The sequence below is a fragment of the Streptococcus sp. Marseille-Q5619 genome (assembly GCF_946901205.1).
GTDB lineage: Bacteria > Bacillota > Bacilli > Lactobacillales > Streptococcaceae > Streptococcus.
On the sequence record NZ_CAMPPO010000004.1, the window covers coordinates 1 to 115,343 of the forward strand.

The window sequence follows — 115,343 nt, forward strand, 5'->3', positions numbered from 1 at the left end:
TTCTGCTTTTGTCTTAGCGTCGTTATAGGCAGTCACTTTGCTTGCTGGCTTGTCAGCTGTTGTTGGTACACTTGTGATTTCGCTTCCTAAGGCATTATTCGCATTCGTCAGAGCTGTCTTGTCTGCTTTATCGACTAACTTCTCTTTCGCTTTGTCTAACTTACCTTGAGCTGCGGTTACTTTTTCTTGCGCTGCTTGAACTTCTGCTGCTGTCGCATCGGCACCTTTAGCTTTTGCGGCTTCTGCTGCTTGCTTAGCTGCTGTAACTTCGGCTTCTGCTTCTTTCTTAGCGGCTTCGTAAGCTTTAATACTTTCTGGTGTCTTACCTTCTGTACTTACGGCTTCATCTAACTTCGCGTTGTCTTCTGCTAATTTAGCTTTCGCTGTTTCTGTAGCTGCTGCGGTTACTGCATCTTCTGCTTTCTTCAACGCGTCTTTGGCTGCGTTTACTTTCGCTAGCTCTGCTTGAACAGCTTCTGGTGTCGCATTATCGTCCGCTATTACAGCTTCCGCTGCTTGCTTAGCTGCTTCTGCTTTTGTCTTAGCGTCGTTATAGGCAGTCACTTTGCTTGCTGGCTTGTCAGCTGTTGTTGGTACACTTGTGATTTCGCTTCCTAAGGCATTATTCGCATTCGTCAGAGCTGTCTTGTCTGCTTTATCGACTAACTTCTCTTTCGCTTTGTCTAACTTACCTTGAGCTGCGGTTACTTTTTCTTGCGCTGCTTGAACTTCTGCTGCTGTCGCATCGGCACCTTTAGCTTTTGCGGCTTCTGCTGCTTGCTTAGCTGCTGTAACTTCGGCTTCTGCTTCTTTCTTAGCGGCTTCGTAAGCTTTAATACTTTCTGGTGTCTTACCTTCTGTACTTACGGCTTCATCTAACTTCGCGTTGTCTTCTGCTAATTTAGCTTTCGCTGTTTCTGTAGCTGCTGCGGTTACTGCATCTTCTGCTTTCTTCAACGCGTCTTTGGCTGCGTTTACTTTCGCTAGCTCTGCTTGAACAGCTTCTGGTGTCGCATTATCGTCCGCTATTACAGCTTCCGCTGCTTGCTTAGCTGCTTCTGCTTTTGTCTTAGCGTCGTTATAGGCAGTCACTTTGCTTGCTGGCTTGTCAGCTGTTGTTGGTACACTTGTGATTTCGCTTCCTAAGGCATTATTCGCATTCGTCAGAGCTGTCTTGTCTGCTTTATCGACTAACTTCTCTTTCGCTTTGTCTAACTTACCTTGAGCTGCGGTTACTTTTTCTTGCGCTGCTTGAACTTCTGCTGCTGTCGCATCGGCACCTTTAGCTTTTGCGGCTTCTGCTGCTTGCTTAGCTGCTGTAACTTCGGCTTCTGCTTCTTTCTTAGCGGCTTCGTAAGCTTTAATACTTTCTGGTGTCTTACCTTCTGTACTTACGGCTTCATCTAACTTCGCGTTGTCTTCTGCTAATTTAGCTTTCGCTGTTTCTGTAGCTGCTGCGGTTACTGCATCTTCTGCTTTCTTCAACGCGTCTTTGGCTGCGTTTACTTTCGCTAGCTCTGCTTGAACAGCTTCTGGTGTCGCATTATCGTCCGCTATTACAGCTTCCGCTGCTTGCTTAGCTGCTTCTGCTTTTGTCTTAGCGTCGTTATAGGCAGTCACTTTGCTTGCTGGCTTGTCAGCTGTTGTTGGTACACTTGTGATTTCGCTTCCTAAGGCATTATTCGCATTCGTCAGAGCTGTCTTGTCTGCTTTATCGACTAACTTCTCTTTCGCTTTGTCTAACTTACCTTGAGCTGCGGTTACTTTTTCTTGCGCTGCTTGAACTTCTGCTGCTGTCGCATCGGCACCTTTAGCTTTTGCGGCTTCTGCTGCTTGCTTAGCTGCTGTAACTTCGGCTTCTGCTTCTTTCTTAGCGGCTTCGTAAGCTTTAATACTTTCTGGTGTCTTACCTTCTGTACTTACGGCTTCATCTAACTTCGCGTTGTCTTCTGCTAATTTAGCTTTCGCTGTTTCTGTAGCTGCTGCGGTTACTGCATCTTCTGCTTTCTTCAACGCGTCTTTGGCTGCGTTTACTTTCGCTAGCTCTGCTTGAACAGCTTCTGGTGTCGCATTATCGTCCGCTATTACAGCTTCCGCTGCTTGCTTAGCTGCTTCTGCTTTTGTCTTAGCGTCGTTATAGGCAGTCACTTTGCTTGCTGGCTTGTCAGCTGTTGTTGGTACACTTGTGATTTCGCTTCCTAAGGCATTATTCGCATTCGTCAGAGCTGTCTTGTCTGCTTTATCGACTAACTTCTCTTTCGCTTTGTCTAACTTACCTTGAGCTGCGGTTACTTTTTCTTGCGCTGCTTGAACTTCTGCTGCTGTCGCATCGGCACCTTTAGCTTTTGCGGCTTCTGCTGCTTGCTTAGCTGCTGTAACTTCGGCTTCTGCTTCTTTCTTAGCGGCTTCGTAAGCTTTAATACTTTCTGGTGTCTTACCTTCTGTACTTACGGCTTCATCTAACTTCGCGTTGTCTTCTGCTAATTTAGCTTTCGCTGTTTCTGTAGCTGCTGCGGTTACTGCATCTTCTGCTTTCTTCAACGCGTCTTTGGCTGCGTTTACTTTCGCTAGCTCTGCTTGAACAGCTTCTGGTGTCGCATTATCGTCCGCTATTACAGCTTCCGCTGCTTGCTTAGCTGCTTCTGCTTTTGTCTTAGCGTCGTTATAGGCAGTCACTTTGCTTGCTGGCTTGTCAGCTGTTGTTGGTACACTTGTGATTTCGCTTCCTAAGGCATTATTCGCATTCGTCAGAGCTGTCTTGTCTGCTGGTTTCACCACATACGGAACTGTTACTTTTTCTGTACTTTGATCTGCATAAGTAATAACAACGTCAAGATTATGACTACCTACTGTAGTTGGATATTGTGTTCCTTCTTTCAGTGCAGCTGATGCTTTGTTATCTACATTTACCGCAGCAAGTAACTCTGCATTCGTAGGATTTTCACCGATTACTTTTGTAATCGTCTTAGTCGTCACTGTATGTGCAGGCGCTGAAATCGACGTTGGTGTTTGCGCACTCTTCGTATCACCACTTCCCGCTGTCGCAACTGCTGTTACTTGACGATTTCCTTGTACTGAGTTCGCTGGGAAGACCCAAGTATTTCCACGTTTTTCAATACCATCTGCTGTCCAGCCATTCGCTTTACTTACAGTTATTGTATTTACATTTGTATCAGTTGTAGGAACAGTAAATACTACTTCGTCTGCATCTTCTGGAATAGTTACAACAGTTTCACCATTTTGTTTATTCTCATAAGTCAACGCTGCTGGTGCTGGATTTGTCACTGTAATCGTTACATCGTATTCGCCGACTTTATTTGTGCCGGTTGCAGAAGTTTCAGTTAATTGAACCTTATACTTTCTTGTTCCAACTGTTTCAACGTCAGGTGTCTCTTTCCATGTAGCTGTAAAGTCACTTGGGAAGTCTTTTTCTACATCTTTTTCAGTATATTTAATACCTTTTCGAGCATCTGTTTTCAAGTCAGTCAGAGTTTGACTTCCCTTAGCTGCTGTAATGGTTTTCCCTGCGAAACTACGCTCTTTGGCTACATAAATCTTGCTTTCATCGCTTTCCGCAGTAAAGACAGTTTGTTTTACTTTAACAGGTTGGTCTGACGATCCAATTTCAGCTGTTTGGTCTGTCTGACGTAAGTAGGTATTATCTGGAAGTTTATAGGTCCAGACACCATTTTTCAGTGCACCTTCACCTGGTTGAAGATTAGCTGGGTCTTTTCCATTATTAGCGTCAATTTCAACAGTTCTACCAGTTTGTAAGGTCAATACAACCTTCGTAGCACTTTCAAGGGCTGTACCAGAAATTGTACGATCCACATCACTTAGTTTGGCATCTTCGCCACTTCCTACAGTTGCATTAAATGTCGGTGCTGTTGGTTTGGCTACTTGCGTATGAGAAATGTCAATAGTAGAACCATCTTCTGGGAAGTTAATCGTAGCTACTTTCGCCTTATCATCCGTAGTTCCCTTAGTATAAGTTACATCTGCAGGTAAGTTATTATTATTTGCATTAACTTCTTGAATTTTAGCTACAAAGCGCTCTTTGGCTGCATCTATAAAGTTACCATTAGCAATATCACTATTACCATAAGTCACTTTTTCAGCATTCGTTGGATAAGTGACTTGATCTCTGTAGAAGTCAGCATAGTTTTTAACCGTAACCGAATCGCTATTAGTAGAAGATACTTCATAATCAGTATCTACTTGTGTACTTCCTTCTGTTTTTTTGTATGTTCCAGAGACAAGGACATTAGCATTTAGTTGCTCTCCTAATGTTAAGTCTTTCTTGTAGTCAGCTGCCGCGAATGTTACTGTTGCCTCCCCTGCTGTAACTTCTTTTTCTGCTACAACATTACCTTGAGCGTCTTTAAGTTGTACTTTTACAATTGCTCCTGACGCTAATTGCGAAGCTTCTGGTAGGTTAGATACCGTAACGGCAGGTCTAGTTCCTGCTTGTCCTTGAAGTGTTGGTGCTTTTGGTTTAACAGCTAGAGCAACTTTGATGTCTTGCTCACTATAAAGATTACTATCGTCACCACGTAGACCTAAAATACTATTTCCATAGTGAACATTGACATTTTCTTCACGTAATCCTATAGTTGTTTGTGCTTTATCTACTGGAGAAGCACCATAACCATGATTCCCCCATCCGATGAAAACTCTTGATGGAGTACTTAAATTAGTACTTGGTTTGACATAAGAATTGACATTTGTATTTTTAAATGCTTTTCCTACTTCTGTTTCAAAATACTCTTTTCCTGTTGGATAATTTGGCTCATAGTTATATGTTTTGAAAGTAACTGTTTTTACTACAGTACCAGTTCCATTTGGATAAGTAACAATTATTTTGTGTGCCATTTCTCCTGCTACTATGCTTAGAGGCACTCCATTCTCAAATTCAACCGTAGTCCCTGCTGGTCTGTCTCCTTCAAATGCTACATAGAAGTCTGCTGTAGGAGGTTGTGTTCTACCTCTAGTTCCCCATAAAGCTGATGTCAATGCTTTACCAACAATCTCATAGTATGTTGCCACTTCTTTGTTATTAACTTTGCGAAGAGTAACAGTTGGATACACCGTTACTGGAATAGTCAATTCTGTTCTTTCACCATCTAGATTAACTTCTACAGTTTTATTTGTACTTCCTACTGTCGCTGTTGTTGGTTTGTCGCCATCTTTCCATGATGCAGAAGTTAACGTAACCCCTTCAGGAATTTCTACAAAGTTAGCTGCATTATCAACATTCTCAATAGTTGCATCTTTAATAGCGAAGATAGGTTTAAGTTTAACAGCAGTAATCGTAATCATCTTCTCTGCTTTATTACCGTTCTTATCTAAGACAGTTACCTTAATTTCATTTTTAGAAACTGAATCTAAAGTTCCTGTGATTGATTTAGTAGCTTTGTCATAGCTTAGACTCGTTGGCAATCCTGTAACTTTAATATTTCCTTCGTCAATACCTACACCTGTTCCATCTGATAGGTCAAGAGGAATATTAACATTTGTTCCTACTCCTACAATTTTCGAAGAAGCTCCGATAACTGGATTTGTTTGATCTCCAGTTGCAACTTGAGCCACAGAGTCATCACTTTCTACTCCTTGAGCTGCGACTTTAGCTGTTACAGCTGCTTGACCTTTTACTACTTCATCTTTCAGTGTGATTTCACCAGTGCTTGGATCTATACTAATACCGTCTTTTTGACCGGTTGTAATAGTCCATTGGTTATTAGTACCCTTAGTAGCTACAATCTCCGCAACTGCTTGAGGCGTTTTCGTTACATCACCATTATCTTGAAGCTGGTTGTTGTCTGCTGGAGTGTAAGTTACTTTTAGTGTATTAACATTTGGTTTATCCACTGGAGTTATTGTAACATCTCCGTTACCCGCAGGAGTTACTGCTGGTTGACTTGGTTTAACGTTTACTGTAACATGCTCTACATCTTCACTTGTTCCATCTGGATACGCTACTGTTATTGTCGCTTGTTTGACTCCTGGTGCTGATGTATTTAAAGTTCCTGCTTTCCATTCAATCCTTGTATTTTCTGGTAAGCTTGAGGCATTTGATATACTGTCTCTAGCTTCTGGTTGACTATCTTTTTCTACTGTTTTCTCTACTGCTGTTGGTGTGTAAATGTCTCTTTGTGACGGCGCAGTTATCGGAATATCAATAGTTTCCGAAGAACCATCTGGATATGTAATCGTTGCTCCAATTTTGTAACTATTATTAGTTGAATCACGCGTGATAGCACCACCATTATTCATAGAGATCATCATGTTTGCAGTATTATACGCTACTTTTACATCACCTTTTGTAGTAGTGAATTTAAGGTTTTGTTTCATGGCTTCAAACTCTTCTTGAGTCACTGTTGCATTATCTAGCGCAATATCTTTTCCAAGATGTTGAACTGTTATCGTTGGCGTATACTTAGTTGCTTGTGTTCTAACCTTGAATAACACACGTGTTGGACTGGCTTTATCATTAAGTTTATTTCCTGGAACTGTGTGTAAATCATTTCCTGCTGCATCGATTGCACTTGCATAACGAGTTATAATTACGTCTTCATTTGCCCATACTCTTCCATTTTTTTGTAATTTATTCAACGTACCCGTTACAATTGCTGTCTTCGGTGCTTCGTATATCGTATCTCCATTTGTTGGATATCTATCATAATCAATACCCACATCACCTAAGTCAGCAAAGTTTCCATTATATTCAACAAATCCTACTTGCGATAATTTATTTGAATTATCATTAAACGTTGCCACTGGTAAATTAGTTTCTTCTGTTGGTGTGATGTATACTACACGATTTCCATCTGCATCTTCTTCCGTATTTTGGAATTCAACTGTAGGGAAGACATGATCTCCATCTTTAGCAACTCCAGTTGCCTCGCTACTTTCAAGATTACCATTTGTAGTCATGAAGGCTTTAACTTTTACTGTTGAGCCATCTTTTACAGAACGGTCTTTAATTTTAACAGTACCTGTTGCTCCATCAATTGTAATTGGAGTCCCTGAGCCAAATGACCATGTATCTCCATTTTTAGATGCAGTATAGGTTACTTCTTGCGGATTAGTTGCCTGTGTAGTGTAAGTCACTCTTAGACGATTTACATTCGTCTCATTACCATGTGTAATAATCACATCACCATTATCTTGTGGCGTTACTACTGGTGCTGTTGGTTTGACTTCAAAATTAATTGTTTTTTCAATGTAACGACGTCCATTAAGCTGATTATCAGCATTCCCTGTTACTACAGTTCCAATCCCTTCAGTTCCTGCATATCCAACTGGGAAGTATGCTCTAGCTTTCACTACGTAACGTCCTGGTGCTTCTGGTAATTTTGTAATAACCTCACCAGCTTCATTTACCATACGGAATGTCATGCCACTAGGGAAATTACCATTATCTTGACGATTTGTCCCATCGTTAACCGTTAAGTAGTTATTCGCATCTTCAAGACTTTGCCCTGCAGTTGCCGGTACTGTAATTGATGGTTGATTCGCTTGTTTAGAACGTGATGATTCAAAATCTAAATCTACTACTTTCAGACGGAATTTGACTTCTGTTTTATTCCCTGAATCAACTCCATTACTTCCATCAGACACCTTAAGCGTTACAGTTCTAAGTCCTAATTGTGCATTCGCTGGAATTCTTCCTGTGATAGTATGCGTTCCGACTGAATCTTGTGTTTTTCCAGTCTCTGTTAATGTATCACTAGTTCCATTAAACTGAATTCCATTTGGTAAACCACTTACATACTTAAGATTTACTCTACCATCTGAGTCATTATCAAAGAATGTTAATGGTAGATTTAAATTAGCTCCACGATAGACAGTCACTACTGGAGAAGTAGATTCATTAGCATTTAATGTTACGACTCTATCAGCATCTGTTCGATTCGTTAATTTAACTGTTGGGGCTACCTTATCTGCAGTTTCAACTGGTATTCGAATGTCCTTAGTTGAACCATCTGGATACGTAATCGTAGCTCCTACGTAATATGAACCACCCTCACTCTTAATAGCACCATTCTCTTTCATAGTGATATTCATATCTGGAGAATTGTATGCTACCTTAACATCTCCTCTATTTGTAGAGAATGTTAAGTTTGATTTCATCTTATTAAATTCTGCTTCAGTTACACTTACACCGCTTACTGTAAGATCTTTTTTAAGTGTTTGAGCGTTGATAGTAGGTTCATACTTAGCAGCTTGCGTCAATACTTTGATTTTCACACGAGTTGGATTTTGGTTATTATCGCTAACATCTTTCAACTCATTATCTGCAGCATCTTTGGCATAAACATAACGAGTTACAACACTGTCATTGTTATTCCATATACGACCTGTATTTGAATTTATTTTTGGCAGTTTCCCTGTAATCTCAATATCATATGGCGCATTAAACTCAACATTGTTCTCACTAGATTTTTTGTTGTAATTTAAGCCAAATTCCATATGAGTATCACGTCCATTACCATGATATAGCACAACTTCTCTTAACTTACCAGAATTATCATTCACAGTTCCTAATGTAATCGAACCACCCGCTAAATCCTCTGTCGGTGTTACATAAACAACACGTTCTCCACTCACAACTTCTGTATATTTATTACTAAAAGTAAATGTAGGCGGAGTCTTCTCGCCAGCTAGTGAAGTTGCAGGTGTACCAATACTTTCTATACCTTGTGCCTCTACCTTAGCTGTAACTTCTGTAGCATCTCTTACTTGACGATCTTTAATTGTCACAGTTCCAGAAGTAGCATTGATTGTCACACCGTCCGCAGGAGCATTATTCAATGCCCATGTATTACCTGTCTTAGTAGCTGTTACTGTTTGTTGTCTATTATCTTTATCTGTATAAGTAAAGCTCAATGTGTTAACATTCGGTTGATTTGAATGTGCTACTACTACATCCCCATTAGCCTCAGCAGTAACAGTCGGCGCTGTTGGTTTAACATGGAATTCAATATCACGAGTCGTATATGTACGATTTCTAATTTCATCAAGTCTATCTCCTGTTGCATTAGCTGGAGTTGTTGATAAACCATTTGTCGGTACATAAGTTGTTGGGTAGAACGCTCCCGCTTTTACAAGATATTTCCCAGGTGCAGTGAATGTTAAATTTGTTTTAAATTCATTATTATTTGCTCCAGTAATATAACGGAATGTCATACCTTGCGGGAATAATCCATCCCTTCTATCTGTTCCTGTTATTGCAGTTAAATATTCATTCGGATCTGAAGTTTGCTCATTCAGTCTTAATTCCTTAACAATTTTCGTAGCTCCAGTAGTTGATGAATATCTTCCTTCAAAATCAATATCTAAAACACGAATATTGAATTTAACCTCTTTTTTATTATCTTGATCTACATTACCATTAGCAGCATCAGATACTTTTAATGTAACTGTCTGCACTCCAAGAGGCGCATCTGTAGCCACTCTACCTCTTACAGTGTAAGTTCCCGGAGTAGATTCTGTCTTACCATTTTGGTTAATAGTAGCATCGCTAGTAGCTGTTTCACTTTCATTGAATTTTACTCCAGTAGGAAGCCCAGATACATAGCTAATATTTACTTTACCAGTATTAGCATTATCATAATACTTAAATGGTAATTCAACAATCGCTCCACGATATACATCAATAGTTGTAACCGATGGATTATTCGTTAATGTAACTTCAGTATTGTTGTTTGCTTTATTTGTTAATTTAACCGTTGGCGCTACTGTATCTTGAACATTGAATGTAATAGCTTTTTCCACACTTGTTGGGGCATAGATCGTATATTCATTGCCATCAATTGTCTTTTTAACAGGAGTCGTACTGTTAGGTATATTCACTGTTGCTTTGTATTTAGTAACAGTGCCTACTGTGTCTAATTTTGTATTATTCGCTTTAGTTGTTGTTCCCTCTTTCCAAGTATAGGTAACCTTATCCGGAAGATACTTAGACGCTTCAGTTCCTGAGCTATTATCAACCACTTTTAAGTAATCTTGTGGTTCCCCTAGTGTTGAATTAACCGCAACATCTTTAGGTGTATTTTTCGCTTGTACATCTACTACTGTATATTGGAATTTATATGTTTTTTCATTTCCACGAGCATCTCTTACTACAACATTTGCTTCATGTGTACCCAGTGGGGCACTCGCCTCTACCACATTATCGTGTGAAATTTGGTACGTTGCCTCAGCAGAACCATTTCGCATAGTCCCCTCTTTAGCTAAATCACTACTTCCTTGTTTGTTAAACCATACACCATTAGGTGTATCATTCACTTTAAGATATGTCGTTGTTCCAGAATTATCATTAACAACAAATGTCGGATTAAATGCTGCTCCTCGATAAATAGCAAAACGATTATCTGTCGCAGTTTCAGTTAATGCTTTTCCATTCATCGTTACAGTTGGTGCTTCTGTATCACGAGTAACAACTTCATATTTGAAGTAATAATCTTTTTCTTTATTAGATTCATCAGCAACCGTTATCTTAGCTGTATATGAACCTACAGCTTGATTTTCCTGAACACTTCCATTGAATACTGCGTCAAAAGTATTTCGTTCAGTCGCATTATTTTGCGGTGTAAAGTTGGCATTAGCTGTAACACCTGAAGGTAAGTTAGAAATTGTAAATTTATTTAACTTCCCAGCATCATCCCATACCTCAATACGCGGACGGAATCGTTCTCCTTGGACTACTGTATATAATACTTGTGCATTTGCTGCCGTACTTGTTGGCAACAATTCAATATTTCCTACTTTTACTTTCGGTGCTACTATTGCTTGCTTTTCTGTTGACTTTTCAGAATCCACAGTTTGGTGTTTGTTCCCACTGTAGTCAACATGTCCACCTGTTGGAACAACAGAACGAACAAAATAAGTTCCTTTTTCTATTGTAGTAGTTTTAAAAGTTACTTCTCCTCTAGTGTTAGCTACTTGTGTATCTATTTCTCTTGCCTTAGCCTCACCTGGCACTTGAAGGTATAAAGTCATAGGGATACCATTAGTCCCATTAGAAGCTGTTAACGCTCTAGACTCACCAACAAATCCTACATCACCTGTAAAATTAGGCGTTTTAGGTTTCGTAATAAATCTGAAACTTCCTTTATCTGATGAACCATCACCCATCCTACGAATGTAGAAATAAGAATGTTTACCAGGAGTCGACGCTACTTCTTTTGATAAGTCGATTCCAGAAATTTCTGTACCATTTTCTCTATAGAAAGTAAAAGTTTGGTCTACTCCATTAAGAATAACATCTTTTTTCCCTTTTTCTGTAGTCTCAGCTCCATCTTTGTATTCAAGATAAGAATAAAAATCAATCTTACGTTGTTGATCTGGATTAGAACTATTTCCTCCATATGAGATAACTCCGTTCGCACGAGGATCAAATGGTTTATTAACTATATCTCCTCCAGAATATAAGTTTCCACCTAAAGAGGCACCATATCCTGAAAAAGCAGTAGAATAAATTCTATCTTGATCAACTAAGAAATCTCCACTTCCTTTAATCGAGAATGGATATTTATCAATCTCTTGTGATTCTGCTGGTGTTTTTGCAGACCATTGGTTAACAAGGTAAATAGTAGTTAATCCGTCTTCTTGTTTCGTCCCCTTAGAACCAACCGCATAAGCTAAATCACCTATCCTGTGATAGTTACCCGTCGTTTCAAAACTCAGGTGATAACTATCTTTTGTATCCGGCATTTCAAAATAATACAGATTACTATCTTTGCCATTAATGATGTTAAATTTATTATCGGCTAGTGTTCGCTCTGCAGAAGTTTCTTTCGACCTATTATATAAAGCCGAACCTTTTACTTGTCTTGCTAATCTATCTAGTGAACCTACTTCCATTAATTCAGTTAACATTCTACCTTTTCTTGTGATACCTGTTTGATTATTGTTACCTTGTGTTTCATTATCAAACCCTAAGTAATCAAGTTTCAACATATCTAAAATTGTATCGCTATTCGGTGATTCTGCTGTACCTGATGTTTTCCCTGGTGAAATGCGCTCTGCCGTAGCTGTATTAGCTTTGTATCTTTGATCCTTAGGTACTGTAAACCAGAACCCAGATCCTGCTAATTGATGGTTACCTTGATTAATATATAAATCCCATCTGAATCCAGTTTTAGTAGGTGTTACATCGGCATAGATATATCCTTTCCCCTCTGAAACAGAACGGTCTACATTATCAACAGCTACACCTCTTTGTACCCTATTGTAATATACATAAGTATATTTTAAGTAAGGCGACGCACCATGTTTTCCATCTTCGAAATAGTTAACCTTACTATTATCATAAGAAGTTGAACCATTATTAGCTACCGAACGCTCTTGACGGTTTAGTATCGCTTCAGGCTTAGGTATTTCTGTTTTACCACCATTTTCCTTATCCTCTAAAAATCCTTCGATAGTAGCACGAGCATAGTCAAGATCTTGCAGCGCTTTATTGAAGTCTTCTTCTGATATCACACCATCTTCGTCAGCAAGTCCAAGTTTTTCGTTTAACTTGTCGGAATTTGCTTTGATTAACGCTACTTTTGTCTCATCGCCACCATTTTTTCTTAAATAAGCAACGATTTTATCCATTTCATCTTTTAATGCATAAGTACCTGAACCATTTGTGTACGTTGACAATTGTTTCGGTGTTTCTTTTGCTTCAGTCGCAGGTTGTTCTACGCTTTCAGTTCTTTTACCACGTCTTTTAGGATTCGTTTGAGAGCTAGCTTCAGGAGCCGTCTCCTTTCCTGCATCAGTTGGACTAACTTGGTTTGCAACTGACTCAGGCTCGATCACTTCCTCTCTTTTACGACGCTTTCCTCTGCTTGCTCGCTCGGTCACAGATCCTTCTGAAGCGACCAGCTTATTATTTGCCGAATCTGCTTCTCCCAAGTCTATCAATTTTGGTTGCGATGGCTCCAAGGCTTGATTAACACGACGAATTAGAGCTTCCATAGCTCTTGCTTGCTCATCAACCTGCGCTTGCGTCGCTTTTGGATCTTCCAAAACTGCCTTAGCTGCTGCTAGGCGCGCTTCCACTTCAGCATGCAGTTCCTGCATTGAGCTAAGCGTTAGTTTTGCCAACAAAGCTTGCAGATTCCCTTGGGTTGATTTGGCTGCTGTCGTATCAGCGACGGTCGGCTGTTCTTGCTCTTTTACTTCTCCTGCTTGAGAAGGTTCTTGGTTAGCTGGATTTGTCTCGGACTGAGCAGAGTTAGATTCAGCTCCTGCTTGCCCTTGATTGGTTTCCTCAGCTGGCGCTTCCTGCGTTTTCACCTCATCAGCTGCTGTGAGTTCAGCTGGCTGGTCAGTTAGAACCTTGTTCGAGTCTCCCTCATCCGAGCTTCCTAAATCACCGTCTGCCTTTCCATCAGAACCCACCGTAGCTACTTCATTTGCCGTAGCTGGAGTGATGGGTTCATGCGCTGCTACTGCCCCGTTAGCAAAGAACATCAATGCCGCAACCGCGACACTGGCAGCACCAAAGTGATATTTTCGAATCGAATATCGGAAAACCTTTTCTTTGTTATATTTTCCAAAGTCCATGAAATTTTTCTCCTTTTTTGTAAGTTGTTTTGAAAACAAAAATAGCCTTATCATCTTCAAACTCACATGATATTAAATAGTATTGATAGAACTATTTAACCCACTGCACCCAGTGTACAGTCTAGTAATAATTATACCATACCCCCCCCCCGAATTTACCATCTAATCATCCAAAAATCTTGATTTTTAGAGAATTTTTTAGCATATGTTTATTATATTGATTATAGATATACGCTTTTTTGATTTATTTCCTATAAACTAATAACTTTTCTATATCTTTATTTATGAAAATTTTAGTATAATAATAGTTATAATTGGCTGATTTTTAGTAGTGTGAATATATTAAATATAATTTAGAAACCAAGTATGGATTCAAATTTTAGTTTGAAAAAACCTCCCTATTTTTTGATTGGAAGAGCTTATCATCAGTTTCTAAAAAATGTCTAAGACTTACGGAACTTGTCCGATACCTATTTGCAACAAGATTAAATGGTTAGCTGGTTAGAAATTGAATTGTTCAGCTTTTATTTCATCTCACTATCCCCTATTCCTAGAGCCACAATCTCCTTATTCCTTCCTTTGACGATTCTCATCTCCAAAATCACTCCTATCCCTAGAGCGCTTTCAGCCCTTACCTCATGATAATCAAGCTTGGAAATATAATAGATTGAAATAAAATATGAACAAATTGATAAGAGGATTTTAAAGTATTTTCTAACAATGCTTTAGAAACTATGATGTGCTATTCTAAATTTAACTCACTATAAAGATCAACTAAAACAAAATAAAACAAGAATCAAACAAATTAGTCTTGGAATTTCAATCAATTTATAACAATATTTTAAAAGCCCCTTGTACTATCCCAGCTTCAGCTTATTATATTTGTTCTAAATCCATTGATTATCATTCTACTCTTATCCTCAATCTAAGATTAGTATTTTGAGCTATCCTACATAAGTCTCCTGGCTTGCTTTTTGATTTTCGTTTATAGGATATTGAATTTGGAATAGTTCACTAGTACTTCTAAAACATTCATAGAAATTACTTTGACTTTCCTGACTGATTTGTTCAGTTCTTATTTCATTCATATATGCTATGCATTAACCGATAGCGGATACCTACGGAGAACTTGCCACTCAGATGTAGGACCTGCCCATCATACAAAAAAACAGACTTCATCCCACAAAGAGATAAAATCTGTTACTATTTTCTACACGATATTTCCTAATTTTTAATCCAGCAGTTGGTCTACTTGGCTGATGGCTCGCTCGGGGCGCTGGGTAAAGGGCTTGTTCCCAAAAAACTCCAACCACGGTTTACGAACCTTGTCTTTGCTGGTTTCTCTGTATTTTTTTCTTATTTATGGTGGTCCTTCAATAGCGCCTCAAACTCAGATACTGATATACCCAACTGCTGACTGGCAAGCTCAGGGGCCAGAAGTCCTTGGCGAACCATATCTAGGAAGGCAAAAAGTTTTCCACGTTCAAGTCCTTGTTCTAAACCTTTTTCGATGCCTTGTTCAATCCCTTCAGCTCGTCCACGTTCAAGACCACGCTCTAAACCTTGTTCAATACCTTCTGCACGACCTCTCTCCAACCCTTTTTCTTCAGCTTGTTCCAAGGCATAGTCATGAGCGAGTAAGGCTTGTTCTTCTCGCATACGTAGTTGGCTAAACATTTTCCTGTCCTCCTCGGACCAGCTCTTGTAGTCCAGTAGTTGATCTGCTTGGCTGATGGCTCGCTCGGGTTCTTGGGTAAAGGGCTTGTTGCCGAAAAACTCCAACCATGGTTTACGAACCTTGTCTTTGCTGGTTTCTCTGTATTTTTTGAGTTCCAAGAACGCCATCTTGACCAGATGGTTTTCTTGTCCATTGTTTGTAATTGTTAAAATCTCACCTGTCGTGTCCTCGCGCATACTAAAGCTATGGAAAGCCAAATCATCTGAGAAGTAGTTGCTATCCACAATTGCGATAGCGTAAACAGGTGCGATGTGTTTGTAACTTTGGTGTGTATCACCTTCTCGTTGGCGAATTTTTTCAAGATTTTGATTGACCTGGCTGCATAGGTAAGCCCATAGGCGATTGATGAAAAAATTCTGATGATGGACTTGAATCTCAATGATAACTTGCGTGCCATTGTCTAGTTCAGCTAAAACATCTATACTGGTATAAAAATCCTGTGCCGAGTAGGGCAGGGAAGGCAAGACATGAATATTGCTCCCCTCCAAAATGGTCACATTTTTAGCTGGCAAGTCCAGCATATCGCGAATAAATTGACAAGTGATTTCTGGATTGCTAAAAATCTTCTTAGCAACCAAGTCATTAGTTGGACTGATGCCCGGATGTCTTAAAATCATCCTTTTCCTCCTTCTATTATAGCACATTTTTTAATCTAGATTTGCTAGATTCTATGCTTCTATCTATTTATTCGTAAAAGAAAGCTAATCGCTAATCGCTTATTTGAAAATTTTTACCCCCTGTTGGATAGTCTCGTCTATCTATGTTATAATGAAAGAAGGATTTAAAATCGGAAAAGGAGTATCTATGCTAAAATTAGGTGTCATCGGCACTGGCGCTATCAGCCATCACTTCATAGAAGCAGCCCATGCTAGTGGAAAATACCAGCTGGTCGCAGTCTATTCTAGGAAACTTGAAACCGCAGCAACCTTTGCTTCTCACTATGAGAATATCCAACTATTCGATCAATTAGAAGACTTCTTCAAGAGCTCCTTTGATGTGGTCTATATTGCCAGTCCAAACTCCTTGCATTTTGCTCAGGCAAAAACTGCCTTGTCTGCTGGTAAACACGTCATTCTTGAAAAGCCAGCTGTCACTCAGCCACAAGACTGGCTGGATTTGGTTCAAACAGCTAAAAAAAATCACTGTTTTATCTTTGAAGCAGCTCGTAATTACCATGAGAAAGCTTTTACTACTATCAAAAACTTTTTAGCAGACAAACAAATTTTGGGAGCAGATTTCAACTATGCCAAGTATTCTTCCAAAATGCCTAACTTGTTATCTGGACAGACACCAAATGTCTTTTCAGCCCGTTTTGCTGGTGGAGCTCTCATGGATTTAGGGATTTATCTCCTCTACGCTGCCGTTCGTCTCTTTGGAAAAGCTAAGGACGCAACCTATCTGGGGCAACAACTGGACAATAGTATTGACCTAAATGGAGATGGTATCCTCTTCTACCCAGACTATCAAGTTCACATCAAGGCTGGAAAAAACATCACTTCCAATCTTCCTTGCGAGATTTATACAACAGATGGTACCTTGACCCTCAACACGATTGAGCATATCCGCTCAGCTATTGTTACCGACCACCAAGGCAATCAAGTCCAGCTCCCTATCCAACAGGCTCCTCATACGATGACTGAGGAAGTCGCTGCATTTGCACACATGATCCAGCAACCAGATCTGAATCTCTACCAAACTTGGCTGGATGATGCAGGCTCTGTTCATGAGCTACTATATACCATGCGCCAGACTGCTGGCATTAGATTTGAGGCAGAAAAATGAAAACCAAACTACCGACTGAATGGCAAGAACTGAGTGACCAACTCGGTTTCCAAGAATTCACCCCCATTCAAACTCAACTATTTGAGCCCATTCTTGCAGGAGAAAACCTCCTAGGAGTGAGCCCAACAGGAACAGGCAAGACCCTAGCTTATCTCCTACCAAGTCTTCTCAGACTACAAAAGAAAAAAGCGCAGCAACTCTTGATTCTAGCACCAAATACAGAACTTGCTGGACAGATTTTCGATGTATGTAAAACGTGGGCTGAAGCTATCGGTTTGACAGCCCAACTCTTCCTTTCAGGTTCGAGCCAGAAACGCCAGATTGAACGCCTAAAAAAAGGACCAGAAATTCTGATTGGAACCCCTGGCCGTATCTTTGAACTCATTAAATTGAAAAAAATCAAGATGATGAATGTGGAAACCATCATCCTGGATGAATTCGACCAATTGCTTGATGATTCTCAGATACACTTTGTAGAGAAAATCACTCACTACGCACCGCGTGACCACCAACTGGTCTACATGAGTGCGACGGCCAAGTTTGACCAAGAAAAGATTGCGCCAAACACACGTACCATTGATCTCTCTGACCAAAAACTGGACAACATCCAACATTTCTATATGCAGGTAGACCAACGTCACCGAGTGGATATGCTACGAAAACTAGCTCATGTGGAGGATTTCCGCGGTCTGGTCTTCTTCAATAGCCTGTCAGACCTTGGAAGTGCAGAAGAAAAATTACAGTATCGTGATATCTTGGCTGTTTCCCTCGCTAGTGATGTTAATGTCAAATTTAGAAAAGTCATCTTAGAAAAGTTTAAAGATAAGCAACTAACCCTACTCCTTGCAACTGACCTTTTGGCTCGTGGAATTGATATCGATAGCCTCGAATGTGTTGTAAACTTTGATGTCCCTAGAGATATCGAAACTTACACTCACCGTGCTGGGCGTACTGGCCGTATGGGCAAGGAAGGGTATGTTATTACTCTCGTAACCCATCCAGAAGAAATCAAAAAACTCAAAAAGTTTACAAGTGTACGAGAAATTGTCTTGAAAAACCAAGAACTCTATATCAAATAATCCCCCATTGCTCTATACACATCTAGTGTATGGAGCTTTTTTATAAGCAATTCAATTTTATACTCTTCGAAAATCTCTTCAAACCGCGTCAGCTTCGCCTTGCCGTATGTATATGATACTGACTTCGTCAGTTCTATCTACAACCTCAATACGGTGTTTTGAGCAGCCTGCAGCTAGCTTCCTAGTTTGCTCTTTGATTTTCATTGAATATTAGTTCAATACCTGAAAAAAAGAACCTTGCAAAGCAAGATTCTTTTAGTGTCTGACTTAAATAATTGTTCTTCTGGGAACTAAATCGAATTAAGCTTCGATTTCTGTAACCATACCTGAACCAACAGTACGTCCACCCTCACGGATAGAGAATGTAGTACCTTGTTCTACGGCGATTGGGTGGATCAACTCAACGTCGATTGTCACGTTATCACCAGGCATTACCATTTCAGTACCTGCTGGAAGTTCGATTGAACCTGTAACGTCAGTAGTACGGAAGTAGAATTGTGGACGGTAGTTGTTGAAGAATGGAGTGTGACGTCCACCTTCTTCTTTAGTAAGGATGTAGACTTCACCTTTGAATTTAGTGTGTGGGTTGATTGAACCTGGTTTAGCGATAACTTGTCCACGTTCGATTTCGTCACGTTGAACACCACGAAGAAGGACACCTACGTTATCTCCGGCAAGACCTTCGTCAAGTTGTTTACGGAACATTTCAACACCAGTAACAACTGCTTTTTGAGTTTCTTCTTTGATACCAACGATTTCGATTTCGTCGTTGACTTTAACGATACCACGGTCGATACGTCCTGAAGCAACTGTACCACGTCCAGTGATTGAGAATACGTCTTCGACTGGAAGAAGCAATGGTTTGTCAGTGTCACGTTCTGGTTCTGGGATGTACTCATCAACTGTGTTCATCAATTCCATAACGATGTCTTCGTATTTAGAGTCACCTTCAAGGGCTTTAAGAGCTGAACCTTGGATAACTGGAAGATCGTCACCTGGGAAGTCGTATTCTGACAATAGGTCACGGATTTCCATTTCAACCAATTCAAGCAATTCTTCGTCGTCAACCAAGTCAACTTTGTTCATGAAGACGATAAGGTGTTTAACACCAACCTGACGTGAAAGAAGGATGTGTTCACGAGTTTGTGGCATTGGTCCGTCAGTTGAAGCTACTACAAGGATAGCTCCGTCCATTTGAGCGGCACCAGTGATCATGTTTTTAACGTAGTCCGCGTGTCCTGGAGCGTCGATGTGAGCGTAGTGACGTTTTTCAGTTTCGTACTCAACGTGCGCAGTGTTGATAGTGATACCGCGTTCGCGTTCTTCTGGAGCAGCATCGATAGACGCATAGTCTTTAGGTTGGTTAACTGATGAAGGCAAGCGACGTGCCAAAACAGTTGTGATAGCTGCAGTTAGGGTAGTTTTACCGTGGTCAACGTGTCCGATAGTACCAATGTTAACGTGTGGTTTACTACGATCGTATTTTTCTTTTGCCATTTGAGTAAAAGCCTCCAATAAAATATATTTTATAGATAGACAGTAGGCAATACAGTCTAACTTTCCTTACTATTTTATCAAATTTCAGCTAAATTGCAAGTGTTTTACAACGTTTTTGTGAATTATTCTTGGTAAAAATTTAGCTAGCTAGTAGAAAGTACTAAATAGACTTATCCTTCAAGGAGTTTTCAGCATTATTCATCCACTCACTTGCTGAGAATGTAAACACTCTCTGGTTTATACTACAAAAGCAAACTAGGTAGCTAGTATAAGTTACTCACAACATCGGTTTAATACTCTTCGAAAATGTCTTCAAACCACGTCAGCATCGCCTTACCGTAGGTATAGTTGAGACTGGTCAAAAAGTCTTTGCAATCAGAAAAGCATATAGTATCAGGTCTTGAGAAACCTTGGTACTATACGTTTTATTGTGGGAAGATTTACTTCATTTTCTCCTAAAATCGAGTTTTTGCCCAACCTCTTCATCTACAACCTCAAAACACTATTTTGAGCTGACTTCGTCAGTTCTATCTACAACCTCAAAGCAGTGCTTTGAGCAACCTGCGGCTAGCTTCCTAGTTTGCTCTTTGATTTTCATTGAGTATAAGATTGCAGATAAAACGATAACAATCATAGGACACAGCAGAGCCAATGTCGGTCGAAGAATAGCCCCCCTAATCGCTTATTTTATTGCAAAATGAAATAAAAACTGAACATTTTGTTGAGGAAGGCAAATCAATTCCTCACAGTGTTTGAGAAAGAAGGGCGGACTATTCCAACCTCAACCCACTATAAAGCAGACTTAACAGATAGGGAACCCATCTCCGATAATATATAGTAGAATGAAAACTGCACAATTTTATTGGGGAATTCAAACCAATTTCTCACAATGTTTTAGAAACAAGGGTCTATTATTTCAACTGCAACCTACTATAATAGCCCATTGAAGCTGGAAGAGCCTACTAAGACTTCTAAACCACTGCTGGAGAGGAGTTTGTTTCGATTTTCTTTCATGTCCCTAAAAAATCAAAAAGAGAGAACCAATCTGGTCCTCTCTTACTTATAGATGGTGCTCACTCAAATGTTAAAGGAGCTATTTCTTAGAGATAAAGGAATTTGAATACAGCTACTGCCGCAATTGCTGCTGCAATAGGTGCTACTACTGGTACCCAAGAATACCACCATTTTGAATCGCCTTTATGCTCACCAAGAACTGATTTTGGAAGGAAAGCATGAAGGAGACGTGGTCCCAAGTCACGAGCTGGGTTCAAGGCAGGTCCTGTAGGTCCTCCAAGTGATGTTACCAAAGCCATAACGAGGAATCCAAGTGCCAAGTGAGCCACAGAAAGTCCTGAAGCAGTGTGTGGAGCCACCTGTGCTTTAATAGCCAAGTCAGAAAAATCAACTGTTTGTCCTGCTTGTGTTGCCATTTGTTTCATGTATTGAAGCACTTCAGCACCAAAGAAGTTTTTAGTCAAACCAAGAGCTGCAAAGAACAAAACAAATGAACCAACAAACTCGTTAATAAAACCATTGACAGTTGCTGCATAGCGACTTTCTTTTGTACCATGGTCAATACTTGAAATAGTTGAGAAAGTTCCCAAGATGTTATTTGAGTTTTCAGTTTTCAAGTAGAATGGACGGTGTGTTGCTACAACTAAGGCTTGACCAAAGATAGCCCCCAAGACTTGCGCGATAATGTAAGGTACCACTTGTGCCCAAGGGAAAAGACCGCTAACTGCAAGACCTAGAGTGAAGGCAGGGTTGATGTGGTTCCCAGATACGTTACCAAACATCAAGGCTGGGATCATAACCCCCATACCATAACCAACAGCGATGACGATCCAGCCACTTTGGTGACCTTTCGTACCTTTAAGTTCAACGTTGGCAACTGCACCATTCCCAAGAATGATCAAAATGGCAGTTCCCAAAAATTCAGTGGCATACTTCAGTGCCCATGTGAAATCCATTTGCTAGATTCTCCTTAAAATTTTTTAGACATTCCTTATTTTATCAATTTTTACCCTATTTAGCAACTAGTTTCTGGAAAGATTTTTTAAAAATAATACTCTTCGAAAATCTCTTCAAACCACGTCAACGTCGCCTTGCCGTAGATATATGTAACTGACTTCGTCAGTCTTATCTACAACCTCAAAACGGCTATCTTGGGCTAGGTAAGACAGAGAAATATCTTTTTTCTTATTGATTTATCCGCTAGTTGGCTCCTCTTCTCCAACTAAAATCTTCAAAAGAGTAGACTTACCTGCACCATTTTTCCCAACAAGGGCAATCCGATCTCGTTCATCAACCTGCAGGTTGATATTATCAAAAAGAACCTCTCCTGCAAAAGAACGTTCAATTTTATTAGCTTGTAAAATAATCATACAAGTAGTATAGCATGTTTCCCTAAGGCATTCAAGACAATCGTCTTAACCCAAATATCCTAGAAAAACCGGCTCTGCTTATTCTTGGTATTAAAAAGTATTTGGATTATAAACTCTACTTATTTTTTGCAAGATAGCTAGCTAAACATTTTCGCTCGTTTACAAGAGTGACTCAAACTCAGCGACAGTCATTCCTAACTGCTGGCTGGCAAATTCAGAAGTTAAAACATGTTGACGAACCATGTCTAAGAAGGCAAAAAGTTTTCCACGTTCTAAACCTTGTTCAACCCCCTCAGCCCTAGCGGTTTCCAAAGCATAGTCCTGTGCTAACAAGGCTTGTTCTTCGCGCATACGTAGTTGACTAAACATTTTTCTGTCCTCCTCGGACCAGCTCTTGTAGTCCAGCAGTTGGTCTGCTTGGCTGATGGCTCGCTCGGGTTGTTGAGTAAAGGGCTTGTTCCCAAAAAACTCCAACCACGGCTTGCGAACGCTATCTTTGCTGGTTTCTCTGTATTTTTATTATTCTTATTTACAATGGTCTTTCAATAGCTCCTCAAACTCAGCAACTGTCATTCCTAACTGCTGGCTGGCAACCTCAGATGTCAGAAGACCTTGGCGAACGAGATTTAGTAGCATAGACAAACTACCTTCAACTTTTCCACGCTCCAGTCCTTGTTCAAGACCACGCTCCAGTCCTTGTTCAACCCCCTCAGCCCTAGCGGTTTCCAAGGCATAGTCCTGCGCTAACAAGGCTTGTTCTTCGCGCATACGTAGTTGACTAAACATTTTTCTGTCCTCCTCGGACCAGCTCTTGTAGTCCAGCAGTTGGTCTGCTTGGCTGATGGCTCGCTCGGGTTCTTGAGTAAAGGGCTTGTTACCGAAAAACTCCAACCATGGCTTACGAACCTCGTCTTTGCTGGTTTCTCTGTATTTCTTTAATTCCAAGAATGCCATCTTGACTAGATGGTTTTCTTGACCGTTATTGGTAATGGTTAAAACCTCACCTGTCGTATCCTCGCGCATGCTGAAACTGTGGAAAGCCAAGTCATCTGAGAAGTAGTTGCTATCCACAATAGCTATTGCGTAAACTGGTGCGATATGCTTGTAACTCTGGTGAGTATTGCCCTCTTGCTGGCGAATTTTTTCTAGGTTTTGATTGACCTGACTGCACAAGTAAGCCCACAGGCGATTGATGAAAAAATTCTGATGATGTACCTGAATCTCAATGATTACTTGTGTTCCATTATCCAACTCCGCCAAAACATCTATACTGGTATAGAAATCCTGTGCCGAGTACGGTAAGGAAGGCAAGACGTGAATGTTGCTTCCCTCCAAAATGGTCACATTTTTTGCTGGCAAGTCCAACATATCGCGAATAAATTGACAAGTGATTTCTGGATTGCTAAAGATTTTCTTAGCAACCAAGTCATTGGTTGGGCTAATGCCCGGATGACGTACAGTCATGTTTCTTCTCCTCTCATTATAGCACATTTTTTAATCTAATTTACTAGATTTGATGCTTCTATCTATTTATTCGGAAAAAGAGTAGAAAAAACAAAAGAAATTCAAACTTTATAGCAAAAGGAAATAAACTCTGAACAAATAGGATAGTAAAGTCGAATCAATTTCTAGCAATGTTTTATAAGTTATAATGTTCTATTCTGAATTTAAGATAGCATATAATTTAAAGAGACTGGACCAAAACTCAACTTCCGGAGAAAATAAAGTAAATCTTCCCACAATAAAACGCATAGTCTCAAGTTTTGAACACCTGATACTATGCGTTTTTCTGATTTGAGAGGCTTTTTCTCAGCCTCTTCTTAATCTTATACTCAATGAAAATCAAAGAGGAAACTAGGAAACTAGCCGCAGGTTGCTCAAAGTACTGCTTTGAGGTTGTAGATAAGACTGACGAAGTCAGTTACATATATCTACGGCAAGGCGACGTTGACGCGGTTTGAAGAGATTTTCGAAGAGTATTAGCTTTTCTCCACCCCACTACAGTTGACAATGAGCCAAAAAAGAAGATGACGAATCATCTTCTTAAAAACTATGAGTTTTTAGTCTTCTTTTTTCTTGAAGAATCCTAGTCCTAGACCAGCTAACAAGGTCATGATACCAGCGCTAGCCAAGGTAGCATTAGCTTCTGTACCTGTGTTTGGCAACTCTGCTTTATCAGATGTTTTCGTAGATGTTACACTATCTACTGTCTTTTCTGATGTAGCTGTAGCCACTGCTTCACCTTTTTGTTCTGAAACTTTAGATGGTGCTGGGCTTGGAGTTTGGTCTTTTGGAGCAGGAGTTTGAGCTTGCTTGGTTCTAAACACATGAACTGTCAAGTTATCTCCCTCACGGTGACTCTCAACAAATTCATAGCCTGGAACTTCACCTGCTTCTTCCTTATCAACTGATGGAACCTTCAAGTCTTTTCCGTTTTCATCGCGCCATACTGTACGAACCGCTGGAGTTTCAGCTTTGTTTGGTTTTTCTGGCGTTGAAGTTGATGGCGAACTTGATGGAGTCATTGGATGACTAGTTGGGCTTTCTGGTAAAATTGGAGTTCCATTCGCTACTTTCTCAAATGTATGCGTCAAAATACCTTCTTCTAAGCGACTAGATAACCACTTGTAGCCTGCAATTTCGCCAGCCTGTACTTTTTTGCCAACTACTTTTTCCTTAATCTCCTTACCTGCTGTATCTACCCATAGCGTTACTGGATGCTCTGGGTTTGCTTCTTCGATTGATAAAGCAGCGTATACAAACGGCGTATAACCACTCGTTTTATGCTTGGCTTGAGCTTGGACTTTTTCTTTATTGACAACTGATTCTCGTGGAATGGTTACAGTACCAGTTTTCTTGTCTAATGTAACATTTTCAGGTTGTTTGTCTAAAGTCCATTCGCCACTAGGTTGCTTGGTAAGAGTGAGAACCTCCTCACCAGAGCCATCACTCTTAGGATAAGTGATTTTGACTGTATCCGCATCTTTCTTAGGTGCTTTTACTTCGATGCTTGCTTTATTTGGTTCTTCCACAATAGCGATAGTCGGCGGAGCTACCTTAAGATTTGGTTGGTCTTCAGGCTCAGATGGCTGTCCTGGTTGAGCTGGTGCTTCCTCAGGAGCGGTTGGTTGTTCAGGTTGTGGAGTCTCTGGTGTTTCCACTACTTTTGGTTTTGTTCCAACTGTTATAATTTCTTCTTTTGGTTGTTCTGTATCCGTTGTTGGAGCATTTTCTGTGACTGTACCATTCGTTGTATCCAACGTATAAGTAGTTGTTTTTGTTTCCTTACCCTTAACACCTTGTTGGGTTGTTTCTCGATAATCCTTGTCTTTGGTTTTATCTTCTACATAGCGTGTTGTAAATGGTAGTTCTTTTTCTTCTACTTTTGGTTTTGTTCCAACTGTTATAATTTCTTCTTTTGGTTGTTCTGTATCCGTTGTTGGAGCATTTTCTGTGACTGTACCATTCGTTGTATCCAACGTATAAGTAGTTGTTTTTGTTTCCTTACCCTTAACACCTTGTTGGGTTGTTTCTCGATAATCCTTGTCTTTAGTATTATCTTCTACATAGCGTCTTGTAAATGGTAGTTCTTTTTCTTCTACTTTTGGTTTTGTTCCAACTAAAACAACTTTATTAACAGGTTTTTCTGTTTCCTCTGTTGTAGATGGATTCGCAGTACGTGCACCTGTCTCTGGATTGACTGTATAGGTAGTTGTCGTTGTAGAAGTACCTTTTTTACCAGGAGTTTTTTCTATTTGATGTCCTGCGACATCTTGATCATTTGGCTCATAAATCGTTTTAAAATCAATCTCATTGGTTGTGACTGTTGGCTTTGTACCAACTTCATAGATGTCATCGTCTTTGTCAGCTGTGTCTCCTTTGTTGACATGGATACGATAATACTTAGATAGTACAACACTACCATCTTCTTTCACAACATTTTCGTCTGCCTCTGGATTGACTGTTATCGGTTTATTGGCATCTACAATAGTATCTTGATCATCAATCATACCATCAGCTCTATCTGGTTTACCATCGTTATTACTATCATATGTCTCAGTAATATTCGTTACCCCTGAATCAACACGATGAGGATATTTAGGGTCAATTTCACTTATTCTAGGTTCCTTAAAACCTGACCCATCTGTAAGATCGTCACCTGCATGCTCATTTATAGTAGCAGCATCCTCTCTTTTATATTTCTCATCAGTTTGACGATCTTCGTTTTCATCATATAATTTTGTGAATAAATTTTCTAGTTCATTTCCTTCTTCTTCAAAATAACCATCTATTTCACTTTTACTCAGATTATCAGCTTCTTCAGCTTTTAAGATAAAACTTCTACCATCATGACCTTTATGTTTCAATACAGGATCAGTACTTTCAATCTTGTCATTTCCTACATATTTTTTCCCTTTAGGAATTCGTACTTCATACCCATCTGCGTTACTACTTAAATCTGTAATATCCTGAGGCTCTCCCCCGATTCATTACCTGAAGCGTAGACTACATTAGGTGCCATTATTGCAACACCACCTAGGGTAAGGACAGTAGCCACCACGCAGGAACCGAAAACTTTTCCGATTTTGCGTAGAGCATATTTTTTATTCTTAGTTGATTGTCTTGACATATTTTCCTCAATTTTACTTTTATTTTAGTTTCTAGGTTGTTGACTCCGAGCCAAAAGCCAGATAACTCATCCAACTTTTGGCAAGAAGCAACGTTTTCTATATTATTCGGATTCATCTTCTTTTTTCTTGAAGAATCCTAGTCCCAAACCTGCTAACAAGGTCAACAATCCTGCCCCAGCTAAGCCAGCATTAGCTTCTGTACCTGTGTTTGGCAACTCCTCTCTCTTACCTGTCTCATAAGTCGGAACTTCTGGGTCTGGACTCACTGGAGTTTCAGGTTCAGGAGTTGGCTCTGGTATTGGAGTCTCTTGATTTGGTAGTTCTGGGCTTGGTGTCGGAGCACTTGGATGCTCTGGATTTGGTTGTGGTCTCGGCTCCTCAGGTCTATCTGGAATTGGTTCGTTAGGAAGAACTGGCGGTATCTTTTCAAATCTATGAATCGTAATACCATCCTCCGTTACAGTTGTAATATATCTGTATCCTGGAATATTTCCAGCTTCATGAGTACCTGGTTGATCTGGTTTAAGTGGATTACCATCTTTATCAAACCAGACTGTAATTTTATATTCTGGCTTATCTACAGATGGAGAACCTGCAAAGAAAATATGTGTGACTTTATTTCCTTCCAAACGACTTTCCAACCAAACATGATTTGCAATTCGACCTTTTTCATGTAAACCGTTTTCAGTTGGTCTTAAGACATTTCCATTTACGTCAATCCATTCTGTTGTTCCTTCAAATTTAGGTACATCAAGAATATTCGGCATAACACTAACAATCTTACTTTGTTTGTATTTATGTTTTGTTTGCGTATCTACCCATGTCTTCGGTTGAACTTGTTCACTTGGAATGTAAACACGACCATTCGTCGGATTGATAGTCACTCCAACTGGAGATTTTTCAATTTTCCACGTACCATCTTTATCTTTCTTCGTAACGATAGTTTCTTTTTCAGTACTGTTTCGTTTTGTAAATGTAATAGATAAAGTATCAGCATCTTTATTTGGCACGTCAACTTCTACAGTATTACCGCTTGGACGTTCGACAATTCTCGGTGTCGGTGGAATAACATAGATTTGACGTAACTTCACGACAAAGACTTGAGACGGATCTTTTCCTTCTTCATCTTTTACGTTGTCAAATGTCGCTCCATCTTTCAGAGGATTGTCTACTAACTCGTAGTCACCATTATTAACTGGGTCACCTGTTAGTTTCTTCAATGTATCATTAAAGTTTTCTGTTGGGATTTTCTCTCCAGTTTTACCTGTCAGCGACATCCTTGAAGCAACAAGCTCCGTTTCTTTTCCATCTTCGCCTATGACAACAAATTTGACAATAGCTCTTTGTCCATCTGGTGTATACTTGATTGGTGTATCCATCTTAGGATCATTTGGCGTTTCTGGAACCGGTGGCACCTTATATCCTTTTTCTGGATGTTCTGGATCTATAGGTACTAATGGAGTTCCGTTTGGTGTCTTAGGTGTATAGCCTGGAACGTATGGAATCACTGGCACTTTCGGTACTGGTTGCCCTGGTTGTGGCGGAGTGGTTGGATAATCTGGAGTTTTAGGCTTAGTTGGATCATCTGGATCATTTGGATACGGAATTGGTGTCGGTTCTTCTTTTCCTGGTACTTTTGGCACCCATGAACCGATTTTTCTGTATTCAACTACTTCTTCTATTGAATCAGATTCTGGCGTTACCTCTTTAGAAGGTACTGACACTTTATTTGCTAAATATCCTTCTAAAACTGGTGTATCTACTTTAGGGAACTCTTGTTTTTCATGATTCCAAGTTCCAATTTCCGTTAAACCTGTTGTTAGATTAGTTGTTGTATCTCTTGAAAACTCAACCTTATCTACTTTCATCGTGATTTTTTCCGTGTTAAGTTCTGTTCTGACTTCTTTTCCATCTTGAACATCAACTTTAACGTATTTAATTGTACGTGTTACAGTTGTAGACTCTTTATCAGCTGAGATTTTTTCTCTTACTACTAATTTATATGTCTGAGTCGGTTCTTGTTTTCCAGCGTCAGACTCTGTATCATATTTTGTAGTTGCAGTTAGTGGATTTACTGTATCTACAATGTATCCACGATTTCTTAGTGAAGTTATCTTAGCATCAACAGAATTTTTATCAGTTTCTTTAACCGTTTCTCCTGATTTGCCGTTAAATTCTAATTTTTCATTGTCTAGTGGCACTTCTACCCCTGTAGTTACATTAACTACTTTAATTAAAATCTTTTGTGGATTTCCTTCATAAGTAATCGGTGTATCCTTACCTGGTGTTTCTGGTACTGGTGGTACTTTGTATCCTTTTTCCGGATAGTTTGGATCAACTGGTTCTAACGGTTTGTCTCCAATTTTTGGTGTGTATCCAGGTACATATGGAATTACCGGTGTACCAGGTGTGATTGGTTGTCCTGGTTCAGGATATACTGGTGTTCCAGGTTTTGTTGGATCTGCTGGATGGTTTGGATATGGTTTTGGATCGAAATTCGTTCCTTCTGGTGGTGTTACACCTGTTGGCGGTGTTAATACCCATGATCCTAACTTAGTGTACACCACATTTACATTTTGATTTTTAGAAGCTTCTGTTAAGTTTTCACTTGCTGCTACACTTGTTCCATCTGTTGATACCAAATTACCTTGTGAGTCTTGATTTGATTTTAAGATGTATCCTTTTACTACTGGTGATGTTACTTCATCGAATGTTGTGTCATTATCTTTAGCTGTCCATTCTCCATAAGTAATCTCACCTGTTACTACGTTAATCTTAGCTTCACGTGTAAAGGTTACTTTATCTGTTTTTGGCTCTTTTGTTTCTTTACCGTTATCCGTATATGTTAGCTTAGTTCCTGATTCGTCAACATAATTAATTGTACGTGTTACTTCTTTTGTAGTTTCCGCGTTCTTAACTTTATTGATTAAATCCTCTGTCCATACTGGTGTGTTTGGATCAACAGGAGTATTAGGATCTACCGGCACATCTGGATCAATTGGTTTTCCAGGTTCAAGTGGTTTTTCTGGTGTTGGCGGTGTTACTGGTACAAGTTTTTCATGTACTTTCAACTTAAATACTTGAGTAGGATCTTGAGAATCTGAATCTTTTTCACTATCAAATTTTTCTCCATTTTTTAGTGGCTCTTCATCAATAATATATCCACGTTTTTTCAATTCTTCAATTTTATCTTTCAATGATTGAGTAGGAATAACTTCATCAGTTTTACCATTCATTGTTAACTTGTCATTCGTTAATTCAGTTTCCACACTATCCTTGACATTATAAACTTTAACTACTGCTTTTTGCGGATCTGCTTCATACGTAATCGGTGTATTCGTTTCTGGTGTTTTAGGTAAATCTGGAACTTTATATCCTTTTCCTGGATGTTCTGGTTCTACTGGTACCAACGGTTTCAGTGGGTTTGTATTTGGATCTACTGGTTTTGTTGGGTCCGTAGGAACCATTGGTGTGTATCCTGGTACGTATGGAATTACTGGCGGTTCCGGTGTATTCGGATCCTTTGGAATTCCTGGCTCAGGGTATACTGGTGTTCCAGGTTTTGTTGGATCTGTTGGGTGATTTGGATATGGTTTAGGTTCAAAATTACTTCCATCTGGTGGCGTTACGCCTGTTGGAGGTGTTAATACCCATGACCCAATTTTTCTGTATTCAACTGTCACCTCATATGATTCTGTAGCAGGTTGAACAGTTTTATTTTCTACAGATGCGACATTTGCAAGGTAGCCATCTAATACAGGTGTATCAACTTTTAATAACTCTTTTGTTTCAGCATCCCAATTGCCAAATTTTGTTATATATGTTGTCAAACTAGTAGATGCATCTCTTGAAAATTCAACTTTATCTACTTTTGTTTTGATTTTTTCTGTATTAAGTTCTGTTTTGACTTCTTTTCCGTCTTTAACATCGATTTGAACGTATTTAATTGTACGTGTTACTGGTATAATTTCTTTATCTTTTGATATAAGTTCATTTACTACAATTTTGTAAATTTGTGTTGGTTCTGTAGAATCGTCCTTTGTATCATATTTAGTTGTTTCTGATATAGGGTTCTTCGTTGATACGATATATCCTCGTTGTTTTAAAGATGCAATTTTATTATCAACTTTTTCCCTATCTTCTGTTGTTACTACTTGATCAGAAACGCCATTGAATTCAAGTTTTTCTTTAGGTAATTCTACTTCTTCTCCAGTTGTGACGTTTACAACTTTGATAAGAATTTTTTGTGGATTTGGTTTGTACTCAATTATAGTATTATTTTGAGGATCCTTTGGTATTTCTGGTACCTTGTATCCTTTTTTAGGATCTTTTGGATCAACTGGTTCTAACGGTGTTTCACCAATTTTTGGTGTGTATCCTGGTTCGTATGGAATTACCGGCAATTCTGGAGTTTTTGGTTTTTCAGGAGTTCCTGGAGTTTCACCACCTGGGGTCTCATTGCCTCCACCGGGAGTGTTATTTCCTCCTGGGTTCTCAGGTTGAGGGTTTGGTGTTTCTCCTGGATTTACTGGTGTTGTTGGATAATCAGGATATTTAGGTTTTGTTGAATCTGTCGGATTGTTTGGATATGGAATCGGTGTTGGAGTTTTTCCTGGTATTTTCGGTACCCATGATCCTAACTTAGTATAAACAACTTTTTTGTTAATGTTTGTTATTTCACCTGTCTCAGTAGGTTTTGGAGCATCTTGCCCTTCTACTTGTTTAATATCCGCTACATAGCCAGTTTTTAATGGTGTATCGACTGCTGGTAATTGACTTGCTGGATGGCTTTCATCCGTAGTTGCCGTCCATTCCCCATAAGTGATTTTTTTAGTAACCACATTATATGTTGCAGTTCGTTTGAATAGAACTTTATCTACCTTATCTTCTACTCCACTTGGCTCTTCTTGTCCATCCGCTGTTTCTTTCTTAACGTAAGTAATTGTTCTTGTTACTTCTTTTTTAAGATCTGACTCTTTTAGTCCTGTTTCTGGCCATTTTGGTCCTTCTCCGTTATTCGGATCTACTGGATCGTTTGGATTTTTCGGCTCTGTTACTGTTTCCACTTTTTCTCTTACAGTAATCGTATAAGACTGCGTTGGCTCTTCTCCGTCTTTATCCTCTTTGTCGTCTCCTTTTCTTGAATCAGGAGTTCCCTTTGTAAAGGTATTATCGACGATTTCATATCCTAAGTTTTGCAACTCTTTTACTTTGTCTTCTACAGATTTTGATGGGAATTCTTCGCCTACTTCTGTTTCAAGATTTAGCTTATGGTCAACTAATTCGACAGGGTCTCCTGCTTCTTGTTGCTTCTTCACATGAACAACCGCTTTTGCCTTGGCTGGCTCCCCTTCTTCGTAGACAAAGGTTACAATCTTATCAGCTGAAGTTACTTCACCTCTGACAGCTGCTGAGTCATTGTATAGCCCATTATTTAGAGATCTTTTTAGACGGTATTTTTTCTCACCTGCGTTAATCCCACGTAATTTCTTACTTGTTACATCGTAGCTTGACCCAATAAGGGCTTCTTTTTCTACAAGGTAGGTACCATTATCAGATTTTTCTCCAACTTTTTTAGCTTCTTCATCAGATAGTGGTATATCTTGTCCCTGTTCATCGACATAACGAACCTTTACATTCCCTGAGATAGCTTTTCTAACTTCCGATGTTTTCTTACTTTCATCGATTTTTCCTTTGAGTTTTTCCCCTTCTTCTGGTGGAATTTTCTTCTCTTTCACCTGTTTATCAATGATCCGTTTGGCTACCTCTTTAGACGGTTCTACCGTATCTTGGATTACTGAGAAGTCGGCTAGGATAGGTAAGTTATATTGAAGTCTTGGACTTTGCTTATTAACACCGACACGCTTTTTATTTTCCGCAAATACTTGTATCTTGTAGGCTACAACATCTTTGTCCAATGGAATATCCCCTGTTGAGAAGTAACCCCCTTTACCTAGTTTATCCCGATCTCCACCAATTGCCTTAGTAATTTCTTTGGATAATTCCTCATCAGAAATTACCTTATTACGTATAACGTTTCCTTTTTCAACAAAGTAGGCAGTGAATGCTTTAAGACCATCATCATCCTTCGAATCATGTTGCGCAGCAAGTTCATTAGTATGATATTTTTTATAGTCAGCGTCCGTCATCTCATTTGTTGGAGGTTTAGTTTTCGCTTCCATGTGTGAGCCAAGGATTTTTGCTTCTTGACTACCGTTTCTTGCTTCCAGGTAAGTGTAGGCGGTTGTGGATCCAATGGCTGCTTTTAAGGCAGAGATTTCTTTGTTTAGTTTAGTTTTATTAGTCTCATCAGCTGTTTCTAATTTTGCTTTTTTATCATTCAACTTCGTCTCAAGCTCTGCACGGTGTTTTTTTACTTTATCTGGATCTGTTTGGAGTTCTAATTGATCTGTATCTGCATGATAGATAATTTTTTTCGCAGTTGGTAATACAAAATCCAATAATTTATAGACACGATCTGGGTCTTTACTTTTTATTGTTCCATCTGCATTTTTTTCCGCAGAAGCATTATTCCATGCTGGAGAGTTTTTTTGCACCTCTGGATCCAAAGTTTGTCTAAAACTATTATTAAGCCTATTGGCTACAGTTGTATAACCATCTGCAAAAGGAATCCCTTCTTTAAAAGCGTTTTTTCCCTGAAGTTGTAACTTATCCTTATCTATAGGTAACTCGTAGGTAACTGCCCCTTTGTCTTTTTCAGCGAGCTCTTTTGTGATAATAGGCATCAGGTATTTATAGTCGTTAAGTTTAGGTCGGCTTACCTCTGGATGTTGCTCCTTATATCTTGCCTCTGCAAGAGACTTAACTTTTTTAATGTGTTCTTCTTCCAATAATTTTTTAATTAGCTTGTTAACCCCACTTAAATCCACACCTTGGCTGTAGCGTTCTTCGTTCTCTACTACTCCGTCAATTCGGTTGATCGTGTGGTCATAGATAATTTCTTCTACATTTGGTGCGTCAGCAGTTGCACCTTTTTTAATGGCTTTAACAACGATACGATAAGTACCTTTTGACCCTTCATAGTCTGAGATATACCCTGTTACAAAGTCGATTTTCAAACGACTTCCATATTTGGTAGAAAAGGCAGTGAAGGTTTTTTCTATTCCATTAAATCCCTCAATATTTGGAGAATGCTGGAGAATATCTTCCTTATCTTTTACAGGTAACTTAGCAAGATTTTCCTTATTTCCTTTTCTATTCGCTGTCTCTATATCAAACGGAGAGTTATCTTGTGCTTTATCATCTTTATTGGCGATAGTACGTCCTTTGGCAAGCATTAACATATATTTGAAGCGACGGTCTAGGGCTTGTTCGTGAACATAGATTTGGTCAAGGGCGTTAGAACCCAACATTCCCCCTTCTTGATGTTTGCCATCTTTGTCAATGTACCAACCAGTAAAGTAACCCTGCGCATTTTTCTTACCGATGGCAAATTTACCCGCATGTCCCTCTTTGTTGATAGCACGCCAACCACCGAAACTGTCTATTTCACGAATTTCACCATCTTGTAATTTCACGCCGTCTGCATCTTCACTGACTTTGCCGTTTTTAAATCTAAGCGCATCCCCAAGAGTATCCATATTTCTTAGATAGGAGCGCTCGTTATTTTGGAAGTCATCCGGCATATTTTGGATAATCTTCCATATTTCTTCAACTGTAGCATCTTCGCCAGGATCATCAAATCTTAAGTTGGCATTCTTATCATCCGAGCCATCTTCTCCATCTTTAGGTACATGTACCCCAGGCTGACCATCTTTTACTACGTCACCCTTACGATTGGCATCCAGTACAGGTGACTTTTCACCTGTTGGCTGGTTCTCTCCTGATTCAGTCCCTGTAGCTCCATTCGATGGATTACTTGCGTCCCCATCAGGTAATGCTCTTTTAGTCCGACGAGGTTTGGCAGTTTCTGGAGCTACTAGCGGATTTTCAGCTACGGGAGCATTATAGGTGTTTGCTGCTGCATCAGTATTGCTGAGGTCAGGCTTGTTTCCTGTCTTTCCATTTCCAGACTGTTCTGGATCTGTCGGGTTTTCTGCCCTCTCAGTTTCCCTCGCTGACTCCACGCCCTCAGCATGAGCAATCCCAGCTCCCATCAAAAGATAGAGCGCCCCAATGACAACACTAGCTGCACCGACACTCACTTTCCGTATACTGTATTTTAATTGTTTTTCTGGATGATTCATTCTTACACTCCATATATATATATATATATTGTGCCCTATTACTTCCATATAATAGAATACAATTCATAAATATATTATACACCAGTCGGCTTGAAACTTCAAATTTTTTGAATGGAAGACTAGGAGATAGACGACTCTTTTTACTGAGACCAAAGCTAGGTTAGGAGTCCCTCATCAGTAAGTCGACACCAAAGATGAAGCCTCATCATCCTTGCCTTGTCGTGTGCATCTTATGGACTTACTTACTTTTATCAGCAAGCTCAACGCTGCGCTTTGAGACCTTTCCAGCTTGCTTTTGGATTTCCATTAACTTTTACACTTATTTCTTTAAAAATGAGATAATTTGACATTTTTTCTACTCTTTTTCTACTTTTTCCGAATAAATAGATAGAAGCAGTGAATCTAGTGAGCCTAGATTAAAAAATGTGCTATAATGAAAGGAGAAGAAATATGACTGTACGTCATCCGGGCATCAGCCCAACTAATGACTTGGTTGCTAAAAAGATTTTTAGTAATCCAGAAATCACTTGTCAATTTATTCGCGATATGCTGGACTTGCCAGCAAAAAATGTGACCATTTTGGAGGGGAGCAATATTCACGTCTTGCCTTCCATGCCGTACTCAGCGCAGGATTTCTACACCAGTATAGATGTTTTAGCTGAACTAGATAATGGCACTCAAGTTATCATCGAAATACAAGTACATCATCAGAATTTTTTCATCAATCGCCTGTGGGCTTACCTTTGCAGTCAGGTCAATCAAAATCTTGAAAAAATTCGTCAGCGAGAAGGTGATACACACCAGAGTTATAAACACATCGCACCTGTTTATGCTATTGCAATTGTGGATAGTAATTATTTTCAAGATGACTTGGCTTTCCATAGTTTTAGTATGCGAGAGGACACGACAGGTGAAGTTTTAACCATCACCAATAACGGACAAGAAAACCATTTGGTTAAGATGGCGTTCTTGGAATTAAAAAAGTACAGAGAAACCAGCAAAGACAAGGTTCGCAAACCCTGGTTGGAGTTTTTCGGGAACAAACCCTTTACCCAGCAACCTGAGCGTGCCATCAGCCAAGCAGATCAACTGCTGGACTATAAAAGCTGGTCCGAGGAGGACAGGAAAATGTTTAGCCAACTACGTATGCGAGAAGAACAAGCCTTGTTAGCACAGGACTATGCTTTGGAACAAGCGGAGGAAAGAGGATTAGAACGTGGAAAACTCTTTGCCTTCCTAGATATGGTCCGCCAAGGTCTTCTGACTTCTGAGATTGCCAGTCAGCAATTAGGTATGACTGTCACTGAATTTGAGGCATTATTGTAAAATCATCACAATAATGAGTTCTTGGAACTAAAAAATACAGATAAACCAGCAAAGACAAGGTTCGCAAACCCTGATTGGAGTTTTTCGGCAATAAGCCCTTTACTCAACAACCCGAGCGAGCCATCAGCCAAGCAGACCAACTGCTGGATTACAAGAGCTGGTCCGAGGAGGACAGGAAAATGTTTAGTCAACTACGTATGCGCGAAGAACAAGCCTTGTTAGCACAGGACTATGCCTTGGAACAAGCGGAGGAAAAGGGCTTAGAACGTGGTCGTGCAGAAGGTATTGAACAAGGACTTGAACGTGGAAAACTCTTTGCCTTCCTGGATATGGTTCGCCAGCATCTTTTAACACCTGAGGTTGCCAGCCAACAATTGGGAATGACTGTGGCTGAGTTTGAGGCATTGTTGGAAAAACATGAGTGAGAAATCTGTCAACCTTATGCAATCTTAAAACAAACTAAAAAAGATAGCTAAATTTCTTGATGTAAAGAGTTTGGCTATCTTTTTTTACTTAATGTATTGTTATTTTCAAGAAAATTTGAACTTTTCCCTTTCTTTTCCGAATAAATAGATAGAGCCATAGAATCTAGTAAACTTAGATTTAAAACTGTGGTATAATAAAAGGAGGAAAAGGATGATTCTCAGACATCCGGGCATTAGCCCAACCAATGATTTGGTTGCTAAGAAGATTTTTAGCAATCCAGAAATCACTTGTCAATTTATTCGCGATATGCTGGACTTGCCAGCCAAAAATGTGACCATTTTGGAGGGAAGTAACATTCATGTCTTGCCCACTACACCTTACTCGGCCCAAGACTTCTATACAAGTATAGATGTTTTGGCTGAGTTGGACAATGGTACGCAAGTTATTATTGAGATTCAAGTTCATCATCAGAATTTTTTCATTAATCGTTTGTGGGCTTATCTATGTAGTCAGGTCAATCAGAACCTAGAAAAAATTCGCCAGCGTGAAGGTGATACTCACCAGAGCTACAAGCATATCGCACCTGTTTACGCTATCGCTATTGTAGATAGCAACTACTTCTCAGATGACTTAGCTTTTCATAGTTTTAGCATGCGCGAGGACACGACAGGTGAGGTTTTAACCATTACCAATAACGGACAAGAAAACCATCTGGTTAAGATGGCATTCTTGGAATTAAAAAAATATAGAGAAACCAGCAAGGATAGGATTCGCAAACCCTGGTTGGAGTTTTTCGGGAATAAACCCTTTACCCAACAACCTGAGCGAGCCATCAGCCAAGCAGACCAACTGCTGGACTACAAGAGCTGGTCCGAGGAGGACAGGAAGATGTTTAGTGAACAACGCAGACGCGAAGAACAAGCCTTGTTAGCACAGGACTATGCCTTGGAACAAGCGGAGGAAAAAGGTTTAGAGCGTGGTCGTGCAGAGGGGATTGAAAAAGGGCGAGAAGAAGGTCTTGAACAGGGACTGGAGCGAGGGAAAGTTGAAGGAAGTTTGTCCATGCTACTAAATTTAGTCCGTCAAGGTCTTCTGACTTCTGAGGTAGCCAGCCAACAATTGGGAATGACTGTCTCTGAGTTTGAAGCCTTGCTGGAAGATTATCACCAATAACGGTCAAGAAAACCATCTAGTCAAGATGGCATTCTTAGAACTAAACGTCTAGTCACAGATTAAAGATGCTGGGTAAAAGTCTTCTCATAATAAAACGTTTGGTATCAATGTTTTATTATGAGAAGACTTACTTTTTTACTGAGATTGAATTTTTCCTAGCCTCAACATCATATAAACCCCAAATTCAATCTGACCTGGTTTGAAGAGATTTTCGAAGCAGATAAGGTTTTACTAAAATTAAAAAAAATGATATAATCAAACTGATTAAATGTTTTAAAAATAAAGGAGAATTTTAATGTCTTACCAAGAAAATTACCAGAAATGGGTTGATTTTGCGGAGCTTCCTGACTACCTTCGTCAAGATTTGGAAAATATGGATGAAAAAACAAAGGAAGATGCCTTCTATACAAATCTTGAATTTGGTACTGCAGGGATGCGGGGCTTGATTGGTGCTGGTACAAACCGCATCAACATCTACGTTGTTCGCCAAGCTACTGAAGGATTGGCTCGTTTGATTGAGTCAAAAGGTGGAAACGAAAAAGAACGCGGTGTCGCAATTGCCTACGATAGCCGTCACTTCTCACCTGAGTTTGCCTTTGAATCTGCGGCAGTTCTTGCTAAACACGGTATCAAATCTTATGTATTTGAAAGCCTTCGTCCAACTCCAGAACTATCATTTGCAGTTCGTCACCTCAACTGTTTCGCGGGTATCATGGTCACAGCCAGCCACAACCCTGCTCCATTTAACGGTTACAAGGTTTACGGTGAAGACGGTGGACAAATGCCTCCACATGACGCGGACGCTTTGACTACTTATATCCGTGCAATCGAAAATCCATTTGCAGTTGAAGTTGCTGATGTGGAAGCTGAAAAAGCTTCTGGCTTGATTGAAGTTATCGGCGAAGCTGTTGACGTAGAATACCTCAAAGAAGTTAAGGACGTTAACATCAACCCAGCCTTGATTGAAGAATTCGGTAAAGACATGAAGATTGTCTACACACCACTTCATGGTACTGGTGAAATGTTGGCTCGTCGTGCTCTTGCCCAAGCAGGATTTGACTCAGTTCAAGTTGTTGAAGCGCAAGCAACTGCTGATCCTGACTTCTCAACTGTAAAATCTCCAAACCCAGAAAGCCAAGCAGCCTTTGCCCTTGCTGAAGAACTTGGTCGTCAAGTTGGTGCAGATGTTCTTGTTGCAACTGACCCTGATGCTGACCGTGTTGGTGTTGAAGTTCTTCAAAAAGATGGTAGCTACCTCAACCTTTCAGGTAACCAAATCGGTGCTATCATGGCTAAATACATCTTGGAAGCCCACAAAAATGCTGGAACTCTTCCTGAAAATGCCGCTCTCTGCAAATCTATCGTATCAACTGACTTGGTAACGAAGATTGCTGAAAGCTACGGCGCAAGCATGTTCAACGTTTTGACAGGTTTCAAATTTATCGCTGAAAAAATCCAAGAATTCGAAGAAAAACACAATCACACTTACATGATGGGATTTGAAGAAAGCTTCGGTTACTTGATTAAACCATTCGTACGTGATAAAGATGCTATCCAAGCCGTTCTTGTCGTTGCTGAACTTGCTGCCTACTACCGTTCACGCGGTTTGACACTTGCTGATGGTATCGAAGAAATCTACAAAGAGTACGGCTACTATGCAGAAAAGACTATCTCTGTTACTCTTTCTGGTGTTGATGGTGCTGAACAAATCAAATCAATCATGGCTAAATTCCGCAACAATGCTCCAAAAGAATGGAATGCAACAGCTATCACTGTCGTAGAAGACTTCAAGGCACAAACTGCTACTGCTGCTGACGGTACTGTTACAAACTTGACAACTCCTCCAAGTGACGTGTTGAAATACACACTTGCTGACGGTTCATGGATTGCTGTTCGCCCTTCAGGTACAGAACCAAAAATCAAGTTCTACATTGCAGTTGTAGGGGAAACAAACGAAGAATCACAAGCTAAGATTGCTAATATCGAAGCAGAAATCAATGCTTTTGTAAAATAAGACCCTATAAAAGATGAGACCAACCAATCTCATCTTTTTTTCGTATCAAATCTAAGCAATTTTAGAAACTTTATGGCATACTAGACTTATCAACGAAAGCGAGGTAATCTCATGGAACAATTTTTAGATAATATCAAAGACCTTGAAGTCACTACAGTTGCGCGTGCGCAAGAATCTCTTGATAAAAAAGAAACTGCAACCTTCTTTATCGGTCGCAAAACTTGCCCTTACTGCCGTAAATTTGCAGGTACATTGTCAGGTGTCGTCGCTGAAACCAAAGCTCACATCTACTTCATCAATAGTGAAGAAGCAAGCCAACTCAATGAGTTGCAAGCATTCCGCTCACGCTATGGAATCCCAACTGTACCAGGCTTTGTTCACGTTGCAGATGGACAAATCAATGTCCGTTGCGACTCCTCAATGTCAGCACAAGAAATCAAAGATTTCGCAGGATTGTAAAAAATCAGCTAACAAGTTTTAAAATCACAAAACGCATAATATAAGGTTCAAAAACCTTGATATTATGCGTTTTATTGTTCCTAAAACAGTTGCATCAGCATTTCATTACAGAACATTTTAATTTTATAAGTCAAATCAATTTTTAACAATGGTTTAGAAATCACAGTGGGCTATTCCATATTCAATTATCCAGATTCAATCGCTATTATCGTTTTCCTAGATTACAAAAAAACTACGTTTTGCTAATCAAAACGCAGTCTCAGCCACTATTTTATATTACTGTCCTTCTTTTACTTCTTTGGTTGCTACATCTTCTCCAAACCATTTTTGGCTGATTTCTTGGAATTTACCGTCCTTGTAAAGACTAGAAAAAGCTTCATTTATCTTCTTAACCAGAGTTGTATCTTCCTTACGGGCTCCAACCGCAAAAGCTTCTGTTTCTAGTCCAACTGTAAAGACATTATAATCGTTTAAAACACCTTCTGCTTCTAAATAATAGTTTGCATAGACACGGTCAATCAATAGACCGTCAATTCGATCATTTTTCAAATCAATCAAGGCTTCATTAAAGGTTTGGTATTGATTCGCTTCCTTATTAGCGACAATATCCTTTAAAATCGCTGGATTTGCTTCAAAGTCCGCATAACCAGATGAACCAGCTTGAGTTCCTAATGTCTTTCCAGCCATATCCTTTGCAGTCGTGATACCAGATGATTTCTTGGTAACCAATACCTGCTCATTCTTCATATATGAGTTACTGAATGCTACCTTTTCACGACGTTCATCTGTAGCGGAATAACCATTCCAAATCAGATCAATCGTTCCTTTTGTCAATTCAGCTTCTTTCAAATCCCAATCAATCGGTTGCCAATTTACCGTAATTCCGTATTTTTCAAAAACAGCTGTAGCTAAATCAATATCAAATCCTGCATAAGAACCATCTTTCTGAGCAAATCCCATTGGAACAAAAGTACTATCAAATCCAATAGTAATAGACTTGTTAGACTGGTACTTTGACCAATTATCTCCACTAGTTTCGCTAGTATTTTTCCCACAAGCTACTAAGAACAAAGCAGTCATCAGACTGACTAATACAAGCATCCATTTTTTCATCCATTTTTCCTCCTATTTAGGTTCTACTTTCAATAATACATCTGCGATATTTTCAGCAAACTGCAAATCGTGGGTTACCACAATCTGGGTCATCCCAAGTTCCCTATTTTGCAAGATTAGTTTTTCCACTTCCAAGCGTAATTCTGGATCCAGGGCAGAAGTTGGTTCATCGTATCCTATGATTTCTGGGTCAATCATCATAGCACGCGCCAAAGCCACCCGCTGCTTTTGCCCACCAGATAATGAAAATGGATAGGCATCTGCGTGTCCTCCTAGTCCTAATTGTTCCAAGAGACCACGCGCCTTCTTCTCAGCCTCCTCCTGCTTCATTCCCATGGTCTTCACAGGCGATAAGGTCAAATTGTTCAGAACTGATAAATGAGGGAACAGTTGAAAATCTTGGAAGACAAATCCCAGTAGATTCCGCTTCTGCAATTCATCCAGCTCTAAAGGTTGTCCATTATAAAAGATTTGCCCAGAATCAATGGTTTCAAGACCCGCAAGCATACGTAAGAGAGTTGTCTTACCTCCGCCGGAAGGCCCAACGATAGCCAGGATTTGCTTTTCAGGAATACTTAGACTGAAATTAGACAAGATTTGTTTGTCTCCAAATTTCTTATTGATATTTCGTAATTCTAACATGGCAGCCTCCTATCTATAGTAACTGTACTTCTTCTCAACTTTTTTGGCAAGAATAGTCACAATACCAATCAAAATCAAGTAAATAGCACCTGCCAAGAACATAGGAACCAGACTAGCATCACGGTTGGCAGCTGTTCGACTCGCCAAGATAAGGTCTGAAATGCCTAGAGCATAGACCAGAGAGGTATCCTTGACCAAACTCATAACTTCGTTAAAGACACTAGGAAGCACGATCTTGGTCACTTGGGGTAAGATAATATAGCGCACTGTGTCAAAAGGGCTAAACTTCAAGACCTTGGCAGCCTCATACTGTCCTCTTGGAATAGTGTCAATTCCCCCACGGAAAATTTCTGCAAAGTAAGCTGCATAGTTGAGAACAAAGGCAATAATGGCAGCAGGAAGGCGATCTAAACGAATCCCAATACTTGGGAGCACATAATAAATAAAAATCAATTGCAAGAGCAAGGGGGTACCACGCATAACCCAAATGTAAATGTTAATCAGATAATGGAGGGGCTTCCAATGGACTTGCAAGGCAAAGGCAATCAAAACGCCCAAAGGAATCGAAAATAGCAAGACCAGTGCAAAGACCTGTACAGTCGTGCTCGCACCATTCAGTAAACTTGGTAATATCTCAAATAAATAAGACATACTGCACCTCCTAAAAGTAATTGTTCCTATTATAGCATGAATAAACAAAATAACCAACCATTTTTGCAAAAAAATTCTATCATATACAAATAAAAACCGTAGCTATCAAAAAAGATAAACTACAGTTCTATATGTTTAAACATTCTTACAATCTCTCAAACAGTTCTTGCATTTGCACATCATCTGGAACCAGTTTTAAGTAAGCGTGAGCATGGACTTTTGCTTCCTCAAAGTAGCCCAATTCACGTAAGAGATAGATATAGTGTTCCAGAAACTCTGGATTGTCCTTTAAATCTCCTGCCAACTCTTGGTAAAGCTCATAGGCAGTATCCAAATCGTCCATTTCTTGATAGGAACGAGCAATCATCCACTTGGTCAAGAGATTTTCTGGCTCATCACTTTGTAAGTCTAGAATATCCTCATAACGCTCCTGCTCCAGATAAATAGTTGCTAGACGGAGTAAGATTTCTTCCGTATCCTCAGCATCTTCTTTAGCAGTAAGGAGGTAATTTTCTGCACCACTAGCATCATGTAATTCATAAGAAAATTGTGAAGCAGCCAGCAAGAGGCGAGTTTCAAATGGATTTTTCTCCAACCCTTGCTTAGCGATACGCAAGGCTTCTTGAACTTGATGCTCCTTGTGTAAGGCCTGGCTATAACCATACTCATAGCCTTCAAAGTCAGGAGAAATGGTATCAAGCTGCTTAAAGTAGAGGACAGCTTTTTGGTATTCTTCTCGATCAAAGTAAAGACTGGCCAACTCAAAAGCTGTTAGGTCATCGTATTCTAACTCCAGGGCTTTTTCTAAAAACTCTGTAGCCGTTTCAAATTTCCCTAACTGGGCATAGGCAAAGCCAATTCGTTGATAGGTAGAAATGCCTGTTTGCTCATAAATAATGCGATTATCTAACTGGGCATAGCCTTGAATAGCCTCTTGGTAATTTTCCAACTCACTATCCAACTCTGCTAAGCCCAATATCAAGAGAGGATCTTCTGAGTAAGTCAAGGCCTCCAATAATTTCTCACGCGCTACATCTGTCAAACCTTCCATCTGGTAAAGGTCTGCTTTCAGAGCCAAAGCCGAAACATACCAGTCACTGTCAGCTTGGATTTCCTCAAGATAAGCAAAGGCTTCTTCGATTTGACCATCCTCGCTAGCAATGGCTGCTAGATTAAGATGAACCTCTGGAAAATCCTCTACAATTTTCAGATAAATTTCCTTGGCCTGAGGATAAAAACCAATTCCTTCAAGATAAGTTGCCAACTCATACAGAAGGTCACTTGAATCATTTTCTAAAGCTTCGGCGAAATAATGCTCTGCCTTGGTTAAATCTTGCTCTTCCAAAGCCTGTAACATCTGTTGACTATTGTTCACTTTTGACTTCCTCGCCCTCTAATTCATATAGGCCACTGACTACCTTATACCATTCGAAAATGGCTGAAATGACAACTTTAGCAGAGGCATAAACCGGAATACCGAGCAAGACTCCCCAGATGCCAAACATGGATCCTGAAGTTAACAAAACAAAGAGAACATTAATAGGATGGATGTTTAATTGACTTCCCAAAATCAATGGAGAGACAAAACGGCCTTCAATAGTTTGTTCTACGATAAAGACAATCACTACTTTCAAAAGCATAACTGGCCCAGCAATCAAGCCCAATACTAGGGCAGGAAGCATGGCTAGGAAACTACCAAGATAAGGAACCAGATTTAAAATACCAGCAGTAACACCCAGCGTAACCGCATAGCGTAGACCAATAATCTTGAAGAAGATCATAAACATTACCGCTACAATAATAGCCACTGTCACTTGCCCTCGAACATAGTTGGACAACTGTTGATTCACATCTGATAAAACTTGTCCTACAGGTTCTTTCAATTTTCTTGGCATAAATTGGGTCAAATAGTTACGCAGGCCTTTCCCATCACGCAAGAGATAAAAGAGCATGAAAGGAACGATAATCAAGGCAACAATCACTTGAGAAGCCCCGCTAATAAAGGCACTCACCCAGTTGACTGCCTGAGATGAAACCTTACTTGCCCAAACTGTAGCCTGACTAGAGAAGTTTGTCAAAACCTGCTCTAACTGAGGTCTGAAATCATCTGGCAGGTGCTGGGCTACCAATCCATTAACAATCCTATCTATATCTTCTAAGTAAACAGGAACGTTTCTTGCAAAGGTCAAAACCTGGCGTTGCAGATTTGGAATGGCGACTGCCAAGCCCCAAATAATAAAGAGAGCGATGATGACAAAGACAATAGTGATAGCTATAACACGATTAACCTTATGATTCTCCATCCAATCAACAATAGGATTCAGTAAATAGTATAGTAAACCAGACAGAATGACTGGCAACATCACAACTGCTAAAAAGTCTAAAACAGGTGAAAATAGAAAACTAATCTTACTTAAAATAAAAAGATTCAGTCCCAATAATAAGGTTACTAAAAATACCGTAATGGCCTTGTTATCTAAAAACCACTTAAAAAACCAAGATAAGCTAAAATGTTTCTCTTTTTGCTCCATAAATACTTCCTTTCTATCGTTCTCTCATTATACCATTTTTGAAGTAAAATAACTCTTTTTTTAAGTGCTTATACTCTTCGAAAATCAAATTCAAACCACGTCAGCTTCGCCTTGCCGTACTCAAGTACAGCCTGCGGCTAGCTTCCTAGTTTGCTCTTTGATTTTCATTGAGTATTACATGGAGACAGCGATATAAAAAATCCCCTCAAAAGAGGAGATTCGATTAGTCTTGAATATGACGATCTAAGTTCTTCTGATAATCAGCATTTGATTTGGCTTTTTCATCAGCAAATTTCTTGCGGAAGTCATCCATTTCTTTAGACGTTACAATCTTGTCTTGTAATTTTTGGTACTTGTAGCTGTGTTCACTTGTCTTATCACCTACCCAACCATCTGCACCGCTACCTGGAACTTTCTTCGTTATTAGCATTTGGGCACCATCTGAGTATACAGGAATAACCAAGGCACTATCTGTTAACCAAGCTTGAGCTTTAGCATATTTAGAATAACGTTTTTGCAGATCTGTTTTCTCACCACTAGCATCCGTAATTAACTCTTTAAACTTATCTAAACCAACAGCTTTGATTGCCGGATTATCTGTACCTGGTGCTACACCAAGTGCTCCTAGAAGAGTTGGACCAGATGTTGGATCAAATACATCTAAATAGGTTGATGGATCTGCATAATCAGGACTCCAACCACTATTTACATTGATATCCCAATCAATATTGTCAGTTGATGTTGCAAATACTGTCATATTTCCCAATTCATCATCAGAAACTTGTTGAATGTCAATCACTATATTTTCAGAGCCTAAGGCTTCCTCAATGGATTGTTTATAAGATTGGGCTTGACGAATAAAATCTGTCTGAGTAGAGGAAACTGGAAGGTCTAAATGAACGGGGAACTGTACTCCATCGGCTTGAAGTGTTTTCTTAGCAACTTCAAATTTAGCTTTAGCCTTGTCTACATTATGAAGTGAATCTTGTGCATCATCAAAACTCACGTCTTTCCAAGCGTTATCTAACTTATCCAGTTCTGCCTTAGCTACTTGCCCAAACGACTGTTCTCCAACTTGGACAAATGTTGGAGGGGTAAAACTTGTACGTAATTTACGAGGTGCCACTTCGTCCCCAAATACTTGAGATACTGCAGCCGTACGATCTGCTGCGAAAGCCAAGGATTGACGGAAATCTTTATTAAACAAAGCCTTTTTAGTGGATGATTTTTCCGCATCACTTGTTTTAGCAGTATGGTTATAAGCTACACGATCAATATTAGTAGACATATAGAATACGCCACCTCTTTGTTGACCATATACAATATTATCCTTGTACTTTTCTTTTAGACGTTCATAGTTGGCAGAGTTTTTAAAGAGTGGAGCAGCTGGATAATGTCCCTCATCAAAACCTCGTCCAAGAGAATCGGCATCCTGACCATCAAAGAAAGACAATTTAATATCATCAATAAAGACATTTTGCTTATCCCAATAGTTTTGATTTTTGGTCATCTCAATGGAAGATTTAGATGTCAATCCCTTGAGGAGGTAAGCACCATTATAAAGAATGCTTGTTACATCAGTCGCCTTCCCAAAGTCATCTCCTTTAGAAGCCAAAAAGTCCTCGCTAATTGGGGCAAGAACGCCCATTGTTGTCTTGGAATTCCAGAAAGATTCTGGATGATTCAAAGTGTAAACAACCGTATAATCATCTGTCGCTTTTACACCAACAGTAGAGAAATCTGTTGTTTTCCCATTGACATAATCGTCCAAACCTTGAACTGAGTCTTGAACCAGATAAAGAGCCTGTGATTTCTTATCAGCTGCGTGCTTCAGACCAGTTACAAAGTCCTGAGCTTTGACTTCACCATACTCTTCGCCTTCATTGGTATACCATTTGACACCCTGACGGATTTTATAGGTATAGGTCAAACCATCTTTTGAAACAGTCCAATCTTCTGCAACTGATGGAATCAGATTCCCATATTGGTCATTTTCAAGTAGACCGTCAATAACGTTCCCTGTGACCTGTTTTGTACTCTTGTTACCAGAAACTGTATAATCCAGAGTCGTAGGGTCTGTAGAGAAGACATAGGTATAGGTAACAGGTTTAGTAGCATCTTTACCACCTGTTGAACACGCTGCTAGCATAGCCGCCGAGAGTATAGCTACACCAGCTGCTAGAAAAACTCGTTTTTTCATAGTAAGGACTCCTTTAAACATTTTATGAATTCATTATAGCACTTTTAAGAAGAAAAGTAAGGAAAACAATCTCAATATTATTATATTTTTCAAAAAACCAATCAATTATTTTTTAAAGTGCTTACATCTAATTGGATGTCTTTAATTGGCTTGTTTTTGTGATATAATAGTCTTATCTTTATATAGAGGTAACGTTATGAAAGAAACTGTTTATTTTGGAACTTATACACGTCGCACTTCCCAAGGGATTTACAAGGCTGGCTTTGATACAGAAACTGGTCAGCTTTCAAACCTAGAACTTTTTGCAGCTGAGCCAAGTCCAACCTACCTTGCCTTTGACCAGCACCAACATTTATACACCGTTGGTAGTCAAGACGATAAAGGGGGCATTGCAGCCTATCAAACTGACGGGACTTTATTAAATCACGTCGTTGAAAAAGGAGCCCCTCACTGTTATGTTGCCGTTGATGAAAAGCGTGATTTGGTCTATGCAGCCAACTACCATAAAGGACAGGTACTGGTTTATAAACGTCAGAAGGATGGGAGTCTTTTACTTAGTGATGTAGATCAACACAGTGGCCAAGGTCCACATGAGAATCAAGCATCTCCTCATGTTCACTTTACAGATTTAACACCTGACAACTATCTAGTGACCTGTGACTTAGGAACTGACCAAGTCATCACTTATGACCTTGATCAAGAAGGGAAATTATCTAAGCTCTATACCTACAATAGTATTCCTGGAGCTGGTTCTCGTCATATTGTTTTCCATAACCACTATAAAATCGCTTATCTCATTTGTGAACTCAATAGCACTATCGAGGTTTTAATCTACGATGGCGTTGGCGAATTTGAACGTATGCAGGTCATTTCAACTTTACCAGAAGCTTACGAAGGCTTTAATGGAACCGCTGCTATTCGTCTCTCTAAAGACGGTAAATACCTCTACGCTTCTAACCGTGGCCATGATTCTATCGCAGTATATACCATCCTTGCGGACGGTAGCTTAGAGTTATTAGAAATCGTTCCAACACATGGTAAGACTCCGCGAGATTTTGATTTGACACCCGACCAAAAATTTCTCATTGCTGTCCACCAAGACTCTGACAATGCAACCGTCTTTAAACGCAATTGTGACAATGGTCGTCTAGCAGAACTCTCCAACGACTTCCATGTTCCCGAAGCAGTCTGCATCCGTTTTGCTCCTTAATAAAACATATAAAAAATGAACTTGGAATTTTCAAGTTCATTTTTTCTTATAGTCAATGAAAATCAAAGAGCAAACTAGGAAACTAGCCGCAGGCTGTACTTGAGTACGGCAAGGCGACGTTGACGTGGTTTGAATTTGATTTTCGAAGAGTATTATAGTCTATTTCCGACATTAATACGGTTAATGGCACGTTGCAGTGCAATCTTCGCACGACGTTCTTGGTCAATCAAGTGTTTGTCTTGTGCTTCTTCAATTGCACGTTCTGCACGAAGTTTGGCACGTTCTGCACGACTGATATCGATATCACGAGCACGCTCTGCAGAGTCAGCGACGATGGTAATCATATCATTGGCAATTTCAATAACGCCACCATTTACTGCAATCCAGTTCACATGATCTTCGTCATCAATACGTTTTACCTTTACTTCATCAACTGCTAAAACCGCAATCATATTTTCATGTCGTGGCAAGATCCCCATCTCACCATCCAGAGTTCGAACCGATACATAGCTGGCATGGTGATCATAGACGAGGCCATCTGGTGTCACGATCTGGACAGTTAACTGAGCCATAGATCACCTCTTAAAATCCCATTTTTTCAGCTTTTGCAATCACATCTTCGATAGAACCTACACCACGGAAGGCATCTTCTGGCAAGTGATCGTATTTACCATCAAGGATTTCCTTAAAGCCACGTACAGTTTCAGCAACTGGAACATAAGAACCTGGCTGACCAGTAAATTGTTCCGCAACGTTGAAGTTTTGTGACAAGAAGAACTGGATACGACGGGCGCGAGCAACCAAGGTCTTTTCTTCATCAGAAAGCTCATCCATACCAAGGATAGCAATGATATCTTGCAATTCATGGTAACGTTGAAGAACGCGTTTTACTTCAGCAGCAACTGCATAGTGCTCTTCTCCAACAATTTCAGGTGCCAAGGCACGTGAGCTTGAAGCAAGTGGGTCAACAGCTGGGTAGATACCCAATTGTACCAACTTACGTTCCAAGTTGGTTGTTGAATCTAAGTGAGCAAAGGCTGTTGCTGGCGCAGGGTCAGTATAGTCATCCGCTGGCACATAGATAGCTTGGATAGAAGTTACAGATCCCTTCTTAGTTGATGTAATACGCTCTTGCAATTGACCCATTTCCGTAGCAAGGGTTGGTTGGTAACCAACGGCTGATGGCATACGACCCAAAAGGGCAGATACTTCTGAACCAGCCTGAGTGAAACGGAAGATATTATCGATAAAGAGAAGTACATCTTGGCCTTCCACATCACGGAAGTATTCAGCGATTGTCAAACCAGTAAGGGCAACACGCATACGTGCTCCTGGTGGCTCATTCATCTGACCAAATACCATGGCTGTTTTCTCGATAACGCCTGATTCTTTCATTTCCCAGTAAAGGTCATTCCCCTCACGAGTACGTTCCCCAACACCGGTAAATACTGAAATACCACCATGTTCTTGGGCGATATTGTGAATCAATTCTTGGATTAAGACGGTTTTACCAACTCCGGCACCACCGAAGAGTCCAACTTTACCACCTTTAAGGTAAGGGGCAAGAAGGTCGATAACCTTGATCCCTGTTTCAAGGATTTCAGAAGAGGTAGACAACTCATCAAAAGTTGGAGCTTTTTTATGAATTGGCTGACGCTCTGCGTCTTCTGTAAAAGGAGCTTCCAAGTCAATGGTATCTCCCAAAACATTGAAGACACGTCCCAAAGTTTCTTTACCTACTGGTACAGAGATTGGACGACCTGTGTCCAATACTTCCATTCCACGAGTCAACCCATCTGTTGATTCCATGGCGATAGTACGGATCATACCATCTCCCAACTCTAAGGCTACTTCAAGGACGATTTTTGTTTTTCTTTCGTCATTTTTGTAGACGACAAGTGCATTGTTAATCTCAGGAAGTTTTTCCCCTGCTGCAAACAAGACGTCTACAACGGGTCCGATAACCTGAGCAATTTTACCTGAACTCATCTCCTTCTCCTATTCTATATAAGATACTGTCGGTTCCTAGTTCAACTAGGTCCTAAGTTCATTTTCATACGAGCTGGACTAGAGCCTATTCTAAGGCACTAGCTCCTGCTACGATTTCTGTAATTTCTTGTGTAATCGCCGCCTGTCTGGCACGGTTATACTGAATTGTCAAATCATTGATGACTTTCTTAGCATTATCAGTCGCTGTTTGCATAGCTGTCATACCTGCAGCATTTTCAGCTGTCTTAGCATCGATAATAGCACCGTAAATCATACTTTCTGCAAACTGAGGCAACAACTGCTCCAAAATTTCTTCTCGGCTGGTTTCTAATTCAAAAGTCAAGCTGTACTCTTCATCCGCTTCATTTGGATCCAAGTCAACAATCGGAAGCATTTGTTCCACACGCATTTGACTGGTTAGCGTGTTGACATGGTGGTTATAGCAGACATAGAGTTCATCAAAAAGTTCATTTTGGTACATTTCAACAGTTTTTGAAATGATCTTACGAACTTCATCAAAGCTAGGTTGGTCTGCCAAACCACGTAGTTCATAAAGTGGTTGAATACCACGAGCCTTAAAGAAATCAGCTCCCATTCCACCAATACAGATCATTTCAAAACCTTTACCGTCTGGATGGTATTCTTCTTTCAGCTCCATAACGGCTTTCAGAATAGAGGAATTATACCCTCCAACCAAACCGCGGTCTGAAGTAATGACGATATAGCCTGTCTTCTTAACTGGACGGCTAATCAACATCGGATTGGTTGAACCACCAGCTCCATTACCATGAAGAATATCCGTCAAGAGCTTGCGAACTTTCTGAGCATAAACTTGGAAGTTGCGAGCAGCTTCTTCAGAGCGACCTAGCTTAGCAGCTGATACCATTTGCATGGCATTAGTGATTTGACTCGTATTTTTTGTTGAGGCGATTTTTGTTTTAATATCATTTAGAGATACTGCCATCTGACACCTCTATTCTTATTGGAAGCTAGATTGATTGAGAAACTCTGTAATCGCAGCATCCAAGACTGCTTCTTCTGGCAAGTCTTTTGTATCACGAATGGTTTCCAAAATCTCTGGATGTTGAGCATCAAAGAAGGCATGGAACTCTTCCTCGAAACGAACAATATCATCTACTGGAACAGTGTCCAAGAAACCATGTGTCAAAGCATAGAGAATGGTTACTTGTTTCTCAACAGGCAATGGTTTGTGAACAGGTTGTTTCAAGACCTCAACTGTGCGACGTCCACGGTTCAACTTAGCCTGTGTTGCCGCATCCAAGTCAGAACCAAACTTAGTGAAGGCTTCCAACTCACGGTATGAAGCAAGGTCGATACGAAGTGTACCAGCAACCTTCTTCATAGCTTTGATTTGTGCAGAACCACCTACACGTGATACAGATGAACCCGCATCGATGGCTGGACGAATACCTGCATTGAAGAGACCATCACCAAGGAAGATTTGTCCGTCAGTGATAGAAATCACGTTGGTTGCGATATAGGCAGAGATATCTCCTGCTTGTGTCTCGATAAACGGTAGGGCTGTAATTGATCCACCACCAAGTTCATCAGAAACTTTAGCTGAGCGCTCAAGCAAACGGCTGTGAAGGTAGAAAACATCCCCTGGGAAGGCTTCACGACCTGGAGGACGACGAAGCAAGAGTGACAGTTCACGATAAGCTACCGCTTGTTTTGAAAGATCATCATAAACGATCAAAACATGCTTACCTTGATACATAAATTCTTCCGCCATGGCAACCCCAGCATAAGGAGCTAGGAAAAGCAATGGAGATGGTTGTGAAGCAGAGGCTGTCACAACGATTGTGTAATCCAAGGCACCGTACTGACGTAGTGTTTCTACTTGCGTACGAACTGTTGATTCTTTTTGTCCAATCGCTACGTAGATACAGATCATATCTTGACCTTTTTGGTTCAAGATTGTATCAATCGCAATGGTTGTTTTCCCTGTCTGACGGTCACCGATAATCAACTCACGTTGACCACGACCAATCGGTACAAGGGCGTCAATAGCTTTCAAACCAGTTTGCAATGGTTCTGATACAGACTTACGTTGCATAACACCAGGAGCTGGCGCTTCTACTGGACGAGTTTTATCAGTGTGGATTTCTCCAAGACCGTCAACCGGACGACCAAGCGGATCCACAACACGACCAATCAGACTTTCACCTACTGGGACTTCCATGATTTTACCTGTACGGCGGATTGTATCGCCTTCACGGATATCTGTAAAGTCACCTAGGATGATAATACCAACGTCTGTTGACTCCAAGTTTTGAGCCATACCATAAGAGCCGTTTTCAAAAATCAACAACTCTCCACTCATGGCATTTTCAAGGCCATGAGCACGCGCGATACCATCCCCGATATAGGTTACAACACCTGTTTCAGTCACATCAAAATTGGGTTTGAAATTTTCAATTTGTTGCTTAATTAAAGCGCTGATTTCTTGTGCGTTAATTGCCAAAAGAACACCACTTTCTATTTCAAATTTTCTTTAACAACTTTAAGTTGTTGTTTAATACTCACATCAATTGTCTTGTGATTGGCAAAAATGACAAAACCACCAATGAGACTTTCATCGATTTCTTCTTTTACACTCCTTACTTTCAGAGACATTTTTTTCTCAATCAAAGGGAGCAAGCGACTCTTTTGTTCATCTGTTAAAGGATGAGCTGAAGTAATCGTCACTTCAAATCGATTTGTTTCTTTTTCAAGTCGGTTCAAGCAATCTACAAGCACATCATAAAAAAGATTTACTCTGTGATTGTAGGCCAGAACCTGGATAAAGTTTTGTAATAAAGGTGACACAGAGTCTTGGAAAAAAGCAATCGTTTTTTTCTTGTCAGACTCATCTACTGTCACTTTTTTTAAAAAAGAAGGTAAACCTGTTTCTTCAGCAACTTGCTTGATTTGAGTCAAGTCTGAAAAGATACGGGCTTCTTCTCCTTTTTCAAGTACCAATTGGACAAAAGGCATGCTGTATTTTTCAATTACCTTTACTGTTTTCTTGTCCATTAAGCTTCTCCTAGCTGATCGATATACTGATCAATGAGTTCTTTATGGGCATGACCGTCAAGGTTTTGTGAGATGATTTTACCAGCTAGGCTGATGGTCAAATCTGCTACCTCACCCTTAACGCTTTGTAAAGCTTCAGCTTTGTTTTGAGCAATTTCTTGGTTTGCTTTTTCTTTTAAGCGTCCTGCTTCTAGTTTAGCATCTACTAAAATACTAGCCTTACTTTTCTCAGCTGTTGCTTTCGCATTCTCAATGATTGCCTTGGCTTCTTTACGGCTACCAGCCAATTCATCTTCGCGTTTTTGAGCCAATACTTCTGCTTTTTGACGGGCTTCTTCAGCACTGTCAATATCAGTAGCAATTTTTTCAGCTCTTTCTTCGAAAATGCCTGTAATATTAGACCATGCAAATTTTTTAATCAAGACTAGCAAAAGAATAAAAGAGCCAGTGATTAAAATAAAATTACCAATCAATTCACCTACTGTTACGTGCATCAGTTACTCCTTTCTATTCCTCTTCAATATTAATCTTATTCCCTAAATACACAGATGTCAAAAGAGTAAAGACATAAGCTTGGATGCAGGAAATAAAGACAGAAAATGCAGTCCAAGCCAAATTAGCTCCAAAGGCTACTGGATACCAATAAATAGCTTGGTGGGAAAGAAGAAGTAACAAACTCGTCATGACCTCTCCTGCAAAGATATTCCCAAAAATCCGCAAAGCCAAAGATAAGAAGTTTGTAAATTCTTCCAAGATATTCATCGGTATGACAAAAACAGGACTCATAAAAGATTTTATACTTTTTTTAAATCCACGACGACGAACGCTTTCTATATGTGTCAACAAAATGACAAGAAAAGATAAGGTTAAGTCATACTGTAAATTAGCGGTTGGCGAACTCCACCAGTTAGTCCCATCGATCGTTTGAAGCTTTGTCATTAAGCCAAGGTTATTGGCAATCACCATGAAAAGAAATAAACAAAGGAAAAAGAGTGAGTAATCTTTCATGTAGCGCGAACCAATGTTAGGTTCTGTAAATCCAATAACAAAGTCATAGACATACTCAAGTACATTTTGCTTTCCTTTGGGTTTCAAGGTCATATTGCGGCTTGCCCAATAAATAAAGACAAAAATAACTCCCACAATCAACAAGGTCATGGCTAACATAGTCAGATTGAAGATAACAGGACCAATAGAGATGATTGGATTAATACTTTCTTCCATCTAAAATCCTCCCTTTTCTTCTCGTTCCATGTATTTATTTGATAATAAATGAGAAGACAAGAGTTACAAAGAAAGTTCCTTCAATAAAGGCAACACCTAAAAACATCAAACTACGAAACTCAGAAAGCATATCTGGTTGGCGTGCTACTGATTTAAACAGTCCATTCATCAATAAACCTTCACCGACAGATACGCCCATACAGGCAATACATAAGCCTAAAAATGTTAAATTCATAACGAATTCTCCTTTAAAATAAAATTTACTTACTTAGTGTAGTCCTAAAATTTAAATTTGTCAACTTTTTTTGCACATTGGAAGCGTTTAATGAAAATTACTTCCATTTTCTTTCGTATTTCACTCTATTCTGAAAAGCTTGTGTATATTTACTGAAGCTAGCAAGTCTTACCTGTAAATTTAATGAAAGCAACACAAAATCCGAGAGGGGAATCTCGGATTAAGGTCAATTTAAAAAAATAGAGAGTGTTAAGTTTAAATATAGGATTTCAAAATATCGACGGCATCGCTTCTTTTCTTAACCTGATAGGACTTGATTACCAATTTCTCAGCTGTCATTGCATTGTACCCAATATTGCCCAGAAAGACACAATTTGTAGGATTTAACTGGTATTTATCAAGAATCTCCTTCATACTTATGTCAAGCCCCCTCTTTACTTTATGATTTCATATTCTCCTTACAAATCCTTTTGGTAATAATATCTTTGCCCAATGTAGGGATAGTCTTGTAAGGTAAAGACTTCCTTGTAGCCATGCCTTTTATAAAAATCTGGAGCTTGAAACTGGTAAGTATTGACAAAAGCAAAACGACAGTCTCGATTCTTAGCTTCAGTTTCTGCTTGCTGCAATAGTTTTGAACCGATTCCTTGTCCTCTCAATTCCTCTTTTACAAATAAATACTCGATTTCTAGCCAATTTCCAAAAGTCTCTGCTATCAAACCTGCCAGGAGATTGCCCTTTTCATCTTCGACATAAAGATTAAGTGGCTCACTTTCGGCATCTTCTCGTTTTGAACGGTTATAAACACGAATCAAATTCCCAATTTCTTGTGCTTTCTGAGACTCCTTGTTTTCCAATCTAAAGTACATCTAAACCTCCTCAAACACTATTACAACTTGATTATAGTCTTATTTCAATAGACTGTCAAACTAGCAAAAACCCACCAACCTGAGTTGGTGAGTCTTTAATCTATTTTCTAAATTTCCACTGGCTATAAATACCGAAACCGATAATCCAGATAGCTGAGCCGATTGCTCCTACAAATGTAGACTCTTGTAAAAAGAGGGTTACAAAGACAAAGGCAAAGAAGAGCATGGTTAAAGGATTTAGGAAACGATAATGGGGCATGAGATAGCCATCCGCCATAAAGTCTGGTGACTTGCGGTATTTAAGGTGAGCCACCATGATTAAGATATAAATGGCAATATAGACACCAGACGACGATGCCGTAATCAAGGCAAAGGCATCAGAAACACCTGGCAATACGTTGATAAAGGCTGCTAGGGCAATCAAAATTGCTGAGGCGATGATGGCATTTTGTGGTACGTTGTGACGGGAAAGAGTATCTGCCTTAATAGCCTTTAAGAATGGATTTGGTGAATCATGGGCAATCTGATACAAATGACGTCCTGTTGAATAAAGGGTTGAGTTAAGAGCAGATGCTGCTGACGTCAAAACGACGAAGTTAATCAAGGCTGCCGCCCACTTGATACCTGCTAACTCAAATACTGTAACAAAGGGAGAATCAGCCGATGCAAGTTCACGCCACGGAATGATAGCCATGATGGCTAAGAGGGCACCACCGTAGAAAAAGGCGATACGCAAAGGAATTTCCTTAACGGCTTTTGGCAAGACCTGACGTGGATTTTTTGTTTCTGAAGTCGTTACCCCGATAAACTCAATCATAAGGTAGGCAAAGAACACCATCTGGAAGGCCATGACAAAGTTAACTCCACCATTTGGGAAGAGGGAGAAATTGTCGGCGATATTAGCTAAACTTGCTACTCCATGAGGTGTCTTAAAGCCTGTCAAGACCATAAAGACTCCTGTGGCAATCATGGCTAAAATAGCCACAATCTTGACCATCGCAAACCAAAACTCAACTTCTCCAAAGAGCTTCACCGCAATCAGATTGACCAAGGCTAGAATAGTCAAAAATCCAATCTCAATCATCCAACTTGGCCAAGTTGGGAACCAAAATTGCACATAATGTGCGATAGCAGTGATTTCCGCCATACCGATAAAGACAACAGATAGCCAGTAAGACCAAACCGAGAAATAGCCCCAGCCCTTACCCAAATGACGCGTGATAAAGTTGATAAAGGTATGTTGCTCAGGATCTTGGTAGAGCATTTCCCCAACCGCACGCATCATGAGGAACATGAAGGCCCCAGTAATCATATAAATCAGTACAATGGAAGGACCTGTTAGGCTGATAGAGCGACCTGCTCCCAGAAAGAGTCCTGTTCCGATTGTTCCTGCAATGGCCATAACCTGCACGTGACGATTGGTCAGACCACGCTCCATCTTGTTTTTTTTCTTTGAACTCATATAGTCTCCAATTTCAATTTAATTTATACTCAATGAAAATCAAAGAGCAAACTAGGAAGCTAGCCGCAGGCTGTACTTGAGTACGGCAAGGCGACGCTGACGTGGTTTGAATTTGATTTTCGAAGAGTAGCAAAATGGAAAAAGGAGTGAGTGAAGCGCACAGCCTCCCCACTCCTTTCTTCTGTTTTAGGCTGTTTTTTCAACCTTCAAAATTTTTACATCATAGCTACCAACAGGCGTTTCAATGGTTGCTGTGTCACCTGTTTTCTTGCCAATCAAGGCTTGTCCAATTGGGCTTTCATTTGAAACCTTACCTGCAAAGGCATCCGCACCAGCTGAGCCTACGATAATATAAACTTCTTCTTCGTCCTCACCAATTTCTTGGATGGTGACTGTTTTACCAATCGCTACTTCATCATCTGCAACTGAGTCACTATTGACGATTTCAGCGTAACGGATTTTTGTTTCCAAGCTAGAGATTTGTCCTTCGACAAAGGCTTGTTCATCCTTAGCTGCTTCGTATTCACTGTTTTCAGAAAGGTCACCGTATGAACGGGCAATCTTAATGCGTTCTACCACTTCTGGTCGGCGAACCAATTTCAATTCTTCTAATTCTTTTTCAAGTTTTTCCTTTTCCTCAAGGGTCATAGGATATGTTTTTTCTGCCATTTTTCTCAACTTTCTTCTGATGATATTTTCGAAAGAAAATTATGTGAAGTATCACATAATTTTAGTTTGTTTGGTTTAATTTGCTGTTGACATGTTCAGCAACATTGCGATCGTGGTCTTCTTGATTGTTAGCATAGTAGACCTTGCCATCTGTGACATCTGCTACAAAGTAGAGGTTATCGCTCTTAGTTTGATTGATGCTTGACTCAATCGCATCCAGACTTGGACTATCGACTGGACCAGGCATGAGACCTACATTTTTATAAACATTATAAGGTGAATCAATGTTGGTATCAATCGCAACATCCTCAGCTAGGCTGATATTTTGCCCCAGTTTTCCTTGGGCATACAAGATTGCAATATTACTTTGAAGTGGCATATCACGATTCAAACGATTGTAGAATACACCTGCAATGAGCTTACGATCTTCTGTCTTGGCACCTTCTTTTTCGACCAAGGAAGCAATGGTCAACAACTCATTGACAGTCAAGTTTTTAGATTTGATAGTACTATAGTAAGGAGATAGGTTCTTATCCGTAGCCGCCAACATCTCATCAATCAAGCTTTCAACAGTTGTGCTTTCCTTGATAGAGTATGTAGCTGGGAAAAGGTATCCTTCCAAACGATAACGAGCCCCACTTTCCTTTGTAGGCAAGCTTTCAAGTAGACTCGGATATTTGGCAACTTCTTGACTGATAAAGTTCTCATCTTGAACTTTAGCCAAGAAAGCCTCCGCTGTCAAAGGCTCTTTGAAGTCACCTTGCAATTGACCTACCGCTTGTGCAATTTGATCAATCGTATAACCTTCTGGAATTGTCAAAGTCGCAAGGACAGGTTCTTGCGGTTCATCTGTTCCACCTTTTTGCAACTCTTTGAGTAAGTCTTCTGTACTCATACTCTTTTGTAAATTGTAGTAACCTGCTTTCAAATCGGTATAATTTTTATACTTGGCATAAAAGCTAAAAATCAGACCATGCTTTACCAAACCAGCTTTTTCAAGCGTCGTACCGATTTCTTGAACGTTTGAACCGTCAGGAATTTGAACCGTCACATATTTCTTAGAATTAGCATCAATAGGTAACAAAGAATCTAGCACGTACTGATAACCAAAGTAACCACCTGCTGAGAGCAAGGCAAGGAATACAAGGAATGAAATCACAAAAGCTTTCACATGTGACTTCTTCTCTTTCTTAGGCTTAACGGATTTTGCTCCTTCTCTACGGCTACGACGTGGTGTATCGCTGATGATATCCACTGTTTCTGTAGCAGGCGTAGGTGTTTCTGAACCTGCTTGTTCTGCTTTTTTCTCTGCCGTCTTATAGGAAACAGCTACCCTTGTTGGGGTTTCATTGTATTCTCTTTCAAATTTCTTAGGTCTAACAGGACCTGGACCTGGTCTTGATCCACTTTCTTCCGCTGGAGAAGAAGGTACATCTTGACTTGGATGACTTGGAACACCAGGAGTTTCTCTTTGAATCTCATCTGCTGGAGAAGCTGGTACATCTTGACTTGGGTGAGTAGGCACGGTAGGAGCTTTTCTCATAATCTCCTCTACCGTTGACAAGGAATCAGCCATGAGTTCTTCAGCTGAAGGTTCATTTGCAGGAGTGCGAACTACTGCCTTATCTTCTCTCAGAACTTCATCATAGCCTTTTACTTTTTCTAAATCTCTCAGAATCTGCTCTTTAAAGCTTAATTTCTCTTCTTCTCTTGACTTTTCACTCAAAAGTTTTTCCTCCTTGTTGACAATCCATAATATTATATCTTAAAAGTCCAAGAAAAGCAACCTATGATACTTTTCCTAGCTTATTTTTTATACTCAATGAAAATCAAAGAGCAAACTAGGAAGCTAGCCGCAAGCTGTACTTGAGTACGGTAAGGCGACGCTGACGTGGTTTGAATTTGATTTTCGAAGAGTATTAGCTTCCCAGACCATATCATACCAAGTTTCCCCTGCAAAGGTTGACTGGGACAGGCCTTCATTAACAAATCCATGCTTTTCATAGTAGGCGATGAGATAGTCATGACAGGTTAGGTTAATGCCTTCTCTCTCATCTTCAAGAGCAACTTCTTTCAAGGCTGTTAGTAATTTTTGTCCAAGTCCAAGTCCCTGTGCTTCTTTGGCAATAGAAAGACAGGTCACAGAGATATAGCCACCAGGCTCATGACTATAATCTTCTATCTCTTCTGTAAAGGACTGGTCCTGCAGGTGGCGATGCGATCCAACTGGTCCTTCTATGTACCCCATGATTCTGCCTTCTTTTTCCGCAACCAGAAAAGAGGTCTGTATTTCTCGCAAATACGCCTCAAAAACAGATCGAGGAATGGCTTCTTCAACCGAGAAATTCTCTAGTTCAATCTCGACGATACGATCCAAATCTTCTAATCTTGCTTGTCTGATTTTCATTGTGCCTCCAGATAAAAGGGATTAAACCAAATCATACTAAAACTCTGGCTAGTTTCATAAAGAGAAGTTTCTTCATCAATAAAACCGTTCATTTCAAAGTATGAAAGCAACTCATCAGGACTCTTCAAACGAATCCCTTTGTAATCCAGCTCAACTGCCACCTCTTTCAAGGCTGCAAGAAGAAGTGTTCCCAATCCTTGTCTCTGATGGTCAGACTCAATGACTAAAGAATGTACTTTTAGACATTGCGGATTGTCTAACTGGGGACTTGATAAAATATAGCCTAAAAGTTTATTTTCATCCCTAGCTAGAAGAAAGGTATCCGCACACTTACGGATACTTTCTTCTAAAATATGGGAAGGTTGCTGCTTTTCAGCTGGATAAGACGAGGTTTGAATCGCCTCTATCTCAGCCAAATCAGACTTGCTTGCCTGAATGATCTTAATTGGAATTTCCATGGGAGCATCCTATTGAACATTGCTTGTCAAGTTTGACAAGAGACGCTCAAATGAGTATTCATAGGTTTGAATGTCTCCTGCACCCATAAAGACATAAACAGCATTGTCATGGTCAAGGAGTGGAGAAACATTTTCAACAGTGATCACTTGGTGTTTTTTGTTGATTTTTTGGGCTAGGTCTTCTACCTTAACGTCACCATGGTCTACTTCACGAGCTGACCCATAAATTTGCGCTAGGTAAACAGCATCCGCTTGGTTCAAAGCGTGAGCAAATTCGTCCAACAAGGCAATGGTTCTTGTAAAGGTATGCGGTTGGAAGACTGCTACAATTTCCTTGCTTGGGTATTTCTGACGAGCCGCATCCAAGGTCGCAATAATTTCTGTTGGATGGTGGGCAAAGTCATCGATAATAACTGTATCATTGACAATTTTCTCAGTGAAACGACGCTTAACACCGGCAAATGTTTTCAAGTGCTCACGCACCAAGTTCAAATCAAATCCTGCTGTGTAAAGAAGACCAATAACGGCTGTCGCATTCATGATATTGTGACGACCAAAGGTTGGAATGTGGAATTGCCCCAAGTCTTGTCCACGGAAATGAACCGTGAAGGTTGAACCAGTTGTAGAACGAAGAAGATCGCTAGCTACAAAGTCATTACCTTCTGCTTCAAAGCCATAATAATAAATCGGAGCATTGGCTGTAATCTTACGCAATTCTGCATCTTCACCATAGACAAAAAGACCCTTGGTAATTTGTTTAGCATAGTCGTTAAAGGCATTGAAAACATCCTCGAGACTTGTGAAATAGTCTGGATGGTCAAAGTCAATGTTGGTGATAATAGAGTATTCTGGATGGTAAGGCATGAAATGGCGTTCATATTCGTCAGATTCAAAGACAAAATATTTGGCATTGGCCGAACCACGACCTGTCCCATCCCCAATCAAGAAGCTAGTGTCTGTGATGTGAGACAAGACATGAGATAACATACCTGTCGTTGAAGTTTTTCCATGCGCTCCAGCTACTCCCATGCTAACAAAGTCACGCATAAAGCTACCTAGAAATTCATGGTAACGTTTGTAGCTGATACCATTTTGGTCTGCATAGGCAATTTCGACGTTGTTATCTGGACGAAAGGCATTTCCAGCGATAATTTCCATATCACCGTCTAGATTCTTTTCATCAAAAGGAAGAATAGTAATTCCTGCCTGCTCAAGACCACGTTGAGTAAAGTAGTACTTTTCAACATCTGATCCCTGTACCTTATGCCCCATTTGGTGCAACATCAAGGCCAAGGCACTCATCCCTGATCCCTTAATTCCGATAAAATGATATGTCTTTGGCATGTTTTCTCCCCTATTCTGTAATTCTTGTCAGATTCAACTCTTGGGCAACCCGACGTTCTTGTTCTGTTTGTTTACTTTTTTTATTGTAGATTTGGCTTTTCTTTAGAAAATCATAGTTGTTTTTCTTTGGAGCAGGTGCTGACACTTCTTCATTCTTGGTAGGGATAGAATGAACTTCTTCCGCCAAGATATAATGAGACTGGGTCAATTTTTGGCTATATTTCACCAATTCACCAGGATTTTCCTTTTGGAAAGGCGCTGTCGGTTGATTGCCCTGTCTAAGAAGGCCTGATTTAGAATGACGTCTCGCACGGCTGAAATCCTGAGTTAGATAGTTAGCAGAGCGTTTCTTTTTCAAGTCTGCACGCGCTTCTTCACGCGCCACCTCCGCATAGCTCTTTCCTTCTTTTTTTACCCCTAAAGGAGCTTTTTTAGGTTTCTCGACTTGCTTTTCAATCGGTTTTACTGGCGCCTCTTCAGTAATAGGAGCCCATCCTAAATAATTTTTATCTCGATACTCACCCTTGATATTACTGATCAGATCAGACTCATCGTACAAGTTCATGACTGGCATTTCAGTCAGCATGACCTCGTCATCTGACACCAATGGAAATCGTTCTTGTTTCATTTTCTATTTCCTTTCAACACTTCATTATAGCGTATTGTCTTGATTTTTCAAGTGCTGGCTTCAGAAATTCCCAAAATTTCTCTAATTTCTGCTAGGGTCAGACTGCCACGTGACTCTGTGCCATCCAATACTTGTGACACCAGATGTTTCTTTTGCTCTTGGAGTTCCTGAATTTTTTCTTCAATGGTTCCCTTGGTCACCAAGCGATAGACCTCAACCGTTTCTTCCTGACCCATCCGATGGGCACGGCCAATAGCTTGCGCTTCCACCGCAGGATTCCACCAAAGGTCAACCAAGATAACCGTATCAGCACCTGTCAGGTTCAGACCGACACCACCAGCCTTAAGGGAAATCAGAAAGGCATCTCTCTCCCCTTGATTAAAGGCCTTAGTCATGTCTTGTCTTTCCTTGGCTGGGGTTGAACCCGTAATTTTAAAGGAAGTCATGCCCAAGTCTGGCAGTTCTTGCTCTATTTTTTCCAACATTCCCTTGAACTGAGAGAAAATCAAGACACGGTGTCCACCGTCTGCCACCTGTACCAGCAGGTCACGAAGACTATCCAGTTTACCGCTAGCTCCCTGATAATCCTCCATAAAGAGGGCAGGGGTGTCACAGATTTGGCGCAAGCGCATCAGACCAGATAAAATTTCCACTCGGCTTCGTTGGAATTCCTGGTCTGAAACTTGAGCCAGACGGTCTCGCATCTGTTGCAACTGGGCTAGGTAGATAGCCTTTTGCTGGTCTTCCAGTTCATTCTTATAAACTACTTCGATTAAGTCTGGTAATTCAGTCAGCACTTCTTCTTTCTTGCGCCTCATAACGAAAGGTTTGATAAACTGAGCCACTCGCTCAGCTGGCAATTTCATAAATTCTTTCTTGCTTGGCAAAAGTCCTGGCATGACGATTTGAAAAATAGACCACAACTCACCCAGATGATTTTCAATCGGTGTCCCTGACAGAGCAAAAACCGACGGCACCACAAATTGTCTCAAGGTCTGGGCAATCTTGGTCTGGGCGTTTTTCATGACCTGAGCTTCATCTAAGAAAAGGAAGTCAAAGGCCATCCCCTGATAAAGCTCACTGTCCTGACGGAAGGTAGCATAGCTCGTCACATAGATTTGATGGCTCTCAGCAAGAATCTCTTCACGACTAGCTTTCAAACCATGAACAACAGCCGCATCTAACTGTGGGGCAAATTTTTGAAACTCATCTGCCCAGTTGTAAATCAAACCTGACGGTGTTAAAATCAAGACCCTACTTTCTTTTGTCACTTGACTGGTCAAAAAAGCAATGGTCTGCAGGGTTTTACCAAGTCCCATATCATCAGCCAAAATCCCACCAAAACCATAATGATGGAGCATTTGCAGCCAGCTGATTCCCTTTTCCTGATAATCTCGTAAGTCAGCCTGAACCCAAGTTGCTTGTCTAGGGAAGTCCTCTGGATGCGTCAAATCCTGGGCCAAATTCTGGAATTCCTGTGAAAAAGAAACACGGTCACGCCCTTCAAAAAGATGAGCTAAACTGTAGGCCAAGGATTTCCGAGTCTGCAAGGTCCCATCTTTTAATTCAAACTGCCCCAGTTCCTGTAGATTTTGGCGAATTTTCTTGGTTTCTTCATCGAAAAAGTAGACTTGATTGGACGAATCAATATAAAAATCTTGATTGGCAAGCAAAGCCTGCATGGCTTGGTCGATTTCCTCTTGGTCGATATCTTGAAAATCGAACTGGATTTCCAAGAGACCTCCTTTGGAAGCAATCTGCACTTGAGGACTCGCTAGGCTATAAAGCTCTTCTAGCTTATCTGATAGGTCAACATGCCCGAGTTTTTCAAAGACCGGAATAGTTTCGTGAAAGAAATGATAAACAGACTCGGCTTTTAAGGCCTGACGCCAAGATTGAAAGTCTGCTTCAAAACCTGCAACCAAACAGACTTGGAAAATTCTTTCTTCTAAGTCCGCGTCACTCGAAAATGGCAATTCTTCTAGCTCTTGTCGGCTTGATACCTGCCTATCCCCATAATCAAACTGAATTTCTAAACGAATCCGATTATCTTCTTCCCTGTCAAAGTAAAAAGAGGGCGCAAACGTTTTGATTTGTAACCGTTCTGGAGCTGAAACGGTCCCCATCTGGCTAAAAAGCGTTAGACAGGAAGCCAACTTATCGCGGTCACTACTATCAAATTGCAGGTATTTCTTGCTATGCTGATCCAAAGGCAACGCTTTGATTTCTTTGAGAAGACGCATCTGCTGGTCTGTTTGAAAATAAACCTGTCCTTTATGGAACAGCACAGCTCCCTGATAAAAGACATTGACCCTTGGACTCTCACTGATTTCCATTTCAAAATAGTCCGAGTATTCTGTTACTGTAAAGGCAAATAGATTGGCATCAGCATGCATATCCTGAAAAAGCAGGGTCTGGTAGCTATCCACTTGATGGTCAAATTGAAAATGCGGCAAGGTCATCAGTAAATTCACACCCTGCTCAAAAAAAGTTAGAGGGAAAAAGAGGTGCCGACCCTGGTTTTGGAAAAAGAGGTTTGGAGCCTGTCCTTCCTCCATCAGTCCCCGCAAGAAAGTCAGAAGTTCTTGGCTGGCCTCATCAAAGGATTCCCAAGAAAGAGACTCCTCATAAATCTTGCCAATCATATAAGACTTTCTCTGCTCGACAATCCTTAAAAAGAGTGGAATATCCCGAATGACATAGTATTTTTGGCTATTGATTTGGCCAATTCTCAGGGTCCACAAGATATAATTGGTTCCTGCTTCCACCTGACCCACAGCCGATAATTCATAAGCTCGATCTGATTTTGGAGACAAGATTCGATCCAAAAACTTGCCTCCCAAGGTCACCTTGGTTTCAACGGCCTCTTTTTCTTCATGACCTTCTTCCAGACTCTGCAAGATTTCCTGACCACGCTCATCATTTTTTAAAAAATGCTCCAGCGCCGCCAAATGCACACAGTAGCCCCTCTTTTGGAAAAAATCGCAAGCACAAAAAACCAAATCATCCTCTAGACTATAGCGCAGTTCTTCTTCTGCAACGCGAGCGTAGAGCCGATTGTTCTTTTCCTTGATAATGTCAACCTTACCAGTTTCATAAAGGGCAACGCCTTCGATACGGACTTTGCCCGGAATCAATTTAGCCATATTTTCACCTTTACCTTATCTTTTTATTATACCATATTTTCGCCTATGAAAATAGCCTTCTAGGAAGACTTTTCTCCTAGAAGGCTGGATTTTTAACGTTTGGCAAAAGTGGTAACGATACGCTGACAAACTTCTTGCAACAGAGATTTAGGCATGGCTACATTGAGACGAGCATGGAGATTTCCTTCCTCTCCAAAATCCAAACCACGGTTGAGAATAACCTTGGCTTCATTTCTCAAAAGCTCTTGCAATGTTTCATCAGTCAAATCATAGGCTGAAAAATCAAGCCAAATCAAGTAGGTTCCTTGCGGTTTCATGACCTTGATTTTAGTCTCTTTGCCAAATAGATCTACCACATAATTAATATGGTCTTCAAAGACTTGCTTGAGCTCCTCTAACCAATCCTTACCATAGCGATAGGCAGCTTCTGTCGCCAAATAACCCAATCCTGAAATTTCATGCTGATTATTGGTCAACTGGCGTTTCTGGTAAGCCAGTCTCAACTTAGGATTTTCAATGACTGCATAGGAATTTTTTGTCCCAGCAATATTAAAGGTTTTAGTGGCACTGGTCAAGACGATCGCAAATTCTTTAAAGTCAGGGTTGATGGTATTGAAGGAATGATGCTTGTGACCAAAGAGAGCCAAATCTTGGTGAATCTCATCAGAAACCAACAAAACATCATGTTTTTGACAAAGTTGGCCAATCTTCTCCAACACTTCCTTTTCCCAAACACGTCCACCAGGATTGTGGGGGTTGCAGAGAATATAGAGCTTGACATCCTCTTCTACCAAATCCTTCTCCAGTTGGTCAAAGTCAATCTCAAATAGACCATCCTTTTCCACCAAAGAATTGGTAATCAATCTGCGGTTATTCAACTTGACACTGCGTGCAAAGGGTGGATAGACAGGTGTGTTAATCAAAACCGCCTCGCCTTCTTTTGTAAAGGCTTGAATAGCTGTTGAGATGGCTGGTACCACACCCTCGATAAAGATAAGAGCCTCTTTGTCAAAGTGGTAACCGTGTTGTGTAGCTTCCCACTTTTGAACTTCCTTAATTAACTCTTCACTGGCATAGGTATAGCCATAAACCAGTTGATCAGCATAAGTCTGCACGGCTTGGCGGATTTCAGGCAAGACTACAAAGTCCATATCCGCTATCCAAGCTGGTAGGACTTCACTATCCGTTTCTGCTTCTTTCCATTTATAGGTATGGTGCCCTAAACGGTTTGGCAGGCTTGTAAAATCATATTTTCCCATCTTTGTCTTATCCTTCTAATGCTTGGCGCAAATCTGCAATCAAATCTCTAGCATCTTCAATCCCAATTGATAAGCGCAAGAGGTCATCTGTCAAACCATAAGAATGGCGCACTTCTGCTGGAATATCAGCGTGGGTTTGCGTCGTTGGATAAGTAATGAGACTTTCCACCCCACCCAAACTTTCCGCAAAAGAGAAGACCTTGAGACTGTTCAAAATATGAGGAATGCGTGTTTCATCCGCTACTTTAAAGGAAATCATGCCTCCACGACCAGTGTAAAGAACTTCCTTAACTGCTGGAGAATCCTTCAAAAAGGCAACCACTTCTTGGGCGTTAGCTGTTGAGCGCTCCATACGAAGAGACAAGGTCTTGAGACCTCGAATCAACTGGTAGCTGTCAAATGGTGACAAAACTGCCCCTGTCGTATTGAGATTGTAGAAAAGCTTCTCGTATAGTTCTAAACTATTGGTCACAACCACTCCAGCCAGGACATCATTGTGGCCTGCCAGATACTTGGTTGCTGAATGGAGAACGATATCTGCTCCATCTTCAATCGGACGTTGGTAGATAGGGCTGTAGAAGGTATTGTCCACCACCACTTTGGCACCCTTAGCATGAGCCAATTTTGCTAGTTTTTCGATATCAAATTCCAACATCAAGGGATTGGTTGGCGTTTCGATATAGAGAACATCCACATCCTTCTCCAACTCGACAATCAATTCTTCTTCTGTGTTGGCATAGGTAAAATGGAAACGACCTTCCTGCTCCACTTGATTGAACCAGCGGAAAGAACCTCCATAAAGGTCACGCACCGCCAAGACCTTACTTCCTACTGGAAAGACGCTAAAGGCCAGTACAATAGCTGACATTCCTGAGCTAGTCGCTAGGGCATAGTCTGCTGACTCAATAGCTGCCAAGACTTCCTCAGCCTTACTGCGAGTTGGGTTTTTGGTGCGCGTATAGTCAAATCCAGTAGATTGACCAAACTCTGGATGCTGATAGGTCGTTGAAAAATGAAGCGGTGTCACCAATGCACCTGTCGCTTCATCTGACTTAATACCCGCCTGGGCCAAAATTGTGTTAATGTGTAATTCCTTGCTCATACAATTCCTCCAAATCTATAGTAACTATTGTACCACTTATTTTCATCAACTCATTTTCTTCTTTTCAAGAGCTAGTTATAGTTTTAAACTATATACTTAGATAGTAAAGCTAAAAAGAATCCAGAAAAGCTTCCAGATTCTTTTGTGAAAATGATTGCTAGGGCTTACTTAGACTGAAAGAAATCCTGTCGGGATAAATAATCATAATGCTCTTTGTTAAATTGATATTGGCCCACATGCTGACTAATCTGACCGACATCCACGGAAAAAATATAGGCTTCATTTTGATAGTTCCAGTTCAGCCTAACTGTATTCAAGACTGGCTTATAAGTAAAATCTTTGACTTGATTCCAAGGCATCTCTACGACATGATTAGAATGATTTTCTGTTACATCACTGATGTCCATCAAGTAGATTCCCTTAGGTGTGAATGCCAGAATCTTAGGCTTCACACTCGACTGAACATAGTAACTACCTCCTATAATGAAAAAATCAATAAAGGATTTGAACCATGTCTTTTTCTTGAAAGCCATCAGAAAATTCTTTTGCCCTTCAATGCGACAAGTTGAAAGAAATGATGCAATCTGTTTTTCTGTTGCAAACTCCATAATAGCGCCCATGATGATACCTCCATAAAAATCACTAAATAGGCAGATAAGGACTCTTCACTCAAAGAAGAACTTATCATTTGTTGCGTTTTATCTTACTTTTCCAGTAGATGACATACCTCCTATAACATTACCCTAGCATATGCATACTTCAATCAACATTGGGTAGATTTTCGAAAATAGCGTCTCACATTTATGTTATATTCATTATAACATAAACTCAAGAAACAAAGAAAAAAATGTGAGATTTTTCTTCCAAATTTACCATCATTCTATTAAAAAACGACAGCTTCTTTCGAAACCATCGTTTTTCTTGAAAAATCCTTATTTGACATGTTTCGCCAATTCTTCTTGGGCTTTTTTATTAGATTCTTCTTTTTCTTTCAACCATTTTTCTCTGGCTTTTGCATATTCGTCTGTTGTGACTGTCTTATCTTGTAATTTGAGGTATTTATAGGATTCAACCCCTTTATTACCAGCCAATGAATATGGTGTTGAGAAAGGAACGATTTTTCTCAATGTTGGTGTTCCACCAAGTGAAACATTTGGAATTGCTAGAGAGCTATCTACTAACCAAGCTTGGATTTCAGCATACTTTTCATAGCGTTTTGCAATATCTTGTTCCTTATTAGCTTCTTCCAACATTTGAGTGTAGACATCCAATCCAACAGCCTTGGCCTTGTCATTGGCTTCACCTGGCTCGAGTCCAAGACTTTGTAGAACCCCACCATTCTTGACACTAAAGATATCAAGATAGCTAGATGGATCAAGATAGTCCGCACTCCAACCACCATTGTAGAGATCGTAGTCTTTTTGCGCAGCTGTTTGAGCTAGATAACCTGAACTATCATAGTCCTCTGTAGAAAGTAGGTGGACATCAATCACAACATTTTCTGCACCTAAGACAGACTCAATTGATTGCTTCATGGAATTGATTCCTTGAATTTCAGCCTTATTGGTCAACTCTATATTTTTATCTAAGTGGATAGGGAATGTTACCCCCTTAGCTTCTAATTCTTTCTTAGCTTCTGCAAATTTGGCTTTGGCTTTCTCTGGATTGTAGTATGGATCTTGGGCATCCGCGAAGTTGATTCCTTGCCATTCCTTACCATAATTGACCATCTTAGAAGCCACTACTTCACCAAAGTCTTTTCCCTTGATACTTACGAAGTTTGGAGGAACAACCAAGTTACGCAAAATCTTAGTTGCACCATCTTCTCCTTGAGATTGAGCCCCGTAAGCTGTCCGATCATAGGCAAAATTAATAGCTTGACGGAAGTTTTTATTAAGAACCGCTTCTTGAGTCGATTTCTTTTCAGCATCACTTGTCTTGGAAGTGAATTTATAAGATTGTCTATCCAGATTAAAGTTTAAGAAGTAAGAAGTGGCATCTTGCATGCTATAGACGATATCATCTTTGTATTTTTCTTTAATTCCTTCATAACTTGAACTATTCGGATAGAGACGAGCGTAGCTATAGGCTCCGTCTGTAAAGTTACGAACAAGAGCGTCTTGGTCACTACCATCATAGTAGGTCAATTTGACATCATCTACAAAGACATTTTTAGCATCCCAGTAGTTAGGATTTTTCTTGTATTCGATGACAGATTTTGAAACAAAAGCTTTCATCAAGAAAGGTCCACTGTACAAAATATTAGCAGGGTCTACCTTCCCAAAATCATCCCCTTTTGATTTCAAGAAATCTGCATTGACTGGGAAAAGAATGGTTGAGGTTGTTTTTGAGTTCCAGTAAGGTTCTGGTCGAGCCAAGGTGTATTGAACCGTTTGGTCATCAAGAGCCTTGACTCCGACAGTTGAAAAGTCGCTTGTTTTCCCGTTAATATAGTCATCCAAGCCTGCAACAGAGTCCTGCACTAGATACAAGGCTTCTGATTTTTTATCAGCTGCATATTTCAAACCTGTCACAAAATCCTGAGCAGTTACAGGAGCATATTCTTCTCCCTCAGAAGTAAACCACTTAGCATCCTTACGAAGTTTGTAGGTATAGGTTAAACCGTCCTTAGAAACACTCCAATCCTCTGCCAAGGATGGCACATAGTTCCCATACTGGTCATTTTCCATGAGACCATCTACCAGATTGGTCACAATATCATTGGTTGTTGCACGGTTTTCTGCTAGATAGTTCAAACTAGATGGATCACTTGAATAAACATAGTTATAGGTTTTTGACCCTGTGCTAGAATTTCCACAGGCGCTTAACAAAATACCTGCACTTAACATGACACCTGCAAGTGTTGCATACTTGGCCTTAGACTTTTTCATTTCCAGAACCTCCTGCTTTAAATATTTGTTTTATTATACAACATTTAGTTTGTTTAGTCAATGATTTTTTCCAAAAAAATCGAAAAAGACCTCATCTTCTACTTTCAAAAGATAATTTTAGCTATTTTGACGCTAAAAAAGGAATAAGTTTCAAGTTCTCCTAAAAGATTGTTCAACTTATTCCTTTTATTTATAAATGCTATCTTACGAAAGATTAAATTTTGCTCGCATGCGATCTGCTTGGGCTTTTCCAATCACCTTATCCAATAAACGAGTACGGAGACTCATGACTCCGTATACTCCTCCACCCATGGCACCGACAAGAGCTACATAAAGGAAGCTCCACAAACGTCCACTCGGTTGGAAGAAAAATCCTAACAGCCACTGGATGGTTCCTATTAACAGAAACATGACTAGGGTCAGCAAACTGATTAAAATGGTTCGCTTCAAAATCACCTTGCGCTTGACACCCGTTACCTTACAAATATCCCGATACATCAAGACATTAGGAATGATGAGAGCAATGGTTGTGGAAATCAAAGGTCCGTAACTGTGGAAGAGAGCGATGGTAGGTAGTTGCAAGACTAGCTTGGCAATAGAACCATAGATAAAATAGAGAACGGCCTTGCGGTTGCGGAACATGGCCTGAAGCATTGGAGACAAGACCATGTACAAGCCTAAAATAATAGACTGCAAAACTGCAAAGACAAATAAGCCCAGAGCCAAACTATCTGGCTTACCATAGAAGACCGTATAAAGAGGTCCCCCTACCATGACCACTCCAACCGTTGCTGGTAGCAGGAACATAAAGAGTAAGGTGAGACTATCCTGAACGAGACGAGAAGCTGCTTTCAAGTCCCCCTTGACATAGTTTTCAGTCAAAAGTGGCAAACCGACACCCCCAATTGAAACTCCAACAGAAATCAAAATCATAGTGATTTTATTAGGATTGGCTGAGAAATAAGAAAACATGACAACCAAGTCCTCGTTGCTGTAGTTGGTAAACCAGCTCATACTATTGATAAAGGTCAGCTGATCCAAAATCTGGAAGAGCTGGATGGCAGACCCTGTTAAGATAAAAGGAATGGCTTCCTTAATAGTATCGACCAAAAGACGCTTGCTGTTAATCTTATCTCCTGTTTCAAGGACTCTTTTGAGTAATCCCTCTTTGGCAAGGAAATAAATCAAGACTGCAAAACTGGCGACCATGCCGACAAAGGCAGCAAAGGTGGATTGGGTAACCGCTGCTAGGTAATCTCCCGAACCGAGCTTCATAATGATAAAGGTTGCTAGGAGCATCCAGATAACACGAATGACCTGCTCAGCAATTTGACTCATGGCATAAGGTTTGAGGTTATTCATCCCTTGGAAAAATCCTCGGATAACACTCATAGATGGGAAAATCAAGACTCCCCAAGCCAAGCTTTGCATGATTGGGATCAAGTCTTTGCCCACGCCAGACAAGTCTGCTAGCCAAGGAGCAAAGACATACAAGATTAAAGTAAAAACCAAACCTAGTCCCGTCATAAAGCCTAAAAAGCTCCGAATCAGGGCAAAGCTATGCTCTTCTTCTCGCATGGTATTATACTTGGCAACTTGCTTGGCCACTGCAACCGGAATACCTGCTGTTGAAACCAGTAAGAACCAGGCATAGATATTGTATCCCATGGTAAAGAGTCCATTGGCTGTAGCCGCATAAGACCCCATCCAGATGTACCAAGGGATAATGTAAATAGCCCCAAGTAGGCGACTGATAAAGTTACTAGCCGTTAGCCAAGCAGTCCCCCGTAACATCTGGGCCTGCTGGTGATTGTTTTCGTGCGACATAGATTCCTCATTCAATTTTGATAACTAGGAAAAACTCCTTATCTTCCATTATAAACTTTTCCTTGTTACTTGTAAATTTACGACTTTCGGTTTACAATAGAAAGTATGATAAAGATTGAAACTGTATTAGATATTTTAAAGAAAGATGGTCTCTTCCGTGAGATTATCGACCAAGGACACTATCACTACAACTACAGCCATATCGCGTTTGACACCATCTGCTATGACAGCCACAAGGCCAAAGAAAAGAGCCTATTTTTCGTCAAGGGTGCTGCCTTTAAGAAGGAATTTCTGCTTTCTGCCATCTCTCAAGGACTCGGTTGGTATATAGCTGAAAAGGACTACGAAGTCGGTATCCCTGTCATCATTGTGAACGACATTAAGAAAGCCATGAGTTTGATTGCTATGGAATTTTATGGAAATCCACAGGAAAAACTCAAACTCCTCGCCTTTACTGGAACCAAGGGTAAGACAACAGCAGCCTATTTCGCTTATAACATCTTATCTCAAGGGCATCGACCTGCAATGTTGTCGACTATGAATACAACTTTAGATGGCAAGACTTTCTTTAAGTCTGCATTGACAACTCCTGAGAGTATTGACCTCTTTGACATGATGAATCAAGCTGTGCAAAATGATCGTACCCACCTCATCATGGAAGTTTCCAGCCAAGCCTATCTGGTCAAACGTGTCTATGGCCTAACCTTTGATGTGGGAGTTTTCCTCAATATCAGCCCAGACCATATCGGCCCGATTGAACACCCTAGCTTTGAAGACTATTTCTACCACAAGCGTCTCTTGATGGAAAATAGCCGAGCAGTCATCATTAACAGTGACATGGATCACTTTTCTGTCTTGAAAGAACAAGTGGCAGATCAAGACCATGATTTCTATGGTAGCCAATCTGATAACCAAATCGAGAATTCCAAAGCCTTTAGCTTTTCAGCTACGGGTAAACTGGCTGGAGACTATGATATCCAACTGATTGGTCACTTCAACCAAGAAAATGCCGTTGCTGCTGGACTTGCTTGCCTCCGTCTCGGAGCTAGTCTTGAGGACATCAAAAAAGGAATCGCTGCAACCCGCGTTCCTGGTCGTATGGAAGTCCTCACTCAGAAAAATGGAGCCAAGGTCTTCATCGACTACGCCCACAATGGGGATAGTCTGACAAAACTCATCAATGTGGTTGAAACTCATCAAACTGGAAAGATTGCTCTGGTTCTCGGTTCGACAGGAAATAAGGGAGAAAGTCGTCGCAAGGACTTTGGACTTCTCCTCAATCAACATCCTGAGATTCAAGTCTTTCTGACTGCTGATGACCCTAACTATGAAGACCCAATGACCATTGCGGATGAAATTAGTAGCTACATCAATCATCCTGTTGAAAAAATTGCGGATCGCCAAGAAGCCATCAAGGCAGCTATGGCTATCACAAATCACGAATTAGATGCAGTTATTATTGCTGGTAAGGGAGCCGATTGCTACCAAATCGTTCAAGGCAAAAAAGAAGCCTATCCAGGAGATGCAGCTGTCGCAGAAAATTATTTATAAGGATCGTAAAAAAATCAAGGGAAACGAAACCCTTGATTTTTTCTATCTTTATTTAAAAGCGTTTTTCAAACCTTCAACGGCACCTTCTACAGCACCTTTAGCATCTTCTACAACGTCTTTTGCCTTAGCAACTGTTTTTTCAACAGCTCCTTCAAGTTCTGTCTTGCTGTCTCCAGTAACTTTACCAAAACCTTCTTTGACAGCGCCTGTTGCTTGTTCCAATTTGTTTTCAAGTGACATATGATTGTCTCCTTTAGTTTTATTCCGATATGTGTTATCGGTTACATTAGTATAAACTTATCGATAGATAAAGTCAAACAATGTGCTCAGAAAAAGCAATCACACTAAATAGAAAGTTAATTTTTCCTTATCCAAATCGATAGCCAACTCATACTTTCCATCTGCATTTTGGACAATATAACCTAGGACAACTAAACTGTCCACAAAGATGTCACGACGTTTCTGCATAAGCTGATCTTTTTTAAGAAATTTTAGCAAAAAAGTCGTCATATATTTGAGGGCATACTCAGGATTGACATCTCCCAAAATGGCATAGAGTTCCTGCTGTTTTTCTGTCAAAGGATACTGATTTTTGACCTTGTAGAAATAATTAGACAGGGTCATTTTAGTGCGCGCAAAGTCCGTCTTTTCAACTAAAATAGCTGCATTGGTTTGATTGCGCAATTCCGTCTCAAAACTCTTCTCCAACAAAGTTTGATAAATTGGACTAGCTTCTCTAACAAAAATCTCTTGATCCAGTTCGAGACTATCGAGTGTTTTAAGCATAGGAAAATTGAGGTAATAGCGCTTATTTTCCCGTAGAATAAAGCCAGCCTTTATATACTCTTCCATGAGTTTATCAACTGCTAGATCTGGAAATTGAGCCTTGATTTCCCTTAAAATCACATCCTCATGCTGGTCCAGATAGCGGATCAATTCTCCAAAAAATGGCTGTCTCGTCAAACGAGATGGATTAAAAATCTGAATCATGAAGATTCCTTTCTTTACATTCTAACAGAGGCGATGCTGCCAACTGACTAGGATTGGTCCCAGCTTGGTTCAGAGGAACAGGCAGACCTAGTTCGCTATAATACTCTCTCCAAAAATCACTAATCTCCTGCTTCCCATCACCAAATTTCATGGGAATAGTTTCAAAAATGGGGAGAATTTCTGCCATATACTGGGAACAGTAGAAACCATGTCCATCTGGATAGAAAGAAGCATTGTAGGGTGCCCCTAGATGTTTACAAGCTTTTTCCTTCACAGACTGGATATCCATTTCTGGGTAGACATAAAGATCGTACAAATGATTGGACTCAAAGAAGTCTGCTGGTTCTTGACAAACAACACCAAATTCTCCACTAGCATGATAAATCATCCCATCCAAATAAATGGCAACATGGCTATAGTTGCCTGCGGAAATCTGGATGGCCTGTCCTAGGTCCGACTCATCTCTCACAAAAATCAAATCGCCATTTTCTAACATGCTTCACTCCTAGAAAAAAAGGAGCCGAAACTCCTTTCGATATAAGGCAAACTAGCCTTTCCGATTTTGAACTGACACCCAAAATCTTAAGCATTAAAGCTTTCAGTCAATTGAGGTACCACTTGTTTCTTACGTGAAACGGCACCAGCAAGGAAGGCATGATTGTTTTCAAGTTTGAAGTTGAAAGCCGCTTCTACCTTGTCCATATTGGCACCAAGAGCCAAGATTTCTGAGTTTGAGTTGACAATATCTGTAATCATCAAGACAAAGTCAGAGTAGCCGTTTGCTGTGTTGGCAGCTTGCATTGCAGCTTCAATTTCTGCTTGGCGTTCCAATACTTCCGCGATGTCCACTGTGTTTACTTGGGCAACACGGACATTATTTCCATTTAATTCAAAAGTCTTAGCATCGATGTCAATCAATTCTTCGGCAGATTTGCTGGCTAAGTTGGTACCAGCTTTCAGCATAGCCAAACCATACTCTTCCAAGTTGACACCAGCTAATTCAGCCAATTCAGGAGCAATGACTGTATCTGTTGGGTGTGTTGTTGGTGATTTCAAAAGAAGAGTATCTGAAATCAAACCTGAAAGCATCAAACCAGCAATCTCTTTAGGAACAGCTACACCGTGTTCTTTGAACATACGGTAAACGATTGAAGAAGCTGACCCAACTGGCTCCAAACGCATGTAAAGTGGGCTTGCAGTTTCAAAGTTAGCTACACGGTGGTGGTCTACAACACCATAAACTTCTACTTCAGCGATATCTGATACAGATTGTTGGAATTCATTGTGGTCAGTCAAGATAACTTGCTCTGCACCCTCTTCTTTAGCAGAAGTGATGACACGCGGTGCTTCCACACCAAAGTAGTTCAAGACAAAGGCTGTTTCTTCATTTGGAGTTCCAAGGGCAACAGCTTCCGTATCCAAACCATAAGCTTCTTTTGCAAGGTAGGCAAAGGCTACAGATGACCCGATGGCATCTGAGTCTGGATTTTGGTGACCAAATACTAGAATCTTAGACATGATAATACCTCATTTTGTTTATTCTCTTTATTGTAGCATTTTTTTCGCTTTTTGACAAAAGTAAGAGGAGTCAAAGGACTCCCCGCTACTCTTCAAAATAACTGAGTAAATTTCTATCTTGATTTTCAAATAAAAATATTTCCTTCTGTGGCCTCTTCTTACGCTTGAGAAGGGCTTCTGCCGACATGGCTTCTTCCTTACTGGCAAATCCTTGAGCATAGATAAGTTTGACTGGTAAGCGAGCCCTAGTATACTTGGCTCCCTTACCACTATTGTGCACAGCTACTCGTTTCTTGATATCTGTTGTATATCCTGTATAGTAAGAACCATCTCTACATTCTACTACATACATGAAAGCCTTATGATCCATAATAAATTTCTTCGAGTTCGGGCGTATAAGAGCCATCATCATTGTGAACAATAAGAGGTGGCAAGACCTTAAAGCCACTTGTCGAACCATCCTTGATAGCCTCAATTAAAAGCATATTGGCTTCCTTTTCTCTTTTTGGATAAACAAACTGCAGGCGCTTAGGTGCTAGATTATGTCGTTGCAACATGTCCAAGATATCCAAGAGGCGATCAGGACGATGAACCATTGCCAAACGCCCATTGGACTTGAGAATACTCTGAGCACTGCGACAGATTTCCTGCAAATTGGTCGTGATTTCGTGGCGCGCCAAGAGATAATGTTCACTCTCGTTCAGATTGGAATGAGGATCCACCTTGAAATAGGGTGGATTACACAAAATCATATCCACCTTACTTCCCTGTATATGAGAAGGCATATTTTTCAAATCATCACAGATGACCTGCATCTGCTCTTCTAAACCATTCAAACGGACAGAGCGTTCAGCCATATCCGCCAAACGCTCCTGAATCTCAACAGCCAAAATCTGTGCCTGAGTACGAGTGCTAGCAAATAGCCCCACTGCTCCATTCCCAGCGCAGAAATCCACTATCAAGCCCTTTTTAGGAAAACGTGGAAAGCGTGACAAGAGAACACTATCCACCGAATAGCTAAAAACCTCTCTATTTTGAATAATTTTGATATCTGTTGAGAAGAGCTGGTTAATTCGCTCCCCTGATTTTAATAATTGTTCTTCTTCCATGGTTCTATTATAGCAGATTTATATTAACATTACAAAAAATATAAAATTCTAAACTACTTCTTCTTTTTTAAATAGTGCAAGGCTTCTCTAGTCCAAATTGGCATCATTCGTTTAAGAGGCGCAAAGCCGTAGTTAAAACGGTCGCTTGAAAAGCGTCTCCGTCTCGGAAACTGGTGCTTTTCTTCCTCCAAAGTGCGGATAGAAAGACTGGCTTTCCCTGTAAATTCATCTAAATCTACTACCTGAACCTGAACCTCTTCATCGACTTTCAAGGCTTCATGAATATTTTCAATAAAGCCTGTCCGAATCTCTGAAATGTGAATCAGCCCCGTATCACCTGTCTCTAGCTCAACAAAGGCACCATAGGGCTGAATCCCTGTAATACGCCCCTTTAGCTTATCACCGATTTTCATCTTAGTCCTCGATTTCAATTGTTTCAATCACAACATCTTCAACTGGCTTGTCCATCGCCCCCGTCTCAACAGAAGCAATGGCATCCAAGACAGCGTAAGATGCTTCATCAGCTAACTGTCCAAAAACCGTGTGACGGCGGTCTAGGTGAGGTGTCCCACCTTGGTTAGCATAGATTTCTGCGATCGGTTCTGGCCAACCACCACGAGCAATTTCTTTCTTAGAATAAGGCAGGTGCTGGTTTTGGACAATAAAGAACTGGCTGCCATTGGTATTTGGACCAGCATTGGCCATAGAAAGGGCTCCACGGATATTGTAAAGTTCTTCTGAGAATTCATCCTCAAATGATTCACCGTAGATTGACTCGCCACCCATACCAGTTCCAGTTGGATCTCCACCTTGGATCATAAAGTCCTTGATAATACGGTGGAAAATGACCCCATCATAGTAACCATCTTTTGAAAGAGCAACAAAGTTAGCCACTGTTTTAGGAGCATGCTCTGGGAAGAGCTTAATACGCAAGTCTCCGTGATTGGTCTTAATGGTCGCAAGAAGACCTTCTACTGTTTCAATGTCTACTTGTGGGAAATGCAATTCTTTTTCCACCATACCAAATCCTTCTAAGGCATCAAAAATGCCATCTTCTTCTAGTGTTTTTGTAATATAATCTGATTTTTCTTTGATCTTATCATGAGAAATTCCCATTGCAACGCTGATTCCAGCATAATCAAAGAGTTCCAAGTCATTCAGCCCATCTCCAAAAACCATAACGTTGTCTGGTTTCAAGCCAAGGTGTTCCACAACCTTTTCCACCCCCGTCGCTTTGGAGCCTGAAATCGGCACAATATCAGACGAATGCTCATGCCAACGAACCATGCGAAGTTTGTCTGAGAGACTATCAGGCAAGTGCAAGTCATCTCCCTTATCTTCAAAAGTCCACATCTGATAGATGTCTTCTTTATCATGGAAATCAGGGTCCACATCCAAATCAGGGTAAATTGGATTGATAGCTTCACTAATCATATCGGTGCGAGTCGACAACTTGGCATCATGACTCCCAACCAAACCATACTCAATTCCCTCTTGCTTGGCCCAAGAAATATACTCCTCAACATCTGACTTCTCGATCTGATACTGATAAATGACCTGACCTTTTTTATCTTCGATATAAGCCCCATTCAGGGTCACAAAAAAGTCAGGCTTGAGTTCACGAATCTCTGGCACGACACCAAAAATCCCTCGTCCAGAAGCAATACCTGTCAAGATTCCTTTCTCACGTAATTGCTTAAAAACAACTGGGATTGAAGTCGGAATAAAACCAGTCTTGGAATTTCGCAAGGTATCATCAATATCAAAAAAGACAATCTTGATCTTCTTTGCCTTGTATCTTAATTTCGCATCCATCTCACTACCTCTTTCAATCTAACTCTTTCCATTATACCATAAAGTAGCTAAATCCCCTATTTTCAAAGAAATTCGCCATCTCTTATTCGAACTTCTTTGATAAGTACAGAACTAAATCATCATTATTTTGAATAGTAGCATTCATTTCCAAGGGTTGATTTCGATACCAGACACCTGTCCCATCTGGAATGTAGCCCCGTCTGATATACAATCTCTGGGCAGGTCCATAGCCTGAGTGCAAACCTACACCCAACGTCACTTTGTCTGAAAAAAACTTAACTCGATTTTCTGCCTCTTCTAGCAGTTGACTCCCAATCCCTTGATTTCGAAAAGGCTTAAACACATTAAAATCTGATAATTCTGGATAGACTTCTGCAAAAGGACCATGTTTAGCAGAGGGCAAAATGGTAACGTAGCCCGCTACAGCACCATCAATCTCTGCAACTAAGACTTCTCTCTCCCCACTTTCCTGTTCCAGAAAATATCTAGCCAAAATTTCCTCTCTACCAGGCCAACCTTGATTCATAAATCCATGAGATAAGGATTCAATATCAGACTTAATCATATTTCTAATCGTACAATTCATCTTTGACTTACCCACCTTTACTCTTTCTATTACCATTATAGCACGCTAAGGTCAGAAAAAAACCATCTCGTGACAAAAGACCCGTCGGGGTCTTAATTCGCTTTCTTGTTTTCAAGCTCATGAAAAAGGGGGCCACTGGACCCCAACTCGCTCTCTCATTTCAAGGCTCGTGAAAAAGAGATCCACCCGGATCTGAAAAAGAGGTCCACCCGGACCTGAAAAAAAGACCCGTCGGGGTCTTTTCTTTAATCTTCGTTTACGAAAGGCATCAAAGCCATTACGCGAGCGCGTTTGATAGCTGTTGTTACTTTACGTTGGTTTTTAGCTGAAGTTCCTGTTACACGACGAGGAAGGATTTTCCCACGTTCTGAAACGAAACGGCTAAGAAGCTCAGTATCTTTGTAATCAACATATTCAATTTTGTTTGCTGCGATGTAATCAACTTTTTTACGGCGTTTGAATCCGCCACGACGTTGTTGAGCCATGTTTTTTCTCCTTTATAATTTTAGTTGTCCATTAGAATGGTAAATCATCATCTGAAATATCCAACGGATTCGTTGCTCCAAATGGATTTTCATCACGTGAAAAGTCTGGTACTGAATTTGTAGGCGCTGAATAGTTTGCAGTTGGTGCAGAATAAGCTCCACCTGTGTGACCCTCACGCACACTACGGCTTTCCAACATTTGGAAATTCTCAGCCACGACCTCTGTCACGTAGACACGTTGTCCTTGCTGGTTATCGTAACTACGAGTCTGGATACGACCTGTCACCCCGATAAGTGAGCCTTTTTTAGCCCAATTAGCTAGGTTTTCAGCCTGTTGGCGCCACATAACGACATTGATAAAATCAGCCTCACGTTCGCCATTTTGACTCTTAAATGTACGGTTTACTGCAAGAGTAAAAGTCGCAACTGCTACATTTGATGGGGTATAACGCAACTCAGCGTCACGTGTCATACGCCCTACAAGTACAACATTGTTAATCATAGTTTACCTTCTTACGCGTCAGTTTTGACGATCATGTGACGAAGAATGTCAGCGTTGATTTTTGAAAGACGGTCAAACTCTTTAAGAGCTGCATCGTCGTTTGCTTCAACGTTAACAATGTGGTAAAGTCCTTCACGGAAATCTTGGATTTCGTATGCAAGACGACGTTTTTCCCAAGATTTTGATTCAACAACAGTTGCACCGTTGTCAGTCAAAATAGAGTCAAAACGTGCTACCAAAGCGTTTTTAGCTTCTTCTTCAATGTTTGGACGAATGATATAAAGAATTTCGTATTTAGCCATTGATATGTTCCTCCTTTTGGTCTAATGACCCCAAGACTTTGCAAGGGGTAAGTGAGGTTCGCTCACAATAAACTATTATACTAGAAAAAAATTTTTTACGCAAGTAAAAACACCTAAATAAAAAAAGAAGATGACGAATCATCTTCTCAAAAACTATGAGTTTTTAGTCCTCTTTTTTCTTGCGAGCAAGAAGTCCAAATCCACTTAGGGCTCCAAGAAGTCCAAGCGCTGCGAGGCTAGCGTTAGCTTCTGTACCTGTGTTAGGTAATTCTTTTTGACCATCAACATATTTAGGTGTTGCTGGCATTTGAGGTTTAGCTGACTGTTCAGGTATTGCTGGAGTTGCTGGCTCTACCGGTTGTGCTGGTTGAGTCGGTTCAACTGGTGTTGGAGTTGGCATCTCAACTTTGTGGAAGATATGTCTGATATTTCCATTTGAATCTGTCACAGTCTTCACATATTCGTAACCTGGAATTGTTCCCGGTTCTTTAGAACCTGGCTCAGTTGGTTTCAATGGATTTCCATTCTCATCAGTCCAAGTAGTTGTATTTTGCTTACCTGGATTTGGTTGAGGAACAGGTGAAGGTGTCGGAGTTGGTGATGTTTCTTTTTCATAGATGTGTTCGATATCACCATTTGGAAGTTTCTTAGTCTCTACGAATTTATATCCTGGCACATCTTTCTTCTCAACTATACCTTTTTCAGAAGGTGTATTTGGAAGTTCCTTACCATCTTTATCTTTAAAGAATGTAGTTACTTTTTCGTATACATGTTCTGTATCTCCATTTGGAAGTTTCTTAGTCTCTACGAATCTGTATTCTGGAATATCTTCCTTATCTACTGTTCCTGTTTCTTTTTCTTTGATTTCATTTCCATCTTTATCTTTGAAGTATGTACTTACTTTTTCATAGACGTGTTCTGTATCTCCATTTGGAAGTTTCTTAGTTTCTACGAATCTGTATTCTGGAATATTATCTTTCTTCGGCGTTGTTCCTTTTTCCACAGGATAATTTGGAATTTCATTTCCTTCTTTATCTTTGAAGAATGTTACAACTTGTTTATAGATATGTCTTGTGTTTCCGTGTTCGTCTGTTACTGTTTCTACATAACGATACTCAGGAATATCTTTCTTCGGTGTTGTTCCATCTTCGCTTGGATATCCTTTAATTGGATTTCCATTTTCGTCTACAAACTCAGTATCCGGACGTACTGTTGGTGTGTATTGAGCAGAGATAGTTTTACCTAATTTATCTTTTCTAACGACAGTGATTCCATCTGCAGTACCTGTAAATTCTGGTTCTGGTGTAAATGTAACTTTACCAGTCGTATCGATTGTATACGTTCCTTCTCCTTCTACCACTCTTGTAGTTGTTCCATCATCAAATGTTGGTGGTACATCTAAGTCAACATCTCCTGTGAATTCTGGAGTGTTAGATTGTGGAGTATTCTTAGCACCTTCTGATGTTTTGTCTACAGTTTTCGTTACTGGAGTAACTGTTGGTGTATACTTAGCAGTTACTTCTGTTCCATTTGTATCTTGACGTTGAACTGTTACACCTGTTGCTGTTCCTAAGAATTCTGGTTCTGGTGTAAATGTTACTTTACCACTATTAGGATCAATTGTATATGTTCCTTCTCCATCAACTGTTACTGAATCAACTGGATCTCCTGTCTTAGGATCAACTAGTTTTGCAGGTGAATTTTTATCGATTTCAACAGTTACTTTTTTACCGTTGATTTCCGCTGAACCACCTTCGAACTCTGGAATTCCTGTTTGAACTTGACCTTTAGGTCCAGTAGATGTCTTATCTTCTCCAGTTGGAGTTACGGGTACTACTGTTGGTGTGTACTTAGCAGTTACAGGTGTTCCATTTTCGTCAACACGTTGTACTTCTACTCCCTCACCTTTACCTGTAAATTGTGGTTCTGGTGTAAACACTACCATACCGTTTTCCACAGTGTATGTTCCTTCTCCTGGGATTACTACTGGTTCGTCAGTTGGTTCTCCTGTTTCTGGATCGATTAATTGAGGTGCTTTAGTTTCATCAATTTTAACAGTTTTCTCAACGTCATTAACTGTAACTTTACCACCTACAAATTCAGGTAAACCTGTTTGTTTCACGCCTTGAATGTCTTTAGACTTAGCTGGTGTTGCTGTTGGTGCTACACCTTTAACTTTAGGTGTGTAGCTTGCTTCTACAGGTGTTCCATTCGCATCTTTCACTTGAACAGTTACTCCTGTAGCAACCCCTGTAAAGTCTTTTTCTGGTGTAAATGTTACTTCACCACTATTAGGATTAATTGTATATGTTCCTTCTCCTGGGATGTTTACTGATGTTTCATCAGTTGGCTTCCCTGTTTCTGGGTCGATTAATTTCGCTGGTTGAGCAGCATTAATTGTAATTGGAACATCAAAATTTCCTGGTATGAATAGTGGTGTTCCTTTTTGTTCAGCACCTTGGATATCTTCTGATGTAACATCTTCTCCTGTTGGTTTAACTGGAGTTACTGTTGGTGTGTAAGTAGTTTCTACTTTTGTGCCATTTTCATCTGCAGCTACTACTTTAGCTGGATCTGGTGTACCTACAAAGTCTTTATTTGGTTTAAATGTAATAATACCTGTTGTTGGATCTACTACATATTTACCAACTTCAATGCCATCTTTAAGTGCTGGCATTTCTGTTACTTCTGCACCTGTTGGATCTACTAATTTAATAGTATCATTTTTAATCGGTGCTACTGGATTTCCTTCTTTGAATAAAGTAGTTGCATCTTGAGTTTGCTCTTTACCTTGGATATCTTTTGTCTTAGCTGGTGTTGCCGTTGGTTTAACCGGTGTGATATTTGGAGTATACGTAGTTTTTACTGTTGTTCCATTCGTATCTGCCGCTTGAATCGTAACTGGCGGAACTGATCCTACATATGTTTTATCTGTCGGTGTATAAACAGCTACTGGATCTTTACCAGGTTCTTTTACAAGAGTATATTTACCAATGACTTTAGTTGGATCTTTTGGATCTTTCACTTCTACTTCATTAGCTGGTTGTCCATCTTCACCTAATAATGTTACTGAATCTGGATTAATCGGTACTGGCGCTGACTCAACTTTTTTCCCTGCTGGATCTTCTAAGTCAGCAGTTCCACCTGTGAATGTAATAGGTTGTTTTTGAGTTGCACCTTGTACATCTTCTGATGTAGCTGGCTTAGCCGTTGGTTTAACCCCTACGATTACTGGAGTATATTCAGCATCAACTGTTGTTCCATTCGTATCTTGACGTTGAACCGTTGCTGGTTTAACTGGTCCTACATAACTTTTATCCGTTGGTGTGAATGTAATTACTCCTGTTTGTGGATTTATTGTATATGTTCCAATTTCTTTTCCTTCAGGAGTTTTTGCAGGAATTGTTGTTTCATTTATTGGTTGTCCATTTGCATCGATGAATTTCGGTGATACACTTTCGTCAATTGGTTTTGTAGGATCACCTGGTTGGAAGTAAGGTTTACCATGTTGTTCTTGACCTTGTACTCCTATAGTCACATTATCAAATCCTTCTGGCACTACCGGTTTAACAATTGGGGTATATTTAGCTGTAGCTGGAGTTCCATTTGTATCTACACGTTTTACAGTTACACCTTTAGCTACACCTCTGAATTGTTTTTCAGGCGTGAAGTGTACCGTTCCATCTGGATCTACTGTGTATGTCCCTTCATTTGGGACCACTTTTTCAGTTGTTCCATCTTCGAATGTTGCAGGAACTTTTATATCAATCGGGAACTCAGGATCTCCTGGTGTAAATGTTACTGTACTTTGTTGAGGATCACCTTGAAGACCTGTTGTAGTTTTATCTTGTCCTTCTGGTACTACTGGAGTAACCGTTGGAGTATAAGTTGTTTCAACTTTTGTTCCATTTTTATCTGCCGCCACTACTTTCGCTGGTTCTGGTGTTCCAGTGAAATCTTTATTCGGTTGGAATGTAATCACTCCTGTAGTTGGATCGATTGTATATGTACCAACTTGTTTACCATCTTTTGTAGCTGGAAGAGTCGTTACTTCTGCACCTGTTGAATCTACTAATTTAATTGTAGTGTTATCGATAGGAGCTGTAGTATCACCTTCTTTAAACATTGTAGTCGCATCTTGTGTTTGAGGTCGCCCTTGTTTTCCACTTGTTTTCTTAGGTTCTGCAGTTGGTTCTACAGCTTCAACTTCCGGAACATATTCTCCACTAGATGTAACTTCAACTTTGTTTCCTTCTGAATCAGTTGCTGTTACAGATACTTTTACTTCTACTCCGTTAGCTTGTCCTTTGAAGCTTGGTTCTGGTGTGAATGTTACTGCACCTGTTGCTGGATCAATAGCATATGTTCCTTCTCCTTCAACTACAACCTTACCTTCTTCATTAGCACCTTCTAATGAGTACTTAGCTGTTGTCCAGTCTACGTTTGTGCCATCTGGAGTATTAGCTCCTGTGTTTAATTCTGAGAATCTTTCACTTCCTGGAATCGAAGTTTGAACTTGACCTTGTTTTCCAGTTGTTTCATCGTCTTTTGATTTAACACCATATACTGTTGGTGTATAAGTTGTTGATGATTCAACAGTTACAGGTTGCCCATCATCTCCTGTGATTGTTACGTTAGCTGCCACTGTTAATGGTTTAGCATTACCGACAAATCCTGGTGCTGGCGTGAAGCTTACATTCCCTGTTTCTCCATCAATAGCATACGTACCTTCTTCAGTCGTTACAGAATCTGTTTTCTTACCTGATACTGGATCAACTAGTTTATAGTCAGATACTTCTGCATCATTTGGTAATCCAGTCTTGAATCCTGTTGCCATTGAATCAGTTTGTTCTTTTCCTTCTGCACCTGCTGATTTTTCTGGTTTAGATACTACGATGTAGTATGTTGTTTCTGCAACTGCATCATCAGTTACTTCTCCATCATCTGTTTTTCCTACTGTTGGAGTCGTTACAACACCATTTGAGTCAGCAGCTCTTACAGTTACTTTATAAGATCCGTATTGACCTAATGTATATGCCGCGATTTCTGGATTCGATAAGTTTTCAGTAGCTTTTGTTTTTAATGCCGTACGTGCTGCTTCTACTGCTTTTTCTGCTTCTAAAGCTTCTTGACGACTTGAAGTAACTTTCGCTGTTAATTCAGGAAGTTTTCCTTGAGCTTCTTGTAATTTTTCATCTAAGCTAGCTTTGAAGTCTTTTACATCTTTAAGTTTCTTTTCAGCTAAGTCTTTAGCTGTTACAGAAATTGTACGAAGTTTTAAGTTCGCTAATGCTGCTTCTGCGTCTGCAATCATCTGTACTTGACGGTCTACTTGTTCTTGAATACGAGCTAGTTCATTATGAGCCGCTTGAGCCTCTTCAATTGCCGTTGCTGCTGCTTGTGTTTTTTCTGCAGCTGTACGTTGTGCTTGAATATAAGCTTTTTCTTCCGCATCTGCTAAGTTAAATTCTTTCTTCGTTCCATCTGGAGCTGTTACTGTTAATTTAGTTTTGATAGTTTCTGACTCAGCATCATCTGATTTGTCATCAATCACATCTTCAAATTCTACATTAGCTTTAGGAGATTTTAGTAAATCTACAGAGTTATCTTTTGTTTCAGCATAGCTTGTAGATGAGGCAGTCGGTTTATCATTTTGGATAGATGCTACATCATTTCCAATTGCTTCACGATAAGATACATACCCTTTGAATCCTGAAGATGTTTCAATTGACCATCCTGCATTAGATTCTTTTGCTATTACTGTTGAACCATCTGAAGCTGTCCATTGTTTTGTTGCTGAATCATACTTCACTGTAACAATAAGGCCTTGTTTATCAGCTGTTTGTTCTCTTGGCACAGATGTAACCGTACGAGTTACGTCTCCTACCGCAGTTACTTCACCATTTTTACGAATTTCTGCTACTTTATCTACTAAATCAGCAGCTGATGAAGTTGAATTCCATGTACGTGTGAATTCATAAACGATAAAATCAACATCTCCATTTGCTTTTGCATCTGTATATACACGACGTTCTGTTAAAGTTGATGTTCCGTCTCCATTATCTTTTAAGACATACGCATCTTCATTAGCAAGAGTATATTTACCTGTTGCACGATTAAATGTCGCTGTATAAGATTTTCCAGCTGCATCTTTTACTGTTGCAATTTCACGTTGAATATCTGCACGAACTTTATCTGTAGAGGCTTTTGCTTCAATACTATTAATTCCAACATATTGTGTTGAATCTGAAGTTACAGGTAGTTCGAATTTAGTTGGCGCTGTTGCTGAAGCATCTGCTAGTTGATCTCCTTCTTTTACAGCTGTATTCGTAGTCCCTGGAGCTACAGTCCATTTTCCATCTTTGATAACTAAGTTTGTTACAGTTCCATCAGGCATAGTGATTTCTGCTTTATTAGCTCCGTTTGACACTGTTACAGGAACTTTTGTTGCATAAGCTTCTACGTTAGATACTGTGATTTTTGGTGCTACTGCAATTGTAATATTTTCGTGAGCTTCTTGTCCGTCCATATTCCAGTCAATATTCGTAGCGTTTGTAGAGTTATTGTAGTCTTTTGCTAATGCAGCTACAGTATAGATTCCAGCTTCTGAAGCTGTTCCATGAATTTTTCCTGTTGTTGGATCATAATTTAATCCTGGAATAACATCTGCAATTGACGTGTCCTTACCTGTATAAACACCATTTAATGCAGTGTGTGCATTAACTGTTTGAGGTGAACTCATTGTTCTTACTTTTGCTCCATCAATAGCTGTGAATGTTGCTGCTTTTGTTGTAGATGGTGCAGTTTTAGAACCTGCTAATACTTTAGAACCATCATTTGCATACACATATCCGGCTCTTTCATCTTTATTCATTCCCTCGTTATCTACATATTTAATGTCATGATTTACTTCATCTCCGATTGTAACCATTTTAGATGTTCCTAAAATAGATGGAGCTGATGAGTCTTGCCATCCGATCCAACCAGCTGTTAAGTCACGGAATGCAACCTGTTGAGTTTGTCCATCTTTTTCAACTGTTATGATATAACGCATATCATAAACACCATTTTGAAGGTTAGATGCTACATATCCTTCTACTGTGTCTGTGTTTTCATTATATGCAGTACCTGGAACTAAGTTACCAAGATCAATTTTTTTAATCGAATAGCCTGCTGCCTCTGCTTCTTGTGATAAACTGAAACGTTTTTTCACATCTGTAAGGTATACATAGTGAGTTCCTTGTTCGTAAGTGTACCCATAAATCTCAGTTGTTAGATACTCATATGGTCCACCTGCTCCCCAAGTATTGTTGTTATTGTTTCGCCCACTAGCACGGACTTTCCCTCTCCATAATAGAGCTTCGTCTGCTATTTTTTTAGCTTCCGTTTTTGATAAAGGAATATCTGTACGACCACCTACATCTGGTCTACCATTATTAGATGATTTTACGTCTGTGTTTTCAGATTGGTATCCGTGAACGTATAATCTAAATTTATCGTTACCATCTAATACTTTGTATGATTTTCCTGTAGCCGTAGCAAATTCACCGTTTTCTTTTCTTAACTCTCTTGAATCATAAGTATATCCTTCATCTGCTGATAACGCTACACTATAGTTACCATCACGACCAATTCCTGCTTTTTTAAGTTCACTGTAGACTGCAAGAATCGATTCATTTAAACGAGCTAATTGAGCATCTACTTGTTCCTTCGTAACGCTCTTGTCAGCTAAAAGTACTTTCGATTCGTTAAGTACCGCTTGGTTTTTGGCAACTGCTGCTTCAACTGCTACTCTATTTTCTTCTGATACTTCTTTCTTACGCAGTTCTGTAGTGGCAAGTGTATTGGTTACATCAGCTTCTGAAGAAACTTTGTCGAGTGCCTAGTTAGCTTCTAAAAGAGCTTTTTCAGCTGGAGTAGCTTTCTTTTCAACTTCTTCTTGGGCTACCTTATCTTTATCAGCCTGTTCTTTCTCTAATCCAAGTTTATTTGATTCAGTTACAACTGTTCCCAATGCAGAGAGAATCTCTTTTTGAATATTTACCTCTTCTTTCTTGGCAGTTTCATTTGCTAAAACAGCTTTGGCAGTAGCTAAAGCTTCACTAACATTAGCCACAACTGAAGCGTCCGCATACTTAGCAGTTGAAAGTTTAGATTCTAAAGTAGCAATATTTGTTTCAAGAACAGCTTTATTTACTTTTTTAGTCTCTTCTGCTTTAACTTCTGTTTTTGCTTCCGTAGTTTTCCCAATTTCTGGCTTTACTTCCGTGGTATTCTGATCAGATTTTTCAGCTGAAGCTGCTGTTACTGTAGTTTCCGCACTTTGTATCTCTGTTGCTGAAACTGCTCCATTTCCCAAAAACATTAAACCAGCCGCAATCGCTACCGATGCCGCGCCAAAACTATACTTACGAATACCGTAACGTATATACTTTTCTGTTCTAAAATCTTGTTGTTTACCCTTCATTAGACTTAGAACCTCCTTTATGCATGTTTTTTAATATTGAATTGAAATATACAGACAAATAAAAAGACCCCCCTCCTTAAATTTTTTAGTGATATTAAGAGGTTATTATTTTAAAAAGGGTTGCCCAATAATTATCAATATTACTTAATATTGTATCATGCCACTATTACTAATTCAAGTTTTATGCTTATATATATTTATCGTTTCAATTTGAAGAAAATAGAACATACATAAGTTTTTAAACAATAACATCAATATACTAAGATACGAAACTCTATTCTGAACAACTAGTAGTATGTTTCTATCAAAAACTCAATTTTATAGGAAAAGGAAGTAAAGATTTTCAGAAAAGCCGCATATTATCACGGTTTTGAATGCCTGATAATATTTCCTTTCGCTTCCAGAGATTTCTATGAAAAAAACGCCACATGGGCGTTTTCCTATTCTTATGGTTTAATACGGTGCAACATACGTGGGAACGGAATGGCTTCACGGATGTGTTTTGTTCCTGCCGCGAAGGTTACCATACGCTCGATACCGATACCAAATCCTCCGTGTGGTACAGTACCGTATTTACGAAGGTCAAGGTAGAATTCGTACTCTGTACGGTCCATGCCAAGTTCATCCATCTTAGCTACAAGGACATCATAGTCTTCCTCACGCATAGACCCACCGATGATTTCTCCATAACCTTCTGGAGCAAGCAAGTCTGCACAGAGCACGCGCTCTGGATTTCCAGGAACTGGTTTCATGTAGAAGGCCTTGATGGCTGCTGGATAGTTCATGACAAATGTTGGCACACCAAAGTGGTTTGAAATCCAAGTTTCATGTGGTGAACCAAAGTCATCACCATGCTCAAGATGTTCGTAGTCAGCATCTTCATCATTCTCATGCTCTTGCAAGAGGTCAATAGCTTGATCGTAAGTGATGCGTTTGAAGGGTTCTGCAATGTAGCGTTTCAAGAGTTCTGTATCACGTTCCAAAGTTTCCAAAGCTTGAGGCGCGCGGTCAAGAACACCTTGTAGAAGAGCTTTCACATAAGCTTCTTGCAAGTCAAGCGACTCATCATGTGTCAAGTATGAGTACTCAGCATCCATCATCCAGAACTCAGTCAAGTGACGGCGTGTTTTTGATTTTTCAGCACGGAATACTGGACCAAAGTCAAATACACGACCAAGAGCCATAGCCCCTGCTTCTAGGTAAAGCTGACCTGATTGGCTCAAGTAGGCTGGCGTTCCGAAGTAGTCTGTTTCAAAAAGTTCTGTTGAATCTTCTGCTGCATTTCCTGAAAGAATTGGGCTATCAAACTTCATAAAGCCGTTCTTGTCGAAGAACTCATATGTTGCATAAATGATAGCGTTGCGGATTTGCATAACCGCTACTTGCTTACGAGAGCGGAGCCACAAGTGACGGTTGTCCATCAAGAAGTCTGTTCCGTGTTCTTTTGGCGTGATTGGGTAATCTTGAGATTCACCGATCACTTCGATGTCTGTAATATCCAACTCATAGCCAAACTTAGAGCGTTCGTCTTCTTTAACAATACCTGTCACATAAACAGACGTTTCTTGGCTCAAGCGTTTGATAACATCAAACTTCTCAAGTCCCACTCCTTCACCAAATTTTTCTACAAAGTTTGGTTTAAAGGCCACACCTTGGAAGAAAGCTGTTCCATCACGCAACTGCAAGAAGGCGATTTTCCCTTTTCCTGATTTGTTGGCAACCCAAGCGCCAATCGTCACTTCCTGACCAACATAGTCTTTTACATCAATAATCGTTACACGTTTTGTCATTGTTTTTCCTTTTCTTTTTATTCTTTATGGCAAACCACTTCTATATTGTTCCCATCTGGGTCAATCATAAAAGCAGCATAGTAAATCGGATGCTCACTGCGATAACCAGGAGCCCCATTGTCTCGCCCACCTGCCTCTAAGCCAGCCTCATAACAAGCTTGAACCTCTTCCTTATTTTCTGCTAAGAAAGCAAAGTGAATAGGGTCTTGTGTCCCCTGAGCCAGCCAAAAATCTCCACCAGGATGAGGGCTGTTTGGGTCAAGAAAACTGATTAGAGAAGTAGTCTTAAAAGCCAATTTATAGCCCAAAGGAGCGAGAAAGCTCCTATAAAATCCTTCTGAAATTTGTAAATCCTTTACCTTAATTTCAAAATGATCAATCATTCTCACTACCCATAAATGCTTTCAAGCGTTTAACAGCTTCTTTAAGCGTGTCTAGGTCTGTCGCATAGCTGAGGCGCACATTTTCTGGCGCTCCAAATCCTGCTCCTGTTATGAGTGCCAAACCAACTTCCTCAAGAATAGCTGTTGTAAAGTCAGTCACATCCGTATAACCTTTCATCTCCATAGCTTTTTTGACATTTGGAAAGAGATAGAAAGCTCCTTGTGGTTTGACAACTTCAAAACCAGGGACTTCACACAAGAGTGGATAGATAGTATTGAGACGTTCTTCAAATGCTTGACGCATAACTTCCACAGAATCTTGCGGTCCAGTTAGGGCTTCGATGGTTGCATATTGTGAAACAGCAGTTAGGTTAGAAGTTGTTTGTCCCGTCAATTTACTCATAGCTGCAATGATTTCAGGATCACCTACCGCATAACCAACTCGCCAACCCGTCATGGCATAGGCCTTAGATACACCGTTAATGACAATGGTTTGCTTACGAATTGCTTCTGATAGACTTGAGATTGGAACAAATTCATTTCCATTATAAACAAGGCGACCGTATATATCATCAGCTAAAATCAGAATGTCATGCTCAACTGCCCAATTTCCGATAGCTAGTAATTCTTCACGAGTATAAATCATACCAGTCGGATTAGATGGTGAATTGAGAACCAAAACCTTTGTCTTATCTGTCCTAACTAGTTCTAGTTGATCCACCGTAACTTTAAAATCATTGTCTTCTTTAGCTTGAACAAAAACTGGAATCCCTTCTGCCATCTTGACCTGATCTCCATAACTAACCCAATATGGGGTTGGGATGATGACTTCATCACCTGGATTGACCACAGCCATAAAGAAAGTATAGAGTGAGAACTTAGCACCGGTAGCAAATGTGACTTCGTTGGCCGCTACGGAATAACCATAATAACGCTCAAAATAGGTATTGACTGCTGCTTTTAACTCAGGCAAACCTGAAGCTACCGTATAGAAAGAAGCACGTCCATCTCGAATGGCTGCAACAGCTGCATCTTGAATATTTTTGGGAGTATGGAAATCGGGCTGACCTAAAGTTAAGAAAAGTACATCTTTTCCTTCAGCCTTTAACTTCTTTGCTCTTGCATCACTAGCCAGAGTCACACTTTCTTCCATTTCTAAAACACGATTGGATAGTTTCATAGGCCCTCCTTATTGACCAATGCTCCTGTTTCAAAATCTACTAGATAAAAATCAGATCCTGACTTGACTTCCCAGATTGGTTTGTCTTGATAACGGCCAAAGGTAATTTTGTCAATCTCGCCAGCTCCTTTTTCCTTAGAAACGGCTTCCGCTTTTTCTTGTGAAACACCTTGATTTAGCTGATAAACGTAAATCTTATGGTCATCTTTTCCAATCAGGACAGCAAGTGCTTCTTGTTTTTTATTACGACCAAGAACGCTATAATAGGATTCCAAGCCATTGTATAAGTCAACCTGATCAGCCTGCTCTAATCCTGCATACTGCTGAGCTAATTTTTCTCCTTCACTTTTAGCTGTTTGATAAGGTTTCATACTCAGAAACACTAGATACAGAAAGGAAGCACTGATAACCACAAACAAAATCGTCATCCCTAGACCATACTGCCACAGTAGATTATTTTTTGCTTTGTTTTGTCTTTTTTTCACTCGTCTATTTTACCATCTATTAAGCTTTATTACAAGTGAATGCAAGAATACTCTTCGAAAATCCAATTCAAACCACGTCAGCGTCGCCTTACCGTACTCAAGTACAGCTTACGGCTAGCTTCCTAGTTTGCTCTTTGATTTTCATTGAGTATAAGCAACCAATTCTATTTCTTCCTTCAAAGCAAACTGATTTTTCTTAGTTAAAATCGAGTAAGAAAAGTAAAGACAGCTCCAAAATCAACCTATTAAAAAACCTGAGCTTGGCACTCAAGTTTTCAGAAATTATTTTAATCTAGGAAATAATTTTTTCATCCATTCTTTTAGCCAATTTTCCTAAAAAGATAGCCAGTAGAAGACTAATCATGACTAAAAAGAATCCTAGATAAAGAAATGTTACTACAAAGCCTAAATGGTCAATCAACCACCCTGTCAGTGGGAAGAAGACAATCATACTAAGGCTAAACATCATAGAGTAAACACTCAGCATGGTTGCCCTTACTTCACTTGGGAGCCGCTCTTGCAAATCATTGTCAAAAATCGGCTGAAAAAGAGCATATAGAGCATTACTAATCAAATAGACCAAAATATAGATTAGAGGTGTTCCAAAGTAGGACAACATATAGGTGACGCCAGTCAGCAGGACGAGGACAGGGAAAAGCTTCAAGGCAGCATATTTCTTTCCAATCTTACTCGCTAGATAGACTGCAAGGATATTCAAGAGACTTCCAAGTAGCATAACTGCTGAAATTTGCCAACTACTTAAATCTGGTAACTGATTTTGATAGTAAAAGTAAAACATGCACATGAGTACTCCGACAATCTGAGACAAAATCATCCAATTGAAAAGCATGGGATTTCGCTTCAACTCATCCTTAACGGTCCAAATAATCTGTTTCATGGTCACACTATCAGCTTTTTCTAGCTTGACACTAGGTTCTTTCAGCATCCAAATCAGGAAAAGAACTATGATAGAAGTCGCAATCATGATATAGTAGGTCAGGTGCAATTGACCATGGACAAAAAATCCTGCCAAAACGGTCCCCAAAGACCGAGTTCCTTCTGCTACTCCTGATAGGAAGCTTGAAATGGATAGATAACGCTCCTTTAGTCCAGCCTCTACAGCCGAGTCATAGACCATTGCTGCGCTTGTTCCCGAATCAAAATTATAAGACAAGGCACTTACCGCCATGGCTAGTGCATAAATCCAAAAATTTCCCTGCCCAGCCAACATAAGAATAGAAGACACAATCCCTGCTATACGACTTAAATAAAGGTTGGTCTTATAGGAATAGCGGTCAGCTAACATACCAGATGGAATTTCACAGAGAAGACTGGTCGTATGAAAAATACTTTCCAGAAGTCCAATCTGCCAAAGAGACATTCCGTTTTGACTGAGAAAGAGAATCCAAAAACTGGTAATCCCTAGAAATGCAAAAAACTCAACTCCGGCCATCAGGCCAATATTTTTCCGATAATTTCTTATTAACATCTTTTCTCCTTAACAAGTGTATTATTATTTCTTTTGTCCGTCACTTGTTAATCTGTGCCTTACATGATCTCCACCCCTTTTATAAGCATTCTTCAATGCCATTATTGTTCCTTTAATGATTTATGAAATGATACCAGAAAATAACTGTTCTGCGGTTTCTACTGCGAGTTTTCTTATTTATTTTAGCACTTATGTCATCATATTACAAGAGAATGTTAGAATACTCTTCGAAAATCAAATGCATTCCAGTCGCAAGTGACTAGAGTTTTTGCAATTTTATCATTTTCAAATAAACTCTGAGCAAATTTCTTGCAAGTCCTTTTGTTTTGTTGTAATATATTTTATAACAACGAGAGAGTTGTCGGAAATTTAAGAAAAAGGAGACACAACATGTCTAAAAAAGTATTATTTATCGTCGGATCACTACGTCAAGGTTCTTTCAACCACCAAATGGCGCTCGAAGCTGAGAAAGCACTTGCTGGTAAAGCGGAAGTTAGCTATCTTGATTATTCAGCTATTCCTCTCTTCAGCCAAGATTTGGAAGTTCCAACTCATCCAGCTGTATCTGCTGCTCGTGAAGCGGTTCTCGCTGCGGATGCCATCTGGATCTTCTCGCCAGTCTACAACTTCTCTATCCCTGGAACAGTGAAAAACTTGCTTGACTGGCTATCTCGTGCCCTTGACTTGTCTGATACACGTGGCGCTTCTGCCCTTCAAGACAAGTTTGTCACCGTATCATCTGTAGCCAATGCAGGTCACGATCAACTCTTCGCTATCTACAAGGACCTCTTGCCATTTATCCGTACACAAATCGTTGGCGATTTCACCGCTGCACGTGTCAATGACTCTGCTTGGGCAGACGGAAAATTGGTTCTAGAAGAAACAGTCCTAAACTCACTTGAAAAACAAGCTCAAGACTTGATCAATGCTATCAAGTAAAGATATTTTATGACTCTTTGCCACCCATTTTGGTGGTTTTTTCATACCTAATACTCTTCGAAAATCTCTTCAAACCACGTCAACTTTATCTGCAACCTCAAAGCTGTGCTTTGAGCAACCTGCGGCTAGTTTCCTAGTTTGTTCTTTGATTTTCATTGAGTATAACTAAACTAACTAACATAATAAAAGCGAACAAGACTACTTTTCTGACACTCAGAAGACTAGCTTATTCGCTTTTTTCATTTATAAACTAAAATAGCTGATGATACATATTGTCAAATACAAAATATCTTTTCATACTTCCTTTACAAAAACCAATTCCTGTGGCTGTGACAGATCTTCTCGGTAGTTAAATTCCGCAAAGCTTAAGCGACGAGCTTCATCGACCGTCTGTACTTGATTTTCTATCAGGGCTGTCAGGAAAGCACCACGCGCTTTCTTGGAAATGGTTGAGTGAATTTTCAGCTGACCACCTCTATCCTCCATGAATTTGAAGGTCACCATCTTTTCTCTAATTTCCTTAGAAAATACCGTCTCAAACTCGGACGACAAGAGAGAGAAAATCACTTCTTCCTGCTTCAGAGCTTCATCATAGGCTGCCTTCCAATGGCTCTTCAAAGTCTTACCAGCGACTTTTAACTTCATCAAAAAGTCCAAACGGTGAGGCGCCATAGGTGACAAGGCTGGAACAACACCGTACAAAGCCGAAGTAATAGAGACATAGTTTTCAAGATAATCTTGTTCTGCCTCGGTCAAGTTATTTCTCTTGATATGACGATACATAAGCCCATCAAAAAGTTTCAAGGCTGGGTAGTGTTGAGCAATTTGCCTTTTCAAAGCTTGGATATGTTGAAATTCTTCTGCCGCCTTCTCAGCTGATACCTTGTAGAAACTCTCCAATTGACTGGCAGAATAGAGGGCCAAGGCATCCAGCACAGCCTGACTTTCTGGTTTTAAAGGAGTTGCCTCGATACTTGGCAAGTCTGTGTTCATTTCTTTTGCTGTTGGGATTAAAATTTTCATATTGATAGTGTAGCATATTTTTTAGCTACAACCAAGAAATTCATCTGATACTCAATGAAAATCAAAGAGCAAACTAGGAAGCTAGCCGCAGGCTGTACTTGAGTACGGCAAGGTGAAGCTGACGTGGTTTGAATTTGATTTTCGAAGAGTATGAAAAACCTCGGTTTGACCGAGGCTTCTCTATTTATTTGGGCCATCCTAACCAGACAGCCACGAGAACAAGGGCTAGGCCAGCTAAACTTGTTAAGATAGATAAGAATTTATCTTTTTTCTCCTTGAACTGAGAAAAACCTATCTTCAAAGCGAGCAATCCAAGTAGCATTGAAGCAACCATCAAATAAAACCCCATTTCTTTGTCCTCCATTAGGCTTATTTTACCTTATTATAACATATATTTCTTAAATAAGCCTTTTTTACTGTACTTTAAAGGTCTTGAGATAATTGTCTTTTCCTACTTGACCTTCGAAGGTTTTACCATTTTCAAGATAAGGGAGGTCATCTGATACTGAGGCCTTGACCTTGTAAATCTTGCCATCAACTTTAAAGAAATAGACAGTGTCGCCCTTGATAACAGCTGATTTGAGGTCTGCTACCACACCCTTGATGCTTTCTGTTGTTTCATTATCAATTTCAAGGTCGTTTTTATTGGCGTACTTGCTGAGTAGCTCTTCCACTGTCGTAGCTACGATAACATTTTGGTACTCGACTGCGTCTACCAAAGCATACTCTTTGACCAAGCCCGCATTGTCCTTCAAGCCCATGATGTAGAGAGGCTTGTCATTAAGGTTGATGAGGATTGGGAAGGTTGCCTTGTAGGATTTCTCCTGGACAGCACCTTCGGCTGATTCACGGGCTGATTCTTCGGTCGCAGAAGCCAAGCTGTACTTAGTGATTTCTCCTGTTCGCATATTTTCAAGGATAAAACCAAGATTACTCTCATCCGCATTGGCCGAAGTCACACCTGTGTAGAGGTAGATGTCATTACCGATAGACAAGTAATTATATCCCTTGGTAGTCTGGGTCACGTTTTTCTTGGAAATCATAGCATTCCAGAAACCGTCCTTGTACTTACCATTGTAGTTGATTTGCTCAATGGTTTCCTCAGCTGGATAGACCCTGTCCACCCATTCTGGAACATCTGCCAAGCTGTATTCCTTGGTTTCTCCATTTGTGGCATCCAAGATAATGACTGAAACAGGACGAGGAACAGCAAGTCCAAACTGCTTTTGGTAAACCGTCGCTACATAGAAAGGATTGCCTTCATCGTCCACCTCAAAAGATGGAGTCTTGAAGATTTTAGTTGGGTACTTCAAGCGCAGGTGACGCTTGACATCACGGTTAAAATACTCCGAGTCCGAATACTTGATTGGTGTCTTCAAGTCCACCAAGTCCGCATTACCAGTTACCATGTCCACCTTGATATACTCGCCGATTCCCTTGGCCTGATTATTAAACCACTTGATAGGGTCTGCGTATTCTAGTGGCGTCACTCGATAAGGTTTCCCATCAATCGTCAATTGGGTGTAGGTATCTGCCGCTACGTACTGCGACACCTTATCTGTTAGGGAACCCAAGTAGCGGTCGCCAATTTTTTCAGCAGTACTTCTATCTAAAATAGGAACCTTACTGGTGTCACTCTTAGGAAATTCAGAAAACTCTTTCTCCGTAACCGTGACTACATTGGCATAATTTTTAGCCTGAAAAATGCTAGAAGTCACCAAGGAAACCAAGGTTGCTAAGAGAAGAATTCCTCCAATAGAAGCTAAAAGGATTTTCCCTAACCGATTGATTTTGAAACCCTCAAGATTTAAGGCAGCTTCCGCCTTGCCGTGGCGCACATGAACCGTTTTGACAAGGTTTATCCCCTTGCCAAAGCCAAATAAGATTGCCACAACTAACAAATGCCCACAGAGGAAGAAGAGAAATTCCCAGCTGGTCAGGTTAAGGGGCGGTAAAAAGATATACCAGGTCGTTGCGATAAAAATAAGTTCAAAGATTATCCGTTTCATTTGCTTTCCTCCTAAATGATTCGTCCTTCCAAGTGATCCAGTTCATGCTGGCAAATCTGGGCTGGGAAGCCTGTCAAGGTAATGGTCTGTTCCTGCCACTTGCTGTCACGATAAGCAATCCTTATGGTTTCATAACGCTTAGTAGGTCTCACACCTGTCAAGGACAAACAGCCTTCCTCTGTCTCATAAGGTCCTTCAAAGGACAGGAGCACTGGGTTAAACATAACCACAGGAACCAAGCCAAGATTAAAGATAATCACGCGCTTTTGCACCCCAATCATATTGGCAGCTAGACCAATGCAGGTCTCACGATTTGCTAAGAGTGTATCCTGCAAATCTCTGGCAAGATAAAGGTCTTCCTGACTTGCCGGCTGAGATACCTGAGATAAAAACAAAATATCTTTTACAATTTTCTTTTCCACTTCCTCACACTCCTCTTGTTTTTTACTATATTATAGCAATTATAGCACAAAAGCCGATAACTGCAAGCCCTTTCCCTCAACTGTAGCAAAAAGCCATCCGAAGATGACTTTTTTGCTACTTAATTTCTTTATAAGTTACTTCCATCCCACGCTTAACAGCTGGACGATTGGCAATTTTTTCTGCCCATTTTACTAGATTTTGATAACTTGAGGCATCTAAGAATTTTGCAGAACCTTGATAAAGTTTTCCTTGAACTAACTGTCCATACCAAGACCAGATAGCAATATCTGCAATCGTATAGTCATTGCCTGCAATATAAGGCTTCTTAGCCAATTCCTTATCCAACAAATCCAACTGACGTTTCACTTCCATCGTAAAACGATTAATTGGATATTCCAATTTTTCAGGAGCATAATTGAAGAAATGTCCAAATCCCCCACCTAGAAAAGGTGCTGCACCTGCTTGCCAGAATAGCCAATTCAAAACTTCTACCTTTTCCACAGGATTGCTTGGTAAAAAGGCTCCAAATTTCTCAGCAAGGTATAAAAGAATATGAGCAGACTCAAAGACTCTTACATCTTCAGTACCTGACTGGTCCAATAAGGCTGGAATCTTGGAATTTGGATTGAGCTTTACAAAGTCTGAACCGAATTGTTCCCCATCCATGATAGCAATCTTATACAAGTCGTAAGCTGCTTGCTCAAAACCAGCTTCTAGTAATTCTTCCAATAAGATAGTGACCTTCACACCATTTGGTGTTCCCAGTGAATAAAGCTGAAAAGCTTGTTCTCCTTTTGGCAAGTTTTGTTCGAAACGGGCACCTGCTGTTGGTCTATTTAATCCCGTAAAGGCTCCTTGATTACTAGTTTCATCCTGCCATATGGTCGGTAATTGATATGGTGACATCCGAAACCTCCCTTAAATCGCATTCTTGTCAAAACCGAGTTTACGTTGAACAAACTTAACGATTTCGACGATAATAATCATTGAGAAGCTTCCGCCCATAACGATTCCCCATTGTGACAAGTCTAGTTTGGTTACGTGGAAGATTCCTTCAAGCGGTTCTACGACGATTGTTGCCATGAGAAGAATGAAGGATACCAAGATGGACCAGTTAAAGGTCTTAGACTTGAATGGACCAACTGTCAAGATGGATTGGTATACAGACTTGACATTGTAGGCATGGAAGAGCTGAATCAAACCAAGGGTTGCAAAGGCCATAGTTAGAGCATCAGCATGAATGGCATGATTATCACCCACATGTACTGGGTAAGCAATCGCAAGGCCATAAACACTCATAACAATAGCTGCTTGGAGTACACCTTGATAGATGATAGAACTCAAAACACCACCTGAGAAAAAGCTTGCCTTGCGTCCACGTGGTTTATGGTTCATGACGCCAGGCTCAGCAGGTTCAACACCTAGTGCAATTGCTGGGAAGGTATCCGTTACCAAGTTGATCCACAAAAGATGAACTGGCTGTAAGACATCCCAACCAAACAAGGTTGATAGGAAGATAGTCAATACTTCAGCAGTATTGGCAGAAAGAAGATACTGAATAGTCTTTTGAATGTTTGAGAAGACCTTACGTCCTTCTTCCACTGCAACGATAATAGTCGCAAAGTTATCATCTGCAAGAATCATGTCAGAAGCCCCCTTAGAAACCTCTGTACCAGTGATTCCCATACCGATACCGATATCGGCTGTTTTCAGAGCTGGCGCATCATTGACACCATCACCTGTCATGGCAACGACTTTACCTTGTTTTTGCCAAGCCTTGACGATACGAACCTTGTGTTCTGGAGACACACGGGCATAAACAGAGTATTGCCCAACTACTTTTTCAAAGTCTTCATCTGACAGTCCATTGAGTTCAGCACCAGTTAAAACGTGGCCTTCTGTATCGTTTGCGTCAATGATTCCCAAACGTTTAGCAATAGCTTCTGCAGTGTCTTGATGGTCACCCGTAATCATGATTGGACGAATTCCAGCTTCCTTAGCCACACGAACAGCCTCAGCTGCCTCAGGACGTTCAGGGTCAATCATCCCAATCAAACCAGTAAAGATTAAATTATTTTCAAGCTCTTCAGAAGTGAGGTTTTCTGGAATGCTGTCAATAATCTTATAAGCACCTGCAAGGACACGCAAGGCTTGGTGAGCCATTTCAGAGTTGTTTGTGTGAATGAGATTTGTAACCTTCTCATCAATCGGAGCAATATCCCCAGCCTTATCACGAAGAACACAACGTTTCAAGAGTTGGTCTGGCGCACCCTTGACTGCTACAAGGAAACGACCATCTGGCAATGGGTGAACCGTTGACATGAGCTTACGTTCAGAATCAAATGGCAACTCAGCCACACGTGGATATTTCTCTAAGAAACCTTTGACATCGTAACCCTTATCCAAGGCATATTGGATAAAGGCTGTTTCGGTTGGGTCACCAATCAGGTTGCCTTCAACATCAATTTTGGTATCATTGGCCAAGACAACTGAACGAAGAAGGGGCATTTCAAGACCCAGCTCAATGTCATCAGCTGAGTCATGTAGAACCGCATCATAGAAGACTTTTTCGACTGTCATCTTGTTCATAGTCAGCGTACCAGTCTTATCAGAAGCGATGATTTCAGTTGAACCAAGTGTTTCAACTGCTGGCAATTTACGAACGATGGAACGGCGTTTGGCCAAAACTTGAGTACCAAGGGCAAGAACGATAGTCACGATAGCTGGAAGCCCTTCTGGAATGGCTGCAACGGCAAGCGCAACAGAGGTCATTAACTCACCAAGTGGATTTTTCCCTTGAATGAAGACTCCCACTACAAAAGTAACAAGGGCAATGACCAAAATTGCATAGGTCAAGACCTTAGAAAGGTTGTTCAAGTTTTGTTTGAGTGGTGTATCCGTCTCATCCGCATCTTGAAGCATACCAGCGATGTGACCAACTTCAGTGTACATACCTGTATTGACAACAACACCAAGACCACGACCATAAGTCACATTTGAGTTTTGGAAGGCCATATTGACACGGTCACCAATACCAGCATCTGTCGCAAGCTCGACTGTCAAGTCTTTTTCGACTGGCACAGACTCACCTGTCAGGGCAGCTTCTTCGATTTTAAGAGAGTTGGCTTCTAGCAAACGTAGGTCTGCTGGCACCACGTCACCTGCTTCGAGGGCAACAATATCGCCTGGTACCAATTCTTTAGAATCAATCTCCGCCATATGCCCATCGCGAAGAACGCGGGCAGCTGGACTTGACATAGACTTGAGGGCTTCAATGGCTTCTTCTGCTTTTCCTTCTTGGTAAACACCAAAGGCAGCATTGATGATAACCACGGCTAGGATGATAATGGCATCTGCGATATCTTCCCCACCAGAAGTCACGACTGACAAGATTGCTGCCGCAACTAGGATGATAATCATCAAATCCTTAAATTGCTCGATGAATTTGACCAAGATTGATCGTTTCTCGCCTTCTTCGAGTTCATTGTGGCCAAATTCAGCAAGGCGCTTTTCAGCCTCACTTGATGACAAACCTTGCTCGATCGCATCCACAGCCTTCAAGACCTCTTCAGGACTCTGAGTGTAAAACGCTTGGCGTTTTTGTTCTTTTGACATGTGTCTCCTCCTTGACATTGTGTGTAAAACAGACTCTCTTTTCCCTCATCACATCTTTTCACGACAAACAAAAAGAGACCTGTTAATCATAACAAGTCTCGCTGTTTAAGATAGTGCCGGAAAGCATACTTTTCAGTATAAAATTCGGAATGACGACACTATCACAGGTTTCTGCCAGCTACTCCCTTGAGTAGTACTATTATACCAAATTTTGGAAAGTTTTCAAGGAATTGAATCATCTTAGACAGTCAAACTATCATGACTAATCATTACTATTTCATCAATAATCAATAGTTAATACTTGAACACTTTCTCTATTATTCGAAACTTCTTCATCAAGATAGTCTATACTAACATCTTTTGTATGCAAGTCATAACGCAATAGAAACCATAAATATCCTTTAGATAGTGATTTTCTTTTTATTTGAACTACTGTAGGAATGCCTTTCTTATAGGATACACTTCTTAATCTTTCCTCTATTCTATAACGATCTGCTGTAAATTTACTTGTAATAAATTGATTAAATGCCTCTTTATTGATAAAAGCAACAGCTATCAATACAATAGAAAGCATATAGAGAAAATATTTAGAAAGCTGTACTGAGTATTTTAAAGAATAAATGAGCATAATCCCCAAAACAAATAATACAATTGTCATATTATATCTACTGAAACTATCTAAATTTTTTGCTTCATCATAGGGCATTGATACAATGTACATAGCTAACAAATTAAGATGATAAATAATATAAGTTAAACTAGGAAAAACGACTAACTCTATTCCCAATATTTTCTTTTTAGCTAAAATACAATAGATTAAAACTCCCCCTATTAGCACAAGCAAAATTAAAATAATATTATCAAATGAAAAAATTCGTTGAGCATATTGAAACATTATCTCAATTATTTTGCTTTTTCCTTTATCTAACAAATTCTCCTTATAACTCACTAAACTAAATGAATGTTTTGACTTATTTCCTGCAATAAAAACATAAGAAACATGTGCTTTCCATAAAATGTTTACAAAGACAATCCCAACAACTACATAGAATGTTTGTAACCAAATACGAAACCGTAATTCTTTTCTCATCCTAAAAGAATAGAAAATCATGAGAAATAGTGCAGAAATCACAAAAAATATACCACTTGTTTTTACAGATATCAAAAATAAAAAAATTAAACTAAGCTGATAAGTTATTTTTTGTAAACTCTTTTGATAAAAGATAATTATGTTGATAGTAGCCAATGCTAATGATGTCAACAATGTATCTACAAGTAAATCATAGGGCTGAATATTTACTATAAAGAGTAGTATGATAAACATTATGACTGGGATACTATACTTTTTCGAATTTCTAGAAATCCATACAAAAAATGTAAAGCATGCACTAAGTACTAGCCAAGATTGGGCAACACTCATAAATCCTTCAGAATGAAGACCTGTAATTTTTGACATATAGTAAATAAAGCTAGCACTACCTGTCGCATAACTTTGAAATTGTATTAAGTCAGATTGAAAATTAGGAAATTGATTATATGTTACAATTTCTTTAGCTACTATCCCCCAATGTGAAAAATTATCATAATGAATCCATAAATTATCTTTTAAAAGGATAAATAAGAATATCATAGCAAGAAAAAACAAAAGGATTGCTGAATATATTTTTTATCAGTTATCAAATAAAGAGAATATTTATTCAGAAATATTCCTATACAAAAAGAACAATCGAGGTCAGCTTCAATATATTCAAAAGACCTGAAAGAAAGATGATTGTCCCAATACCTGAAAAAACCACAACTGGAATAAAAGAAACTTCTATCTTCGTCTTTAATCTAAAAAAACTGAAATATCCAAAAATTGATAAAAATAATAAGAGCATTCTAAAAACAATTAGCATGGTAACTCCTTCTCTCTAAACACCCACCTTCTTTGAACTTGATAACTGGCGAGAAATAAGATTGTATCGACTACTATTTTAATAGCTGTTTCAGAACCAGAAAACATATTCCAAACAACTGTCACCATTGCTGCAGACAACAACATTTGGAAAGCAGCCAAGCTATAGTATTTCACAATCGTTTTATGAATCCTTTTTTCACCATCAAAGACAAAATTCTTATTTATTGTAAAATTAAAATAAGATGAAATTATTCTTGACAAAATGGTTGATAGTAGAATCAACAATGCTCCTCTATGAATTCCTACAGATAGGGAAAGCCAAAGGAACAACTGAAACAATCCAATATCAACTAAAAAGGAAGAAAGAGAAGATAACAAATATTTAAAGAATGATGCAAAGATTACTTTGTAAATTCTCAATGAATCTTTAATAGGATTGAAATGAGTTTCAGCATTCCCATCAAAGTAAATAGTTTCAATCCTTATTTCTTTGATGGGAATTGAATTATCAAATGTATGGATTAACATTTTAGTCTCATACTCAAATCGTTCACCTGAAATCTCCAACATTTCATGTAAAATTGCCTTTGGAAAGCCTCGAAGTCCAGTCTGAGTATCTGTAATTTTTCGACCATAAAGCAATTTAAATACTAATTTTGTAAGCTTATTCCCAAATTTACTTTTTGGTGGAACATTTTCAGAATCAAAATCACGACAACCTAAAATGAGTGAGTCAGGATAATTAGAAATTGTCTCTACCATAGATAAGACATCTTCAACCCTATGTTGTCCATCCGAATCAGCAGTGACAATCCCGTTATATTCTTCTACATTTGGCATTGTCAGAAAATAGTTAAAAGCATTTTTTAAGGCACGACCCTTTCCTAAATTTTTTGCATGGGTTAATATCTGACATCCTTGTTTATCTCTTAGTTGTTCAAAAATATAACCACATTCTGACCTACTTCCATCATCTACAATTAGAATATCTTCTAACCCAGATTGCCTTAATTTTTCTATGTATTGAATCAAATCAAGTGGAGGATTTAGGGCAGGAATAACAATCAATGTTTTCATATAATCTCCTTTGGTATTTGCTAATATTTTTGTATAAAAAAGCATAAACTTCCAGATATCATTTTACCATGTTTCCTAAAAAAAAAAAGCATTTTCTGCTTTGTATTTTCTTAGTTTTATCCATCCTATTTGAATTTTCCCTTGAAAACCAGTATAATGGTAGAATGCTATATGACTAGAAAGGAAGTTGAATGAAGCAATCTATCTCAAATCTCAAGTTAGCTGAGCGTGGGGCCATTATCAGTATTTCAACCTATTTGATCTTATCTGCAGCCAAATTAGCAACTGGTCACCTCCTTCATTCATCCAGTTTGGTGGCTGATGGTTTTAACAACGTATCGGATATCATTGGAAATGTGGCCCTCTTGATTGGCATTCGGATGGCGCGCCAGCCTGCAGACCGGGACCACCGTTTTGGTCATTGGAAGATTGAGGATTTGGCTAGCTTAATCACTTCCATCATCATGTTTTATGTCGGTTTCGATGTACTTCAGGATACCATTCAAAAAATTCTCAGTCATGAAGAAACGGTCATTGACCCTCTTGGTGCAACTCTAGGAATCATTTCTGCAGCGATTATGTTTATGGTTTATCTCTACAACACTCGCCTCAGTAAGAAATCCAATTCCAAGGCACTGAAGGCCGCAGCAAAGGACAATCTTTCTGATGCTGTTACCTCACTTGGTACTACTATTGCCATCCTAGCTAGCAGTTTCAATTATCCCATTGTGGATAAACTGGTTGCTATCATCATCACTTTCTTTATCTTGAAAACAGCCTATGATATCTTTATCGAGTCTTCCTTTAGCCTTTCAGATGGCTTTGACGACCGTCTGCTTGAGGATTATCAAAAGGCCATTATGAAAATTCCCAAAATCAGCAAGGTTAAGTCTCAAAGAGGTCGCACCTACGGTAGCAACATTTACCTTGATATTACGCTTGAGATGAATCCTGACTTGTCTGTTTTTGAGAGTCACGAGATTGCGGATCAGGTCGAATCTATGCTGGAGGAACGTTTTGGAGTCTTTGATACCGATGTCCATATCGAGCCTGCACCTATCCCTGAAGATGAAATTTTAGACAATGTCTACAAAAAATTGCTCATGCGCGAACAATTGATTGACCAAGGAAATCAACTGGAAGAACTCTTAGCTGACGATTTTGTCTATATTCGCCAAGATGGAGAGCAGATGGATAAAGAGGCTTATAAAACCGAAAAAGAGTTGAATTCTGCTATCAAGGACATTCAAATCACTTCCATCAGTCAAAAGACCAAACTCATCTGCTATGAGTTAGATGGCATTGTCCATACCAGTATCTGGCGCCGCCACGAAACCTGGCAAAATATCTTTCATCAAGAAACCAAAAAAGAATAGAGAAATCCTGTCATGAGACGGGATTTTTCTATTCTTTTAACTATTAAAGTCACTTAGATACTCATAGCGTTCGTATTTTTCAAGGAGTGCTTCGTTTTTCTCATCCAGTTCTTTTTGGAGTGTCGCTAGCTTACCAAAGTCAGAGCCGTTGGCCTGCATCTCCTCTTCAATAGCAGCGATACGATTTTCCAAGGCTTCAATATCACCTTCAATGCTTGCCCACTCCTGCTTTTCTTGGTAGGTCATGCGTTTCTTGTCTTCACGGACCTTGATCACTTTCTCCTTTTCGGCCTTTTGCACTTGATTGGCCATCTCTGTTTCAAAGGCTTTTTCATCAAGATAGTCGGTATAATGACCAAAGAAAGGACGAATCTTGCCATCCTCAAAAGCCAGAATCTTAGTCGCTACCTTATCCAAGAAATAGCGGTCGTGACTAACAGTCAAGACAGGTCCCGCAAAGCCTTGCAAGAAATTCTCCAAGACTGTCAAAGTTGCAATATCCAAGTCATTGGTTGGCTCGTCCAAAAGGAGAACATTTGGTTTTTCCAAGAGCAGTTTGAGGAGATAAAGGCGTTTTTTCTCTCCCCCAGACAATTTCTCAATCAAGGTTCCATGAGTCGAACGTGGGAAAAGGAACTGCTCCAACAACTCAGCAATGGAAGTCGTAGAACCACCGCTGATCTTGACTTCTTCTGCCACTTCCTGCAGGTAATTGATCACTCGCTTGCTTTCATCCAATCCCTCAATTTGCTGAGAGAAATAGGCGATGCGAACTGTTTCCCCAATCACAACTTGTCCTGCTGTCGGCTCAAGACTTCCTGCAATCAGATTAAGCAGGGTTGATTTTCCAACACCGTTGTCCCCAACGATTCCGATGCGGTCTTTTGCCTGCACCAAGAGATTAAAATCTTGCAAAATAGGCTTGTTTTCATAGGCAAAGGAAACATCCTGAAACTCGATGACCTTTTTCCCAATCCGACTGGTTTCAAAGTTCATGGTCAAGTCTATTTCAGCAACGCCACCTGAGACTTCCTTTTTCAAGTCATGGAAACGATTGATACGAGCCTGCTGCTTGGTTGCACGCGCCTGTGGTTGTCTGCGCATCCAGGCCAATTCTTGCTTATAAAGTTGTTCCTTTTTGTGAAGAAGAGCCGCATCGCGCTCATCTTGTTCAGCCTTAAGGCGAACATAGTCCTGGTAATTTCCCTGGTACTCGGTTAATCCTGCTCGGTCCAACTCGAAAATCCGTGTTGACAAAGCGTCTAAGAAATAACGATCGTGAGTGATAAAGAGAACTGTCTTCTTAGAATTTTTTAAAAAGAGGGTCAGCCACTCAATAGTCGCAATGTCCAGATGGTTGGTCGGCTCATCCAAAAGCAAAAGGTCGTGATTGCCGAGTAAGACTTGCGCCAACTGGACCCGTCTTCTCAGACCACCTGACAATTCCCCAACAGGAGTAGATAAGTCCTGAATCCCCAGCTTGCTAAGAACCGTCTTGACCTGACTCTCAATTTCCCAAGCTTGGAGAGAGTCCATTTCTGCCATGACACGTTCCAAACGCGCCTGCTTGTCCTCACTGTAGTTGAGCATAATCAACTCATACTCACGAATGAGCTGGATTTCCTTGAGGTCGCTGGAAAGAACCGTATCCAAGACCGTCTTGTTATCATCAAAATCAGGATCTTGAGTCAAGTAACCAATCTGGTAGTCATTCTTAGCCGAAAAGGGACTGACATCCCCATCAAAGCCAGAAACGCCAGAAAGAACATCCAAAAGGGTAGTCTTGCCAGTCCCATTGACACCAATCAGACCAATTCTGTCTAGGTCATGGATGATAAAGGAAATATCCTTAAAAACGGTCTTATCACCGACGGATTTACTTAGTTTTTCAACGATAAAATCACTCATTTTTTCTCCCTCAGGTAAGCATGGATGGCTTGACGGTCATTTTCCAATTCTCCATCGACAATGGCATACTCAATCTCTGTTAAAATCTCTCCCAAGTCTGGCCCCGGCTGATAGCCATATTCCTTAATCAAAATACCACCGTTGATTTGGATTTCTTTCTTATCATGAATGGTCAAACTCTGGTAGGTTTCTGTGATAGCTTGCGGATTGACTGGTTTCCCTTGAGCCTGACGAAGATTTTCAGCCTGTAAAAGTAAATCCAAGTCAAAGCGATAACAATCGCGCTTGCTCAATTCTCCCTTTTCACGCAAGGCCAAAATAGTCAGCAAATCCTGAACTTGCTTGGCAAACTGGCGTGAGGTCTTCCAAGCCTTCAAAAATGGCTGCGCATTTTCAATCACCAAAGCCCACAGTAGGGCTGCCCAGGCTTGTTCAGAGGATTCAAAAGTAAAATCAGTCTCCAAATCAAACAATCTGTTGAGCTTTTCCTCGCTAGATTCCATATCAGGGAGATAATCATAAGCTTGACTCTCAATCATGGAAGCCAAGCCCCTTCTCCAAAATGGAGCCAGCAAGAGTTTATCAAACTCAACAAAAGTACGCTCTACAGAAATTTTCTCCAAAAGTGGCGTCAAGGTCTTCATAGCTTCAAATGTTTCTCGCTCAAGTTCAAAGCCAAGACTGGCCTGAAAACGAAAACCACGCATAATCCGCAAAGCATCTTCGTTGAAACGCTCACTAGCCACTCCAACTGCTCGTAAGACTTGCTTTTCCAAATCGTCTAAGCCATGGAATAAGTCAATGATTTCTCCTGTCTCGTCCAAGGCAAAGGCGTTGACTGTAAAATCACGACGCTTGAGGTCTTCTTCTAGCGAGCGAACAAAGGAAACCGCACTTGGTCTTCGATAATCCACATAGACATCTTCTGTCCGAAAGGTGGTTACCTCATACTCCTCATCACCATCTAAAACCAAGACCGTTCCGTGCTCGATTCCGATATCGGCTGTTCGCGGAAAAATCTGCTTGGTTTCTTCTGGATAAGACGACGTCGCAATATCCACATCATGGATAGGGCGATTGAGAAGGGCATCTCGAACAGAGCCCCCAACAAAATAGGCTTCAAAGCCTGCTTCTTTAATTTTTTCTAATACTGGTAAAGCCTTCTGAAATTCAGAAGGCATTTGCGTTAATCTCATAATAAGTGTTCTAATCCATAGACAAGCTCATGACGCTTGACAACTTCTTTAATTCCCAAATTCACCCCTGTCATGAAGGAGCTACGATCATAGGAGTCATGACGGAGGGTCAATCCTTCTCCCTGATTGCCAAAGATGACTTCCTGATGTGCTACCAAGCCTGGTAAACGAACTGAGTGAATCCGCATGCCATCAAAGTCAGCACCACGGGCACCTGCAATCAATTCTTCCTCATCAGGCGCACCTTGCTGAATAGACTCTCGAACTTCTGCCATCAACTCAGCTGTTTTAATAGCTGTTCCACTCGGAGCATCCTTTTTCTTGTCATGATGGAGCTCGATAATCTCCACATTTGGGAAATATTTGGCAGCCTGCTTTGCAAATTGCATGAGTAAAACAGCACCCAAGGCAAAATTTGGAGCAATCAAGCCACCCAAATTTTGTTCACGAGAAAATGCTTTTAGCTCTGCAATTTCTTCACTTGTGAAACCTGTCGTCCCAACTACTGGAGCAAATCCATTTTCAAGAGCAAAGCGTGTATTTTCATAGGCAACGGCTGGTGTAGTAAAGTCTACCCAGACATCTGCTTCAAAGCCTGCTAAATCAGCCTTATCCTTGAAAACAGGAATACCCTGCCATTCTGACTCAGACTCAAAAGGATCCAAAACTGCTACCAAGTCCAAGTCTAGATCAGCCAAGACCATCTGACAAGCAGCTTGGCCCATCTTGCCTTTAAAACCTGCAATAATTACTCGAATACTCATCTCTACTCCTGTCTAAGATACAAAGGACCTTAGCTACCCATGAAAAATAGGGAATGGCGCTGACTTTCCACGAAAGGCAAGACAGGCATCTTTTTTCAAGAGGCAGGTAGTCCGTGTTCAATTGCTAAGATACAAGCCATCTTAACTAGTCTAAAAGTGCCAACTAAATCACTGGAATATAACCTAAAGCAATACTTCCTGCACCTAGGTGTGTTCCAATGACACTACCAAATGTAGCAAGTGAAATATCCGAACCCACTCCAGATTCTAGCAAGTGCTGGCGCAATTCCTCAGCCTTTTCGGGAGCATTCCCGTGAATGACAATGATCCGGTATTGGCCTGAAGCTGTTGTTTCCTTGATAATCTCAATTAAGCGCTTGGTTGCTTTCTTTTCAGTACGAACTTTTTCGTAAACCTCAATCACACCTTGGTCGTTGAAATAAAGGATCGGTTTAATGCTTAGCAGATTGCCCAAAATGGCAGCCCCATTTGAAAGACGTCCACCTTTCACCAAGTGGTCCAAATCATCTACCATGATAAAAGCTGACGTACGGCTGATTTGAATGGCTAGCTTATCCTGAATAATGGCAAAATCATCGCCCTGGTCGCGCCAGTTAAAGACACTTTCAACCATGATACCCAGCGGAGCGCTTGTAATCAAAGTGTCTGGGAAAGCAATGGTTAAGCCCTCATATTCATCTATCATATACTGGATATTTTGGTAAAAACCTGAAATTCCAGACGATAGGAAAAGCCCCAAGGCATGTGTATAACCTTGTTCTTTGAGCGAAGTTAAGATTTCATCTAACTTGGCAATACTTGGTTGACTAGTCTTAGGCAATTCAGAAGCCTGAGCCATTTTTTGGTAAAATTCCTCAGCAGTCAGATTGATACCTTCGACATACTCCTCACCATCAATATTGACAGGAATATCCAAGACAAATAAATCTTCTCTTTGCAAGGTCTCTGCACTGAGATAGGCAGAAGAATCTGTGATAACAGCTAGTTTCATATTAGAACTCCAAATTGATTCCTGGTAAGTCTAATGCAATTTCAGTTACTTCGTAAGTCAAACGGTTGAGCATATTCAAACTTGGGCGAGCCAAAGTTTCCACTTCTTCTTGGCTCAATTCACTTGGTTCATTGACAATACGGCCATCGATATGATTTACCTGTGAAATGGTTCCACTGATGACAAACTTATCAAATACAATCATAAAGGTCAAGATGACAATCAAGGAAGTCACTTGATTTTCTTGATCATGTTGGAGCAATTGGAAGTTCACATCCACCTTAGTTTCAGGAGCTCCATTTTCATTTTCCCATTCAAAATTACGCGCATCAAAATGATACTGACTAACAAATTCTTGTTCACGTTTAAGATTCATGTCTTTCTCCCTTGGCTACAATATTATAAGCTATTGTACCATAATTTTTTATTTTCATCTAGTTTTCTAGGATTTAGTCAATCCCGATTTCAGATCGAACTACGTCTGCGATGGTATCAACATAGTAGTCTACTTCTTCTGTTGTAGGCGCTTCTGCCATAACACGCAAAAGGGGCTCTGTTCCACTTGGACGAACAAGGATACGGCCGTTCCCCGCCATTTCTTCTTCCATCTTCTCGATGATAGACTTAATAGCTGGCACTTCCATAGCCTTTTCCTTCATGGCATTTTCCACTCGGATATTGACTAATTTTTGTGGATAGATGGTTACTTCTGCTGCCAACTCTGACAAGCTCTTACCAGTTTCCTTCATGATTTTTGTCAATTGAACAGCGGATAATTGGCCATCACCTGTTGTATTGTAATCCATCAAGATGACGTGACCAGACTGTTCACCACCAAGGTTGTAGCCTGATTTTCTCATTTCTTCAACAACGTAGCGGTCGCCAACTGCAGTGACTACCTTGTTAATACCTTCACGGTCCAAGGCCTTGTGGAAACCAAGGTTAGACATCACGGTTGTCACAATTGTATTTTGAGCCAATTGTCCTTTTTCAGAAAGGTATTTTCCGATGATGTACATGATCTTGTCACCATCAACGATGTCACCATTCTCATCAACAGCAATCAAACGGTCACTGTCTCCATCAAAGGCCAAACCAATAGCTGAGCCGCTTTCTTTGACCACTTCTTGAAGAGCTTCTGGGTGGGTTGAACCAACATTAAGGTTGATGTTAAGACCATCTGGTGTTTCCCCTATAACAGTCAACTGAGCACCAAGGTCTGCAAAGATTTGACGGGCACTTGTAGAAGCTGCACCATTAGCTGTATCCAAGGCAACCTTCATTCCTTCAAGAGGAGTTCCAGTTGAAACAAGGTATCCTTCATACTTACGCAAGCCTTCTGGATAATCTACCAAGGTTCCCAAGCCTTCTGCACTTGGACGAGGAAGAGTATCTTCTGCAGCATCTAGCAAGGCTTCAATTTCTGCTTCTTTTTCATCATCTAGTTTGAAGCCATCACCGCCAAAGAACTTAATTCCATTATCAAGGGCTGGGTTGTGGCTAGCAGAAATCATGACACCGGCGCTTGCTCCCTCTGTTTTAACCAAGTAAGCTACTGCTGGTGTCGCCAGAACACCTAGTTTGTAGACGTGAATCCCTACAGAGAGGAGACCTGCCACCAAGGCAGATGCTAACATTTCCCCAGAAATACGTGTATCACGTCCTACAAAAACTTTCGGTGCTTCCGTTTCATGTTGGCTAAGAACATAGCCTCCAAAACGTCCTAGTTTAAAGGCCAATTCTGGCGTTAATTCTACGTTAGCTTCTCCACGGACTCCATCAGTCCCAAAATATTTACCCATTTTTACAAAATCCTTTTTCTATTTTTAATTCGTTTTTGAACTAGTTGCTTTCGTTGACGACGATGTCTCCGACGAACTGCTTGCGCTTGAATTTGATGTGCTTGAACTTGGTGCTACTGGTTTTGTAGTCACCTTCATTATTGTATCAAAGGGAGTGATAACTGCCGGTAAGACAACACCATTGCGGTCGATTGCCTGCAAAGGTACTGAACCACTGTAATTACCTGTTATGCGTTCGCTGGTTGGCAAGACAGCGATAATCTTATCAATTCTATCCAATGTCTCTTGGTCACTCGTAATCGACACTTCTTCATCTGACAGCGTGACATTTTCAATCTGTACCCGACTATCAATTTGACTAGGGTCAATCTCTGGTACAACCTTTACCTTATTCTTCTGAGCCTTCTTACCAATCTTGACTGTAATTTTTTGCGGAGTCGCCACAGCGGTCAGCCCATTGGGTAAATCTTCAATG

General features: G+C 40.1%; 82 protein-coding genes and 2 pseudogenes (1 of these 84 running past the window's edge). 11 read left to right on the forward strand and 73 right to left on the reverse strand.

Translation table 11 applies throughout. From position 1 onward, the window contains the following. Both OC530_RS05550 and OC530_RS05555 read right to left on the reverse strand, forming a co-directional pair. Positions 1–13,563: Rib/alpha-like domain-containing protein (locus OC530_RS05550; protein WP_262080314.1), on the reverse strand; the 13,563-nt coding region annotated here is incomplete at its 3' end. A gap of 1,356 nt (positions 13,564–14,919) precedes the next feature. After that, on the reverse strand, positions 14,920–15,918 hold the full coding sequence (locus OC530_RS05555) for an Rpn family recombination-promoting nuclease/putative transposase (protein ID WP_262080316.1): 999 nt from the start codon (positions 15,916–15,918) through the stop codon (positions 14,920–14,922). A 187-nt stretch (positions 15,919–16,105) separates the two neighbouring features. Here OC530_RS05555 and OC530_RS05560 point away from each other — a divergent pair, with 187 nt between their 5' ends. Both OC530_RS05560 and OC530_RS05565 read left to right on the forward strand, forming a co-directional pair. After that, positions 16,106–17,083: a Gfo/Idh/MocA family protein gene (locus tag OC530_RS05560; protein ID WP_262080318.1), complete on the forward strand. Its 978-nt coding sequence runs from the start codon at positions 16,106–16,108 to the stop codon at positions 17,081–17,083. Further along, the gene (locus OC530_RS05565; protein ID WP_262080320.1) at positions 17,080–18,162 is read left to right on the forward strand and encodes a DEAD/DEAH box helicase; all 1,083 of its coding nucleotides are present in this window, start codon (positions 17,080–17,082) and stop codon (positions 18,160–18,162) included. The genes OC530_RS05560 and OC530_RS05565 overlap by 4 nt, the downstream gene beginning before the upstream one ends. 78 nt (positions 18,163–18,240) lie before the next feature. Here OC530_RS05565 and OC530_RS05570 read toward each other — a convergent pair whose 3' ends face one another. The 8 genes and pseudogenes from OC530_RS05570 to OC530_RS05605 form a co-directional block, all read right to left on the reverse strand. Next, the gene (locus tag OC530_RS05570; protein ID WP_262080322.1) at positions 18,241–18,366 is read right to left on the reverse strand and encodes a hypothetical protein; all 126 of its coding nucleotides are present in this window, start codon (positions 18,364–18,366) and stop codon (positions 18,241–18,243) included. 96 nt (positions 18,367–18,462) lie between these two features. Continuing rightward, a complete protein-coding gene (tuf, locus tag OC530_RS05575) occupies positions 18,463–19,659 on the reverse strand; it encodes an elongation factor Tu (RefSeq protein WP_001040724.1) in 1,197 nt (398 codons plus the stop codon). 1,100 nt (positions 19,660–20,759) lie between these two features. Then, a complete protein-coding gene (gla, locus tag OC530_RS05580) occupies positions 20,760–21,629 on the reverse strand; it encodes an aquaglyceroporin Gla (protein ID WP_262080330.1) in 870 nt (289 codons plus the stop codon). A gap of 240 nt (positions 21,630–21,869) precedes the next feature. Continuing rightward, positions 21,870–22,043: pseudogene (locus OC530_RS05585) on the reverse strand (ATP-binding cassette domain-containing protein); the annotation flags it as partial. Positions 22,044–22,202: 159 nt separating this feature from the next. Further along, positions 22,203–22,559 (reverse strand): annotated as a pseudogene (locus OC530_RS05590) (hypothetical protein); the annotation flags it as partial. A 9-nt stretch (positions 22,560–22,568) separates the two neighbouring features. Continuing rightward, positions 22,569–23,507, reverse strand: coding sequence for an Rpn family recombination-promoting nuclease/putative transposase (locus OC530_RS05595; protein WP_262080332.1), 939 nt, complete (start codon positions 23,505–23,507; stop codon positions 22,569–22,571). A 596-nt stretch (positions 23,508–24,103) separates the two neighbouring features. Further along, complete coding sequence (locus OC530_RS05600) at positions 24,104–26,410, reverse strand: G5 domain-containing protein (protein ID WP_262080334.1); 2,307 nt, start codon at positions 26,408–26,410, stop codon at positions 24,104–24,106. Between the two features lie 365 nt (positions 26,411–26,775). Then, positions 26,776–34,881, reverse strand: a complete 8,106-nt coding sequence (locus OC530_RS05605) for a mucin-binding protein (protein ID WP_262080336.1) — start codon at positions 34,879–34,881, stop codon at positions 26,776–26,778. Between the two features lie 450 nt (positions 34,882–35,331). Between OC530_RS05605 and OC530_RS05610 the strand changes: the two genes are divergently transcribed. From OC530_RS05610 to OC530_RS05630, 5 genes are all read left to right on the forward strand, one after another. Beyond that, positions 35,332–36,207, forward strand: coding sequence for an Rpn family recombination-promoting nuclease/putative transposase (locus OC530_RS05610; RefSeq protein WP_262080338.1), 876 nt, complete (start codon positions 35,332–35,334; stop codon positions 36,205–36,207). 74 nt (positions 36,208–36,281) lie between these two features. Next, positions 36,282–36,632 (forward strand): damage-inducible protein CinA, encoded by a 351-nt coding sequence (locus tag OC530_RS05615; protein ID WP_262080340.1) that lies wholly within the window; start codon positions 36,282–36,284, stop codon positions 36,630–36,632. Between the two features lie 211 nt (positions 36,633–36,843). Continuing rightward, entirely contained in the window at positions 36,844–37,806 is a 963-nt protein-coding gene (locus OC530_RS05620) for an Rpn family recombination-promoting nuclease/putative transposase (RefSeq protein ID WP_173229414.1), read from the forward strand. 295 nt (positions 37,807–38,101) lie between these two features. Beyond that, on the forward strand, positions 38,102–39,820 hold the full coding sequence (locus OC530_RS05625) for a phospho-sugar mutase (RefSeq protein WP_262080349.1): 1,719 nt from the start codon (positions 38,102–38,104) through the stop codon (positions 39,818–39,820). A gap of 111 nt (positions 39,821–39,931) precedes the next feature. Further along, positions 39,932–40,279: a thioredoxin gene (locus tag OC530_RS05630; RefSeq protein ID WP_262080351.1), complete on the forward strand. Its 348-nt coding sequence runs from the start codon at positions 39,932–39,934 to the stop codon at positions 40,277–40,279. A gap of 276 nt (positions 40,280–40,555) precedes the next feature. On the opposite strand, the gene OC530_RS05635 is transcribed toward OC530_RS05630, so the two are convergent. From OC530_RS05635 to OC530_RS05660, 6 genes are all read right to left on the reverse strand, one after another. Next, positions 40,556–41,392, reverse strand: a complete 837-nt coding sequence (locus OC530_RS05635) for an amino acid ABC transporter substrate-binding protein (RefSeq protein ID WP_173213561.1) — start codon at positions 41,390–41,392, stop codon at positions 40,556–40,558. 12 nt (positions 41,393–41,404) lie between these two features. Continuing rightward, positions 41,405–42,034, reverse strand: a complete 630-nt coding sequence (locus tag OC530_RS05640; RefSeq protein ID WP_262080355.1) for an amino acid ABC transporter ATP-binding protein — start codon at positions 42,032–42,034, stop codon at positions 41,405–41,407. Between the two features lie 9 nt (positions 42,035–42,043). Beyond that, positions 42,044–42,685 carry an amino acid ABC transporter permease gene (locus OC530_RS05645; protein ID WP_262080357.1) on the reverse strand — a complete coding sequence of 214 codons (642 nt, stop codon included), beginning with the start codon at positions 42,683–42,685 and terminating at the stop codon, positions 42,044–42,046. 145 nt (positions 42,686–42,830) lie between these two features. Continuing rightward, the gene (locus OC530_RS05650) at positions 42,831–44,060 is read right to left on the reverse strand and encodes a tetratricopeptide repeat protein (protein WP_262080359.1); all 1,230 of its coding nucleotides are present in this window, start codon (positions 44,058–44,060) and stop codon (positions 42,831–42,833) included. Beyond that, positions 44,050–45,216: an AI-2E family transporter gene (locus OC530_RS05655; protein WP_262080361.1), complete on the reverse strand. Its 1,167-nt coding sequence runs from the start codon at positions 45,214–45,216 to the stop codon at positions 44,050–44,052. The genes OC530_RS05650 and OC530_RS05655 overlap by 11 nt, the downstream gene beginning before the upstream one ends. Positions 45,217–45,439: 223 nt before the next feature. Beyond that, complete coding sequence (locus OC530_RS05660; protein WP_262080363.1) at positions 45,440–47,416, reverse strand: peptide ABC transporter substrate-binding protein; 1,977 nt, start codon at positions 47,414–47,416, stop codon at positions 45,440–45,442. 196 nt (positions 47,417–47,612) lie between these two features. Between OC530_RS05660 and OC530_RS05665 the strand changes: the two genes are divergently transcribed. Then, on the forward strand, positions 47,613–48,626 hold the full coding sequence (locus OC530_RS05665; protein ID WP_262080365.1) for a lactonase family protein: 1,014 nt from the start codon (positions 47,613–47,615) through the stop codon (positions 48,624–48,626). A 152-nt stretch (positions 48,627–48,778) separates the two neighbouring features. Here the strand turns inward: OC530_RS05665 and OC530_RS05670 are convergent, their stop codons facing one another. The 23 genes from OC530_RS05670 to OC530_RS05780 form a co-directional block, all read right to left on the reverse strand. Beyond that, positions 48,779–49,198, reverse strand: coding sequence for a F0F1 ATP synthase subunit epsilon (locus OC530_RS05670; RefSeq protein ID WP_000068041.1), 420 nt, complete (start codon positions 49,196–49,198; stop codon positions 48,779–48,781). A gap of 10 nt (positions 49,199–49,208) precedes the next feature. Beyond that, positions 49,209–50,615, reverse strand: a complete 1,407-nt coding sequence (atpD, locus tag OC530_RS05675) for a F0F1 ATP synthase subunit beta (protein ID WP_164226735.1) — start codon at positions 50,613–50,615, stop codon at positions 49,209–49,211. Positions 50,616–50,700: 85 nt separating this feature from the next. Further along, positions 50,701–51,579: a F0F1 ATP synthase subunit gamma gene (locus tag OC530_RS05680; RefSeq protein ID WP_000301217.1), complete on the reverse strand. Its 879-nt coding sequence runs from the start codon at positions 51,577–51,579 to the stop codon at positions 50,701–50,703. Positions 51,580–51,594: 15 nt separating this feature from the next. Next, complete coding sequence (atpA, locus tag OC530_RS05685; RefSeq protein ID WP_023942963.1) at positions 51,595–53,100, reverse strand: F0F1 ATP synthase subunit alpha; 1,506 nt, start codon at positions 53,098–53,100, stop codon at positions 51,595–51,597. Between the two features lie 14 nt (positions 53,101–53,114). Beyond that, entirely contained in the window at positions 53,115–53,651 is a 537-nt protein-coding gene (locus OC530_RS05690; protein ID WP_173274608.1) for a F0F1 ATP synthase subunit delta, read from the reverse strand. After that, complete coding sequence (atpF, locus tag OC530_RS05695; RefSeq protein WP_112444247.1) at positions 53,651–54,145, reverse strand: F0F1 ATP synthase subunit B; 495 nt, start codon at positions 54,143–54,145, stop codon at positions 53,651–53,653. The genes OC530_RS05690 and atpF overlap by 1 nt, the downstream gene beginning before the upstream one ends. A gap of 13 nt (positions 54,146–54,158) precedes the next feature. Next, positions 54,159–54,875, reverse strand: a complete 717-nt coding sequence (gene atpB / locus OC530_RS05700) for a F0F1 ATP synthase subunit A (RefSeq protein WP_000392851.1) — start codon at positions 54,873–54,875, stop codon at positions 54,159–54,161. A gap of 34 nt (positions 54,876–54,909) precedes the next feature. Further along, the gene (locus OC530_RS05705; RefSeq protein WP_001054562.1) at positions 54,910–55,110 is read right to left on the reverse strand and encodes a F0F1 ATP synthase subunit C; all 201 of its coding nucleotides are present in this window, start codon (positions 55,108–55,110) and stop codon (positions 54,910–54,912) included. 255 nt (positions 55,111–55,365) lie between these two features. Continuing rightward, on the reverse strand, positions 55,366–55,524 hold the full coding sequence (locus tag OC530_RS05710) for a hypothetical protein (RefSeq protein ID WP_173274609.1): 159 nt from the start codon (positions 55,522–55,524) through the stop codon (positions 55,366–55,368). A 44-nt stretch (positions 55,525–55,568) separates the two neighbouring features. After that, positions 55,569–55,979 carry a GNAT family N-acetyltransferase gene (locus OC530_RS05715; protein ID WP_173274610.1) on the reverse strand — a complete coding sequence of 137 codons (411 nt, stop codon included), beginning with the start codon at positions 55,977–55,979 and terminating at the stop codon, positions 55,569–55,571. Between the two features lie 100 nt (positions 55,980–56,079). Continuing rightward, positions 56,080–57,441 (reverse strand): amino acid permease, encoded by a 1,362-nt coding sequence (locus OC530_RS05720; protein WP_262080385.1) that lies wholly within the window; start codon positions 57,439–57,441, stop codon positions 56,080–56,082. Positions 57,442–57,627: 186 nt separating this feature from the next. Then, complete coding sequence (greA, locus tag OC530_RS05725) at positions 57,628–58,110, reverse strand: transcription elongation factor GreA (protein ID WP_000818767.1); 483 nt, start codon at positions 58,108–58,110, stop codon at positions 57,628–57,630. A gap of 61 nt (positions 58,111–58,171) precedes the next feature. Next, positions 58,172–59,836 (reverse strand): endolytic transglycosylase MltG, encoded by a 1,665-nt coding sequence (gene mltG, locus OC530_RS05730; RefSeq protein WP_262080387.1) that lies wholly within the window; start codon positions 59,834–59,836, stop codon positions 58,172–58,174. 123 nt (positions 59,837–59,959) lie between these two features. Continuing rightward, entirely contained in the window at positions 59,960–60,517 is a 558-nt protein-coding gene (locus tag OC530_RS05735) for an N-acetyltransferase (protein WP_262080389.1), read from the reverse strand. Next, complete coding sequence (locus OC530_RS05740; protein WP_262080391.1) at positions 60,514–60,975, reverse strand: GNAT family N-acetyltransferase; 462 nt, start codon at positions 60,973–60,975, stop codon at positions 60,514–60,516. The genes OC530_RS05735 and OC530_RS05740 overlap by 4 nt, the downstream gene beginning before the upstream one ends. Positions 60,976–60,984: 9 nt before the next feature. Next, positions 60,985–62,319 carry a UDP-N-acetylmuramate--L-alanine ligase gene (gene murC, locus OC530_RS05745; RefSeq protein ID WP_261233706.1) on the reverse strand — a complete coding sequence of 445 codons (1,335 nt, stop codon included), beginning with the start codon at positions 62,317–62,319 and terminating at the stop codon, positions 60,985–60,987. Between the two features lie 10 nt (positions 62,320–62,329). Continuing rightward, positions 62,330–62,947, reverse strand: coding sequence for a cystathionine gamma-synthase (locus OC530_RS05750; protein ID WP_262080394.1), 618 nt, complete (start codon positions 62,945–62,947; stop codon positions 62,330–62,332). 47 nt (positions 62,948–62,994) lie between these two features. Then, entirely contained in the window at positions 62,995–66,093 is a 3,099-nt protein-coding gene (locus tag OC530_RS05755; RefSeq protein WP_262080396.1) for a DEAD/DEAH box helicase, read from the reverse strand. A gap of 92 nt (positions 66,094–66,185) precedes the next feature. Continuing rightward, entirely contained in the window at positions 66,186–67,352 is a 1,167-nt protein-coding gene (locus OC530_RS05760) for a MalY/PatB family protein (protein WP_262080398.1), read from the reverse strand. A gap of 7 nt (positions 67,353–67,359) precedes the next feature. Continuing rightward, positions 67,360–68,454: a cystathionine gamma-synthase gene (locus tag OC530_RS05765; RefSeq protein ID WP_262080400.1), complete on the reverse strand. Its 1,095-nt coding sequence runs from the start codon at positions 68,452–68,454 to the stop codon at positions 67,360–67,362. 164 nt (positions 68,455–68,618) lie between these two features. Then, entirely contained in the window at positions 68,619–69,074 is a 456-nt protein-coding gene (locus OC530_RS05770) for a hypothetical protein (RefSeq protein ID WP_262080402.1), read from the reverse strand. A gap of 312 nt (positions 69,075–69,386) precedes the next feature. Further along, the gene (locus OC530_RS05775) at positions 69,387–71,345 is read right to left on the reverse strand and encodes a peptide ABC transporter substrate-binding protein (RefSeq protein WP_218764245.1); all 1,959 of its coding nucleotides are present in this window, start codon (positions 71,343–71,345) and stop codon (positions 69,387–69,389) included. Positions 71,346–71,549: 204 nt separating this feature from the next. Continuing rightward, positions 71,550–73,172: a polysaccharide biosynthesis protein gene (locus OC530_RS05780; RefSeq protein WP_173234685.1), complete on the reverse strand. Its 1,623-nt coding sequence runs from the start codon at positions 73,170–73,172 to the stop codon at positions 71,550–71,552. 105 nt (positions 73,173–73,277) lie between these two features. Here OC530_RS05780 and OC530_RS05785 point away from each other — a divergent pair, with 105 nt between their 5' ends. Further along, positions 73,278–74,723, forward strand: coding sequence for a UDP-N-acetylmuramoyl-L-alanyl-D-glutamate--L-lysine ligase (locus tag OC530_RS05785; protein WP_164226747.1), 1,446 nt, complete (start codon positions 73,278–73,280; stop codon positions 74,721–74,723). 48 nt (positions 74,724–74,771) lie between these two features. Here the strand turns inward: OC530_RS05785 and OC530_RS05790 are convergent, their stop codons facing one another. The 19 genes from OC530_RS05790 to OC530_RS05875 form a co-directional block, all read right to left on the reverse strand. Continuing rightward, positions 74,772–74,963, reverse strand: coding sequence for a CsbD family protein (locus OC530_RS05790; protein WP_000051193.1), 192 nt, complete (start codon positions 74,961–74,963; stop codon positions 74,772–74,774). A 99-nt stretch (positions 74,964–75,062) separates the two neighbouring features. After that, positions 75,063–75,713, reverse strand: a complete 651-nt coding sequence (locus OC530_RS05795) for a DUF1803 domain-containing protein (RefSeq protein WP_262080408.1) — start codon at positions 75,711–75,713, stop codon at positions 75,063–75,065. After that, a complete protein-coding gene (locus OC530_RS05800) occupies positions 75,697–76,209 on the reverse strand; it encodes a YiiX/YebB-like N1pC/P60 family cysteine hydrolase (RefSeq protein ID WP_262080410.1) in 513 nt (170 codons plus the stop codon). Before OC530_RS05800 ends, OC530_RS05795 begins: the two co-directional genes overlap by 17 nt. 86 nt (positions 76,210–76,295) lie before the next feature. Next, on the reverse strand, positions 76,296–77,231 hold the full coding sequence (locus OC530_RS05805; RefSeq protein WP_262080412.1) for a manganese-dependent inorganic pyrophosphatase: 936 nt from the start codon (positions 77,229–77,231) through the stop codon (positions 76,296–76,298). 85 nt (positions 77,232–77,316) lie between these two features. Then, complete coding sequence (locus OC530_RS05810; RefSeq protein WP_218764239.1) at positions 77,317–77,601, reverse strand: GIY-YIG nuclease family protein; 285 nt, start codon at positions 77,599–77,601, stop codon at positions 77,317–77,319. After that, on the reverse strand, positions 77,591–78,340 hold the full coding sequence (locus tag OC530_RS05815) for a tRNA1(Val) (adenine(37)-N6)-methyltransferase (protein WP_262080414.1): 750 nt from the start codon (positions 78,338–78,340) through the stop codon (positions 77,591–77,593). The genes OC530_RS05810 and OC530_RS05815 overlap by 11 nt, the downstream gene beginning before the upstream one ends. A gap of 53 nt (positions 78,341–78,393) precedes the next feature. Beyond that, positions 78,394–78,753, reverse strand: coding sequence for a S1 RNA-binding domain-containing protein (locus tag OC530_RS05820; protein WP_000689593.1), 360 nt, complete (start codon positions 78,751–78,753; stop codon positions 78,394–78,396). A gap of 1 nt (position 78,754) precedes the next feature. Then, a complete protein-coding gene (locus tag OC530_RS05825) occupies positions 78,755–80,155 on the reverse strand; it encodes a bifunctional Cof-type HAD-IIB family hydrolase/peptidylprolyl isomerase (protein WP_262080416.1) in 1,401 nt (466 codons plus the stop codon). Between the two features lie 82 nt (positions 80,156–80,237). Then, complete coding sequence (locus OC530_RS05830; protein ID WP_262080418.1) at positions 80,238–80,741, reverse strand: GNAT family N-acetyltransferase; 504 nt, start codon at positions 80,739–80,741, stop codon at positions 80,238–80,240. Between the two features lie 245 nt (positions 80,742–80,986). Continuing rightward, positions 80,987–81,226, reverse strand: coding sequence for a 30S ribosomal protein S18 (rpsR, locus tag OC530_RS05835; RefSeq protein WP_000068664.1), 240 nt, complete (start codon positions 81,224–81,226; stop codon positions 80,987–80,989). Positions 81,227–81,257: 31 nt separating this feature from the next. After that, on the reverse strand, positions 81,258–81,728 hold the full coding sequence (ssbA, locus tag OC530_RS05840; protein ID WP_000609606.1) for a single-stranded DNA-binding protein SsbA: 471 nt from the start codon (positions 81,726–81,728) through the stop codon (positions 81,258–81,260). A gap of 11 nt (positions 81,729–81,739) precedes the next feature. Further along, on the reverse strand, positions 81,740–82,030 hold the full coding sequence (gene rpsF / locus OC530_RS05845) for a 30S ribosomal protein S6 (protein WP_070529093.1): 291 nt from the start codon (positions 82,028–82,030) through the stop codon (positions 81,740–81,742). Between the two features lie 163 nt (positions 82,031–82,193). Further along, positions 82,194–89,243: an Ig-like domain-containing protein gene (locus tag OC530_RS05850; protein WP_398599725.1), complete on the reverse strand. Its 7,050-nt coding sequence runs from the start codon at positions 89,241–89,243 to the stop codon at positions 82,194–82,196. A 669-nt stretch (positions 89,244–89,912) separates the two neighbouring features. Beyond that, positions 89,913–90,497 carry a YSIRK-type signal peptide-containing protein gene (locus tag OC530_RS10245; RefSeq protein WP_398599727.1) on the reverse strand — a complete coding sequence of 195 codons (585 nt, stop codon included), beginning with the start codon at positions 90,495–90,497 and terminating at the stop codon, positions 89,913–89,915. Between the two features lie 446 nt (positions 90,498–90,943). Beyond that, the gene (gene asnS / locus OC530_RS05855) at positions 90,944–92,287 is read right to left on the reverse strand and encodes an asparagine--tRNA ligase (RefSeq protein ID WP_262080443.1); all 1,344 of its coding nucleotides are present in this window, start codon (positions 92,285–92,287) and stop codon (positions 90,944–90,946) included. 17 nt (positions 92,288–92,304) lie between these two features. Further along, positions 92,305–92,670 (reverse strand): VOC family protein, encoded by a 366-nt coding sequence (locus OC530_RS05860; protein ID WP_262080445.1) that lies wholly within the window; start codon positions 92,668–92,670, stop codon positions 92,305–92,307. Beyond that, positions 92,663–93,850, reverse strand: a complete 1,188-nt coding sequence (locus OC530_RS05865; protein WP_262080448.1) for a pyridoxal phosphate-dependent aminotransferase — start codon at positions 93,848–93,850, stop codon at positions 92,663–92,665. The genes OC530_RS05860 and OC530_RS05865 overlap by 8 nt, the downstream gene beginning before the upstream one ends. Beyond that, on the reverse strand, positions 93,847–94,335 hold the full coding sequence (locus tag OC530_RS05870) for a DUF5590 domain-containing protein (protein ID WP_049512551.1): 489 nt from the start codon (positions 94,333–94,335) through the stop codon (positions 93,847–93,849). Before OC530_RS05870 ends, OC530_RS05865 begins: the two co-directional genes overlap by 4 nt. Before the next feature lie 292 nt (positions 94,336–94,627). Then, a complete protein-coding gene (locus tag OC530_RS05875) occupies positions 94,628–95,824 on the reverse strand; it encodes an MFS transporter (RefSeq protein WP_262080452.1) in 1,197 nt (398 codons plus the stop codon). A 390-nt stretch (positions 95,825–96,214) separates the two neighbouring features. On the opposite strand from OC530_RS05875, the gene OC530_RS05880 reads away from it, so the two are divergent. Continuing rightward, positions 96,215–96,763, forward strand: a complete 549-nt coding sequence (locus tag OC530_RS05880) for an NADPH-dependent FMN reductase (protein WP_262080454.1) — start codon at positions 96,215–96,217, stop codon at positions 96,761–96,763. Between the two features lie 294 nt (positions 96,764–97,057). Here the strand turns inward: OC530_RS05880 and yaaA are convergent, their stop codons facing one another. From yaaA to OC530_RS05920, 8 genes are all read right to left on the reverse strand, one after another. Beyond that, positions 97,058–97,786, reverse strand: coding sequence for a peroxide stress protein YaaA (yaaA, locus tag OC530_RS05885; protein ID WP_262080456.1), 729 nt, complete (start codon positions 97,784–97,786; stop codon positions 97,058–97,060). A gap of 184 nt (positions 97,787–97,970) precedes the next feature. After that, entirely contained in the window at positions 97,971–98,135 is a 165-nt protein-coding gene (locus OC530_RS05890; RefSeq protein WP_138705830.1) for a YczI family protein, read from the reverse strand. A 64-nt stretch (positions 98,136–98,199) separates the two neighbouring features. Then, a complete protein-coding gene (locus tag OC530_RS05895; RefSeq protein WP_262080460.1) occupies positions 98,200–99,795 on the reverse strand; it encodes a hypothetical protein in 1,596 nt (531 codons plus the stop codon). 11 nt (positions 99,796–99,806) lie between these two features. Next, on the reverse strand, positions 99,807–100,217 hold the full coding sequence (locus OC530_RS05900) for a peptide deformylase (RefSeq protein WP_262080462.1): 411 nt from the start codon (positions 100,215–100,217) through the stop codon (positions 99,807–99,809). Between the two features lie 115 nt (positions 100,218–100,332). Then, positions 100,333–101,124 (reverse strand): glutathione-dependent disulfide-bond oxidoreductase, encoded by a 792-nt coding sequence (gene yghU / locus OC530_RS05905; RefSeq protein WP_262080465.1) that lies wholly within the window; start codon positions 101,122–101,124, stop codon positions 100,333–100,335. 12 nt (positions 101,125–101,136) lie between these two features. Continuing rightward, entirely contained in the window at positions 101,137–103,833 is a 2,697-nt protein-coding gene (locus tag OC530_RS05910; protein WP_262080467.1) for a cation-translocating P-type ATPase, read from the reverse strand. A 280-nt stretch (positions 103,834–104,113) separates the two neighbouring features. Beyond that, positions 104,114–105,478: a hypothetical protein gene (locus tag OC530_RS05915; protein ID WP_262080469.1), complete on the reverse strand. Its 1,365-nt coding sequence runs from the start codon at positions 105,476–105,478 to the stop codon at positions 104,114–104,116. A 246-nt stretch (positions 105,479–105,724) separates the two neighbouring features. Continuing rightward, a complete protein-coding gene (locus OC530_RS05920; protein ID WP_262080471.1) occupies positions 105,725–106,810 on the reverse strand; it encodes a bifunctional glycosyltransferase family 2/GtrA family protein in 1,086 nt (361 codons plus the stop codon). A 191-nt stretch (positions 106,811–107,001) separates the two neighbouring features. Here OC530_RS05920 and mntE point away from each other — a divergent pair, with 191 nt between their 5' ends. Continuing rightward, the gene (mntE, locus tag OC530_RS05925; protein ID WP_262080473.1) at positions 107,002–108,186 is read left to right on the forward strand and encodes a CDF family manganese efflux transporter MntE; all 1,185 of its coding nucleotides are present in this window, start codon (positions 107,002–107,004) and stop codon (positions 108,184–108,186) included. 36 nt (positions 108,187–108,222) lie between these two features. Here mntE and OC530_RS05930 read toward each other — a convergent pair whose 3' ends face one another. The 7 genes from OC530_RS05930 to OC530_RS05960 all read right to left on the reverse strand — a co-directional run. Further along, positions 108,223–110,094: an ABC-F family ATP-binding cassette domain-containing protein gene (locus tag OC530_RS05930; RefSeq protein ID WP_262080475.1), complete on the reverse strand. Its 1,872-nt coding sequence runs from the start codon at positions 110,092–110,094 to the stop codon at positions 108,223–108,225. Next, complete coding sequence (locus OC530_RS05935; RefSeq protein WP_316043870.1) at positions 110,091–111,290, reverse strand: CCA tRNA nucleotidyltransferase; 1,200 nt, start codon at positions 111,288–111,290, stop codon at positions 110,091–110,093. Before OC530_RS05935 ends, OC530_RS05930 begins: the two co-directional genes overlap by 4 nt. Further along, a complete protein-coding gene (gene dapB / locus OC530_RS05940) occupies positions 111,287–112,054 on the reverse strand; it encodes a 4-hydroxy-tetrahydrodipicolinate reductase (protein WP_262080477.1) in 768 nt (255 codons plus the stop codon). The genes OC530_RS05935 and dapB overlap by 4 nt, the downstream gene beginning before the upstream one ends. Before the next feature lie 163 nt (positions 112,055–112,217). Next, on the reverse strand, positions 112,218–113,066 hold the full coding sequence (locus OC530_RS05945) for a DegV family protein (RefSeq protein WP_262080479.1): 849 nt from the start codon (positions 113,064–113,066) through the stop codon (positions 112,218–112,220). A 1-nt stretch (position 113,067) separates the two neighbouring features. After that, the gene (locus OC530_RS05950) at positions 113,068–113,442 is read right to left on the reverse strand and encodes a DUF1149 family protein (protein WP_001050088.1); all 375 of its coding nucleotides are present in this window, start codon (positions 113,440–113,442) and stop codon (positions 113,068–113,070) included. A gap of 73 nt (positions 113,443–113,515) precedes the next feature. Beyond that, positions 113,516–114,868, reverse strand: a complete 1,353-nt coding sequence (gene glmM / locus OC530_RS05955; RefSeq protein ID WP_262080482.1) for a phosphoglucosamine mutase — start codon at positions 114,866–114,868, stop codon at positions 113,516–113,518. Between the two features lie 24 nt (positions 114,869–114,892). After that, on the reverse strand, positions 114,893–115,343 hold the 3' portion of the coding sequence (locus tag OC530_RS05960) for a CdaR family protein (RefSeq protein ID WP_173213494.1). Its footprint extends 329 nt past the window's final position; only the last 451 of its 780 coding nucleotides appear in the window; the start codon falls outside the window, past its right edge; the stop codon is at positions 114,893–114,895.

Excerpts from the sequence above, each read along its gene's own strand:
- OC530_RS05555 (WP_262080316.1), bottom strand. The coding sequence starts at position 15,918 with ATGATTTTAAGACATCCGGGCATCAGTCCAACTAATGACTTGGTTGCT.
- OC530_RS05560 (WP_262080318.1), top strand. The coding sequence starts at position 16,106 with ATGCTAAAATTAGGTGTCATCGGCACTGGCGCTATCAGCCATCACTTC.
- OC530_RS05565 (WP_262080320.1), top strand. The coding sequence starts at position 17,080 with ATGAAAACCAAACTACCGACTGAATGGCAAGAACTGAGTGACCAACTC.
- OC530_RS05570 (WP_262080322.1), bottom strand. The coding sequence starts at position 18,366 with ATGAAAATCAAAGAGCAAACTAGGAAGCTAGCTGCAGGCTGCTCAAAA.
- tuf (WP_001040724.1), bottom strand. The coding sequence starts at position 19,659 with ATGGCAAAAGAAAAATACGATCGTAGTAAACCACACGTTAACATTGGT.
- gla (WP_262080330.1), bottom strand. The coding sequence starts at position 21,629 with ATGGATTTCACATGGGCACTGAAGTATGCCACTGAATTTTTGGGAACT.
- OC530_RS05595 (WP_262080332.1), bottom strand. The coding sequence starts at position 23,507 with ATGACTGTACGTCATCCGGGCATTAGCCCAACCAATGACTTGGTTGCT.
- OC530_RS05605 (WP_262080336.1), bottom strand. The coding sequence starts at position 34,881 with ATGAATCATCCAGAAAAACAATTAAAATACAGTATACGGAAAGTGAGT.
- OC530_RS05610 (WP_262080338.1), top strand. The coding sequence starts at position 35,332 with ATGACTGTACGTCATCCGGGCATCAGCCCAACTAATGACTTGGTTGCT.
- OC530_RS05620 (WP_173229414.1), top strand. The coding sequence starts at position 36,844 with ATGATTCTCAGACATCCGGGCATTAGCCCAACCAATGATTTGGTTGCT.
- OC530_RS05625 (WP_262080349.1), top strand. The coding sequence starts at position 38,102 with ATGTCTTACCAAGAAAATTACCAGAAATGGGTTGATTTTGCGGAGCTT.
- OC530_RS05630 (WP_262080351.1), top strand. The coding sequence starts at position 39,932 with ATGGAACAATTTTTAGATAATATCAAAGACCTTGAAGTCACTACAGTT.
- OC530_RS05635 (WP_173213561.1), bottom strand. The coding sequence starts at position 41,392 with ATGAAAAAATGGATGCTTGTATTAGTCAGTCTGATGACTGCTTTGTTC.
- OC530_RS05640 (WP_262080355.1), bottom strand. The coding sequence starts at position 42,034 with ATGTTAGAATTACGAAATATCAATAAGAAATTTGGAGACAAACAAATC.
- OC530_RS05645 (WP_262080357.1), bottom strand. The coding sequence starts at position 42,685 with ATGTCTTATTTATTTGAGATATTACCAAGTTTACTGAATGGTGCGAGC.
- OC530_RS05655 (WP_262080361.1), bottom strand. The coding sequence starts at position 45,216 with ATGGAGCAAAAAGAGAAACATTTTAGCTTATCTTGGTTTTTTAAGTGG.
- OC530_RS05660 (WP_262080363.1), bottom strand. The coding sequence starts at position 47,416 with ATGAAAAAACGAGTTTTTCTAGCAGCTGGTGTAGCTATACTCTCGGCG.
- OC530_RS05665 (WP_262080365.1), top strand. The coding sequence starts at position 47,613 with ATGAAAGAAACTGTTTATTTTGGAACTTATACACGTCGCACTTCCCAA.
- OC530_RS05670 (WP_000068041.1), bottom strand. The coding sequence starts at position 49,198 with ATGGCTCAGTTAACTGTCCAGATCGTGACACCAGATGGCCTCGTCTAT.
- atpD (WP_164226735.1), bottom strand. The coding sequence starts at position 50,615 with ATGAGTTCAGGTAAAATTGCTCAGGTTATCGGACCCGTTGTAGACGTC.
- OC530_RS05680 (WP_000301217.1), bottom strand. The coding sequence starts at position 51,579 with ATGGCAGTATCTCTAAATGATATTAAAACAAAAATCGCCTCAACAAAA.
- OC530_RS05690 (WP_173274608.1), bottom strand. The coding sequence starts at position 53,651 with ATGGACAAGAAAACAGTAAAGGTAATTGAAAAATACAGCATGCCTTTT.
- atpF (WP_112444247.1), bottom strand. The coding sequence starts at position 54,145 with ATGCACGTAACAGTAGGTGAATTGATTGGTAATTTTATTTTAATCACT.
- atpB (WP_000392851.1), bottom strand. The coding sequence starts at position 54,875 with ATGGAAGAAAGTATTAATCCAATCATCTCTATTGGTCCTGTTATCTTC.
- OC530_RS05705 (WP_001054562.1), bottom strand. The coding sequence starts at position 55,110 with ATGAATTTAACATTTTTAGGCTTATGTATTGCCTGTATGGGCGTATCT.
- OC530_RS05710 (WP_173274609.1), bottom strand. The coding sequence starts at position 55,524 with ATGAAGGAGATTCTTGATAAATACCAGTTAAATCCTACAAATTGTGTC.
- OC530_RS05715 (WP_173274610.1), bottom strand. The coding sequence starts at position 55,979 with ATGTACTTTAGATTGGAAAACAAGGAGTCTCAGAAAGCACAAGAAATT.
- OC530_RS05720 (WP_262080385.1), bottom strand. The coding sequence starts at position 57,441 with ATGAGTTCAAAGAAAAAAAACAAGATGGAGCGTGGTCTGACCAATCGT.
- greA (WP_000818767.1), bottom strand. The coding sequence starts at position 58,110 with ATGGCAGAAAAAACATATCCTATGACCCTTGAGGAAAAGGAAAAACTT.
- OC530_RS05735 (WP_262080389.1), bottom strand. The coding sequence starts at position 60,517 with ATGAAAATCAGACAAGCAAGATTAGAAGATTTGGATCGTATCGTCGAG.
- OC530_RS05740 (WP_262080391.1), bottom strand. The coding sequence starts at position 60,975 with ATGGAAATTCCAATTAAGATCATTCAGGCAAGCAAGTCTGATTTGGCT.
- murC (WP_261233706.1), bottom strand. The coding sequence starts at position 62,319 with ATGCCAAAGACATATCATTTTATCGGAATTAAGGGATCAGGGATGAGT.
- OC530_RS05750 (WP_262080394.1), bottom strand. The coding sequence starts at position 62,947 with ATGAAACAAGAACGATTTCCATTGGTGTCAGATGACGAGGTCATGCTG.
- OC530_RS05755 (WP_262080396.1), bottom strand. The coding sequence starts at position 66,093 with ATGGCTAAATTGATTCCGGGCAAAGTCCGTATCGAAGGCGTTGCCCTT.
- OC530_RS05760 (WP_262080398.1), bottom strand. The coding sequence starts at position 67,352 with ATGGGAAAATATGATTTTACAAGCCTGCCAAACCGTTTAGGGCACCAT.
- OC530_RS05765 (WP_262080400.1), bottom strand. The coding sequence starts at position 68,454 with ATGAGCAAGGAATTACACATTAACACAATTTTGGCCCAGGCGGGTATT.
- OC530_RS05770 (WP_262080402.1), bottom strand. The coding sequence starts at position 69,074 with ATGGGCGCTATTATGGAGTTTGCAACAGAAAAACAGATTGCATCATTT.
- OC530_RS05775 (WP_218764245.1), bottom strand. The coding sequence starts at position 71,345 with ATGAAAAAGTCTAAGGCCAAGTATGCAACACTTGCAGGTGTCATGTTA.
- OC530_RS05780 (WP_173234685.1), bottom strand. The coding sequence starts at position 73,172 with ATGTCGCACGAAAACAATCACCAGCAGGCCCAGATGTTACGGGGGACT.
- OC530_RS05785 (WP_164226747.1), top strand. The coding sequence starts at position 73,278 with ATGATAAAGATTGAAACTGTATTAGATATTTTAAAGAAAGATGGTCTC.
- OC530_RS05790 (WP_000051193.1), bottom strand. The coding sequence starts at position 74,963 with ATGTCACTTGAAAACAAATTGGAACAAGCAACAGGCGCTGTCAAAGAA.
- OC530_RS05795 (WP_262080408.1), bottom strand. The coding sequence starts at position 75,713 with ATGATTCAGATTTTTAATCCATCTCGTTTGACGAGACAGCCATTTTTT.
- OC530_RS05800 (WP_262080410.1), bottom strand. The coding sequence starts at position 76,209 with ATGTTAGAAAATGGCGATTTGATTTTTGTGAGAGATGAGTCGGACCTA.
- OC530_RS05805 (WP_262080412.1), bottom strand. The coding sequence starts at position 77,231 with ATGTCTAAGATTCTAGTATTTGGTCACCAAAATCCAGACTCAGATGCC.
- OC530_RS05810 (WP_218764239.1), bottom strand. The coding sequence starts at position 77,601 with ATGGATCATAAGGCTTTCATGTATGTAGTAGAATGTAGAGATGGTTCT.
- OC530_RS05815 (WP_262080414.1), bottom strand. The coding sequence starts at position 78,340 with ATGGAAGAAGAACAATTATTAAAATCAGGGGAGCGAATTAACCAGCTC.
- OC530_RS05820 (WP_000689593.1), bottom strand. The coding sequence starts at position 78,753 with ATGAAAATCGGTGATAAGCTAAAGGGGCGTATTACAGGGATTCAGCCC.
- OC530_RS05825 (WP_262080416.1), bottom strand. The coding sequence starts at position 80,155 with ATGGATGCGAAATTAAGATACAAGGCAAAGAAGATCAAGATTGTCTTT.
- OC530_RS05830 (WP_262080418.1), bottom strand. The coding sequence starts at position 80,741 with ATGAATTGTACGATTAGAAATATGATTAAGTCTGATATTGAATCCTTA.
- rpsR (WP_000068664.1), bottom strand. The coding sequence starts at position 81,226 with ATGGCTCAACAACGTCGTGGCGGATTCAAACGCCGTAAAAAAGTTGAT.
- ssbA (WP_000609606.1), bottom strand. The coding sequence starts at position 81,728 with ATGATTAACAATGTTGTACTTGTAGGGCGTATGACACGTGACGCTGAG.
- rpsF (WP_070529093.1), bottom strand. The coding sequence starts at position 82,030 with ATGGCTAAATACGAAATTCTTTATATCATTCGTCCAAACATTGAAGAA.
- OC530_RS10245 (WP_398599727.1), bottom strand. The coding sequence starts at position 90,497 with ATGAAGGGTAAACAACAAGATTTTAGAACAGAAAAGTATATACGTTAC.
- asnS (WP_262080443.1), bottom strand. The coding sequence starts at position 92,287 with ATGACAAAACGTGTAACGATTATTGATGTAAAAGACTATGTTGGTCAG.
- OC530_RS05860 (WP_262080445.1), bottom strand. The coding sequence starts at position 92,670 with ATGATTGATCATTTTGAAATTAAGGTAAAGGATTTACAAATTTCAGAA.
- OC530_RS05865 (WP_262080448.1), bottom strand. The coding sequence starts at position 93,850 with ATGAAACTATCCAATCGTGTTTTAGAAATGGAAGAAAGTGTGACTCTG.
- OC530_RS05875 (WP_262080452.1), bottom strand. The coding sequence starts at position 95,824 with ATGTTAATAAGAAATTATCGGAAAAATATTGGCCTGATGGCCGGAGTT.
- OC530_RS05880 (WP_262080454.1), top strand. The coding sequence starts at position 96,215 with ATGTCTAAAAAAGTATTATTTATCGTCGGATCACTACGTCAAGGTTCT.
- yaaA (WP_262080456.1), bottom strand. The coding sequence starts at position 97,786 with ATGAAAATTTTAATCCCAACAGCAAAAGAAATGAACACAGACTTGCCA.
- OC530_RS05890 (WP_138705830.1), bottom strand. The coding sequence starts at position 98,135 with ATGGGGTTTTATTTGATGGTTGCTTCAATGCTACTTGGATTGCTCGCT.
- OC530_RS05895 (WP_262080460.1), bottom strand. The coding sequence starts at position 99,795 with ATGAAACGGATAATCTTTGAACTTATTTTTATCGCAACGACCTGGTAT.
- yghU (WP_262080465.1), bottom strand. The coding sequence starts at position 101,124 with ATGTCACCATATCAATTACCGACCATATGGCAGGATGAAACTAGTAAT.
- OC530_RS05910 (WP_262080467.1), bottom strand. The coding sequence starts at position 103,833 with ATGTCAAAAGAACAAAAACGCCAAGCGTTTTACACTCAGAGTCCTGAA.
- OC530_RS05920 (WP_262080471.1), bottom strand. The coding sequence starts at position 106,810 with ATGAAAACATTGATTGTTATTCCTGCCCTAAATCCTCCACTTGATTTG.
- mntE (WP_262080473.1), top strand. The coding sequence starts at position 107,002 with ATGAAGCAATCTATCTCAAATCTCAAGTTAGCTGAGCGTGGGGCCATT.
- OC530_RS05930 (WP_262080475.1), bottom strand. The coding sequence starts at position 110,094 with ATGAGTGATTTTATCGTTGAAAAACTAAGTAAATCCGTCGGTGATAAG.
- OC530_RS05935 (WP_316043870.1), bottom strand. The coding sequence starts at position 111,290 with ATGAGATTAACGCAAATGCCTTCTGAATTTCAGAAGGCTTTACCAGTA.
- dapB (WP_262080477.1), bottom strand. The coding sequence starts at position 112,054 with ATGAGTATTCGAGTAATTATTGCAGGTTTTAAAGGCAAGATGGGCCAA.
- OC530_RS05945 (WP_262080479.1), bottom strand. The coding sequence starts at position 113,066 with ATGAAACTAGCTGTTATCACAGATTCTTCTGCCTATCTCAGTGCAGAG.
- OC530_RS05950 (WP_001050088.1), bottom strand. The coding sequence starts at position 113,442 with ATGAATCTTAAACGTGAACAAGAATTTGTTAGTCAGTATCATTTTGAT.
- glmM (WP_262080482.1), bottom strand. The coding sequence starts at position 114,868 with ATGGGTAAATATTTTGGGACTGATGGAGTCCGTGGAGAAGCTAACGTA.